Below are 115,343 nucleotides of genomic sequence, written 5' to 3' on the forward strand. Positions count from 1 at the left end.
GCGAACTCCAGGTCGCCCGAGGCACCGCGGCGAACCAGGTCGCCGGTGGCGTAGAGGCGGGCCCCCGGCTCACCGTGGGGGTCGGCGACGAACCTGCTGGCGGTCAGCCCGGGGCGGCGCGCATAGCCGCGGGCGAGCCCGGCGGCCGACAGGTACAGCTCGCCGACCACGCCCTGGGGCACCTCGTGCAACCGGGCGTCGAGGACCCGCGCGGTGAAGCCCTCGATGGCGCGGCCGATGGTGACCGGCTTGTCGGGCAGCATGCGTGCCCGGGTGGCCCACACCGTCGTCTCCGACGGGCCGTAGAAGTTGAACAGCCGCCGCCCCCGCGCGGCCCACCGCTCGACGAGCGGCGGCGGGCAGGCCTCGCCGGCGGTGGCCAGGTTGCGCACGGTCTCCGCACTCGCCGGGTCCAGCGAGGACAGCACGGAAGGGGTGATCACCATGTCGGTGACCTGGCCGTCCGCGATCACCTGGTCGAGGGCCGGGCCGGCGTAGTCGTCGGCCGGCGCGATCACCAGGGTGTGCCCGGCGGCGACGGCCCAGATCATCTCGAAGAAGGAGGCGTCGAAGCTGGGCGAGGCGACGTGCAGCACGCGGGTGTCCGGGTCGTCGGCCCGGCTGCCGGTGATCGAGCGGTGCGCGGCGACGAGGTCGGCGATACCGGCGTTGCCGACCGCGACGGCCTTGGGCTGCCCGGTCGAGCCGGAGGTGTAGATGAGGTAGGCCAGGGTCGCCAGGGTGACCGACCCGCGGCGCTGAGAGTCGAGCACCGGCGAGTCGTCACCGGAGGCGAGTAGGTCCTGCACGGTCACCCAGTCACAGCCGCCGCCCAAGCCGGTGCCCGCATCGATCCCCAGCGCCGCGGCGCTGTCGTCGAGCATGAAGGCGATGCGCTCGGCCGGGTAGGCCGGATCGACGGGCAGGTAGGCGGCCCCCGACTTCACGACGCCCCAGACGGCGACGACGAAGTCGATCGATCGGGGCAGGCCGATCGCCACCACGTCCTCGGGTCCGAGGCCGCGTTCGATCAGGGCGTGTGCGACGCAGTTGGTGCGCGCCTCGAAGGTGGCGTAGTCGAGCTGCTCGTCGCCGCAGATCAGCGCCGGGTGGGTGGGGTCGAGATCACGGCTCGCGAGGACGTCGACGAGGGTGCCCGCCGCGCTGGTGCCCCCAACCGCCCGACGGCTCCCCGGCTCCGGCAGGCGCGTCGCGACCGCCGGAGGCGACGACGCTTCCCCGACGATGTCGATGTCGCCGACAGCGACAGTCGGGTCGGCGACGGCCGCGGCGACGATGCGCTGCCACACCTCGGCGAACCGGCGGATCGTCCCCTCGTCGAAGAGTGCTGTGGCATAGGAGAATTCGAGGAAGGACTCGGTCTCGCCGTGCAGCACGCTGAGCGTCAGGTCGACCTTCTCCTCGTCGATGTCGACCGGCAGCGGTTCGACGGTGATGCCGGCGCGGCGCAGTTCCGCGCTTTGCAACCCGTCGTCGTCGGTCACCGTCAGCGCGATCTGGAACAACGGGGCGTGTGCGGTCGACCGTTCCGGCGCCAGCTCCTCCACCAACTGCTCGAAGGGCACGTCGGCGTTGTCGAAGGCTTCCAGGTCGGTGCGGCGCACCTGCGCCAACAGCTCCGCGACCGACGCCCCGGCGTCGATCCGGGTGCGCAGCACGAGGGTGTTGACGAACATGCCGATGAGGTCGTGCAGCGCCGCGTCCGCGCGCCCGTCGATGGGGGTGCCGAGGACGACGTCGTCGGTGGCGGCCAACCGGGCGACGGTCGCGGCGAACAGGGCGTGGTGCGCCATGAAGCCGGTGACGCCGTGTGCGGCGGCGAAGCCCTCGATCCCGGCGCGCAGGTCGGCCGGGATCGGGAGGCGCACCCGGGCGCCGGCGCGGTCGGCGACGGCCGGGCGCGGGCGGTCCATCGGGAGGTCGGTGACGGCGGGCAGGCCGGCCAACCGGTCGCGCCAATAGGCGAATTGCCCGCCCATCGCCGAGTCCGGGTCGTCCGGATGGCCGAGTTCGTCGAGCTGCCACAGCGCGTAGTCGCCGTATTGGACGGGCAGGTCGGGCAGCGGAACCGGCGCCGCACCGACGCGCGTCTCGTAGGCGGCGACGAGGTCGCGCAGGAAGATCGGGCCGGATTGGCCGTCGAAGGCGATGTGATGCACGACGATCAGCAGGTCGGTCGTGCCGTCGGCGGTGTCGTCATACCAGCGACCGCGGATCGGCAGTTCGGTGGCGACGTCGAATCCCCGCCCCGCGTCGGCGACCAGTTCCGGCGCCGACTCGACCCGGCGCCAATCGAGCCGTCGCCGGGCGTCGGCGGGGGTGAGGATCTCCTGCCGGGGACCGGCGGCGGGATCGGCGGGGAACACCGTGCGCAGCACCTCGTGGCGATCGAGGACGTCGCCGAGCGCGGCGTGCAGCGCGTCGAGGTCGACGGCGCCGCGCAGCCGCACCGGGATCGGGATGTTGTACGCGGGTGAGGCGGTGTCGAATTGGTTGAGGAACCACATGCGCCGCTGGGTGGCCGAGAGCGGGAGCGGATCGGGCCGCTCGCGCAGCACCGGCCGCGACGGCAGGTCGCCGCGGAGTTCCTCGGCGCGGCGGGCCAGATCGCGGACGGTGGCCAATTCGAAGGCGTCGCGCACCGTCAGCGACGACCCCAGCGCCGCGTTGATCCGCGCCACGAGCCGGGCGCCGGAGAGGGAGCTGCCGCCGAGGTCGAAGAAGGAATCGTCGGCGCCCACCTCGGCCACGTCGAGCAGCTCGCCCATGATCGCGGCCACCGCGCGCTCCGCCTCGGTGGACGGCACCGCACCGCGGCCCGCCGCGGCGACGAACTGCGGCGCGGGCAGTCGGTCGCGGTCGACCTTGCCGATCGCGGTGAGCGGGAGTGCGTCGAGCGGCACGTAGACCGACGGCACCATGTAGGCGGGCAGCGACGCGCGCAGCGCCTCGGACACCGCGTCGGCGTCGAAATCGACTCCGGGTGCGGCGACGACGTAGCCGACCAGCCGGGCGTGACCCGCCGGATCGGTGGCCCCGACGGTGTACGACTGGTCGATTGCATCCAGCGCCTGCAGGGCGTGGTCGATCTCGGCCAATTCGATCCGCAGGCCGTTGATCTTCACCTGGAAATCGGTGCGCCCGGCGTATTCGAGCTGCGGGCCGTCCAGCCCGTCGGGGATCACCCAACGGACCAGGTCGCCGGTGGCATACATCCGGTCCCCTGCCTTCGCGGGGCTCCCCGGGCCGGTGGTCGACGCGGCGTACGGGTTCGCGACGAAACGGGACGCGGTGAGCCCGAACCGGTTCCAGTAGCCGTTGGCGACGCCGTCGCCCATCAGATACAGCTCGCCGACGACGCCGACGGGGACGGGTCGCAGCCGCGGGTCGAGGACGACCGCGGCCATCCCCTCGACGGGCTCGCCGACGAGCACCGGGTGCTCGGGACGCAGGTCGAAAAGGGTCGAGACGACGGTGGTCTCGGTCGGGCCGTAGTTGTTCTGCAGGGTGATCCCCGCGCCGGTGACCCGCTCCACCAGCTCCGGCGGGCAGGCCTCGCCGCCGGTCTCCAGCCGCTTCAGGGTGGGCACGCGTTCGACCTCGGTGATCGCGAGCACCGCCGGGGTGAAGACCGCATCGGTCACCCGACCCGCGTTCATGACGTCGACGAGTTCGTCGCCGCCCACCACGTCGGCGGGGACGACGACCACGGTGTTGCCCGCCGCCACCGGGGTGAGGTAGTCGAGCAGTGCGGCGTCGAAGCTGGGCGAGAGCAGGTGCAGGACCCGCGCATCCTCGTCGTCGGGCCAATCCTGGGCGAAGGCGAGGATGTTCGCGATTCCGCGGTGGCTGACGGCGACGGCCTTGGGCAGACCGGTGGAGCCGGAGGTGAAGATCAGATAGGCCGTGTCGTCGACGCGGGAGGGACGGATGCGCTCGGCCGCGGCGACGGACTCGGCGGACAGCTCGGCCAGCGCCACGTCGGTCTGCGGGGCGTCGATCACGATCGGCTCGACGGCCGGAGCAGCGGCGACCACCGCCTCGCGGTCGCGCAGTCGTGTCAGCACGGCGTGCGCATCCGCGTCGGCGAGCATGAAGGCGATCCGGTCGGGCGGCAGCTTGGGATCGACCGGGAGGTAGGCGGCGCCGGTCTTCATGACGGCGGTGATGCCGATGACCGAGTCGGCCGAGCGCGCCATGACCACCGCGACGGTGTGGCCCGGGCCGAGGCCGCGGCCGATCAGCAGCCGCGCGAGACGGTTGGTCAACGCCTCGAACTCGTCGAAGGTCCACTGCCGCTCACCCTCGATCACGGCGATCCGGTCGCCGGTCAACCTCCGCGCGTCGAGGATCTCGGTGATGGTGCGGCGCGGGCGGCTGGGCAGGCGCGAGCGCCGCGGCAGCAGTTCGACGTGCTCGGTGGCGGTGAGGAGGTCGATGTCGCCGACGGGCTGGCCGTCGCGGCGGGTCAGCGCCTCGAGGACCGTACGCCAGATGGTGCCGAAGCGGCGCACCGTGGACTCGTCGAACAGCGCGGTCGCGTAGGCCATACCGGCCCGCAGGCGCCCGCCAGCGGAGGTGACGACCTCGTCCACCTCGAGGACCAGGTCGACCTGCGCGGGCATCGCCCCGGTGTCGAGGGGGGTGACGTCGATACCGGCCCGCAACAGCGGGTCCTTCTCGGTCGCGGCAGTGGAATTGAAGGTGAAACCGATTTGGTAGAGCGGGGAGTGCGCGGTGGACCGCGGCGGGGCCAGGATCTCCACCAGCTGCTCGAAGGGCACGTCGGCGTTCGCCATATCCGCGACGTCGCCCGCCCGGACCCGGGCCAGCAGGGCGTCGGCGTCCTCCTGGGGTACCACCTGGGTGCGCAGCACGACGGTGTTGACGAACATGCCGACCAGTTCGTCCAGTTCGCGCTGCCCGCGGTTGCCCGCTGCGGCGCCGATGGCGATGTCGGCGCTGCCGGTCAGCCGTGCGACGGTGACCGCGAGGGCGGCGTGCAGGACCATGAAGGTCGTCGTCCCGGTGCGAGCGGCGAGTTCGGCCACGGCGCGGGCCAGCTCATCCGGCAACTCGATCGCGACGCGGCCGCCGGTGTGGTCGAACACCGCGGGGCGCGGTCGGTCGAAGGGCAGGTCGAGCGACTCGGGCAGATCGGCCAGGCGCTCGCGCCAATACCCGACCTGGCGCCCCACCACCGAATCGGGATCGTCGGCCGCCCCCAGCGCCGACTGCTGCCAGAGCGCGACGTCGGCGAAGCGCACCGCTAGCGGCGGCAACGGATTCGGGCCGCCCCGGGAGCGGCTGACGTAGGCCGCGACCAGGTCGCGGGCGAGCACCGGCATGGACTGGCCGTCGGCGGCGATGTGGTGGACGGCGAGCACGACCACCGCGCTGCCCGGCGACTCGACGACGACGCGGGCCCGCACCGGGATCTGGCTCGCCACGTCGAAGCCTCGGGCGGCGGCGGACATGGCCTGCTCGACGGTGCCGACGACCTCCCAGTCCAGTTCGGCCGCCGCCTCGTCGAGGGGGCGGATCACCTGCCTCGGCACGCCGTCGGCGGCGGGGAACACGGTGCGCAGCAGTTCGTGGCGTCCGACGACGTCGAGCAGGGCCGCGCGCACCGCGTCGACGTCCACCGCGCCGCGCAACCGCAACGCGATGGGGATGTTGTAGGCGCCCGACTCCGGGTCGAATCGGTTGATGAACCACATCCGCTGCTGGGCGGAGGAGAGGGGCACGACCTCGGGCAGCGGTTCCACCCGGCTGATCGGCGGGAGCGCCGAATTCGCCGCCCCGGCGGTCAGCCCGGCCAGGCCGCGCACGGTCGGCTCGTCGAAGACGTCGCGCACCGACACGGCGTGGCCCAACGCGTCGGCCAGCCGGGCCGCCAGCCGAGCCGCGCTCAGCGAGTTGCCCCCGAGGGAGAAGAAGGAGTCGGTCGCACCGACCCGGTCGAGGCCGAGGAGTTCGGCGACGGTGGCGGCCACCGCGCGCTCGGCGTCGGTGGCGGGTTCGATGAATTCACCGGATCGCGCGACCTCCGGTGCGGGCAGGGCGCCGCGGTCCAGTTTGCCCACCGGGGTCAGCGGCAGGTCGTCGATCACCGTCACCGTCGCCGGCACCAGGTGGCTGGGCAGGGCGGCGCCCAACCGCTCGCGGACGGTCTCCCCGGTGACCGCCGCTCCCGGTTCGCCGACGACGTAGGCGGCCAACGATGCGACGACGTTCTCGCCGGACTCGGCGATGCCGCCGTCCTCGCGGACCCCGACGACGACGGCGCTGCCCACCCCGTCGAGTGCCCCGATCGCCGCCTCGATCTCGCCCAGTTCGATGCGCAGCCCGCGCAGCTTGATCTGGTCGTCGTTGCGGCCGCGGTAGCGCAGGACCAACCGGCCGGCGCCGTCGCGGTGCCAGGCGACGACGTCGCCGGTGCGGTACATGCGGTCGCCGTCGGCGCCGAGCGGGTTGGCGACGAAGCGGTCGGCGGTCAGCCCGGGTCGGTCGAGGTAGCCGCGCGAAAGCGCGTTGCCGTAGACGTAGAGCTCGCCCGGGAAGCCGAGGGGCACCGGGCGCAGCCGCTCGTCGAGCACGGCCAATCCGACACCGTCCAGCGGCGCGCCCAGCACCACCGGCTCGCCGGGTACGAGCGGGGCGCTGATCGTGATGCCGATGGTGGTCTCGGTGGGACCGTAGAGGTTCTGCAGGCGGTGCTGCGACCACCCGGCAACGAGCGACCGCGGCACCGCCTCGCCGCCGACGAAGAGGGCCCGCAGGGTCGGCCACGCGTGCGGGTCGAGCGAGGCGACCACCGACGGCGTGAGGAATCCGTGGGTCACGCCGCCGTCGGCGATGACCCGTTGCAGCGCGTCGCCCCCCACCGCGTCGGAGGGCCGGTAGACCAGGGCGGCGCCGGAGACGGTCGCCAGGAGGTATTCGAGGACCGAGGCGTCGAAGCTCGGCGAAGCGAAGGCCAGGACGCGCGCATCCGCGGTGATGTCGCTGCGCCGGGCCTCCTGCGCGGCGAAGTTGGCCAGTCCCCGATGGGTGACCGCGACCCCCTTGGGCCTCCCCGTCGAGCCGGAGGTGAAGATCACGTAGGCGGTGTTGTCGACATGAGTGCGCGGCAGCTCCGGGATCGGCTCGGCGCTCGCGGCCCGGTAGCGGGCGACGAACTCCGCCCCGTCCACGCGGTGCCACCCGCCGGGTTCGCCCGGCAGGGCGGGCAGCTCGCCGACGGCGGTCACGGTGAGGCCGTGGCCCGCACCGCAGTCCGCCAACATGGCCGCGACCCGCGCCGACGGGTAGTCGGGGTCGATCGGCACGTATCCGCCGCCGGTCTTGGCGACCGCCCAGATGGCGATCAGCAGTTCCACCGATCGCGGGATGGCCAGGGCGACGAGTGTCTCGGGGCCGACCCCGTCGGCGAGCAATACCCGCGCCAACCGGTTGGACGCCTCGTCGAGCTTGCGATAGGACATCGACGAACGGCCGCTGACGACCGCCGTCTCGTCGGCGTGGCCGCGGGCCGCGGCGGCGAACAGCTCGCGCAGCAGCACCGGCGCCGTCCCGCCGACCATGTCGGGGCCGGGCGACGCGTCGGGTGCGGTCAGCGCCAGATCGCCCACCGATTCGGCGGTACCGGTGGCGATCCCGCCCAGCACGGTGCGCACGGAGTCGACGACGGCGGCCGCCTCCTCGGCGGTGAACAGGTCGGGCAGGTATTTCAGCGTGAGCGCGAGGTCGCCGCCGGATGCGGGCGCGGCGGCCAGGGTCAACGGGTAGTGCGTGGCGTCGTCGGCACGCACGCCGACGATCTGCACGCCGAGGGAGCCCCCCGCGGCGGCGATTCCCTCCGCGTCGACCGGATAGGACTCGAAGACGGTCAGGGTGTCGAAGAGTTCGGGTTGCCCGGCCGCCGAGGCGATGTCGGTGAGCGAGAGGTGCTGGTGGTCGAGCACCGCGGCCTTGCGCGCGGTCAGCTCGGCCAGCGCCGCTGGAATCGGCTGGCGCTCGTCGACGGTGACGGCCACCGGAACGGTGTTGATGAGCAGGCCGATCATCGTCTCGGCACCGGGCAGTTCGGGCGGGCGGCCGGAGACGGTCTCGCCGAAGGCGACCGTGTCCACGCCGGTCAGCCGGTGCAACACCACCGCCCACGCGAATTGCAGCAGCGTCGCGGTGGTGGTCTCGTGATCGCGGGCGAAGGCCGCCAGCGTTGCGCTGAGCCCCGGGCCGAGGTCGATGCGGTGATCCACACTCGCCCCGACCGCGGACACCGCTCCGGGGGCCACCAGCGTCGGGCCGGTGACGTCGGCGAGGAAATCACGCCACACCTCCCGGCCGGCCTCGACGTCGCGCTCGGCGAGCCACCCGAGGAAATCCCGGTAGTCCGAGGCGGCGCCACGGCTCGGTTCGCCGGCGTAGGCCGCGAAGAGTTCGGCCAGCACGAGCGGGCTCGACCACCCGTCGGCCAACAGGTGGTGATTGGTGACGACCAGTTCGGATATCCCGTCCGGCAGCAGCACGTGGACGAAGCGGATGAGCGGCGGCTCGGCCAGGTCGAATCCGGTTTGCTTCTCCGTGCGCGCCAGGTCGTCGGCCGTGGCCCGCGCCTGCTCCCGGTCATCGGCGCGCAGGTCGACGGTGCGCCACGCCGGCTCGACGTCGGGGGCGACGAGGGCGACCGCCTGTCCGTCGGTCGTGCGCGTGAAGGCGCTGCGCAACACGGCATGCCGCTCGAGCAGTCGGCGGGCGGCCCCGACGAGCCTCTCCTCGTCGAGGTCGCCGCTCAGCCGCACGACGGCCTGCATCACGTACGGATCGGCGGCGCCGGGTTCGTCGGCGGTCAACTCGGACTGGAACAGCAGACCCTGTTGCAGCGGTGAGAGCGGCCAGATCTCGGCACCGGGATGCGCGCCTTCGATCGCGTCGATCTCCTCCTGCGCGAGGTCGATCCCGACGAGATCCGTCGGACTGCGCCCCGGGTCGCGCTCGGCGACGGTCGCGGCCAGCTCGGCCAGCACCTGCCCCAGCGCCTCGGCGATGGCGGTCGACTCTGCGGCGCCCAGCCCCGGCCCGGCCGCAGCGACATCGACGAGGAAGCGACGTCCGTCCGAACCCGTCTCGGTGTTGATGTTGACGGTCAGCGGCGCGACCGACATCTGTCCGTCCACCGAGCCGGGCAGCGCGGGCGCATCGGCCACGGGCGCGAAAGCGACGGACCCGGGACCGTCGGACTCCGCCGTCGCGGTCGCGGCACCCGAGCCGAGGTAGTTGAAGACGATCGGCGGGAGCGGCGCGGCGGCGATCTGCTCGTCGCGACCGGGTCCCCAGCGCAGCGGACCGAATCCGATGCCGTCGTCGGGGCGGACGGCGACCGCCGTCTTGACGGCTTTGACGGCGTGGACGAGGTCGCCGGTGAGGACCGATGTCGCGACGGCGACCGGTGAGACGCTGGTGAACCATCCGACCGTGCTCGACAGGTCGGCTCCGAGTGCGATGGATTCGACGCGGCCGTGCCCCTCGATCAGTGCCGCGGCCCAGTCGGCACCGGAGTCGTCGCGCCGTGCGACGGCGATCAGCAGCGCGGCGAGCAGGATGTCGTCGACGCCGGTGCGGAACGTCTCGGCGACGCGGCGCAACACCGCCTCGGTGACCGCGGGCGGTACCTCCGCGCGGATGCCGACGGCCTCCGCGACCAGGGGGCGGCGGTCGGTGGACAACAGCGCGGCGGCGGGCAGGTGCGCGCGCCACAGCGCGACCTCCTCCCGGCGGTCCGCGCCGGTCTCGGTGAGGACCCGCGCCCACCGGCGCATGGAGGTCCCCGCCGCAGGCGGGAGGTCGATCGGGCCACCGGCGGCCAATGCGGCCCCGGCCGTCACCAGGTCGCCGACGACGGTCCGCCAGGACACCGCATCGACCGCGGCGTGATGGATGGCGAGCACCAGCCGACCGTCGCCCCCGGCCGGCCGGATCCCGGCCGCGGCGACCATCGCCCCGGTCGTCGGGTCCAGCAACGACAACGCGACGCGGTGCGCCCGCCGGATCTCCTCGTCGAATTCGGCCGTCCCGGGGCGCGCCACCGTCTCCTCGACGAGGACGCGATCGGCGACCGGCATCCCCGATCCGGCGGTCATCGTCCACTTCCCATCCTGCTCGGCCAGGCGTGCCGACAGCATCGGGTGGCGGGAGACCACCGCGTCGAGGGCCGCGGCGACGTCGGCGGCGGAAACGGCGGCGGGCAGGGCGAGCACCACCGACTGCGAGTAGTCGCGGAAGGCGCCGGGGGTCGGCGCATTCTCCAGCATCCAGCCGATCGTGGGGGTGAGGTCGACCTCGCCCACCGCGCCGCCGGGTAGTTCGTCGAGGCGCACGGCCTCGGCGCTGCCCGCCCGGGCGGCCAGGGCCCGCACGGTCCGTTGTTCGAAGATGTCGCGGGGGCCGACCTCGTAGCCCTCGCCCCGCAGCAGCGAGGCGAGCTGGATCGACATGATCGAGTCGCCGCCGAGGGCGAAGAAGGAATCGGTGACGCCGACCTCGTCGACGCCCAGGACGCCGGCGACGATCTCGGCGATGCGGGCCTCGGCGGGCGAGGCCGGGGCCACGCGATCGGCGCCGGCCGTCGCACTGAAGTCGGGGGCGGGCAGGGCGCGACGGTCGAGCTTGCCCGCGGTGTTGAGCCGCACGTCGTCGAGCACCTGCCAGACGGTGGGCACCATGTAGGCGGGTAGGGCCTGCTCGACGACGGACCCGGCGGTCTCGATGTCGATATCGTGTCCGGCGAGGTAGGCGACGAGGTGTTCGGCGCCGCTGGACGCGGTCGCGACGGTGGCCGCGGCGTGGACGACGCCGGGGACCTGGGCCAGTACCGATTCGACCTCGCCCAATTCGATGCGCTGCCCGCGCAGCTTCACCTGGAAATCGATCCGCCCCAGGTATTCGAGGGCGCCGTCGCCGTTACGGGCGACGAGGTCGCCGGTGCGGTACATCCGGGCGCCGGGGGCGCCGTGCGGGTCGGCGACGAACCGCTCGGCGGTCTGGTCCGGGCGCGCCGCATAGCCCCGGGCCAACTGCACGCCGGCCAGGTAGAGCTCGCCGGGGACCCCGGGTCCCACCTGGGCGAGCCGGGAGTCGAGGACATAGGTGGCCGTGTTCCACACCGGGTAGCCGATCGGCACGGTGCGGCCGACGGTGTGCAGGTCGGCGTGGCTGACCTCGACCGCGGCCTCGGTCGGCCCGAACAGGTCGTGCAGCCCGGCGTGCGGCCAGATCTCGCGGGTCCGCTTGGCCAGCGACGGCGGCAGGGCCTCGCCGGAGGCGAAGACGTATCGAATGCCGTCCAGTGCTCGCAGGCGCCCGGCGTCGACCACGTCGAGGAAGACCGCGAGCATCGACGGGACGAAGTGCACCGAGGTGATGCCGCGGCTCTCCAGCACGCCGATCAGGTAGTCGGGATCGGCGTGCCCGCCGTCGCGGGCGATGAACATCGCCGCCCCCGCCAACGGCGGCGCGAAGAGTTCGGGCACCGACACGTCGAAGGTGTAGGGGGTCTTGAGGATGACGGTGTCCGCGGCGGAGAAGGGGAAGGTCGCCATCCCCCATCGGAGCCGGTTGAGCACCGACCGCTGCGAGACCGTGACGCCCTTGGGCCGACCGGTCGAGCCGGAGGTGAAGATCGTGTACGCCGCGTTGTCCGGGCGGACCGGCGCGCGCCGCTCGTCGTCGCGGATCGGGGCGCCGGACTCGGCGGTGACCGCCGCGGTCCCCGGGTCCACGTCCACCCGCGCGATGTCGCGGCCGAGGATCGGTGTCGGGTCGTCGCCCGGCCCGACGAGCACGACGCGCACCCCGGCGTCGGCGAACATGTAGTCGGCGCGATCCGCCGGCAGCGCGGTGTCGACCGGGACGTATTGGCCGCCCGCTGCGAGGACCGCGTGGATCGCCACGACCATGCCGAGGCCGCGCGGCATGCACACGGCCACGGCGGTGTCTGGGCCGACGCCGTGCTCGGCCATCAGGATCCGGGCGTGATGGGCGACCAGGGCGGCGAACCGGGAATTGGTGACCTGCTCGTCGTCGGTGACGAATCCCACGGCCTCGGGGTGGGCGCGCAGGGCGTGGTCGAGCGCGTCGGGCAGGGTCTGTGGTTCCACGGCGACGTCGGGGCCGACCGACGCGGCCACGACGGCGGCCCGCTGGGCGTCGTCGAGCAGCGCGATGTCGCCCAGCGGCACCCCGTCGCCCCCGGCGGCCAGCGCGCGCAGGATCTGTTCCAGCGCCCGGGCGAACCAGCCCGCGGTCGACTCGTCGAAGAGGTCGGCTGCGTAGACGAGCGTTCCGCGCATCCCCTCGTCGTGCCGGTCGGCGATGCCGAAGGTCACGTCGTATTTGGCGGCCTCGACGCCGGGATCGACCGGGGTCAGGGTGAGGTCGTCGATCGTGATCGGCGGCTGTTCCCGCGCGACGAACACCAGCAGCACCTGGGCGAGGGGCTCGAACGAATCCGAGCGCACCGGGTCGAGGGCCTCGACGACCTTCTCGAAGGGCAGGTCGGCGTGGTCGAAGGCGGCGAGGTCGCGATCGCGGATCTGGGCGAGGAAATCCGCGGCGGTGGTCGCCGGGTCGAATTCCGCGCGCAGCACGAGGGTGTTGACGAACATGCCGACCAATCGGTCCAGTTCGCCGAGTCCCCGCCCGGCGACCGGGGTGGCGACGGTGATGTCCGCGGTGCCCGACAGCCGCGCCAGCAGGGTGGCGACGGCGGCGTGGACAACCATGAACATCGAGGCGCCGTGGCGACGGCCCAGGTCGTCGAGGGCGGCGCGGACCTCGCCGTCGACGGCGAACCCGACCGATCCACTCGCCCCGGACCCGGCGGCGGGTCGCGGCCGGTCCGCGGGCAGGTCGAGGACCTCCGGGGAGCCGGCGAGTTCCGCGGCCCAGAACCGGGTCTGGCGTGCCTGCACCGAATCGTCGTCCCCGGCGTCGCCGAGCACCGCCGCCTGCCACAGGGCGTAGTCGGCGTACTGCAGCGGCAGCGGCGCCCACCCGGGCGCGTCCCCGGCGACCCGCGCCCGATAGGCGACGACGAGATCGGCGGCCAGCACCGGTCCGGATTCCCCGTCGGCGGCGATGTGATGGGCGACGACGACCACGCGCGCCCGGTCGGCGGCCTCGCGGATCACGCGGAACCGGATCGGCAGTTCGCGCCCGACGTCGAATCCTTGGGCCAGGACCGCCGCGACGTCCGACGAGGCGTCGGGTGCCGCGACCACCTCGAAGTCCAGGCGGGGCAGCGCCTCCTGCGCGTCGAGGATCAGCTGGTAGGGATGACCCGTTGCGTCGGCCGGGTAGACGGTGCGCAACACCTCGTGGCGGACGAGGACGTCGGCCGCGGCCGCGCGCAGCGCCTCGTCGTCGAGCGGGCCGTCGACGGTGAAGACCACCGGGATGTTGTAGGCGGGCGAGGAGGTGTCGAACTGGTTGATGAACCACATCCGCTGCTGGGCGGGTGAGAGCGGAAGCACCTCCGGGCGCGGCATCGGGCCCAACGGCACCGCGGGTGCCTGCGCGTCCGACGACGCGACCGCGGCGTCCACCACGGCGGCGAGCTCGCGCACCGTCGGCGCGTCGAAGAGCGCCCGGACGCCCAGGTCGACGCCGAATGCCGCGCCGACGCGTGCGACGACGCGCGTCGCGGACAGCGAGTTCCCCCCGATGTCGAAGAACGAGTCGGCGGCACCGACGCGTTCGATGCCGACGACCTCGGCGAAGGTCGCGGCGATCGCCTCCTGCGTCGCGGTCTCCGGCGCGAGGTACTCCCCCGCGTCGAACGTCGGAGCGGGAAGGGCGTTGCGGTCCAGCTTGCCCGCCGAGTTGCGCGGCACGTCGTCGAGCAGCATCCACACCGTCGGCCGCATGAACTCGGGCAGCGGCCCGGCGATCGACGCCCGCACCGCGTCGAGATCGAGGTCGGCGGCGCCGCCGTCCCCGCCGGCGAGATAGGCGACGAGGTGCTCGCCGCCGTCGGGACCGGTGGCGACGGTGGCCGCCGCGTGGACGACGCCGGGGGCCTGGGTGAGCGCCGCCTCGATCTCTCCGAGTTCGACGCGCTGGCCGCGCAGCTTCACCTGGAAGTCGGTGCGCCCCAGGTATTCCAGGTCGCCGTCGCGGTTGCGGCGCACCAGGTCACCGGTGCGGTAGATGCGGCCGCCGTCTCCCCCGAAGGGGTCGGCGACGAACCTCTCTGCCGTCAGATCCGGCCGGGCGGCGTAGCCGCGGGCCAACTGCACGCCGCCGACGTAGAGCTCTCCGGGCACGCCGTCGGGGACGGGGTGTAGCCGGGCGTCGAGCACGTAGGCGGTGGAGTTCCACACCGGCACGCCGATCGGCACCGTCAGCCGGTGCGCCTCGTGGATGTCGGCGTAGGTGATCTCGATGGCGGCCTCGGTGGGGCCGTAGAGGTTGTAGAGCTCCGCCTGCGGCAGGGTCTGCCGGACCTGGGCGGCGACCGACGGCGGCAGCGCCTCGCCGGTGGTGGAGATGATGCGCAGTCTGTCGAGTCGGGCCAGGCGGCTCGGTCCGGCCAGCTCGAGGAAGACCGCCAGCATCGACGGCACGAAATGCGCCATCGTCACGCCGTGCTCGGCCATCAGATCGGCCATGTAGACGGGATCGAGATGACCGTCGGCGTCGGCGATCAGCAGCGGCGTGCCGTTCATCAGGGGTGCGAAGATCTCCGCCGCCGAGCAGTCGAAGGTATAGGGCGTCTTGAGGACCACCAGGTCGTTCGACGTTATGGGCAGCTGGTGCAGCCCCCAGCGCAGGCGGTTGTGCACGGCGGCGTGCGGCAGCGTCACGCCCTTGGGCCGACCGGTCGAGCCGGAGGTGAAGATCGTGTAGACCGCGTGCCCGGGGCGCAGCGGGGCGAGCCGGTCGGCGTCGGTGACCGGCGGCGCGTCGTCGGGCGCGGCAGCCTCGGCGTCGACGGCGATCACCGACAACCCGGCGGCGCTGCGCACCGCCTCGGGGCGCTCGGTATGCGCGGACACGAGGACCAGCTCGGCACCGGCGGTGGCGACCATGTACTCGAACCGCTCCGCGGGGGTGTCCGCGTCGATCGGCACGTACTGTCCGCCCGCGGCCACCACGGCGTGGATGGCGATCATCATCTCCACCGACCGCGGGATGCACACCGCGACGGCGACGTCCGGGCCGACGCCGTCGCCGATGAGTGCGCGTGCCAGCGTCGCGACCCGGCTGCCGAACTCCCGGTAGGTCATGGTGCGGTCGTCGTGGACCAGCGCCACCGCGTCGGGGGTGCGCGAAACCTGCCGCGCCACCGCGTCGGCCACCGTCTCGCGCGCGAGTTCGACCGCCTCACCCCGGCTCGTCGCGAGCACCTGCGCGCGCCCGGCGTCGGTCAACACCGGCACGTCGCCCACCGGCGCGGCCGGGTCGGCCAGCACCGATCGCGCGACCAGGGTGAAGAGGTCGACGAACCGGGCGATCGTCGCGCTGCCGAACAGGTCGGCGTTGTATTCGATCACCCCGGTCAGCGGGCGGAGGCCGCCGCGGTCACCGGCCACGAGGTCTTCGATGAAGGTGATCGCGAGGTCGTTGTCGGTGAGGTCCCGGTACATCTCGACCAGCTCGCCGCGCGTCTGCCCCAACTCGAAGGTCGCCCCCTGCGACTCCTGGAGCAGCAACAGGACCTGGAAGATCGGCGCATGCGACGTGCTGCGCGCCGGGGCCACCGCGTCGACGACCATCTCGAAGGGCACGTCGGCGTTGCCGAGGGCGGCGAGGTCGGCCTCCCGCACGACGTCGACCAGCTCGGCGAAGCCCTTGGCCGGATCGACGACGGTCCGCAGGGCGACCGTGTTCATGAACATCCCGACGAGGTCGTCGAGCGCGCGCTCCCCGCGACCGGCGTACGGCGTGCCGATGACGATGTCGCGGTCACCGGTCAGCCGGTGGAACACCACCGCCCAGATGGCGTGCAGGGTCATGAAGGTCGACGAGTCGTGCGCCCGGGCGCCGCGTTCGATCGCCGCCACCAGATCGGCCGGGACCTCGAAGCGGTGCGCCGCGGCCCGCTGCGTCTGCATCGGGGGGCGCGGATTGTCGGTGGGCAGGGCCAACAACTCGGGTGCACCGGCCAGGGCGTCCGTCCAGTACCGCAGTTGGCGGGCCGCGAGGGAGGCCGCGTCATCCGGGTCGCCCAGCAGTCGGTGCTGCCACAGGGCGTAGTCGGCGAACTGGACCGGCAGCGGGGACCAGTCGGGGGCCGCCCCGTCGGCGATCGCGGTGTAAGCCCGCACGAGGTCGCGGGCCAGCGGCGTGAGCGAGCCGCCGTCGGCGATCACGTGGTGGACCACGAGCACCAGGACGTAGGCGCCCTCGTCGTCGAGGAACATCCGCGCGCGCAGCGGCGGGGCCGCCGACAGGTCGAACCCCGTTCCGGCGACCTCGGCGACGGCGGCGGGCAGGCCGGCGGCACCCACCGGGCGCGGATCGGCGATGGCCAAGTCGGGTCGATGGGTGCCGGGAGCCAAGACTTCCTGGTAGGGACTGTCGTCGACGAGGACGAATCTCGTCCGCAGCACCTCGTGCCGCTCGATCACCGCCGCGAGCGCCTTCTCCAGCACGGTCGGGTCCAGCTTCTCGCCGAACCTCAGCACGAGGGGGATGTTGTAGATCGGGGTCATCGGATCGAGCTGGGTGATGAACCAGATGCGCCGTTGGGCGGCCGACAACGGCAGCCGGTCGGGGCGCGGCGCGGCCACGAGTTCCGGCCGGTGCTCGTGTTCGCGCCCGCCGATCAACGCGGACAGGCCGGAGACCGTCGGCGCGTCGAAGATGTCGCGGACGGCGACCGGGATGTCCAGATCGTCGCTGATCCGCGCCGCCACCTGCGCGGCGATGAGCGAGTTGCCGCCGACGTCGAACAGCGACTCGGTGGCGCTGATCCCCTCGACGCCGACGACGTCGCCGATGATCGCGGCCAATTCCGTCTCGAGCCCGGGTGCCGGTGCGACGTATTCGGCGACGGCCGACACCACCGGGTCCGGCAACGCCCGGCGATCGAGCTTGCCGTTGACGTTCAACGGGAGTTGCGCGAGGGGCATCACGACGTCGGGCACCATGTACTCGGGTACCCGGGCGGCCACGGCGGTGCGGATGTCGGCGGGATCGAGGTCGACGCCGTCGCGTCCCACCACGTATCCGACGAGCTGCTCGATCCCGTCGTCGCGCTGTTTGACCGCCGCGCCGGCGGCATTGACGCCGGGGGCGGCCAACAGCGCCGCCTCGACCTCGCCCAATTCGATGCGGAAGCCGCGCAACTTGATCTGGTCGTCGCTGCGCCCCAGGTATTCGATGCTGCCGTCGCGATACCGCGCCGAGTCCCCGGTGAAGTACATGCGGCCGCCGCCGTCGGGGTCGAAGGGGTCGGCGACGAACCGCGTCGCATTCAGCCCGAACCGGCCCGCGTAGCCGCGGGCGACCTGTTCACCGGCGATGTAGAGGTCGCCGGGCACGCCGTCGGGCACGGGCCGCAGCCGGCCGTCGAGGATGTAGGTGCGGGTTCCCTCGATCGGGAATCCGACGTCGGAGGCATGCGTGGCCGCGACGAAGTCGACGGTGAGTTCGCGCCGCGTCATGTAGACGGTCGCCTCGGTGGGCCCGTACATGTTGTTGAGCTGCGGGCCGTCGTTGCCGTCGACCGCCTGCCGATCGGCCTGCCAGCGGCGCACCTGTTCGAAGTCGAGGGCCTCGCCGACGAAGATCATGTAGCGGATGGACTGGGCGAGCCGACCGCCGTCGGGCGGTCGCACGGCCGCGGCGAGCTGGTAGTAGGCCGACGGGGTCAGGTTCACCGCGGTGACCTGTTCGCGCTGCAATACGTCGACGAAATCGGCGGGGGTGCGCGTGGTCAGGTAGTCCAGGACGACCAGCCGCCCGCCGTAGGCCAGCGCGACCCAGATCTCCCCGACCGAGACGTCGAAGGCATAGGACTGGAACATCGTCCAGACGTCCTGTTCGGACAGGTCGTACATGCCGTCCAACGCGCGCAGCAGCGCGACGACGTTGGCGTGCGTGACGACGACGCCTTTGGGCTTGCCCGTCGAACCCGAGGTGTACATCACGTACGCGGGGTGGTCCGGGTTCACGACCGCGGGCAGCCGGGAGCGATCCGTCGACTCCCCGCGCCCCAGGAGATCCGGCACGGTCAGCATCTGCGCCGGGAGGTCGGCCCATTTCACGACGATCTCGTCGTCGCCGACGATGGCCACCGGTCGCGCATCCTCGACGATCATCGTCAGGCGCGACAGCGGGTGGCTCCGGTCCAGCGGTAGGTAGGCCGCACCGGTCTTGGTGATCGCGACCAGCGCGACGATCAGTTCCACCGATCGGTCGAGGGCGACGCCGACCAGGGTTTCCGGGCCCGCGCCGCTGGCGAGGAGGCCGCAGGCCAGGGCATCGGAGCGCTCGTCGAGATCGCGGTAGGTCAGCGCCGCGCCGTCCATCCCGGTCAGCGCGATGCGGTCGCCGAAGCGACGCGCGGCGGCGCGCACCAGGCCGGGGAGCGAGGCGAAGTCGTCGGTGCCCAGCACGGCACGGGCACTCGCCCGTACCTCCCGCAGCGCCGCGGCGACGCGCCGGGCCGTCTCCGCCTGCTCCGTGCCGGGCGGTGCGACGAGTGGGGAGACCACGGCGGGCACGGCAGCAGCGGCGTCCACCCCGCTCGCCGCGAGCACGCGGGCGGTCGACGCGATGCGCTGCGCCAGCTCGCCCAGCGCCACCGGCCCCTGCGCACCCTGGAAGGCGGTCGTCGTCGGATCGGCCGCAGCGGCCGTTTCGACGAGCACGCCCAGGGGCAGGGACTCGCCCGAGCCACCCCACAGCGCCGCGATGCTCCCACGTGATTCGGGTATCACCGCTCAGAGGTTCCTTGGCTTGTCATCGATGAAGAGGTGGCAGCAGACGATCCGTCAACGGTACCGATTTCGTCGACGTTGTGCCGCAGCTGGGTCAAGACCTCGTCCAATGCCGCGGGACCGCCCGCGGCCAGGGCCGGCAGCGCCGAGAGCAAGGCCATCGTCAGCGCCGAACCGCCGTCGGCGTCGGGCAGCACATCGGCCAGCGCAAGGGCGCCAGCGGCGAGTTCGCCGATGCTCACCCGCTCCCCCGCCAGTTCCGCGGCGAGGTGTCCGGGATCGATCGCCGCCGCCTCCGAGACGGCCTGCGGCAGCGGGACCGCCGCCGTCTCCGGGACGTCGGCGACGGCGCGCACCGGAAGCTCCAGACTGATGTCGCCGACGACCGACTCCGGGTCCTCGACGACCGCCTCCAGCACGCCGAGATACCACTTCGCGAACCGCTGGACGGTCGCCTCGTCGAACAGCTCGCGGGCGAAGGACCAGGTGGCGCGCATCGCGCCGTCGGTCGACCCGGCCAGCGGGTCGTTGGGGAACAGGGTCAGACCCAGGTCGGTCTGGACGGTCGTGACGGGCACCGCCTGCGGCTCGACGCGCAACCCGGACAGCTCGACCGTGGGGAAGGTGAGGTTCTGGAAGGTGAACATGACCTGGAACAGCGGGTTGTAACCGGCGGTGCGGCCGCGGCCCAGCGCGGTGACGATCTCCTCGAATGCCACGTCGGCATGGGCCAGGTCGGCCAGGTCGGCGGTGCGCACGCGGCCGACGAAGTCGGCGAAGGACTCCCCCGGGTCGACGGCCGTGCGCAGCGGCACCGAGTTCACGAACATCCCGACCACGCCGTCGAGTGCCTCGCTGCCCCGTCCGGCATAGGGCGTGCCGACGACGACGTCGGCCTGGCCCGACACCTTGGCCAGCATCACCGCGAGCGCGGCGTGGGCCACCATGAACAGCGTCGCGTTGTCGGCCCGCGCGATGGCGGTCAATCCGTCGACGATGCGCGCCGGGATCTCGCACTCGACCTCGCCGCCGGCGAAGGTCGGCGCCTGCGGGCGCTGGCGATCGGCCGGCAGGCCGAGCAGTTCGGGCGAGCCCTGCAGGCGGGCGGACCAGTAGCCCAGCTGGCGGTCCCGTTCGGATTCGCCGTCGTGTGCGACCCCCAGCCGCTCGTCGGTCCAGATCGCGTAGTCGGCGAACTGCACCGGGAGGGGCGGCCACTGCGGTGCCTCGCCGGTCCGTCGGGCCTCGTAGGCGATCATCAGGTCGCGGGCGAGCGGCGACATCGAGGCGCCGTCGACGCTGATGTGGTGGACGACGAGCGTCAAGACGTGCTCGAGCGGCGCCAACCGCAGCACAGCGGCCCGGATCGGCACCTGTCCGGTGACGTCGAATCCGCGGTCGGTCACCTCGGCGAGGGCCGCGGCGGCCGGCGCGTCACCGCCCGACAGATCGACGAGTGGGGCGTCGATCTGCGCCGCGACCGCCTCGGTGCTCTCGATCACCTGGACCGGAACGCCGTTGATCATCGGGTACATCGTCCGCAACGACTCGTGCCGGTCGACGACGTCGACGAGCGCGCGGCGCAACGCGTCGAGGTCGAGTTCCCCGGTGAGGCGCAGCGTGAGCGGCAGGTTGTACGCGGAGGACTCCGGATTGGCCCGGTTGAGCAGCCACATGCCGCGCTGCACCGCCGATACCGGCACCAGGTTGGCGCGGGGGCGCGGCCCCAACGGCGGCGGCCCGGGTCGGCCGTCCCGATCCTGCGCGAGCCGCGCCGCCAACCCGGCGGGCGTCGGGGCCTCGAAAACGGTCTCGACGCCCACCGGCCGGTCGACGACGCTCGCCAGCCGGGCCGCCAATTTGACCGCGGACAGCGAGTTGCCGCCCATCTCGAAGAATCCGCTGGTCACACTGATCCGGTCGATGTCGAGGACCGCGGCGAAGACACCGGCGACGGTCGCCTCCAACTCGGAGCGCGGTGCGACGAACTCGGCGTCGCCGAACTCGATCGCCGGGAGCGCGGCGCGATCGATCTTGCCGATGGGCGTCCGGGGGAATTCGTCGATGACCTTCACCAGTTGCGGGACATAGTGTCCCGGCAGGTGTTCCCGCGCGAATCCCAGCAGTTCGTCGGGTGCGATCACCTCACCCGGTCGGGGTGCCACATACGCCGCCAGGACCTGTTCCCCCGACGGTGCGTCGACGCCGACGGTCGTCACGTTGGCGACCGTGGGGTGGGTGGCCAGCACCGCGTCGATCTCCCCCGGCTCGATGCGCAGGCCGCGGATCTTGAGCTGGAAGTCGCTGCGCCCGTGGAAGACGAGTTTGCCGTCGGCCCGCCGCACGACGCGGTCGCCGGTCCGGTAGATCCGGCCGCCGCAGCCGAAGGGATCGGCCACGAAGGCACCGGCGGTGAGACCGGCCCGGTCGTGATAGCCCCGGGCGTTCTGCGCGCCGCTGAGATAGAGGTCGCCGACGACGCCGACGGGGGTCGGGCGCAGGCCGCTGTCCAGGACGAGGGCCCGCACCCCGGGCAGCGCCCGGCCGATCGTGATGGGGTCGCCGGGCACCATCGGCCCGTCCGCGGTGGCCCAGATCGTGAACTCGCTCGGTCCATAGAGGTTGAAGAATCGCCGGTGCCGCGCCCAGGTGCGCGCCAACTCGTCGGGACAGGCCTCCCCGGCGGCCAGGACCGTCGAGAGGCCGGGCACGGCCGCGGGGCCCAGCGTCGCGAGCACCGTCGGGGTCATCACCGCATGGGTGACACCGCCGTCGGCGATGGTCTGCTCCAGCTCCGGTCCGGCGATGGTCTCCGCGTCGGCGACGACCAGGCGGGCCTGCGCCCCCACCGCCATCATCAACTCGAACACCATGGCGTCGAAGGCGGGTGAGGCCATGTGCAGGACCACGGCGCCGGGGTCCAGGCCCAGCACGTCGCGCTGGTTCGCCACGAGGTTCGCCAGGCCGGCGTGGGTCACCTCGACCGCCTTCGGGCGCCCGGTCGAGCCGGAGGTGTAGATCAGGTAGGCCGTGCCGTCGACGGGCACCGGGGCGGTCAGTTCCGCATCGGCCACGGCCATCGTCGGATGGCCGGCCAGGTGCAACTCGGTCACCTCGTCCTCCAGGACGAGCCAGTGCACCGCCGCATCGGGAGCCGCCGTGTCCGGTGCCGCACCGGCCGCGGTCGTGATCCCGAGCGCAACGCCGCTGTCGGCGAGCAGGGCCGCCTGCCGGGCCGGGGGGAGCTTCGGGTCGATGAAGACGAAGGCGGCACCGGCCACGGCGACCGCCAGCATCGCGACCACCGAGTCCACCGAGCGCGGGATCCGCACGCCGACCGTCGTACCCGGCCCGATCCCGCGGGCGATCAGTTCCCGGGCGAGCTGGTTGATCCGCGAGGAGGCCGCGGTCGCGGTCAGAGCAGCATCGCCCACCAACAGCGCCTGGTCGTCGCGACGGCACCCGGCGGCAAGCCATTCGCCGACGAATGCGCGCAGGGTGCGCGGTTGCGCCGACGCCGCGGCGGGCGCGGTGAGACGTCGGACCTGCTCGGCGTCGACCAGGTCGATGCGCCCGATGGGGGTGTCGGGTGCGACCGTCATCGCGTGGAGCACCCGCTCGACGTGGACGGCCAACGATTCCACCGTCGCGGGGTCGAACAGGTCGGCGGCGTAGTTGTACTCGAGTTCCAGTCCCCCGGCACCCTTCTCGACGGCGGTGATCGACAGGTCGTACTTCGCCGCCGGGACCCGCGACGCCACGACCTCGAAATCGTGCTCGGTGTCGATCGCGCCGACAGCGTCGGCGACCAGGGTCAGGGCCACCTGGAAGATCGGGCTGTGCTCGAGGGTGCGGCTGGGGGCGACGGCGTCGACCACGTGCTCGAACGGGGTGGTCGAGTGGGAGAGCGCCTCGGCGCGGTTGCGCTGCACCGCCGTGAGCAGCTCGCGAACGGAGAGACCGGGGGTGATCGAGGTGCGCAGCGCGACCGTGTTCACGAACATGCCGACGAGGTCGGCCAGCTCGGGCTCGTCCCGACCGGCGACCGCGGTGCCGATGACCACGTCGTCGGTATCGGACAGGCGCGCCAGGACGACGGCGAGCGCCGCCTCCACGACCGTGAACAGCGTGACCCCCGTCGCGGCCGCCAACTCCCGCAGCTCGGCGACGGCCGCCGGCGTCAGCACCCGGTCGACGAAGCCGCCGCGCCCGGTGGGGCGGTGCGGCCGCGGCCGATCAGCGGGCGGGGTGGTGAGCTCGGGCGCACCGGCGAGGCGCCGCTTCCAGTAGTCGATCTCCCGGCTCGCCACTGAATCGGGAGCGTCGGCGTCGCCGAGGACCTCGGCGTACCAGAGGGTGTAGTCGGCGTACTGCACGGGCAGCGGCGGGAAGAACGGGGCGAACCCGTGTCGGCGCGCGTTGTAGGCGGTCAGCACGTCGCCGATCAGCGGGCGCAGGGAGGCACCGTCGCCGACGATGTGGTGCAGCGTCACGACGAGGACGCTCTCCGGCCCGCGCAGAAGTTCTGCGCGGAAGGCGCCCCGCGACAGGTCGAATCCGACCGCCGCCGCCGATACCACCGCGGCGTCGACGTCGGCGGTGTCGACGACCGTCACCGCGGACTCGGGGGTGACCGACTCGGCCGGGCCGACGACCTGCACCGGCTCCCCGTCGACCTCGACGAATCGCGTCCGCAGCGACTCGTGGCGGATCACGACGTCGGCGATGGCCTGGCGCAGCGCGGGCAGGTCGACCGCGGGTCCGAGCCGTACGGCGCCGGGCATGTTGTAGGCGGGGGAATCGGGGTCGAGCCGGTTGACGAACCAGAGCCGGGTCTGGGTGGCCGAGACGGGGATCGTCGGCGGACGGTCGGCGGCACGTAGCGGCGGACGGTCGGGGTCGGACATCTGCGCCGCCGCGGCGAGTGCCGCGACATCGGGGCCGGCGAAGATCGCGGTGAGCGGGATGGTCAGGTCGTCGCGGGTGCGCAGCGCGGTGGCCAGACGGGCGGCCGCGAGCGAGTCGGCGCCGAGGCTGAACAGGTTGTCGCGCAGGCCGACGCGCCGCACCCCGAGCAGCTGCTCGATCCGTTGCGCGATCCGCTTCTCGACCTCCGAGGCGGGGGCGACGTATTCGACGTCGCCGCCGCGCAGCACCGTCGGCTCCGGCAGCGCGCGACGGTCCAGCTTGCCCGACGAGGAGGTGGGAAACTCGTCGAGGACGACGACCGCGGCGGGCACCATGTGCGCGGGCAGCACGGCGGCGCATTCGCGCTCGAGTTCGTCGAGCAGCTCCGGCCGACCGGACGGGGCGCGGACGTAGCCGATCACGGCCGCCCCCGCGTCGAGTTCCCGCACCACCGCCACTGCCGAGTCCACGTCGGGGTGGCTGCCCAGCGCCGATTCGATCTCGCCCAGCTCCACGCGCTGCCCGCGGATCTTCACCTGGAAGTCCACGCGCCCGACGTATTGCAGCGTCGCGTCCTCGGTCCACCGGACGAGGTCGCCGGTGCGATACATCCGTTCGCCGCGGCCGTCCGGATTCGCCACGAACCGGTCCGCGGTCAATCCCGCCTGTGCGGCGTATCCGTCGGCGAGCTGATACCCGGCGAGGTACAGCTCGCCGATCGCGCCGACCGGCAACCGCCCGAGGTGGTCGTCGAGCACCAGCACCGTCGAGTTGGCGACGGGTGCGCCGATCCGCATCTCGGTCGGCCGCGCCGGTACCCGGTATTGGGTGATGTCGACGGCCGCCTCGGTGGGTCCGTACAGGTTGACCAGCTCCCCGTCGAACAGGTCGGATACGCGGGCGGCCAGGGTGGCGGGGAGGTCTTCGCCGGAGGTGAAGATGCGGCGCAGCGACGACGGGAGGCCGCCGTCAGCCGCCTCCAGGAACACGGCCAACATCGCCGGGACGAAATGCATGGTCGTCACCGACCGACGTGCGATCAGGTCGATCAGGTATTCCGGGTCACGGTGCCCGTCGGGTTTCGCGATCACCATCGCCGCACCGGTCCGCAGCGGCCAGAGCAGCTCCCACACCGAGACGTCGAAGGTGATCGGGGTCTTGTACATCACCGCGTCGGCGGGCCCGATCGGATAGTCCTCCTGCATCCAGGACAGCCGGTTGAGGACTGCCGCCGTGCCGACCTGCACGCCCTTGGGCACACCGGTCGACCCCGACGTGAAGATCACGTAGGCGGGCAGCCCGGCCCCGGCCAGCGGTTGCGACGGCGACGGGGACGCGAGTGCCCCGGCGACGGTGAAGCCGACCGTCTCCAGGAATTCCGTGTCGACGACGAGCGCCGGGGAGGCGGTTTCGACGATGAGTTCGCGACGGGCCGCCGGATCGGCCGGGCCGACCGGGACGTAGGCGGCGCCGACGGAGAGTGCCGCATACACGGCTGCGACCTGGGTGACACCGCGCTCCAGGACGATCCCGACCCGGTCGCCCGGCTCGGTCCCCCGCTCCCGCAGGATCTGGGCCAGCGCCGAGCGGATCGCGTCGAACTCGGCGTAGGTGTACCGGTCGTCGCCGTCGTAGACGGCGATGTCGTTCGGCGAGGCCCGCACCCGGCCCGCGAACGCGTCGAGCAGGTGTGCGGAGCCGGTCTCGAAGTCCCGGACCCGCCCGCGCTCGAAATCCCGCAGTGAATCCTCCTCGCCGGCCAGCAGCAGGGGCAGCTGCCACACCGGGGCGTCCGGATGCGCGACGAACGCCTCGACGAAGGCCAGGAATCGGCGGTGGTGCGCGGCGATCTCGGCCTCGGTGTAGCGGAACGGGTTGCCGTGCAGGTCGACGACCAGCGGCAGCCCCGGACCGGCTTGGTACAGGTTGACCAGCAGGTCTTCGAGGATGCCCGAGGCCAGGATGCGGTAGTCGACGCGGGCGCCGTCGATCTCGATCGGCGCGTCGAAGAAGACCATGTTGATGGTGGGGCCGAAGCCCACCGCGTCGGCGTCGAGGCCGGCGTCGCGCCGGATGTCGTCGGAGCGGTACCGCTGGTGGCGCAGGGCGCCGGTCATCTCCAGCTGCACCGATCTGACCAGGTCGCCGACCGAGGTCTGGGCCAGCCCCGTCATCCGGACCGGGAGGATGTTGGAGACCATGCCCCCGGCGCGCTTGATCTTCGCGGTGGCGCGACCGGTCACCGGCAGGCTGATCAGCACGTCGTCGTTGCCGGTCATGCGGTAGAGGTAGGCGCCGTAGGCGGCGGCCAGGATCATAGCCGACGAGCTGCCGAGTTCGCCGGCCAGCTCCTCGATCCGGGACTGGACGGCGGCGGGCAACGGGGAGCCGGCCACGATGTTGGCCGGCGAGAGACCGGTGGCGGCCGGGCGGCGGCTCAGGGTCACCCGCTCGGGGAGGTCGGCCATCAGCTCGGCCCAGTGCTGGTGATCGGAGTTGCGACGGGGGCTGTCCTGGTATTTCTGCTCGTCGGCCACGATCTCGGCCAGGGTGGCCGCCGGCTTCTCGACGGGTTCGGCACCGCGCCGCGCCGCGTTGTAGCGCTCGACGGTCAGCCGGACCAGGGTGAGCGCGGCGAAGCCGTCGATGACGATGTGATGTCCGCGGCCGTACCAGAACGTGCGGTCGTCGGCGATGCGCAGCAGCCGCGACACCACCAGCGGGTCGTGCGCGATGTCCAGCGGCGCCCGGTACTCGGCGCGCATCCAGTCGAGGGCAGCGGCCTCCGGGTCGGTCTCGTCGCGGAAGTCCAAGATGTCGACGGTGATCGGCAGGTCGAAGTCCACCACCTGGGCGGGGGTGCCGTCCTCCTGCTCGACGAGGCGCACATACGGCGACTGGAGGACGCGGCCCGCGGCGAGGTTGCACTCCCCGAAGAGTTCCAGGTCGAAACCGCCGGGTTCGTGCCGGATGTCGAGGTACTGTGCGACGTTGACCGAGTAGTCCGGGGACAGATTCTCGGCGAACCACATGCCGCGCTGGGCCGGGGTCAGGGAGAGCACTTCAGCGGTCGGCAAGGCAGCACTCGACCTGCGCTCTGCCATCAGCCTTGACCTCCTACCGCGTCATTAGTGCTTGTCGTCGGCGACAACTCATTCGTTACGAGTCGCGCGCCCTCGCCACCGGCCGGTCGGCCCGCCAATATAGTCGTCAAGAGGACCGCGGATTCCGACCAGCGCGGGAGCCCGCCGCCGCGAACCACATCCCGCCCCGCGTGACACCGCCGGAGCAGCGGACGGTTACCGGCACGCATGACGAGACGACGAGGGGAACCGCCAAATTGGGAGCCTATAACGAGCCCGACCACCGGGTGGTTCGCGCCGGTCACCGCTCCCACGGTACCGACGACGCGGCGGCGGTGCAGGCGCGGCCGGGCGCCCCCGAGCCCGATCCCGGCGAACCGGACACGCCGTCGGTGCGGGCGTCCGGGCCGGCCGTCGCGCCCGCGTCGCGCAACATCACGCCGACCGGCGACCCGCAGCCGTCGACGCCGAACATCACGCCGGTCGAGGCGGATTCCCCGCAGGTCTACGACGACTACTACGGCAGTGAGCCGTCGGCGGCCGGTACCGGGGATCTCGTTGGCCCCGCGCCGACGGACGCCGCCGTGCGGCCCGCGACCGCCGTCGCCCCGGTCCCGCAGGCCGACCCCGACCCGGTACCGGTGCGCACCGCGGCCTCCCGCATCGCCCGGCCGCGCGTCCCGTTGAGCGAGCCGACCATCAAGGTCGGCGGGCTGACCAAGTCCTTCGGCGAGAACACCGTGGTCGACGGCATCTCCTTCTCGGTGGCCCCCGGCACGGTGCTCGCGCTACTCGGCCCCAACGGCGCGGGCAAGACCACCACGGTCAACCTGCTGACCACCCTGCTCAAGCCCGATGCGGGCACCGCCGTCGTCGCCGGGCACGACGTCGTGACCGCGGCCCGGGAGGTCCGGCGCAAGATCGCGTTGACCGGTCAGTTCGCGGCACTCGACGAGTCGCTGTCCGGCCGCGAGAACCTCGTCCTGTTCGGGCGCCTGCAGGGGTTGCGCAAGCCCGCCGCCCAAGCCCGCGCCGACGAACTGCTCTCCCTGTTCGACCTGGCCGACGCCGGGGCCAGGAAGGTCTCCACCTATTCCGGCGGTATGCGCAGGCGCGTCGACCTCGCCTGCGGCCTGGTCACCGCACCCGAGGTCGTCTTCCTCGACGAGCCGACGACCGGGCTGGACCCCCGCAGCCGCCAGGAGGTGTGGTCGCTGGTCGAACGCCTGCGGGACCAGGGCGTCACCATCCTGCTGACCACCCAGTACCTCGAAGAGGCCGATCTGCTCGCCGACGAGATCGTCGTGATCGACCACGGCCGGGTCATCGCCGAGGGGACCGCGGCACAGCTCAAGGAGCAGACCGGCGGCACGTTCTGCGACGTGACCCCGGCGCATCTGGCCGAACTGCCCCACCTGGAGACGGTGTTGGCCGACCTCATCGGCGCCGGGGCCGGTCACCGCGGCGAGGTGTCGCTGTCCATCCCGGCCCCCACCGGCACCGATGTCCTCGTCGAGATCGTGCGCCGCACCACCGACGCCGGCATCGAGCTGGCCGACATCACCATGCGCCGCCCCTCCCTCGACGACGTCTTCCTCGCACTGACCGCACCGGGCCGGCTCCCGTGAGCGCCGGGGTCGCGACGGCGGTGCCCTCCCCGGCGGGCGCCGCGCATCCCAACGCCGTCGGTCAGTGGTGGGCGCTGTCGGCGCGGGCGATGCGCGGCGTGGTCGTCAACGGGGAGGTCGTGATGGCCTTCCTCTCGCCGGCCTTCCTCGCGGTCTGCTTCTACCTGCCCCTGCGCAACATCATGGACGTGCCCGGGATGGGCTACGCCCAGTTCCTGATGCCGATCATCGTGCTGCAGTCAACGGCGTTCACCGCCTCCTCGGCGGCCATGCGCTCCGCCCTCGACCGACAGAACGGGATCACCACGCGGTTCGCCACCCTGCCGATGCCGGCCGTCGTCGCACCGGCCGCCCGCTTCAGCGCGAACCTCCTGCTGCTGGGCATCTCCCTGGTCTGCGGCGCGATCGCGGTGCTGATCATCGGCTGGCGTCCGGGCGGCGGCGTCTCCGGGACCCTCGCCCTGATCGCCATCGCGGCCGCGATCGGCGCCTGCCTGATGGCGATCGGCGACGCACTGGGCGTCGTCGCGCCGTCGCCGGAGGCCACCAGCCAGGTCTTGACGTTGCCCATCCTGATCCTCGGGATGGTCTCCACCGGATTCGCCCCAGCGCAGCGCTTTCCGACGTGGATCCGCGGTTTCGCGGAGAACCAGCCGATCTCGGTGTGGGCGGAGACGATGCGCCACCTGGACGGGGCGACGGGCACGGCCAACCGACTCGGCGCCTCGGTGATGTGGATCGCGGTTCTCGCCGCCGTCGCCGTCGCACTGATGGTGCTCGCCGCACGGAAGACCATGCGGCGATGAGCGCGCCGACGGGGACGGCGACCGCGCAGGCGGGTCGTCGCGACGTCCTCACCCACGCATCGTCGCCCGCCGCCCTGGGCTGGCCCGCCCAGACCCTGATCCTCACCGGTCGACAGCTGCGGGTGTGGGGGCGCGATCCCATGTCGGTGATGACCGTGCTGGGCGTACCGATCCTGACGATGGTCATGTTCAAGGTGGTGCTCGGCGACGTGGTCGGCTCGGCCACCGGACAGAACAGCGCTTTCGGCACCGTCCCGCTGGTCATCATCGTCAGCGCGATGGCCGGTTCGATGGCCGCGGCGATGAAACTCAACGTCGAGCGCAGCTCCGGCCTTCTCGGTCGGCTGGCCACGCTCCCGATCAGCCGGGGCGCCGATCTGGGGTCGCGGCTGCTCACCGAACTCATCCGCATCCTCGTCACCACCGCCCTGCTGGTGGTCGCGGGATATGCGATCGGATTCCGGTTCACGCAGGGCATCGGCCCGGCCGTCGGACTGTTCGGCGTCGCCCTGGTCTTCGGCGGCGGATTCGCGGTCATGGTCCTGGCGCTGGCCGTCTCCTTTCCCACCGGCGCCCCGGTGGTCCCGCTGCTGTCGCTGCTCACCAGCCTGTTGATGTTCTTCAATTCCGGTTTCGCACCGGCGCACGGCTATCCCGGTTGGCTGCAACCCCTGGTCCGCAACCAACCGATGACCCCGGCGATCGACGTCATGCGCCATCTGGCCGCGGGCGGTCCGGTCGCCCACGACCTCCTGGTCGTGCTGGCCTGGTCGCTCGCCTCCGTCGCGATCTTCACCGTTCCCGCCTTGCGCGGCTACGCCCGCGCGGCGACGTCGCGGCATTGACGCTCGAGACCCCAGGAGGTAAAGCAGGATCATGGAACCAACATTCGACGAGGTGGCCCGCTCCAAATACGTGAGCCTGACGACGTTTACCAAGAACGGGACGCCCAAGCCGACGCCGGTCTGGATATGTCCGTCCCCCTCCGGGCAGGGCCGCTACTGGATCATCTCCGAGTCCGACGCCTGGAAGGTCAAGCGGATCCGCAACACCCCCCGAGTCACGCTGGCCCGGTGCGACTTCCGCGGCAACGTCAAGGGTGAGGCGGTGGAGGCGACGGCGACCTTGCTCCCGTCGTCGGATACCGCGATCGTCTACGACGCGATCAATCGTCGCTACGGCCTGATCGGCCGGGCGTTCGGCTTCTTCTCCAAGCTGCGCGGCGGAATGGAGAACAACGTCGGGATCGAGGTCCGGGCGGCCGACTGATTCGTCCGTTATGCGTGGGTTAGGCTGATTCGCGCTATGACAGACATCAAATCGTCGCCCGCCCCGCAGGTATCCCCGCGCCATCCGGCGCAGGAGAGCTTCGTCCGATTCGTCGGCTCGTCGATCTTCATCAGCCGCTGGCTGCAGGCGCCCCTCTACATCGGACTCATCGTCGCCCAGGCGGTGTACGTGGTCGTGTTCTGGAAGGAACTCATCCACCTCGTCACCGATTTCAGCCACCTCTCCGAGGAGAAGGTGATGCTGATCGTCCTCGGCCTCGTCGACGTGGTGATGATCGCGAACCTCCTCATCATGGTCATCATCGGCGGCTACGAGACCTTCGTCTCGCGCATCGGCATGGAGTCGCATCCGGATAAACCGGAATGGCTCTCGCACGTGAATCCCAACGTGCTGAAGGTGAAGCTGGCGATGTCGATCATCGGCATCTCCTCGATCCACCTGCTCAAGTCGTTCATCGAGGCGGGTTCCACGGTCAACGAGCCGCACGGCGGCGACAAGCTGATGTGGCAGACGATCATCCACATGGCCTTCATCGCCTCGGCCATCGGCCTGGCCTTCGTCGACTGGATCTCCGCGAAAGCCGCCGCGATCAACCACGACGCCACCGGCACCGCCGACCAGGTCTAGCCCGGCGATTCGGCTTCGCCACTGGGTCTCGATACACCGACTCGGCTAGCGCCTCGCCGGCACTCGACCACCGTAAGTAGATGGTCGGTCTCGATGCGATCCTTCGGCGGGTCTCGATACACCGACTCGGCTAGCGCCTCGCCGGCACTCGACCACCGTGGATGGGTGGTCGGTCTCGATACACCGACTCGGCTAGCGCCTCGTCGGCACTCGACCACCGTAAAGGTGGTCGAGTCGGCGGATCCGACGGTGGTCGAGTGGATCCGAGCCGCTAGGCGAGGAACCGTATCGAGACCCCGCTAGGCGAGGAACCGTATCGAGACCTCGTTAGACGAAGGCCCTATCGAGACCATCACGGGGGATAATCGTCGACGTGACTTCGACGACGACAGCGCGCCCATGACCGGCGCCCTCGACGGCATCCGCGTACTCGAGATCGGCACGCTGATCTCGGGCCCCTTCGCCGGGCGGCTGCTCGGCGATATGGGCGCCGAGGTCATCAAGATCGAACCGCCCGATCATCCGGACCCGATCCGCACCTGGGGCCAGGTCGACGTCGACGGGCACCGGCTGCTCTGGACCGTCCACGCGCGCAACAAGAAGGCGGTGACCCTGGACCTGCGGGCGCCCGCGGGTCGTCGGGTATTCCTAGACCTGGTCACCTGCAGCGACATCGTCGTCGAGAACTTCCGCCCCGGCACCCTGGAGAAATGGGATCTGGGATATGACGTGCTGTCCGCGACCAATCCGGGGATCATCCTGGTCCGCGTGTCCGGGTACGGCCAGACCGGCCCGGATGCGGCGAAGGCCGGCTACGCGTCGGTCGCCGAGGCGGCCAGCGGGTTGCGCCACATGAACGGATTCCCGGGCGGCCCACCGCCCCGGCTGGCCATCTCCCTCGGCGACAGCCTGGCCGGGATGTTCGCCGCCCAGGGCGCACTGGCCGCCCTCTACCGCCGCACGGTCACCGGGCGCGGGCAGGTGGTCGACACCGCGCTGCTCGAGGCCTGCCTGGCGGTGCAGGAGTCGACCATTCCCGATTACGACGTCGGCGGAGTGATCCGCGGACCGTCGGGCACCCGGCTCGAGGGATTGGCACCGTCGAATATCTATCAGGCCGCCGACGGCACCTGGCTGGTCATCGCCGCCAACCAGGACACCGTCTTCCGCCGCCTGTGCGGTGCGATGGGGCAGCCCGGACTCGCCGACGATCCCGACTACGCCGACCACAACGCCCGCGGCGCCCACCAGGACGAACTCGACGCGATCATCGGTTCCTGGGCGGCGAAGCACTCCCCCGACGAGATCACCGAAGCCCTGACCGCGGCCGGCGTGGTGTGCGGTCCGATCAACACCGTCGCGCAGGTCGTCACCGACCCGCAGCTGCTCGCCCGCGACATGATCGTCGACCATTACGACGAGCGGATCGGCCGCACTGTGAAGGGTCCGGGGATCGTGCCGAAGCTCTCCGAGTCGCCCGGCGAGATCCGCTCGGCCGGACCGGCGCGGTCCGGTCAGCACAACGACGAGGTGTTGCGCGACCTGCTCGGCTACTCCGCCGACGAGGTCGCCGCCCTGCGCGAGGAAGGGATCGTATGACGCATGTGACCATCCGCGACGTCGCACTGCGCGACGGCTTGCAGATCGAGAAGCCGGTCACGCTCGAGCAGAAGCTGGCACTGCTCGACGCGGTGGTGGCCACCGGCGTCACCGAGATCGAGGCCACCGCCTTCGTCTCGCCGAGCAAGGTCCCCGCGATGGCGGATGCAGCCGAACTCGCCACCGAGTTGAGCCGCTACCCCGACGTCGCGTTCTCCGCCCTCGTGGCCAGCCAGAACGGCGTGAAGCGCGCCCTCGCCGCCGGATTCGACTCCGTCGAGTACGTGGTCGCGGCCACCGACGGTTTCAGCCGCGCCAACGTCGGGCGGAGCACCGACGAGGCCGTCGCGGCCATTCCCGAGATCGTCGAGATGGGCCACGACGGCGGTGCGGCGGTGGAGATCGCGATCGCCACCGTGTGGGATTGCCCGTTCGACGGCCCGACGCCGATCGAGCGGGTCCAGCGGGTCGTCGACGCGGCCGTGGCGGGCGGCGCCGACCGGATCATGATCGCCGACACCATCGGCACCGCCGTCCCCAGCCGGGTGACCGCGGTCGTCGAAGCAATCGCGCCGTTGATCGGCGACCTGCCGTTGAGCTGCCATTTCCACAACACGCGCGGCGCCGGGCTGGCCAGCGCCTATGCGGCCGTCTCCGCCGGCGTCACCCGCCTCGACGCGTCGACCGGCGGTTTGGGAGGCTGCCCGTTCGCTCCCGGGGCGACCGGCAACATCGCCACCGAAGACCTCGTCTACCTGCTGCGCGACAGCGGGATCACCGTCGACGTCGATCTGGAGCGCGCCATCGCGGCGGCCGCCGTCGCACAGCGGGTGGTCGGGCACGACCTGCCCAGCGCGCTGCTGGCCGCCGGCGACCGCGGGCACTGAGGACGCGGCGTCGGGTCCTATCGCGATTCCACCCGCACGGTCGACGCCTCGGTCAGCGCGCGCAGCACCTCGTCGACGGGCGCGGTCTGATGGATCCGCGCCGCCCGGTGGCTGTACACGACCCGTTGCCCGCCGCGGGTGGCGACGAAGGCGCCGCCCAGCTGGGCGTTGTCCCCGGTGCGGCCGTACGGGTAGACCCGCTCGGTGGCCATCACGCGCAACAGCGGGACGAGGTTCGTCGGGCGCAGCGGCTCTCGCGCATCGCGCCACAGCCCCATCGTCCGATGGAGCGCCCGATCGTGGGTCGTCAGCACCGGATATCGGGTGGCGGTGCGCTCCCGGAACACGTAGCCCTCCATCGAGTTGCCCAGCCCGACGAAGACGAGGTCGGCACCCAGATCGCGGATCTCGTCGTAGTGCCGGTTGAACGCCCGCGCCTGACTCACCGCGAAGGCGCTGCCGAATTGGCGCAGGAAGATCAGGGCGAGGGGCCCCTTCGCCCAATAGTCCTGTATCTCGTGCAGTTGTTGCCGGTCGTCGATCAGCCGCTCGTTGGCGATGACATCGATGCGGGTCATCGGCGCGCCTCCAGCGCGGGCTCGTCGACGGTCACCGGCGCCGCGGGCAAGGTACCGCCCTTGCCCCGCTGCAAGTGCAGCCCCGGGTCGCCGGCGAACGGCACCCGGCCCGTGCCGGGGGTGTGTCGCATCGCGTTCTGCTGGTACCCCCACGTCTCGGGGGCGAACGGGACGAGGACCGCGGCCTGCAGCAACGGGGACTGCACGATTCGCGAGACCTGCCGGATCACCTGCACCGACAACCTGGTCCGCCAGGGGCGGATCCCCAATCCGCTGATCTCGCGGACGTAGGGCGTCAGCAACGGGACCGTCGACCACATGCCGACCGCCAGCCCCGGCTTGAGCACGGCCATCGGCCACAGCGGCGTCCACCGCGGATGGAACAGGAAGTCGACCAGGTCTTGGGCGGGCCGGGTGTTGGCGACGATCTCGCGTTCGGCCCGCTCGACCCAGGCTTGCACCTCTTCGGGGGTCAACGGCAGTTCGCCGACGGGGATGCCCAGCAATTCGCCGACCATATGCTGCTCGGCGTAGAACTGCCGTTCCTCCTCGGCGGTGGCATTCGGATCGCCGTACAGCTTGTAGGCCCGCCACAGATGCGGCCAGCCCATGACGTAGGTGAACTTCAACGCCTCGACGTGATTGGCCCGGAACTCCTCCCCCGTCGACGGGATGGTGCCGTTGATGTGGGAGTGGGTGCGGAACAGGTCGACGCCGACCTTGCGCGCCGTCGCGGTGTCGCCGAGAACCGCGCCGGCGAAGAATCGGAGGCTCCGGCGGACCCGGGTCAGGGTGTCGGACTGGTAGTAGCTGTGCTGGCCGACGCCGTAGCCGCCGATCGGGTCGAACACCGCGATGACCAGCCCCGACAGGGCGCCCATGCCCGCGACGAGGATGTTGTCGTACACCTTCCAGCTGATCGACTCGGGGCCGAAGAAGCCGTCGTCGGCCCGCGGCGCCTCGGCGATCTCCAGCGCCCGACGGCCGCGTTTGCCGTGCAGCCGGACGATCCAGTCATATTTGCGTGCAGCTTGCGCCCGGACGGCCAGCGGCGGCCGGTAGCGCGCTTCGTCGACTCGACTCAACATCCCCAAATAATAAGACTGACACGTCAGAACCGCATAAGAATGCGGGAAAACGACGACGGCCCGCCCCCGAAAGGGAGCGGGCCGTCGCCGGATATTCGATTCGCAGAAGCGCGAGGGGCCTACTTGGCCTTCTCGAGCACCTCCACCAGGCGCCAGCGCTTGGTGGCGCTGGTCGGGCGGGTCTCCATCAGACGCACGCGGTCGCCGATGCCGGCATCCCCGTTCTCGTCGTGGGCCTTCACCTTGCTGGTGGTGCGGATGATCTTGCCGTACAGCGGGTGGGACTTGCGGTCCTCCAGCTCGACGACGATCGTCTTCTGCATCTTGTCGCTGACCACGTAGCCAATCCGCTCTTTGCGGCGGTTACGGGTGTCTTCAGTGGTGCTCACGTTCTTTTCCTCACTCATGCCTGCGCCTCCGGACCACCGGCGAGGCCGAGCTCGCGCTCGCGCATCACGGTGTAGATCCGGGCGATCTCACGACGCACGACGCGCAACCGGCGGTTGTTGTCCAACGACCCGGTGGCCGTCTGGAAGCGCAGGTTGAACAGCTCTTCCTTGGACTCCTTGAGTCGGTCGAGCAGTCCGGCGTCGTCGAGCTCGCGCAGGTCGGCAGCGGCGGTTCCCAGTGCCATCAGAAGCGCTCCTCTCGCGTCACGATACGGGTCTTGATCGGGAGCTTGTGCTGCGCGCGGCGCAGGGCCTCGCGGGCAATCTCCTCGTTGGGGTAGGTCATCTCGAAGAGCACGCGGCCCGGCTTGACCGGGGCCACCCACCACTCCGGCGAACCCTTACCGGAACCCATGCGGGTCTCGGCGGGCTTCTTGGTCAGCGGGCGGTCGGGGAAGATGTTGATCCACACCTTGCCGCCACGCTTGATGTGCCGGTTGATGGCGATACGAGCGGACTCGATCTGCCGGTTCGTGATGTACGCACCCTCGAGCGCCTGGATGCCGTAGTCGCCGAAGGTCACCTTGGTGCCGCCGGAGGCCCGGCCCTTGAGGCTGGGGTGGTGCTGCTTGCGGTGTTTAACCCGACGTGGGATCAACATGGCTAGCTCTCCTGGTTCTGATCCTGCGCGGGCGCAGCATCGGTCGCGGGCGTCTCGACCACGACGTCGACAACGTCGACCTCGGTGCCGGCCGCCTCGGCCGCGCGGCCCGCCTCGGTGCTGGTCCCGGTGGTACCGGAAGCACCGCTGCGACGCGGGCGGCTCGGACGGCGCGAGCGCCGATCGTCGGCCGGCGCGGCGGCAGCGACTGCCTCGCGGCGGCCACCGACGACGTCGCCCTTGTAGATCCAGACCTTCACGCCGATCCGGCCGAAGGTCGTCTTGGCTTCGTAGAGGCCGTAGTCGATGTCGGCGCGCAGCGTGTGCAGGGGCACGCGGCCCTCGCGGTAGAACTCGCTGCGGCTCATCTCCGCCCCGCCGAGGCGGCCCGAGCACTGGACTCGGATGCCCTTGACGTTGGGCTGGCGCATCGCCGACTGGATCGCCTTGCGCATCGCGCGGCGGAACGCCACGCGGTTGCTCAGCTGCTCCGCGATGCCCTGGGCCACCAACTGGGCCTGCGACTCGGCGTTCTTGACCTCGAGGATGTTCAGCTGCACCTGCTTGCCGGTGAGCTTCTCCAGCTCGCCGCGGATGCGATCGGCCTCGGCGCCGCGGCGACCGATGACGATGCCCGGGCGGGCGGTGTGGATGTCGACGCGGACGCGGTCACGCGTGCGCTCGATCTCCACCTTGGCGATGCCGGCGCGCTCCAGCCCCTGCGAGAGGAGCTTGCGGATGGCGACATCCTCTTTCACATAGTCCGCGTACTGCTTGTCGGCGTACCACCGGGAACTCCAGTCGGTGGTGATGCCCAGACGGAAGCCGTGCGGGTTGATTTTCTGACCCACTACTGGGCTCCCTTCTTGGGCTGGCGCGACCGGGTGCGGCCACCGGCGGCGGGCGCGTCGGAAACGCTCTCGACGATCACGGTGATGTGGCTGGTGCGCTTGCGGATCCGGAAGGCGCGGCCCTGGGCACGCGGCTGGAACCGCTTCATGGTCGGGCCCTCGTCGGCGAACGCCTCGGCGACGACCAGGGTCCGGCGATCCAGATCCAGGTTGTTCTCGGCGTTGGCGATGGCCGAGGCGAGCACCTTGTACACCGGCTCGCTCGCGGCCTGGGGCGCGAAGCGCAGGATGTCCAGCGCCTCGTCGACCTTCTTGCCGCGAACCAGCGCGAGCACACGGCGCGCCTTCATCGGCGTCGTGCGCACGAACCGGGCGGTGGCCCGGGCCTGCGGGTTGTCAGTCTTCGTAGTCATGATTACCGGCGCTTCGCTTTCCGGTCATCCTTGATGTGACCTTTGAACGTACGGGTCGGGGCGAACTCGCCCAGCTTGTGGCCGACCATGTTGTCCGAGATGAACACCGGCACGTGCTTGCGACCGTCGTGGACGGCGAAGGTGTGACCGATGAAGTCGGGGATGATGGTCGAGCGGCGCGACCAGGTCTTGATGACCTGCTTCGTGCCCTTCTCGTTCTGCGCGTCCACCTTCGCGAGGAGGTGGTCGTCGACGAACGGGCCCTTCTTGAGGCTGCGTGGCATTCTCTTACTCCCTCCTGGCTATCGCTTGTTCTTGCCGGTACGGCGGCGACGGACGATGAGCTTGTCGCTCGGCTTGTTGTTCTTGCGGGTGCGGCCCTCGGGCTTGCCCCACGGGCTGACCGGGTGGCGACCACCGGAGGTCTTACCCTCACCACCGCCGTGCGGGTGATCGACCGGGTTCATCACGACACCGCGGACGGTCGGGCGCTTGCCCTTCCAGCGCATACGGCCGGCCTTGCCCCAGTTGATGTTGCTCTGCTCGGCGTTGCCGACCTCGCCGACGGTGGCGCGGCAGCGCACGTCGACGCGGCGGATCTCACCCGACGGCATGCGCAGGGTCGCGTACGGACCCTCCTTGCCGAGGAGCTGGATCGAGGCGCCGGCACTGCGGGCCATCTTGGCCCCGCCGCCCGGGCGCAGCTCCACCGCGTGGATGACCGTACCGGTCGGGATATTGCGCATCGGCAGGTTGTTGCCGGGCTTGATATCCGCGTTCGGGCCGCTCTCGACGATGTCGCCCTGCTTGAGCCCCTTCGGCGCGATGATGTAGCGCTTCTCGCCGTCGAGGTAGTGCAGCAGCGCGATGCGCGCGGTGCGGTTGGGGTCGTACTCGATGTGCGCGACCTTGGCGTTGACGCCGTCCTTGTCGTTGCGACGGAAGTCGATCAGCCGGTAGGCGCGCTTGTGCCCGCCACCCTTGTGACGGGTGGTGATGCGGCCGTGGGCGTTGCGTCCGCCGCGACCGTGCAGCGGGCGAACCAGCGACTTCTCCGGGTGGTCGCGGGTGACTTCCGCGAAGTCCGAGCCGCTCGCACCGCGACGACCCGGGGTCGTCGGCTTGTACTTACGAATTGCCATGAGTCAAAGTCCTCTACTCGTCTCCAGGTAACCGGTGCGCCTAGGCGCCCGGGCTCCCGAAGATCTCGATCGGCTTGCTGCCTTCGGCCAGGGTCACGATCGCGCGCTTGGTGGCCTTGCGCTGACCGAAACCACCGCGGCTGCGCTTGCGCTTGCCCTGGCGGTTGGCGGTGTTGACGCTCGTCACCTTCACGTCGAAAATCTTCTCGACGGCGATCTTGATCTCGGTCTTGTTCGACGACGGCGCCACCAGGAAGGTGTACACGTTGTCCTCGATCAGCCCGTAGGCCTTCTCCGAGATCACCGGCGCCAGGATGATGTCACGCGGGTCTGCGTGCGTAGCCATGCCTAGGCCTCCTCTTTCTTGCTCTGGGCGCCCTCGATGAAGGCGTTCAGCGTCTCGACGGTGAACACGACCTCGTCGGAGTCCAGCACGTCGTAGGTGTTCAGCTGATCCGGCGCGATCGGGGCGACGTTGCCCAGGTTCGCGACGCTGCGCCACGCGGCGTCATCCTCGCGGCTGAGCACGACGAGGAACTTGCGACGGTCGCTCAGCGCCTCGAGGAACTTGCGCGCCGACTTCGTCGACGGGGTCTGGCCGGCGACCAGCTCCGTGATGACGTGGATGCGCTCGTTGCGCGCCCGGTCCGAGAGGGCACCGCGCAGGGCGGCGGCCTTCATCTTCTTGGGCGTGCGTTGGCTGTAGTCGCGCGGCTGCGGGCCGTGCACGGTGCCACCGCCGTTGAACTGCGGCGCGCGGGTCGAGCCCTGACGGGCGCGGCCGGTGCCCTTCTGGCGGTACGGCTTGGCGCCACCGCCGCGGACTTCGCCACGGGTCTTGGTCGAGTGCGTGCCCTGGCGAGCGGCGGCCAGCTGGGCCACCACGACCTGGTGCATCAGTGCGACGTTGGCCGGTGCGTCGAAGAGCTCGGCGGGCAGCTCGACGGTTCCGTCGGTCTTCCCGTCGGCCGTCTTCACGTCCAGCTTCAGGTTGGTCTTGGTCTCGGTGCTCATGATTACTTGGCACCACCCTTCACGGCGTCACGCACGACCACGATGCCGCCCTTGCGGCCGGGGATCGCGCCCTTGATCAACAGCAGACCCGCCTCGGTATCCACCTTGTGGATGGTGAGGTTCTGCGTGGTCACCTTGTCGTTGCCCATCCGGCCGGCCATGCGCATGCCCTTGAACACTCGGCCCGGGGTGGCACAGCCACCGATCGAGCCGGGTGCGCGGTGGACGCGGTGCGCACCGTGGCTGGCACCCAGGCCGGCGAAGCCGTGGCGCTTCATGACGCCGGCAAAGCCCTTGCCCTTGGAGGTGCCGGTCACGTCGACCAGCGTGCCCTCGGCGAACAGCTCGGCGGTCAGCTCCTGGCCGACCTCGAACTCGCTCGCGTCGTTGACGCGGATCTCCGCGAGGTGGCGGCGCGGCGTGACGCCCGCCTTGGCGAACTGGCCGGAGACCGGCTTGTTCACCTTGCGCGGGTCGATCGCGCCGTACGCGACCTGGACGGCGGTGTAGCCGTCGCGCTCGGGGGTGCGGATCTGGGTGATCACGTTCGGTCCGGCCTGGACCACGGTCACCGGGACAACTCGGTTGTTCTCGTCGAACACCTGGGTCATGCCGAGCTTGGTGCCCAACAGACCCTTCGTGCTGCTCTGATTCGTCATAGCTCGAATCCCTCGCCTACTGGATGTTCACATCGACGCTCGCCGGCAGGTCGATGCGCATCAGCGCGTCGACCGTCTTCGGCGTCGGGTCGAGGATGTCGATGAGTCGCTTGTGGGTGCGCATCTCGAAGTGCTCGCGGCTGTCCTTGTACTTGTGCGGCGAGCGGATGACGCAGTACACGTTCTTCTCGGTGGGCAACGGCACCGGGCCGACAATCCGCGCACCCGTACGGGTCACGGTTTCCACGATCTTGCGCGCCGAAGCGTCGATCGCCTCGTGGTCGTAGGCCTTGAGCCTGATGCGGATCTTCTGTCCCGCCACGCTTGTCCTCTTCCGTCAGTTGTTCTCGACAGACGAACGCACGCGTGGGCGCCAAGCAACATGGCGATCACAGTCTCCGGACACAGCCGGGGATCGACGCTGTTCATCTGTCGTTGTACGTGCCGCCGGTGAGATCGGCGACGGGTCCTGCATCCGGTCCACGCGGTCGGGCGTGTCGGGTCCGTGAGGCTGCTGCTTCACGCGTTACACGATCGATTCCCGCGAGGAACTCGAAGTATCGGCTCCCATGATCGAGACCGCAGTAAACCGCGCTGCCCGATCAAGGCAACCTGACAAGTATGCACTACCGCCTCGGTGCAATCCAAATCCGCCGACGAGCGGTCCCCGGCCCCCGTTCCGGCGAATCTGGCAGTTGGTTGTGAGGTCGGTTGGGGCTCGTTGTGGAACCACAGGAAACCCTTGGTCCCGACACATCGCCCCCATAGGCTTCACCTCGAATGCCGCGGGAGACCCCGCGGTAGTTCTCCGACAGAAAGAACCGACTGATGTTCCAGAAGCGAATCGCGCTCATCGCCGCGCCCCTGATCGCCGGCGCGGTCCTCACCGCGCCCGCCGTCGCGATGGCGGCCCCCGGTCAGGGCCCCGGTACCCAGCAGCAGGACCAGCAGAACGGTCCGCGCCACGACGGCCCGCGCCAGGACGGTCCGAAGCAGGACGGTCCGAAGCAGGACGGTCCGCGCCAGGACGGCCCGAAGCAGCAGGGGCCGAAGCAGGACGGCCCGAAGCAGCAGGGCCCGCAGAACCAGGGACCCAAGCCGCAGGGTCCCGGCCAGCAGGGTCCGCAGCACCAAGGCCCCGGGCAGCGCGGTCACGACCGTGATCGTGGCCATGACCGCGACCGTGGTTACGACCGCGACCGGGACCGCGGTTACGACCGCCACCGCGGCCACCGGGGTCCGGACTACCGCCACGGCCCCAAGCACGGTCCGCAGTACGGCTCCAAGTGGATCCGCACCCACCAGCGCTGCGGCTTCATGTGGCGTGGCACCAAGTACGTCAACCGCTACTCGGGTTACACCATCTGCGTCCGCCCGGGCCAGTACCCGCCGCGCTGATCCACCCCCAAAGCAACCGGCCGCGACCATTCATTGGTCGCGGCCGGTTCTTCTTTCCCCGTATCGCCTAGGAACCCCACCAGGGCGGCGGGGGCTTGCGCTTGCCCCGCGGCGGGGTCCGATGCTTGCCGCGCGGCGCCGGCTTGGCGTTGGGTCCCGGGCGTTGGTAGCTGTTCAACCCGGGCTCCGGCGGGCCCTGGTTGTCCGGATTGGCACCCGGGCCCTGCATCCGGTTCTGCCCCGGCTCGGGCGGACCCTGGTTGTCCGGGTTCCCGCCGGGACCCTGCATCCTGCTCTGACCCGGTTCCGGCGGATCGGACGGATCGGCGACCGCATGCGGTACGCCGAGGAGCAACGCCCCGGACAGCGCGGCACCGATGACGGCTCCACCGACCCCTCGACGGGTGAGTTTGTTCTGCATCCTGCGCTCCTCGCTTGCCACACACCGCCCAATAGAGCAGTGCTATAGCGCAATGTAGCGACACTTAAGCCGATGGTGACGGCTTTCGTCGATCCCGCGGCGGGTATTTGGTCCCGCACCGACACTCGGGCGACGTGGGGTCCGCGATGGCACACCGCGACAGCAGAACTTACCGTGGAGTAAGATCGAGTCATGTCTTCTGCGAATCCGCGCCCGAGCGCGACCTACGCCCTGCGCCGCCGACTGCCCAAGAACATGATCGGCAATGCCCTCTTCTCCGCCGGCATGGTGGCGAAGGTGCCCTACTTCGGCACCATCCTGCCCCTGGTCACCGAGATGGAACCCGGCTACTGCAAGGTGACGGCACCCAATTGGTTCGGCGTCCACAACCACATCGGCACCTTCCACGCGATCGCCGCGTGCAACCTCGCCGAAACCGCGATGGGCATGCTGATGGAGGCGACCACCCCCACCTCGCACCGGTGGATTCCCAAGGAGATGCACACCCAATACCTGGCCAAGGCCACGACGCGACTGACCGCCGAGGCGCGCCTGGCCGAGCCGATCGACTGGGACTCGCTCACCGAGGGGCGCGACGTCGTGGTGAACATCGCCGTGCGCGACACCAAGGGCGACGAGGTGGTCCACTGCGACATCACCACCTGGGTCACGCCGGCCTGAGTTCCGCAGTCAGCGCAGCGCGTCGGCGATGACGAGCGCGGCCATCATGATCGTCGCGTGCGGGCCGCTGCCGACCTTCGGCAGGATCGAGCCGTCGACGACGCGCAGGCCGGACACACCGTCGAACCCACCCAGCCAGTCGGTCCGCTCGCCCATTGCGAGGCTCCCCCAGCCGTGCTGCGAAGTACCGACGACCGGCTCGACCCGAACCGATCCGTCGACGACGAAGTCGGCCATCGCCGGTGACGACAAGGCGCCGACCACCTGCTCCACCGCGTCGCCCACCGGGCCGATCGGCGCGAGGCGCACGCGGAGCCGATCACCGTCGAGCCGCAGCTCCCCGGCCTCCGCCGGGTACATCTGGGCCACCCCGACGGCCGGCGTCGACGACGGCACTCCGGCGATGAAGCGCGCGAAGTCGTCCGCGTAGAGGCGGATCTCGGCGTCGGCGGTGTGGACCACACTCGGGAGCAGGACCGGACACGACGCCGACGGCTGCTGCGGTCGGTACCGCACGAGGACCTCGCGGTGTTCGTAGACGGCCAGCGAACCCCCGACGATCCCCGAGCGCAGCAGCAGTTCCGCACTGCCGAGCGTGCCCGCGCACAGGATCACCTCTCCGGCCCGCAGCTCCTCCCCCGAATCCGACACCGCCCCGACGACCCGCCCGCGTTCGACGATCAGCCGGCGGATCGGCGTATCGGCGCGCACGGTCGGCTCCGCACCGGGTCGCGACAGGTAGGCGTCCGCGGCCGTCCACCGTCGGCCGCCGCGGCGATTGACCGGCACCCGTTGCACTCCTGGTCTCGGCCACGGACCTGCGGGGGCGCGCTCCCACCGTGCCTCCAGCGCGCGCACGACCGGCGGCACGTCCTCGTCGGATGGCCGCGACACCGACATCGTGCCGCCGCCGGGACCCGCGCCGCCGTCGAGTTCGTCGTAGGCGGCTTCGATCGCCGCGCCGGTGAACGGACCGCCCCAACCGGCGAAGTCGTCGTGCGAGGTGCGCAGGAAGTAGCCGCCGTTCACCACCGACGACCCGCCGATGGCCCGGCCGCGCATCACCGGCGGATCGTCGGCGAACCAGCGCGTGAACCTTCCGGGATCGTGCCGCGATCCGAGCGCCAACCGGTCCACTCGGCGGGTGTCGGCGTCGGGTGCCGGCCCGGCCTCCACCAGCAGCACCGCGCGATCCCGCGACAGCCGCGACGCCACCGCACATCCGGCGCTGCCGGCTCCGACGACGAGCACATCGGCGCGCGGACTCACCGTGCCAGCACCGGCAACAGCGCCGTCGGATCGCGGTGGGCGACGGCACCCTGCCACAGACCCGCACCGTAGGCCAGGTCGTCGAGGCGGCGCATCGCCGCGAACGACAGCGGTCCCAGGCCCCGACCGCCGTCGTGGCGGTAGCGGATCCAGGCGACGGCCGCGTCGACGAGGGCCACCTGCACGAACAATCCGCGCAGCCGCCGCGACACGAGCGCTCCGAGCAGCGCCAGCGGCCAATAGTGCCGGCACACGGCTCCCGCGACCTGCGTCAACCCGCTCCCGACCGCACGCCCGGTCAACCCGGCGACAATCCGCTCCCGCCCCGGCATCGGCCCGATCCGGGCCCGGATGCGCGCGGCCGCGAACCCGACGGCCACCACCGCGACGACTGCGCCGAGGCGGGTGCGCGTCAACAGCGCCGCCATCGCCACCGACACGGCGGCCCCCATCACCATCGGCGCGGCGCGGCGCCCGTGACGCCGGGCGAGATGCGCGGCACCGGTGCCGTAGAAGCGGCGGCGCGCCAGCATGTCCGGCAGCGAGGTCCGGTGTTCGTGGGCCACCTCGACGACCGGGTCGTAGCGCATCCGCCACCCCGCCCCCGCCATCCGCCAGCACATGTCGACGTCCTCGGCGACGCGCAGTTCGGCGTCGAAGTGGAGGAAGGCGCTGCGCCGCACCACCATCGCCGCACTCGGGACGTACGGCAGCGGTCCACCGGGGACGACGGGTGACTCGCGCGGCCCCATGTCCAGCGCCGAGAACCGTGCCTCATACCGCTCGACGATCCCGGGAGGCCGATCCGATCCCGCCGACGGCAGCGCGACGATCCGCGGCGCCACCAGGCCGACCGCCGGGTCGGAGAAGTGTGCCAGCAGCGCGGTCAGCCAATCCCCGGCGCACCCGGCGGGGGCCGCGCCGTCGGCCAGCGGCACGACGTCGGAATCGAGGAATACCAGGAACTCGGCGCTGCTGACGGCCGCGCCGTGGTTGCGGGCCGCGGCCGGTCCGCGGTTGGTGTCCAGGCGCACCAGGTGCACCCACCCCGGCACGACGATCGGCACCGTGGACCCGTCGTCGACGACCACCACGTCGCCGCCGTGCAGCGTCGCCAGCAGCCGGTCGACGCCGGCCTGGTTATCGCGCACCGGGATGATGACGGTGACCTGGTCGTCGTGCGGGCCGAACATCGGCCGGGGGTGCGCCACACCGGCGTCGATCAGGGTGCGCGCCAACTGCCTGCTCCCCTCGTCGACGACCGTGATGCGCCCGTCCACGTCGATCATGTCGGTGGCTCGGCGCGACATCCTCAACAGTCGCGTCGGCGACCCGCCCACCAAATGGGTCCAGCTCCCGCGCGCGGCGCAGCGGGGATCCACCTGCGCTTGGAATCCGTCCGGGAGTCGCGCGTCCGGCCCGGTGGCCGTGGCGGTCACGAGAGTCGGCCCTGCTGGGTCGGCTCCCAGGTGTCGACGGCGCATACCAGTCCGTCGACGATCGTCGCGAGCAGCGCCTCGCCGTGGTCGGCGGCGGCGGCCGTCGGGTCGCCCAGGATGCCGTTGGGGCTGACCGCCGCGACGCCGCCACGACGCAGCTCCGGCAGCAGCTGTGCCAGCGGGGCGGAGTTTCCCGGGACGGCGCGCGTCAGGTCGACGGCCTCCGGGGCGAAGGCGAGCAGCATCGAGGTCTCGGCGTGCCCGGCGTGGGCGTCGAATCCCGGCGCGGCGCACGCGAACCACCCGGCGTCGCGGCCCTCGTATCGCAGGGTCGCGACGACCTCGGCGAGCGTGGCGAGGTTGCCGCCGTGACCGTTGACGAAGACGAGCCGGCGCGCCCAGCGGCAGGCGCTGCGCCCGTACTCCAGGAGCACCGCGTGCAGGGCGTCGTGGCCGATGGACACGGTTCCCGCGAAGGCTTCGTGCTCACCGCTGGCCCCGTAGGACAGCGGCGGGGCGAGGACGACGAGTCCGCCGTCGTCGGCGCGCCCGAGCCGTGCCGCGCCGCGATGGGCGATCTCCTCCGCGATGCGGGTGTCCGTGTCGAGCGGTAGGTGCGGACCGTGCTGCTCGGTGGCGCCGAGCGGGACGAGGAGCAGCACGTCGTGACCGGCAAGATCGGTCGACGCGAGCGCCCCCAACTGCGCAACGGTCATTCGCCCGAGTCTAGTGCCGCCGCGACGGCAGCGATACGGGGAAATCGGACCGCACGGCCGGCGGTCGGCCCCCGGCCCGATATGGAATGCTGTAGATAACAAGTCAACTGAAATCGAGCGTTGTCAGACGCCCGACCCGCTGTGGAGGCATTCGCATATGACCAACGATTCCGGCCGTCCCGGCCCGCTCAGCTCGATCCGCGTCATCGAATTCGCCGGCATCGGACCCGGCCCGCACGCGGCGATGCTGCTGGCCGACCTCGGCGCCGACGTCGTCCGGGTGCAGCGCCCCGGTGACCTCCCGCAAGAGGGGCGCAACGCCGACATGTTGCTGCGCGGCCGCCGCGTCGTCGAGGCGAACCTGAAGAACCCCGCCGACCGCGAGACCATCCTCGCCCTCGTCGCCAAGGCCGACGCGATCATCGAGGGCTTCCGCCCCGGTGTCATGGAACGGCTCGGCTTCGGCCCCGACGACCTCGCCGCGGTCAACCCGCGCCTGGTCTACGGCCGGATGACCGGCTGGGGTCAGGACGGACCGCGCGCCAACCTCGCCGGGCACGATATGAACTACATCTCGCTGACCGGCATGCTGCACGCGATCGGCCGCGCCGACGAGAAGCCCACTCCCCCGCTCAACCTCGTCGGCGACTTCGGCGGCGGCTCGATGTTCCTCGTCATCGGCATCCTCTCCGCCCTCGTCGAACGCGAGGTCTCCGGCAAGGGGCAGGTCATCGACGCGGCGATGGTCGACGGCGCATCGGTGCTCGGCCAGATGATGTGGTCTTTCCGCGGCACGGGTCTCTGGCAGGACAAGCGCGGCGCCAACCTCCTGGACACCGGCGCGCCCTTCTACGAGGTCTACGAGACCTCCGACGGCAAGTGGATGGCCGTCGGCGCGATCGAGCCGCAGTTCTACGCCGAACTCCTGAAGGGGCTCGACCTCGCCGAGGCCGATCTGCCGCATCAGCTGGACATGGGCCGCTGGGATGAGCTGAAGGCGAAGTTCGTCGAGGTCTTCAAGACCAAGACCCGCGACGAGTGGGCCGCGATCTTCGACGGCACCGATGCCTGCGTCTCGCCGATCCTCGACTTCACCGAGGCGCCGGCCGATCCGCACCTGGCCGCGCGCGGCACGCTGGTCGAGATCGACGGCGTCATGCAGGCCCAGGTCGCCCCGCGCTTCTCGCGCACGCAGCCCGATACGCCGACCGGTCCGCAGCGCACCGCCAGCGATCCGGTGTCGATCTGGAAGGACTAGCGCCCGTCGTCGCGCGCCAATCGCCGCAGCCAGTCGGCGAGCAGCGCCGTCTCGGCGGAGCCGAGGATCTCCGGATGACCCACCGCGTAGTCGAGCGCGGTGAGGAGGGCCGCCCGAGCGGCGCCCTCGTCGCCGACCGACACGCCGGTGACGGCCGCGAGCACGCCGTCGCGCACCGCCGCCGACAATTCGGGGTCCGGGCGCGCCTGCACGATCTGCCGTAGCGTCACCCCGACGTTGGTGGCCAGGATGTGCTCGACCGCCTGCTCCACGGGCACCGCGAGGCGTCCTTGATCGGCGGCCTTGCTGACCAGGCCGCGCAAGGCGGCGGTCGGGCGTGCCTGCGCGGGCGGCGACTGACCCGGCTGGACCGAGCCGTACATCAACGCATAGACACCCGGATTCGCCAGGCCGAATGCGACGTGCTGATCCCAGCCGTCGCGGATGTCGCGGATCGGGTCGCCGCTCGACTCGCGGCTCGACTTCGCCGCGACGTATTGCTCGAAGCCGCGCTCGACGACGGCGTCGACCAGACCCTTCTTGTTGCCGAAGAAGTGGTACAGGGTCGGCATCGCTACGCCGACGCGCTCGCAGACGTTGCGCAGCGAGAACTCCTCGCCGGGCGCGGAGGCGATCTCCTCGGTCGCGGCGTCGAGCAACCGCGTCCGGGTATCGCCTGCCGCCTTGTCCATAAGCCGTTATAGTATTCCTGTATCACTGATATATAGCGACGTATCGCCCTTATGGACCGTCAATCGAGAGGATCCACCCGATGAGCACGACCATGCCCGCCGCGGTCACCGCCTTCGTCGAGGCCGTCAACCGTCACGACGAATCCACCTTCCTCGACGCCTTCACCGCCGACGGCTTCGTCGACGACTGGGGCCGGATCTTCACCGGCCGCGACGACATCAAGGCCTGGAGCGACAAGGAGTTCATCGGGGCCGAGGGCACGATGACGGTGAACGAGGTGAGCACCACGGGCAACGCGACCACGGTGGTCGCCGACTGGCGGAGCAACTGGGCCAACGGCCTGAGCAAATTCATCTTCGCCGTCGACGGCGACCACATCGCCTCGATGACCATCCGAGAGGGATAGCCCCCGTTTCCGGCTTCCGCCGGGCCTCAGACCTTCGACGACCCCATGTCGATCGCGAACTCCGCCCCGGTCACCGCCTTCGCGGTCGCCAGGTAGAGCACCGCATCGGAGAGGTCGTCGAGGGTCGCCACCGGGTAGTGGTTCATCATCGACGGGAAGTGCTCGCCGAAGGTGTCGAAGGCCTTGAACGCCTCAGTGTCCTCCAACGCCATCGGCGTGTGTACCGCGTACGGGTGGACGGTGTTGACGCGAATCCGCTTGGGGCCGAGTTCCTTGGCGGCCGATTGGGCCAGACCGCGCAACCCGAATTTCGACGCGGAGTACGACGACTGCATCGGCATCGCTTTCAGGCCCGCCGTCGACGAGATGATCGTGATGGACCCGCCGCTGCGCGCCTCGATCATCGGGGGGATGACCGCTTTCAGCGTCTTCCAGGTGCCGACGAGGTTGACGTCGACGACATCGGCGAACTGCTCCTCGGTCAGCTCCCAGGTGAGCCCCCAGGTGAGGATGCCGGCGTTCGCCACGACGTGGTCGAGACGGCCGAAGGTCTCGATCCCCTCGGCCACCAACTCCTGCTGGAAGGCCAGGTCGCGGATGTCGCCCCGGCGGGCCAGGAGCTTGCCCCCGGCCTCCTCGACGAGGCGGACGGTCTCGGCCAGATCGGCCTCGGTGGCCGTCGGGTAGGTCTGATGGTCGGCGACCGGCGAGGCGATGTCGAGACCGATGATCGACGCCCCCTCCCGCGCGAAACGGATCGCGTGATTGCGACCCTGACCTCGGGCGATGCCGGTGATGTAGACGACTTGGCCGTCGAACTGTCCCATGAGAGAAACTGTAACACGTTCTAGTTTCAGCGTGACGGCTTGAGCCGACGGGCGACGCCGGGCCGATGCCCGGGCCGTCTCGACCGATCCGACGGCGCCGGTGACACACCGAGCCACTCGGAGGTACACTTCGCCCATGCCGACGGCTCTTCCACGCATTCAGGTGACCCAGACGCCGCAGGTCGCGGAGGCCCTGGAGGTTGCCGCGCGAACATGGCCGGACGTGCCGCGATCCGAACTCGTCACCCGGCTGATGACTGCCGGCGCCGAGACACTCGAGACCGAACGGGCCGACCGACGCGCGCGGCGACGGCGCCAACTCGACCGTCTGCGCGGCACCGTCGACTACCCGCCGGCCTACCTCGACGACCTGCGCGCCGGATGGCCCGAGTGATCGTCTTGGACGCGGCCGTGGTGATCGCGCATCTGAGCACCTCCGATCCCCACTCCGACGCGGCAGGCGACATCCTCGACACCGAGGAGGAACTCGCCATCCACCCGTTGTCGCTCGCCGAGGTCTTGGTCCATCCGGCACACACCGGCCAGGACGTGGCTATTTTCGAACGCCTGACGACCCGACTGGGCATCGAAACCGTGACGCCGACGCCCACGGAACCGATCGAACTCGCCCGCCTGCGCGCCCAGACCAAGCTCAAGATGCCCGGCTGTTGTGCGCTGGTGGCCGCCGAACGACTGGGCGCCCACTTGGCAACCTTCGACCGGCGCCTCGCCGAGGTGGCGCGCGGTCGCGGGGTTCGCGTCATCGCGAACTGAGCCGGCGTCCTCCGTTCCTCCCGCACTTTCCCTTCCTCCCGACGGAACTTCATCGGGAGGAAGGTCAGGAATCGCCCTCGCAGCGTCGTCGAACCTCTTCCAGATTCGCCGTCATCGCCTCGCGCAGCGCGGCCATGCGGCCGGCGATGATCCGGCCCTCCTTCTCCGGTGCGGCGTCGATCGCCCCCTTGAGCGGCGACCACCCCAGGCCCATCCGGACGAATTGGCGCACGACCGAACCATCGCGCGACGGGTCGACCTCGAATCCCCACTGCGCCCACGGATCCGCCTCCGGCGCCGCGACACTCCAGACCCAGCGCCGCCCGGGCTCGACGTCGACCACGGTGCACAGCGTCTCCCACTCGCCGACGAAATCACTGCGGTTGCGGCCGACGAACTGCGCGCCGACCGCCGGTTCGGAAGCACCGTCGATCCACTGGGCGCCGTACAGTTCCCCGGGCTGGTCGACCGGCAGGCTGATGTCGGCGACGCTTCGCCACACCCGCTCGGGCGCGGCGCCGATCTTCGCCTCCACCTCGACGGTGGGTTGGTCGCGGTACCGCATCTCAGTCTCCGTACTCCCGCTCGAATCCGGCCGGGATGATCAGGTCGCCGCGGTCGAGGTCGGCGACGTCGGCCTTGCCCAGGCCCATCAGCGACGAGTCGATGCCCATGCGCAGCAGGTCGAGCACGTTCTCGACCCCCGCCTGCCCGTTGGCGGCCAGGCCCCACAGGTAGGCCCGCCCGATCATGACGGCCTTCGCGCCGAGCGCCAACGCCTTCACCACGTCGCTGCCGCGGCGGATCCCCCCGTCGAGCAGCACCTCCACGTCCTTGCCCACCTCGTCGGCGATCGGGCCGAGCACCCGGATCGTCGCCGGCGTGCCGTCGAGATTGTTGCCGCCGTGGTTGGAGACGGAGATGGCGCTGGCCCCGATGTCGACGGCGCGCTTGGCGTCGTCGATCCGGGAGATGCCCTTGACCATGAACGGGCCGTCCCACTGCTCGCGCAACCACTTGATGTCTTCCCAGGTGGGCGGCGGCGTATTCATCCAGGTGCCGTAGACGTCGAAGAAGGTCGGGCCGGGTTCGCCCTTGTGCGCGATATTCGGCGCGGAGAGATCGGGGATGATCAGCTTTCCGTCGCGGAACCAGCTGAGCGCATACCGTGGCTTGGTGACCATCTCGGGGGCGAGCTTGGCGACGGCCTTCGCGTCGACCCGCTCCGGGATCTCCGGGCTGCCCCAGTCGCGCCCGACGTTGAACACCCAGTCGGTGGTGACGATCAGCCCCTTGCAGCCGGCCTCCTTGGCGCGCTGCGCGCGGGCCAGGATGTCGTCGCGGCTGCCGAGCCAGTAGATCTGGAAGAAGATCTTGTCGTTGACCGCGGTGACCTCTTCGACGGGCTTGCTGGCGAAGCTCGACAGCCCCATCGCGGTACCGCGGTTGGCGGCGGCGCGGGCGACGGCGACCTCACCGTCGGGATCGACCGCCTGCACGCCGGTCGGCGAGATGAGCACCGGGAAGGAGATCTCCTGGCCCATGACCGTCGTCGCGAGGTTGCGCTCCGGCGCGACGCCGATGACGTGCGGGGCGAAGCCGAGTTCGTTGTAGGCCTCGACGTTGTCGGTCAGCGTGATACCCGCCTGGGTGCCCGCGACCAGCGACGAGTAGACCGTCTTCGGCAACCGCTTCTGCGCGCGGCGCTGCGCCTCCCCCACGGTCTCGAACCACGGGTTGCGGCGCCACGGGTTGCGCTCCATCAACTCGGCGAACTTGGACACGGGTCTCTCCTTGATAGTGAGGCGGCGACGGCAGCGGTCGTCGTCGTCAGCAGGTGCCGCAGGCCGACGAGGAGCAGCCGTTGGCGGTGGTCGGCATGAAGCCGGCGAGCGGATTCTCGTCGCAGTCCCGCGACGGCGGCCGGGTCATGAGCTGCAGCGGGACACCGCGGGAATGGTCCTTGTTGGCGGTCGGCTTGCTGCGCTCACCGGCCAACAGCGCTTCGCCGTAGCCCTGGACGCATTCCGGGTCGGGGCCGTCGAGCGGCAGGCCGGTGAAGAACTTGGCCGCCATGCAGCCGCCGCGACAGGCGTCGAAGTGGTTGCACGACGCGCAGGCCCCGGCGCTTTGCGGCTCCCGTAGCGAGGTGAACAGGTCGGAGCGCTGCCAGATCTCCTGGAATCCGCCGTCGGTGGTGATGTTGCCGGCGAGGAAGTTCTCGTGGATCGCGAACGGGCAGGCGTAGACGTCGCCGATCGGGTCGATCAGGCACACGACGCGTCCGGCGCCGCACAGGTTGAGCCCGGGGAGCCCGCCCCCGGCGCCCGAATCCCCCGCGAAGGCGGAGAGGTGGAAGAAGGAGTCGCCGGTCAGCACGCCGTCGCCGTGGGCGACGAGCCAGTCGTAGAGCTCGCGCTGCTGGTGCGGCAGGGGGTGCAGGTCGTCCCACACGTCGGCGCCGCGACCCGACGGGCGCATGCGGGTGATGCGCAGCGTCGCGTTGTACCGGTCGGCGAGCGCTTTGAACTCGTCGAGTTGCGCGACGTTGTGTCGCGTCATGACGACGCTGATCTTGGCGTCGGCAAACCCCGCGTCGCGCAGGTTCTCCAGCGCGCGCACGGCCATGTCGAAGGAGCCGGGACCGCGGACGGCGTCGTTGACCTCAGCGGTCGCGCCGTCGAGGGAGATCTGCACGTCGACGTAATCCGACGCCGCCAGGCGTGCCGCGACATCCGGGGTGATGCGCAGCCCATTGGTGGAAAACTTCACGCCCACCTGGTGGTCGGTGGCGTAGTCGACGAGTTCCCAGAAATCCGGGCGCACCGTCGGCTCCCCGCCGCCGACGTTGACGTAGAAGACCTGCATCCGCTGCAGCTCGTCGATGATCGCCTTGCACTGCTGCGTGGACAGCTCGCGCGGGTCGCGCTTGCCCGACGACGAGAGGCAGTGCACACACGCCAGGTTGCAGGCGTAGGTCAGCTCCCAGGTCAGGCAGATCGGCGCATCGAGGCCGCGCTCGAACTGGTCGACGAGACGGCCGACGGCGACCGGCGGCTTCGCCTCGGCGGGAAGCGCTGCGGGGCGTTCGAGGGTGGTCATTGATCCGGATCCTCTCGGCGGATGATCATGCCGGACTCGGCGAGGGCGCTCAGCGCCTGCACGTACAGCGGGCGCGACGAATCGTCGATGCCCGCGTCGGCGAGAGCGGCCTCCGCGTCGGGATGCGTCCTGAGGGACTGCACGATCCCGACGACGGTCCGGTTCTTGAGGAAGGAGAGTTTGCGGGTGCCGAAGTGGTAGAGCAGGGCGCCGAACGGCTCGGGCCGCACGGCGACCTTGGGGTTCAGCGTCCAGGCGGCACGGGTGTCGAAACCCGGGCGCGCGACGCGACCGGGAGTGTCATCGGCGACGCCCGTCCCGGCGACCGACGGACGGTCACCGGGACGAGTCACCGGAGTGGCGGTGGTCATCAGTAGACCCCGCACATCCCGTCGATCGAGACTTCCTCGACAAGCGACTCGCTGACGAGTTCGGTGTCGACGACGGTTTCTTGATCGGCCATGATCCAACCTCCTGTGGGCTAGTGATGTGGATCACGCTCGAATATAATGGCACCGAGTGCAGAAACACAACCATCAGTTTTCGCGACGGAAAGGGGGCGGCCGGGGTGAGCCGACAGCCGATCACGACCACGACGCGGATCAGCGAAGTGGCCATCGACCTGTTCGACCGCCACGGCTTCGAGGAGACGAGCGTCGACGACATCGCTGCGGGCGCGGGTATCGCCCGGCGCACCCTGTTCCGCTACTTCGCGTCGAAGAACGCCGTCGCGTGGGGTGATTTCGACGTCCACCTCGAGCAGATGCGACGACTGCTCGACAGCCTGCCGAACAGCCTCCCCCTCGCCGAGGCGCTGGCCACCGCCCTCGTCGAGTTCAACGACCTGCCGGAGAGCGAGGCGCCCCTGCACCGCCGTCGGATGACACTCCTGCTCACCGTCCCGGCGCTGCAGGCCCATTCGATGCTCATGTACGGCGACTGGCGTCAGGCGATCGCCGGGTATGCCGCGCGACGCCTGCGTGGGCACCCCGACGAGCACCTGCCGCAGCTGATCGGCTGGCTCGCACTCGGGACCGCGCTCGCGGCCTACGAACAGTGGCTGGCCGACGACACGGACCCGAGTGCGCGACGCCTGCGCGAACTCCTCGTCGAGGGCAGTAGCCTTCTCGCGGTCGGCATCGACGCCGCACTATCGCGCAGTACGCCCGCGATAGGATAAATTAGAACGTGTTCTACTTCTGGATCCGAGAGGACGGCTGATGGCCGACTTGACCCCGCACGGCTCGCGCAGCGTCATCCTGACCGTGGCCGAGGTCGTCGACGAGACCGCCGACGCCCGCAGCATCGTGTTCGAGGTTCCCGAGGTTATGGGCGAGAAGTTCACCGACTACGACCCCGGTCAGTTCCTCACCCTGCGCATACCGAGCGACCAGACCGGCTCGGTCGCGCGGTGCTACTCGCTCGCCTCGTCGCCGCGGACCGACGCGCTGCCGAAGGTCACCGTCAAGCGCACCCCCGACGGCTACGGGTCCAACTGGGTCTGCGACAACCTGGCCGCCGGGTCGCAGATCGAGGCGCTTCCCCCGTCGGGTGTCTTCACCCCCGCCAACATCCACGTGCCGCTGCTGCTGATCGCCGCCGGCTCCGGGGTCACCCCGGTGATGTCGATCCTCAAGTTCGCACTCAAGACGGGCACCGGGCCCATCACCTTCTTCTACGCCAACCGCAGCGAGAACGACGTGATCTTCGCCGCCGAGCTGCGCGGGCTGCAGCAGGCCAACCCCGGGCGGCTCACCGTCGTGCATTGGCTGGAATCGCTGCAGGGGCTGCCCGACGTGCGGGCGCTCGCGACGTTCTTCAAGCCGATGGCCGGCACCCACTCCGCCTACATCTGCGGACCCGGGCCGTTCATGGACGCCGTTCACGAAGGGTTGTCGAAGGCGAAGTTCGACCACCACGACGTGCACACCGAGGTCTACAACTCGCTCTCCGGCGACCCGTTCGTCGACGTCGAGCACGAAGAGGTGTCCGAGGAGGAGGCCGCGTCGGCCGCGCACGTGGAGGTCGAGCTCGACGGCGAGACACACGAACTCGTCTGGCCGCGGTCGCGGACCCTGATCGACGTGATGCTGGCGGCCGGCCTCGACGCGCCCTACTCGTGCCAGGAGGGTGAGTGCGGGTCCTGCGCGTGCACGCTCAGCGAGGGCACCGTCGAGATGGAGAACTCCGGGGCGCTGGACCCCGACGACATCGCCGACGGTTACATCCTCGGCTGCCAGGCGCGCCCGACGTCGGACAGTCTCAAGATCGAGTTCTGACAGTAGGGTGGGTGCCATGCTGAGCACCGACCGTCTGGCCAAGATCCTGTCCGCGATCCTCCTCGTCCCGGGCGTGCTGCACTTCCTGGCGCCCAAGCCCTTCGACTCGATCGTGCCCGAGGAACTCCCCGGCGACGCCCGCGCCTACACCTACGCCTCCGGTGTCGCGGAGGTCGGGATCGGCGCGGCACTACTGGTACCGAGGTGGCGCCGGCGCGCGGCAGGTCTGGCCGCGCTGCTGTTCACGGCGGTGTTCCCGGCCAACGTCAACATGGTGCGCCTCTGGCAGGACAAGGGCCCGTTGATGAAGGCGATCGCCGTGGGCCGCCTGCCCTTGCAGATCCCGATGATCGTGCTGGCCCTGCTCGTCTGGCGCCGTGCCGGCAAGGACGAAGCGCCGGCCTGACCGCGCCAAGCGCCGAGTGGGCACCCCAACCCCGCCGAGTGGGCACCCGCCATGGTGGTCGAGTGCCGACGAAGCACGGTGGTCGAGTGCCGACGAAGCACGGTGGTCGAGTGCCGACGAGGCGCTAGCCGAGTCGGTGTATCGAGACCCCGGACACCGGGTTATGCGTTGCGCTGATCCCGCCACCGGCAGATCGCTTCGGCCTGCGCGAGGTCGTAGTCCGGTCCACCAGCGTCGACGGTGAGCAGGCCGATCCCGAGGTCGGCCATCGCGTCGGCTTCGCGCAACAGCTCGTCGACCGACTTGCGCCGACCGCCGATGGCAACCGAGCGCGTGATCTCCGACGGGTCACGCCCGACGTCGGCACAATGACGCGCGAGGACCTCGGCCTTGTGGCGGTACGCATCCGCGTCGGCGAACGAATGCCAGACGTCGCCATACTCGGCGACGATTCGTAGCGTCTTGCGCTCGCCGCTGCCGCCGATGAGCACGGGGATCCTCCGAGTCGGCGGCGGGTTCAGCTTGCCCCACCGCTCGACGATCCTCGGCATCGCCGCCGCGAGTTCGTCGAGCCGGGACCCCTTGGTACCGAAGTCATAGCCGTATTCGTCGTAGTCCCGCTCGAACCAGCCCGAGCCGATTCCGAGGATGAGCCGCCCGCCACTGATGTGATCGACGGTGCGGGCCATGTCGGCCAACAACTCCGGATTGCGATACGAATTGCACGTGACGAGTGCGCCGAGTTCGACGCGCGACGTCTGCTCGGCCCAGGCGCCCAGCATCGTCCAGCATTCGAAATGCGCGCCATCGGGATCGCCGTACAGCGGGAAGAAGTGGTCCCAGTTGAAAACGATGTCGACGCCGATCTCCTCGGCCCGCATCACCGCGTCGCGGATCAGTCCGTAGTCGGGGGCTTGTTGGGGTTGGATCTGGACGCCGATGCGCATTGCGGTCATGCGCCGATCGTACGCACAGGGCGCCGGGAACGCTCGACGGAATTGCAGCGCTCGCGGTGGTCGAGTGATGACGAGGCGCAATCCGAATCGGTGCCGGATCGGAGTGCCCACTCGACCGGGTTGAGGTGCCCACTCGACGGGGCTGAGGTGCTCACGGTGGTCGAGTGCCGACGAGCCGCCAGCCGAGTCGGTGTATCGAGACCCGACCGGGTTGGGGTGCCCACTCGACCGGGTTGGGGTGCCCACTCGGCGGGGTTGGGGTGCCCACGGTGGTCGAGTGCCGACGAGGCGCCAGCCGAGTCGGTGTATCGAGACCCGGCGGGTCGGGGGTCGGGGTCAGCGCAGCGAGCGATAGTGCGCGCGGAGATCGGGATCGAGATGCTCGACGGCGTAGCTCAGTGCCGTGCGACCCAACTCGGGCGCGTGGGCGTCGAGGTACCCGATCAACGTCTCGCGCGAGACCCGCTTACCCATCTCGCGCAGCATCCAGCCGAATGCCTTCTGGATCAGATCGCGCCGATCGTCGACGACGACGGGCGCGACCGCCAGGGTCGCGGCGGCATCGCCGACGAACAGGTGCGCGTGCGTCCCGACGATCCCGACGCGCCGCTCCCACAGCGCCTCTCGTCGGGCATAGGCGACCAGCTCGTCGAAATCGCCCGACGCCACGCACCACGCGCCGAGGATCTGGCGCGCCGACGAGTCCACCAGGTCCCAGTTGTTGACGCGACCGGCCGCCACGGCGTCCCGATAGCCCTGCACCCACTCGGCGCGGGCGGAGTCCGACGCGCGCTCGTACCCGTCGACCATCAGGAACAGCGCCAGCATCCGGACCTCGTGCAACTCGTCGTCGAGCAGGGCCGCGACCGTCGGCAGCGATGTGCCTCTAAATCCGCGCGCCAGTTTGCGCAGTTCCGGCACCGAAACGCCGGCGAAGACGTCCCCTTCGCCGTATTCGCCCGGCCCGGTCTTGAAGAACCCGGCCGCGGACGCGGCGCGCGCCGGGTCGCCGACGGCCATGACCGCGGCGCGCACCTCCGTCGGTGTCGGGGAACCCTTCGTCAAGCCAACACGTCCGCGATCGGCGTCGGGGTCACGAGCTTGGGCCGCGTCTTCATCACGGCGCCGATCTTCCCGGCTCCGGCCACGGCGGTCAGCATCCCGTCGCGACTGAAGTAGGCGAGCCACTTGTGCCCGTCGTCGTCGACGATGTGTACGTCGTCGTCAGGTTTGGGCCAGCCGAGCACCTGGATCTTGAGGTCGTACTGGTCGCTCCAGAAGTAGGGCACGGCCGGCACGACGGCATGATCGGTGCCCAGCAGCGCCGCCGCGACGATCGCCGCCTGCTCGACGGTGTGGTTCCAATGCTCGGCCCGGCGCTGGGTGCCGCCGTGGTCGCGCCAATTGGCCATGTCGCCGAGTGCGTACACCCCGTCGACGCCGGCGCGCCCGACCTCGTTGCAGGCGACTCCACCGCCGACCTCGCGGCTGGCCAACTCGATTCCGGAGCCGTCGAGATAGTCGACGACCGGCGTCGAACCTATGCCGACGACGACGAGGTCGGCGTCGACCAGCGTCCCGTCGGACAGTCTTACCCCGATCACCTTGCCGGCCTCTGCGACGATCTCGTCGACACCGATCCCGGCCCGCACGTCCACGCCCTTCTCGACGTGCTGGCGGGTGACGAGTGCGCCGATCTGGGTGCCGACCGCCTGGGCGAGCGGCGTCGGCGCCGGTTCGACGAGGGTGACCGCCAAACCCAGCGTGTGCAGCGACGCAGCGACCTCGCATCCGATGAACCCGGCGCCGATGACGACGGCCTGTCCGCCTGCCGACGCGGCCTCGGCGATGCGCTGGGCGTCCTCGACGGTCCGCAGCGTGAACACCCCGTCGACCCCCGCCACGCCCGGAAAGGGCCGCGGCAGCAGTCCGGTGGCGAGGACCAGCGCGTCGTAGTCCTGCGTATAGGACGTGCCGTCGGCTTTCGTCACGGTCACCGACTTCGCCCCCGGGTCCACCGATGCGACGCGCTCGCCCATCCGCAGGTCGATCGAGGAGTCGGCATAGAACTCGTCTGCCTTCAGATCGACGCGCCCGATCGCCTCGGTGAGGACCTTCTTCGACAGCGGCGGACGGTCGTAGGGTGGATGCGCCTCGGCACCGATCATCACCACGGGCCCGGTGTGGCCGCCGGCCCGCAGGTTCTCGGCCACCCGCACACCGCCCAACCCGGCCCCGACGATCACCACCGTCGCCTCGGGCGCCAGCTTGTCTGTCATCGACGTCCTCTCCTGGAAATCATCGGCCGACCGGGATTCAGCCGAGCGCGCCGGTCACCGGCGAGAGTCCCGCCAGTAGCCAATCCCCGTCGACTTTACGCATCGACGCCCAGCGGGATAAGGCAACCCTTGGTACCTGCTGACCCGCGCCCTCCGGCGCCGCCCACAGGTCGACGAAGAGGAGCACCCGGGCGCGCCTGCCCATCAGTTCGGCGGTGCCCGTCCCGACGACCCGCGCCGTCATCGTCATGCGCCGCTCCACCGCGCCGGGCAGCACGACGTCGGCGCCGAGACTGGCGTACTCGTCGGCCAATCTCCCGGTCAACTGCTTCGCGACCTCGGGCCGCACGGGAGGCTCGGCCGGGTTCCGGGTCATCAGCGCGGTCGTCGCCCGTGCCGCGGCCGCCATCACCGCCGAGCGCTGCGGGGCGTCGCCCGGCCGCTCGTGCACGGCGTACCACCAGCCCCCCGCGGCGATCAGCGCGAGCGCGACGGCCAACGCCAACGGGATCATGGTCCGCCGATTCAGCTCGGCCCACCTCACCCGCTTCACGCCTGGGCCGCCTTCGTCACGAGCCAGCGGCCGTCGACCTGGGTCATCGTGACGACCACCGGTACCCGCTTGGCCGTCGTCGACGCGCCGATCAGCGCGGGGTTACCCGCTTCGACGACGGCGAGGACGACGACCGTCCCGTCGGCGCGCGGCTCCGCCACGAGCCCGGTGTCCAGCACGTGCCCGGTCGACGGCCCCGACTGTGCGGCGATCTCCGCTGCCAACTCGGCCCGCCCGGACGAGACGCGCCGGTTCTGCTCCCCGGTCGTGACGGCGAGGACGGATCGGACGTAGCCCTCTGGGTCGCGCGGATCGGCGGTGAGCATCGTGACCAACGCGGTGCGGGCGGCGGCGACGGCCTGCTCGCCGCGGGCCTGCGCCGACGCGTCGCGGTGCGCGAGGATCCAGCAGCCGATGGCGGCGGCAACCGCCGCGACGAGCACGACCGGCAGCACCCGCAGGGCGATCGTCAACCGCTGCCGACGCCGATCTGCCCGTCGGCGCAGCGCGGGCCCCGCCGCGATGCGCGCCTCCCGGTACCGTCGCGTCGCGCGCGCATACGACCCGCCGGCACGACCGGCGCCGTCTCCCGTCGTCATCGGACCAGCTCCGCATCGTCGAGCAGCCACTTACCGTCGCGCAGGACGAGCCGGACCGAGAGGACTCGGTCGTCGACGACGGTCGGATCGTCGGGATCGGTGATCGTCGCGACGGCCATCAACTGCGCCCAGTCGACGCCGGAGTCCTCGATCCCGACGGTGCGCGTGCGCCACCGCACCGCACCCGCGCGCTGTGTGCGCAGGGCTGCCGCATTGGCGTCGGCGAATCGTGCGGTCACCCGCGACCGGGCGCGCGCGTTGTCGGCCGCGAGCGTGGTCGGACTGTAGGAGAAGACGTCGGCGAGGATCGACGGCGCCGCCGCCCGCACCGCGTCGCGCTGAGCGCGCGCATGTTCGTCGGCGCGCCACTGTGACAGTTCTCGCGCACCGACGATCAGGGCGAGGAGGACGACGAGCCCTCCGACGCACAACCAGGCGAGTCGGCGGCGGTCCCGGGCGGCAGCAGCCCGATCGGCGGCCGCGGATCGGCGCACGGGCACGGATCGCCGTGCGGATGATTCGGTCACGGCAGGTACTGCACTTTCGCCAGTTTGAACTCGCCGTCCTCGTCGGCGACGACGACACGCAGGCGGAAATCGGTGCTGGCGGCGGGCGCCTGCGCCGAGGCTGGCAGGTCGACGGTGGCGAGCACCAGCACCTCTGCCTGATTCCCGTCGCGCGCGGTGAGCCCGGTCCCCTGCACCCGCCCGTCGGCGACGGTGCCGCGGGAACGGACGAATCGCGTATAGGCGTCGGCGGACTGCGCGAACTCGTCGTGGAATTCGCCGGTGGCCCCGGCGAGGATGCGCCGAGCCCGATCGGGCTGGTCGGGACTGTTGGTCAGCAGCGTGTTGACCCGGGTGGCGGCGGCGCGCTCGAAGTCCTCGTCGGAGGGCCCGCGCCCGGAGACGAGTGCCGCCACGATCCCCGACAGCGCCGCCAGCGCCGCGAGGACCAGCGCGATCCGCGCCCGGCGGGGTCCCGGTCCGTCCCGCAGCTCGAGCAATTGCGCCCGTGCGTGGCGTTGCGCCGCGATCAGCTCGCGGTCAGCCACGGCTACTGCCCGATGCGTTTGTTGTAGTCGGCACGCGACTTATCGTCGTAGCTCAAGAAGATATGGTCCAGTCCGGTCATCTTGCGGGTCCGCCGTTTGAGCGCCTGCGGCATGATCGCGTTCGCGTGGACCCAGCCCATCGACCGCGGCGCCGCGACCCGGGCCTGCGGCTCGATGATCGTCGAAACCACCTGCGCGGCAACGACTTCCGGCTCCACGACGCGGATGTAGCGATTGGTCTCGAGCCCGCTGATCAGTCCGGTGTTGGTGAACGACGGGAGGATCGCCGAGACCGAGACCCCGGCATCGGCGAGTTCGGCGTTCAACGCGTCGGAGAACTCGATCACCCCGGCCTTGACGGCGTTGTAGACCGTCAGCCCGGGCATGGGCAGACGACCCGCCACCGACGCGACGTTCACGATGTGGCCGCTGCCCCGCTCGACCATCCGCCGCGCCGCGGCCTGCGACCCCCAGATGACGCCCATCAGGTCGATGTCGACGGTGCGGCGGATCAGCGCCGCGTCGTAGTTCAGGAAGGGGCCCACCGGCATGATGCCCGCGTTGTTGATCAGCACGTCGATCGGGCCGAAGCGCTCCTCGGTCTCGTCGAGGAAGCCCTCGATCGAGTCGGGCGAGGTCACGTCGAGTTCGAGGCCGTCGATACCGAGGTCGGCTGCGGCCTTGCCCACCGCGTCGCCGTCGATGTCGCCGATCACGACGCGCGCCTTCGCGTCGAACAGCTGGGTCGCGGTCTCGAAGCCGATGCCGCGCGCACCGCCGGTCACGGCGACGACCTTGTCGCGCAACTCGTCGCCGGTCAGCGCCGGCTTGGATCGGAATCTCACGTCGGGGCTCCTAGTAGATCATCGGGGCGAGGAAGGTGGCGGCCATGTCTCGGACGTATTCGGGGCTGTGCCGCTCGGGTTCCGACGCGGGGTTCTCCAGATAGGACATGACCAGTCGCACGTGCAGTTCGACGGCCTGGTGCAGCCGGTCCTCCGGCATGGTCGCACCGGCCGTCCGCAGGGTGTCGGCGACCCGATCGGTCACCATCTCGATGAACAGGGTGTTCACCGACGAGGTGACGTTGCGGACCTCGTAGTCCTCCAGCACCATGCGGCTGAGCAGCGGATCGGTGCTGACCATCTCGGCGCCGGTGGCGAAGGCCTCGACGACGGCCTCGCGCGGGCCCAGGCCGACGACGGACTCCTCGAGCCGGACCATCCCCTTCTCGTAGGCGTCGGCGGCGACGGCCAGCAACAGGCTGTCCTTGTTGGGGAAGCGCCGGTACAGCGTCGACCGGCTGACACCCGCGGCGGCGGCCACCTCGTCCATGTTGGCCCGACGCGCCCCGACCGCGGCGAACTCCGTCGCGGCGGCAGCGAGAATCGCCGATTCTTGATCTTCGACGGTGGCGGTGCTGCGGGCTTTGCGCTCGCTCACGAGAGTCGACGGAGGTCGACGGGGAGCTTGTCCTTGGGCACCGGCAGCGCGCTGTAGTCCATCGGCATAACGTAGTCCGACGGCACCGACCACTCGTAGTCGCGCAGCAGGTTGTGCATGATCGTCTTGATCTCCATCTGACCGAAGTACAGGCCGATGCACTTGTGGACACCGCCGCCGAACGGGGTCCACGCGAAGCGGTGGCCCTTGTCCTCGGCGCGGTCGGCGTCGTAGCGGGAGGGGTCGAAGACCTCGGGATTGGTGAAGTAGTCCGCGTCGCGGTGATTGGTCAGCTGCGGGACGGTGACCATCGTGCCCTCGGGGATGAAGTAGCCCTGCACCTCGGTGTCCTTGACGGCCATGCGCGGCTGCGCCGGGACCGGCGGGCACAGTCGCAGCGACTCCCGCATCACCTTGTCGAGGACGTCGAGCTTTCCCAGGTCGTCGTATTCGAGGGTGGCGCCGAAGTCGAAGGCCTGGGCCCGGGCCTTCTCCTGCCACGGGATGTTCTTGGCCAGGTGGTAGGCCATCTGCGTCATCGTGATGGTCGAGGTGTCATGTGCCGCCATGAGGACGAAGATCATGTGGTTGACCACGTCCTCGTCGGTGAAGGTGTGCCCCTCGTCGCTCTCCGCGTGGCAGAGGACCGAGAAGAGGTCGGGCGTCTCCTTGGCGCGTTTCGCGTCGATGTTGGCGTAGAAGAATTCCTCGAGCACCTTGCGCGACCGCACACCCTTCCACCAGCGGCCGGGCGGGATGGGCTTGCGCACGAAGGCCACGCCCGCGCGGACCGTCTCGATGAACGCCTTGTTGAGCTTGTCGGCCTCGTCCTTGGGGAGTTCGACGCCGAGGAAGACCTCGAGTGCCACGTCGAGGGTCAGCTCCTTGAACTGGCTCAGCATCTTGACCTTGCCGGTCGGGAAATTCGCGACGCGATCGGCGATGACCGGCTGCATCTCCCCGAAGTAGCCCTTGAGGACCTTCGGCGTGAACGCCTGCTGCAGGATGACGCGGTGATGGCGGTGCTCGTCGAAGTCCAAGAGCATGACGCCGCGGTTGAAGAAGGGGCCGATGAAATAGCTCCACGCCGGGCCGTTGGCGAAGGCCTTGTCCTTGTTCATCAGGATCTGCTCGGCGGCGGGGGCACCCGAGCACGTCACGAACTGCGTCCCGAACGCGTTCATCGCCGAGACCTTGCCGAACTCGGCCTGTCGGGCCGCGCTGAACGCGAACGGATCGCGGCGCATGCGAAGGATCTCCAGGACGCCGTTGCGGCTGTTCTTCGGGACGCTGCGCAGGTCGCTCTCGGCAGGTGCCTGGGTGAAGACGGTGGTCATCGGCGGTCTCCTCGATCGCACGTTCTCCGGGCGCGGTGTGGCCCAGCTCTCACGATACGCCGTTTGAAACAAAAGTCTAGCTTTGTTTCAACGTCCGCCGTTCTCAGCCGCTTCGCCCTCCCATACGCCCCCTACTGACCGAGGTCGGCGGTACGCCACCGCGTCGGCCGGAGGGAGAACAAGGCCTCCGCCGGCATCGTCTCGACGAACCCCTCCACCGCTTCGGGCGGCAGGTATCGGCTGGCCATCAAGCGGTTGTTGTCCTTGCTCGGCGGCAATTCGTCGACGAGTTCACATTCGACGGAAACGAAGATGATCCGCGGCTCGACGGTGTCGACGACCAGCGAACAACGCCCGGCCGCACGGAGCAGTCTGGCCTTGAAGGACTCGGCCGGCGTGACGATGCGGACATCCCCGCCGGGCGCGTAGTCGTACCAGATCGGCAACGCCAGCGGCGGCCCCGACTTGCGCTCGATAGCGATGGTCCCGATCTGCGTTCGGGCGAGAAAGGACTGTGCCGCGGCTTCGTCGAGTTCCATGGATCGAACCTAGCCCCGGTTCACGACTCGAGAACGTAGTTTCCGCTGGTATCGATGCCATCGTCGCCGACGAAGCGCGCCGTGTCACCGGGACGGGCCGCCCCGAGGAATCCCTCAGTCCACGGGAACCGCGCGACGAAGTTCGCGACGTCCCAGACCTCGAAGTTGTCCGGGTCGGCCACGTACGCCTCGTCCTCGAGCCCGGTCACCGAGGTGAGCATGCCGTCATCCTCGAGTGTCACCCACGCCGGCGGGTTCTGCTCGTGCAGCTTCGACACGACGATGGGCTTGCTGAACAGGACGTCGGACTGGTGCGCGGTCGCCCCGGCTCTGGCGCGCGTGACGTCGAGGAGTCCGGCCGGACCGCCAGCAGCCCGCTCCACCGCCGCGTACCCCTGCTCGTCGGCCAACTGCGCCTCGCCGGAGGTCAGCAGTCGGATCGTCCACACGTCGCCGACGATGTTTCCGCGGTCGTCGCGAACCTCGTCGATGGCCTGGCCCCACGACGAACGGCCGACCACCATCGCCGAGATGTCGGTGCCGTCAAGGAACGGTCCGGGGCTGTGCATCACCACGCCGGGCGGCGGGGGCAGACGGTTCACCGCGATCATGTCACACAACCGGTGCAGCGCGACGACACCCGCGCCCTGCTGGCCGTCGACCACCTCGACCGCGAGCTCGCACGGACGCCCAGCCTCCAGCGGCAGTCGCGAGACGCCCGCCGTCATCAAGGTGATGGGCCCGCTCGGCGGGTGCTTCTCGACGATCATCACCGAGCCGCCGAGACGATCCCGATGCACCAAAGGTTCGACGCCGAGCGCGGTGAAGGTGTGGTTGGCGAACGCATCGTCGCCGGCGGCCAGGGGAACGTCGTTGCTCATGGCGCTCAGCGTAGGCAGGCAGCGCTCGGGGTGACCGCTATTCAGCCGACGCCAGCAGCGCGTGACAGCGGGTCAGCCGATCGGTCCACCACCGCCGACGGTCGGGCGGGGCGAGCGGCGGATTCTCCACGGCAACGGCCGCCGGGCGCAGCACGCCGTGCGCCGGGCGCGGTGGATCGGGCGTCACGTCGTCGACGAAGAGCGCGCCGGTCCCCAGCCCGCATGCATGGTCAAGTCGCGGCAGAGCGGCCGCCGTCGCGACGCCCGCGCTGATTCCGACGGCGGTGTCGAGCGCGCTGGAAACGACGATCGGCAGCGGGATCTGCTCGGCGAGTTCGAGGACCCGGCGCATCCCGCCGAGCGGGGCGACCTTCACGACGGCGATGTCGGCGGCGTCGGCGGCCACGACGCGCAGCGGGTCGTCGGCCTTGCGGATCGACTCGTCGGCCGCGATCGGCGTCTCGACCCGGCGCCGGACCCGGGCGAGTTCTTCCACGGTGGCGCACGGCTGCTCGACGTATTCGAGTTCGCCGAGCCGCCCGATCGCGGTCACCGCCTCGTCCACGCTCCATCCCCCATTCGCATCGACGCGGACGGTGCCGACCAGCTCGCGCACGGCGGCGACGCGCTCCACGTCGTCACGCAGGGATTGTCCCTTCTCGGCGACCTTCACCTTGGCCGTCCGCGCACCGGGGAATCGGGCCAGGACCTCGGCGACCTCCGACGCGGGAACCGCGGGCACGGTGGCGTTCACCTCGACCGCGCTCCGCACCGCCGGCGGTGGTCCGAGCCACGCCGCCTCGATGCCCGCTGCGAGCCAATGGGCGGCCTCGTCGTCGCCGTATTCGACGAACGGCGAGAACTCCCCCCACCCGGCCGGGCCGCGGAACAGCAACGCCTCGCGCACCGTGATCCCGCGGAAGCGGACGCGCATCGGCAGCGAGACCACCACGGCGGTCGCGAGGAGATCATCCGCGGACGGAAGCACGATTCAGCCCAACGGCCCGGGAGCGAAGTGCCGAGGATCGGTGTCGCCATATGACCGCAAACCTCGGCGGTTCGAGGTCAGCGACTGGTCGAGCCAATAGCCGAGCCAGGCGAATCCGACGACCACGCCCAGGGTCAGAGCTGTCTCCACGACATTTGAAACGGTCGCGCGCAGCACGATGCCCCCGCCCATCTCCGCGATGGCGAACAGGGAATGAACAGCCCAATCGGCAACCAGATCGACGACGACCACCACCACGCCGGCAACGGGCGCGAGTACCAACGGGACCAGCGAGCGCCGGTGCCCCAGGAACCACGCGGCCAGGAACAGCGTCACCTGGAGGCCGAATTGCGCCGTGTGCAACCACTGGGGCACGGCCGTCCAGTCGAGGAACCCGATCACGTCCAAGAGCAGGGCCGCCACCAACACCGCGACCACTACGGGCCGACGACGTTCCGCGCTGATCGCGATGATCGCGGCGATCGCCAGGTCGAAGATGGTGCCGATCAGCGCGTAGACCCAGTCGGCTGCGCTCAGCTGGCTACCGAACTGGAGGGTCACCAGATTGACCGGCACCAGGGTCGCGTAGACCGTCGCGGCCGCGCAGCCGAAGGCCAGGCTCCGGCGAATGGTTGCCGGTTCTTCCACCGGATAGAAGCCGGCTTGCGGCGGCACGGGAACGGGCCACGCCGGATTCGGGTCGGCACCCGTCACGGCCGCTGCCCCGTCTGCGAGAGCAGCTTGTCGAGGCCAACGGCGAGCCAGGTGAACGCGACGAAGAAGACAATGGTGACGACGGTCGAGTAGATCCCCATCACCAGGTTGGCATGGCGAAACAAGTCACCGACCCTATCGAGGTGATCACTGAGATCCGAACCGCGCTCCACATGGCTTATCCGGTCCCGCAAGTCGTTCTGGATCGCGTGCGCGACAAGCCATTGCACGAGGCCGTATGCGAGCGCCGCGATCGGCACTATCACCAGTGTTGTGAGCGACGTGCGTCGTCCCAAGAACCAAGCGACCAGAATCGTCGCGAAGATGAGGCTGCTGACGACAAAGGTCGGCCAGGAGGGGGTGAAGTACCACTGCCGCGCGAAGTCCGCGAGCCACGAAAGCCCGTTCCACGTCACGGCTAGAATGATGACGTTCTCGACGAACCACAGCAGGCCGGCGACTGCCAAGACGCCACCGACCGCGACCCGACGCCTGTCGGCGCTGGCGAGCACGATCCCAAGCACAGCGACCATGCTGGCCAGATGGAGTCCGAAGACCACCCACCCCCCGTAGGAGTGATAGTCACGGCTCGCTTGGTAACTCACCAGGGCGCCCACGGTCAGCACCGTGTAGATCAGGGCCGCGGCCGTGCCGCCGAGCACCCCACGAAGAAGCGACGACGCCGGGGCGGAACGCTGCGGCTGCGGATACCTCGGCGCACCGGGGTAGGGCGCATTGAACTGCTGGTACTGCGGAGCCGGCGGCTGATGCGGCGCGATCGACGGGGCCGGACCGGGATACGACGGGTACGGGCTGCCACTTGTCATCGTCGAATGTTATCCCTCGGTGACGCCCACCCTTGGAACAAATATTGAGTTCTGTTCCAAACCGGGGGTAGTCTCAACGTCATGACGATCCACGACTTCGACGCCGGGGTGCGCGAGGCGGAGCCCAGCGTGCTGTCGGCACCCGGGTTCGACGACGAGATCGACGCCCTGGACCTGCGCCTGGGCGCCGATTCGCTGGTGTGGAAGTTCTACGGCGACATCCGCGGCCTGTTCGGCTTCCAGCGCCTCGCCGGGACCGAGAACTGCATCGAGCAACTCGCCAAGGGCGTCGAGGACCACTCGGTCATCTTCAGCGACTTCCTCGGCCGTGCCCGCCGCACCGGACCGCCGATCATGCGCACCGTCTACTCCGACGACCCCTACGGCTGGGGGCACAGGGTCCGCGACTTCCATCGCGAGATCAAAGGCACCATCAGCGACGGCTCGCGCTACCACGCCCTGAACCCCGAACTGTTCTATTGGGCGCACGCGACCTTCGTCGACCAGGTCATCTACATCACCGACACCTTCATCCGCCGCCTCTCGCAGCAGGAGAAGGAACAGATCTTCGAAGAGTCGAAGGTCTGGTACCAGCTCTACGGCGTCAGTGCCCGCAGCCAGCCACAGACCTATGCCGAGTTCCTTGAGTACTGGAACGCGATGTGCGACCGCTTCGTCCCGACCAAGACGATCGTCTACGCCACCGGTTATCTGCGCCAGGGCGTCCCCGGGCCGAAGTGGCTACCCAAGCCGGTCTGGCGCGTCGCGTCCGCACCGCTGAACGCGGCACTGCGCACAGTCATCATCGGCACCCTGCCCCAGCAGATGCGCGACGTCTGCCGCCTCGAGTGGAATCCGCGCATGCAACGACGATTCGACCGCTTCACCGCGGTCATGCGCGCGCTCAACCCGCTGTTCAACCGGCTGCCCACCAAGTGGCTCTACGTCGAATGGGCCGACGAAGGCTGGCAGCGCACGGGCGTCGACCCGCGCAAGCTCCACAACGGACAGGCCTGCTGAGATTTTCCCCCTCGTGACACACCAAGGGAGATATGCCCTCGACGGTTCGTCAGGGGGAGAATCTCAGCATGCTCAGCGGTCGCGGAACCAGCCCTCGCGGTAGGCCCGCCACACCGAGTCCTGCCAATAGCCCCAGGAATGGGTGCCCTGTAGTTGATAGTCGGTGCTCAGCCGCAATCCGTTCGGCGCGGCCTGGGTCTCGAAGGCCATCGTCTGCGCATCCGAGGCGGTCTCCAGGGGTCCGCCCTTGGCGATCGTGTCGGCGTTCACGTCGTGACGCCCGGGCGCCCCGGTCGCCGCACCGATGCGCACCTTCATGCCGCGCATCTTCGACGCCAGGTTGAACGGGTCGTTCTGGACCCACCGCGGATCCCACGGCGGCCCCCACATGTCGTCGGCGTCGTACGGACCGCGTCCGGCGGCCACCCCCGCGTCGATGAGCGCCAACTTGATGTTCTCGCGCATCGTCGGCGCCGAGAGGTTGAGGAATCCGGACATCGAGAACGCGTGGGAGATGCGACGACGGTGGTTCGCGGCGTAGGTCAGCGCCGAGTTGCCGCCCATCGAGATGCCCATGATCGCGTACTTGCCCCATCGACCGGCGGCCAACCCGCGGGAGTCGAGTTCGTTGATGATCCGGTTGAGCCGACAGGTCCACTGGTAGCGGTAGCGCTGCTTGTTGCCCGGCTTGCGCTCCCAGTCGGTGTAAAAGCTTGCCAGCCCGCCAACCGGCTCGACGACGTTCACCCCGCGGGAAGCGAGGCTCCCGATGTTCGTCTCATGGCGCCAACCGCTCATGTCGCTGGTGGCTCGCAGCCCGTCGAGGGCGATCACGGTCTTGTAGTTCCCCGGGCGGGCATAGACGTCGACCGGTGAGGCGGGCATCCCGCACCCCGACGTGTAGAAGCGGTCCCGGACGGCGGCGTCGGCGGGGGCAGCGGGCAGCCCCGTCGCGACCACCGCGCCGACGATCAGCGCGACACCCACGACTCCGCGCCGGATCGGCAACGCCCGACTGACAAGTTTGTGCACCCGCGAAGCCTATTTTCGCCGACGAGGGGCCCACAAGCGCTGTGTCCCAATGCGAACGGCATCGAGACCTGGCGTTGATCAAGTCCGAAAACACGATCAGCATGGTGTTTCGTCCGGAAACCGGTTGAAACACCATGCTGATCCGATCGGGCGAAGCCTACTTGAGGCGCTCTTCTTCTTCGCGCTCGAGACGATCGCGCTCGTGCTGGCGCGCCTTCTCTTCTTCCTCGATCTTCTGCTCGTGCTCGTTCTTGTCGCTCATACCGCGGAGTCTATCGGTCACCACCACGGGCCGGGGTATTCGCCCTTGTCGTTGTCGCGGACCAGCACCGGCTTGTCCTGGCCGAGACCGTCGGTGTGCGCCACGACCGTCCAACCCGGGATCCGCGTGACGGGACGAACCTTCCACCCCTCCGACACGGTCTTGCCGGTCTCGAGGTCGATGACCGGGTTCTTCAGGTTGTCGTACACGTAGAGATATTTGCCGGCCATGATGTTTTCCGCGAGGTTCTTCTCGTCGCACTTGTCGAGCAGCACCTTGCCCGTGGCCATATTCGCCACGAAGCAGCCGCGGACCATCAGCAGATCGTCCCAGGCCACCGCCCGGGTCGACCCCTCGCTGTCGAAGGTCGTCGGGACCACCCGGTTGGAGACGGTGTCGCGCAGCATGATCTGCCGCTTGGTCTTCGGGAAGGTGTCGCCGTCGGCCTGGTAGATCATGAAGCGCCCGACGGCTCGCTCGATCCGCGCCGGGGCGGCCAACTCGACCGGCTCTCCGCCGGGCAACCGGACGATCGAGGGAACGTTCTGAAGGTTCTTCCCGAATCCGTGGAACCCCCACATCACCGTGTCCGGCTTGTCCAGGGTGACCTTCTCGAAGGCGGGGAACTCGTAGGAGAGGTGCGGCGGGAAGACCGAGTTCGTCGAGTTGGACTCGTCCACGGGGATGATCGTCTTCACCGTCGGCTTGAGGTCGTGGTCGAGGGAGTAGAGCTTCAATCCACGGCCGTAGTTCTTGATGTCGGATTCGAGGACCGCGAACCCGCCCGGGTAGCCGTGGAGACTGCTCGCCTCGGCCCCGGCGGTCAGCGTGCCGGTCAGGTCGACCGCGTCGTCGGCCGACCCTCCCCTGATCTTGATCGCGTACATGCGGGCGCGGGTGCTCTCGCCGCTGACGCCGCTGGCACGCGTCTTGACGGTCTCGGCGTAGACGACGACGGGATCCTTCTCGTCACCGGTGATCACACAGTGGACCGGACCGACCTCCTCGTCCTCCTTCAGCGGCTTGGACCCGGGAATGGGCAGCCATCCACCCTTGACGGTGTCCAGCACCACCGGATTCCGCGACGAGGCCCCCTTCACGCAGCCGGTCGCGATCAATCCGCCGGTGATCGCCCAATCCTCGTCGGGGAGTTGCAGTGTGTCGCGGGCGGCCGCGGCCGTCGACGACGCGGAAGCGCTCGACTGTGCCGGCGCCGGCGCGTACGCGGAGGTCGCCTGGTCGGTCCCGCCGGTGTCCTTCCCGTCGGTCGCACATCCCGCGACGAGGAGCGCTGCCGCCCCGACTACCACCACTGCACTACGCGACAACCGCATCCTCATGACCTCCGATAGGGGAACCGTCGACCGAAAGGCACAAACGGCGCAAACCCAGAGATTAGCCCAGAACACACGAAACGGCGCCCATCCCCGAAGGGATGGGCGCCGTTTGCGCGCTTACTACCTAGATCGAGTGATCAGTGATCACTTGATGATCTTGGTGACGCGGCCGGCACCAACGGTGCGGCCACCCTCGCGGATCGCGAAGCGCAGGCCCTCGTCCATGGCGACCGGCTGGATGAGCTTGACGCTCATCTCGGTGTTGTCGCCCGGCATGACCATCTCGGTGCCCTCGGGGAGGGTCACGACGCCGGTCACGTCCGTGGTGCGGAAGTAGAACTGCGGACGGTAGTTGTTGAAGAACGGCGTGTGACGGCCGCCCTCGTCCTTGCTCAGGATGTAAGCCTGGCCCTCGAACTCCGTGTGCGGAGTCGTGGTGCCCGGCTTGACGATGACCTGACCGCGCTCGACGTCCTCACGCTTGAGGCCACGGAGCAGCAGACCGGCGTTGTCGCCAGCCTGAGCCTCGTCGAGCAGCTTGTGGAACATCTCGATGCCGGTGACCGTGGTCTTCTGCGAGTCCTCGCGGATACCAACGATCTCGACCTCTTCGTTGACCTTGATCTCGCCGCGCTCCACACGACCGGTGACGACGGTGCCACGACCGGTGATCGTGAAGACGTCCTCGACGGGCATCAGGAACGGCTTGTCGGTCTCGCGGACGGGGTCCGGGATCGAGTCGTCGACGGCCTGCATGAGGTCCTCGATCGACTTGACCCACTTCTCGTCGCCCTCGAGCGCCTTCAGCGCCGAGATCGGGATGACCGGGGCGTCCTCATCGAACTCCTGGGCACCCAGCAGCTCGCGGACCTCCATCTCGACGAGCTCCATGATCTCGTCGTCGTCCACCATGTCGGCCTTGTTCAGCGCGACGAGGATGTAAGGCACACCCACCTGGCGGGCGAGCAGCACGTGCTCGCGGGTCTGCGGCATCGGGCCGTCGGTGGCGGCCACGACCAGGATCGCGCCGTCCATCTGGGCGGCACCGGTGATCATGTTCTTGATGTAGTCGGCGTGACCCGGAGCGTCGACGTGCGCGTAGTGGCGCTTGTCGGTCTGGTACTCGACGTGGGAGATGTTGATCGTGATACCACGAGCCTTCTCCTCAGGCGCCTTGTCGATCTGGTCGAAAGCGAAGCTCTCGTTCAGATCCGGGTACTTGTCGGCCAGCACCTTGGTGATGGCGGCCGTGGTGGTGGTCTTGCCGTGGTCGACGTGACCGATGGTGCCGATGTTCACGTGCGGCTTGGTCCGCTCGAACTTCGCCTTGCCCACTTGTGTCCTCCTGGACTGTTATCGCTGCCGAGTGGTTCCCGACAGTGGTTGGTGTATTTCTGTTGTTTCGCGCCGAAACGCGGCCCGCAGGCTGGGGACTATTCGCCCGTCGCCTTTGCGATGATCTCCTTCGAAACGTTCGCCGGAACTTCGGCGTACGAATCGAAGACCATGGAGTAGTTTGCCCGGCCCTGGGTCTTCGACCGAAGGTCTCCGATGTAGCCGAACATCTCCGACAGCGGAACCTGTGCCTTGACGACACGGGCGCCACTGCGCTCCTCCATGGCCTGGATCTGGCCACGGCGGGAGTTCAAGTCGCCGATCACGTCACCCATGTACTCCTCGGGAGTCGTGACCTCAACGGCCATGATCGGCTCCAGGATGACCGGGTTCGCCATGCGAGCAGACTCCTTCAGAGCCTGCGCACCGGCGATCTTGAAGGCCATTTCCGACGAGTCGACGTCGTGGTACTGACCGTCGAGCAGGGTGACCTTCAAGTTGACCAGCGGGTAGCCGGCGAGAACGCCGTACTGCATCGCGTCCTGCGCACCGGCATCCACCGACGGGATGTACTCGCGCGGGACACGACCACCGGTGACAGCGTTGACGAATTCGTAGGTCGCACCGTCTTCGGCGTCCGTGAGGGGCTCGAGCTTGACGATGACCTTGGCGAACTGGCCGGAGCCACCGGTCTGCTTCTTGTGCGTGTATTCGTGCTTCTCGACGGTCTTGCGGATCGTCTCGCGGTAGGCGACCTGGGGCTTGCCCACGTTCGCCTCGACCTTGAACTCACGCTTCATCCGGTCGACGAGGATGTCGAGGTGGAGCTCGCCCATGCCGCCGATGACGGTCTGGCCGGTCTCCTCGTCGAGCTGAACCGAGAAGGTCGGGTCCTCTTCGGCCAGCTTCTGGATCGCGGTGCCCAGCTTCTCCTGGTCGGCCTTGGTCTTCGGCTCGATCGAGACGTTGATGACCGGGTCCGGGAAAGTCATGGACTCCAGGACGATCGGCGAGTCGATCGCGCACAGGGTGTCACCGGTGGTGGTGTCCTTCAGGCCGATCATCGCGTAGATGTGGCCGGCCACCGCGTCGTCGACCGGGTTCTCCTTGTTGGCGTGCATCTGGAAGAGCTTGCCGATGCGCTCCTTCTTGCCCTTGGTGGCGTTGAGCACCTGGGTGCCCGGCTCCACCTGGCCGGAGTAGACGCGCACGAAGGTCAGCTTGCCGAAGAAGGGGTGAGCCGCGATCTTGAAGGCCAGTGCCGAGAACGGCTCGTCCTTGCTGGGCTTGCGGATCAGTTCCTCGTCCTCGTCGCCCACCTTGTGGCCGTGCACCTCGCCGATGTCCAGCGGGGTCGGCAGGTAGTCGATGACGGCGTCGAGCATCGGCTGCACACCGCGGTTCTTGAACGCGGAACCACACAGCACCGGGTACAGCTCGGAGTTGACGGTCATCTTGCGAATCGCGCCCTTGATCTCCTCGACCGTGAGCTCCTCGCCGGAGAAGTACTTCTCCATGAGGGCTTCGTCGGACTCGGCGACGGTCTCGAGCAGCTTCTCGCGGTACTCGGCGGCCTTGTCGGCGAGATCCGCGGGGATCTCCTGCACCTCGTAGGAGGCACCCATCGTCACGTCGCCCTTGGCGTCGCCCGGCCAGACCAGCGCGCGCATCTCGACGAGGTCGACGACACCGACGAAGTCATCCTCGGCACCGATCGGGAGCTGGACCACCAGCGGCTTGGCGCCGAGGCGGTCGATGATGGTCTGCACGGTGAAGTAGAAGTCCGCGCCCATCTTGTCCATCTTGTTGACGAAGCAGATGCGGGGGACGTCGTACTTGGCGGCCTGGCGCCAGACCTGCTCCGACTGGGGCTCGACGCCCTCCTTGCCGTCGAACACGGCGACCGCACCGTCGAGGACGCGGAGGCTGCGCTCCACCTCGACGGTGAAGTCGACGTGACCCGGCGTGTCGATGATGTTGATCTGGTTGCCGTTCCAGAAACAGGTGACGGCGGCGGAGGTGATGGTGATCCCCCGCTCCTTCTCCTGCTCCATCCAGTCGGTCGTCGACGCACCGTCGTGGGTCTCGCCGATCTTGTAGTTGACGCCGGTGTAGAAGAGGATCCGCTCGGTCGTCGTCGTCTTGCCGGCATCGATGTGGGCCATGATGCCGATATTGCGAACCTTGGTGAGGTCGCTGAGCACTTCCTGTGCCATTACATTCCCTTCGGGAATCGATTAGTGGACTGTTGGGGCGGCTGCGACTACCAGCGGTAGTGCGCGAACGCCCGGTTGGCCTCGGCCATCTTGTGGGTGTCCTCGCGACGCTTCACCGAGGCACCGAGGCCGTTGGAGGCGTCGAGCAGCTCGTTGGCCAGGCGTTCCACCATGGTCTTCTCGCGACGCTGACGGCTGAAGGTCACCAGCCAGCGCAGGGCCAGGGTGTTGGCGCGACCGGGCTTGACCTCGATCGGCACCTGGTAGGTGGCACCACCGACGCGGCGGCTCTTCACCTCGAGGGTCGGCTTGACGTTGTCCAGAGCACGCTTGAGCGTGATGACCGGATCGGTGCCGGTCTTCTCGCGGGCCTGCTCGAGGGCGCCGTAGACGATCCGCTCGGCGGTCGACTTCTTGCCGTCGAGGAGGATCTTGTTCACGAGCTGGGTGACCAGCGGCGAACCGTAGACGGGGTCGTTGATGAGGGGGCGCTTGGGCGCGGGTCCTTTACGTGGCATGACTAGCCGCCCTTCTTCGCGCCGTAACGGCTGCGAGCCTGCTTGCGGTCCTTGACACCCTGGGTGTCGAGCGAGCCGCGGATGATGCGGTAACGAACACCGGGGAGGTCCTTCACACGACCACCGCGCACGAGCACCATCGAGTGCTCCTGCAGGTTGTGGCCCTCGCCGGGGATGTATGCGGTGACTTCGACGCCGGAGGTCAGGCGCACACGCGCGACCTTCCGAAGCGCCGAGTTCGGCTTCTTGGGGGTGGTGGTGTACACACGCGTGCACACGCCGCGCCGCTGCGGGCTGCCCTTCAAGGCCGCGGTCTTCTTGATCGAAGCCTTGTCCTTGCGGCCCTTGCGGACCAGCTGGTTAATAGTTGGCACTGAATTCCTTCATTCGATGTGTTCGCACGTCGGAGTCGGCTCCCGCCGGTCCGCAGTGCTTGTTGCGGTTGGTGCTCCGGGCAAATGATCACTGTCGCCACCGGCGACCGTGATTCACCTCCACAACTCGCCCCACCAGAGCGTCTGCCCTGGTCAGTACATTGATCGCTACCCCGCGCTCGGGCGTGTCTAACACCCGAAAACGGTCTCGCCTAGTCAGCCTGCCCCGCACCCCGGTGAACGTCGGGTTTCACCCCGCGCGACCTCATCCGTTGACACGCATGCAGACTGGCCCAGCTGTCGCCAGGCACCGCCCAAGTACTCTACCGACCTGCGTTGGCCGGGTCAAAACGGAATCCGGCGCGACAGCCCGTGGTCACGCGACGAGTTGCGCGCCCTCGACCAGCCCGATGTTCTCCTCGACGACCCGGCGCGCCACCTCGGCGAAACCGATCGCGAGCGAACCCGCGTCCGCGGGGTACATGACGTCGCACTCGTTGGGCGGGAAATCGTTCAGCGGCAGCGCTCGCAGGAGCGGATTGTCGATCGCGAGGCGCCAGCCGCTCGCCGCGACGGACAGCGCGCTGCCCGAGTCGGCCAGCGACGACTGCAGCTCCGAGATGTTCACCGCGTTGCTGCCGACGCGCTCGTCGGGTCGGCGCTGGGCGTCGAGCCCCCAATACGACGACCATTCCGGCGGCGCGTTGGTCAGGTCCAGGACCGGCAAGTCGAGCGCCGCGTCGACGGCGTCGCTCCCGTCGCCCTCCGGCACGGGCGCATCGGCGCCGAAGGCGAGCATCCGGGGCTCGGCGAACAGCGGCGTGTAGTTCATCCCGCCGACCACGTCGGGCGACCGGACTATCGCCACGTCGACGCGCCCGTCCATCACCGCGTCGAATTGGTCGGCGAAGCTGAGGTCGACCATCGAGACCTCGACGTCCGGGTTGGCCCGCCGATAGCCGCCGATGATGAGCGGCGTGAGCTCACCGGCACCGAGGTGACCCGACAGCACGCCGATGGCGAGCCGGCGGCGCCGACCGGTGTTGCGGACGTCGTCGAGTGCATCGCTCACCGAGTGCAGGATCTGCCGCACATGGGCGAGGAAGGTGACCCCGGCCGACGAGAGTTCGACGCCGCGCGGGCTGCGGACCAGCAGCACCGCGCCCACCGATCGCTCCAACCTGCGCATCGCCTGCGACACGGCCGGCTGCGACAGGTACAGCCGGCGCGCGGCGGCGTGCAGACTGCCCTCCTCGGCGACGACGGCGAAGATCTCCATCTGACGCAGGTCCATCTCCGACCACCTTCTCGAGCCTTGTGATGCAGGTCACCGTAGCCCCGCACGGTGATCGGAGTCCAGCGGACGGGGGTGGGGATAAGGAGATGTTTCCACTGGATAAGCGAGTGGCCTCTACCGACGGCGACGGCGCTGGGGTGGCATCGATCACACCAACCCCGCTATCCGAGGAGACACGCAATGCCCTCCGTTGAAGTCAACCGCGAACTGGCCGACCGGGCCCGAGAACAGCTGGGCGACGCCGTCAAGGCGTTCCTCTCCGAGCGGACCGCGGTGGACTCACCGTTGTTCGACGTCTCCACGAAGATGGCGTACGGCAACTACGCATCGGTGCGGTCGATCCCGCTGTTGATGGACCTCGTCAACGCCCGGCTGACCCCCGAGGAGGTCGGCCGGAAGCTGAAGACCCCCGGTGTTCCGCTCGGCCTGGTGATGAACGGCCTCGGCTGGGTCCTCACGATGGGACGCATCCAGGTCTACAAGGACGCCGGCTGGCCGGAGAAGACCGACGTGGCCGTCCCGGAGGACGAGCGCATGGCCGAGGTGTTCACCTGGTGGGCCCGCATCATGGCGGCCTATCGCAACGACGGCGGCCTGGTCCCCGGGCAGGGCGGGACGCCGGAGACCTTCGAGATCCTCTCCGACGAGACCCTCGCCCCCATCGTCGAGACCGCGCTGACCGACGGCGCGTTCGACGGCGACGGGAAGCTCGCCGCCGGCGGCGACATCGCGATGCTCCAGCGCTCGATCGCCGAACTCGACATGTTCGAGTTCGTCACCCACGCCGAGGCCCGCGACGGCATCCACCAGCACGGTCCGTACCGGCTCGACGACGGCCGGGTGGTCCTGTTCAAGGAGTTCACCGACCTGCAGGGCAGGTATATGCCGGGCAAGTCCGACGAGAACCGGCTGTCGGTGTCGCGGGTGGTCGTCGCCCTGGTGATGCGAGACGTGCGGATCACCTTCGACCTCTTCGCGATCTTCACCGATCCGGAAAACTTCTTCGACCACGTCGAGGGTGTCGCCATCTTGGCCGGCGACGACCTGAAGACCATCTCGCTCCCCGAACTCTCGGCGATCGCCGAGGCGTCGGTGAAGGCGCAGCGCAACTACTTCCTGCAGATGGCCGGCTGGGACGACCGGACCAAGGTCACCCACGGCGGCAGCCAATACGCGAACGACTTCCACGCACTGCTGCCCATCGCGGGCTACACCGAGGAGGAGGTGGCCTCGCTCTGGATCGAGCCCTTCGAGAAGGCCGCGACGGAGTACTACGAGCGCGCGACCGGCGACACCCGCCTGGGCGCCTTCGAGCACCTGCTCGGCGGCGGCGAGCCCGTCACTCCCCCGTTCGCCTGACCCGGTCCCGTCAACCCAGCCGCCGGCCCCCGTCGGCGCGCATCAACCCGAAAGCAGAGAGAACCATGACCGAAACCTGGACCCCCGCCGGTACCGGCGCCTTCGTCTCCGGCACCGAGCCGGTGGAGGGCACCGTCGTCGAGATCAAGACCACCGAGGACGTGCTCCCCCTGTTCGACGACTGCCCGTCGGACCTCATCGTGCTGTTGCACACCTCCGGCGGCACGATCCTGTCCCCGCTGTTCTCCGACATCAAGGGTGTGATCTCGACCGTCGGCGGCAAGGGCTCGCATGTCGCGATCCTCTCGCGCGAGTTCGGCATCCCCTGCGTGATGGGCGCCGAGTTGAGCGACGAGGCGCTGAACGGGCGTCACGTGCGCATCGAGACCGACGGTTCCGTCCGAGTCGCGGGCTAGCCATGACCGACGAGTTCGACATCCTGCACGCGCTGCGCATCAAGGGGCGCGTGCCGGCCGACCAGGTCGGTGCCGACCCCGCCGCGCTCGCGGCCGCGGCCGACGCCGGCCTGGTGAAGGTGACCGAGCGCGGCGCGCTGCTCACCGGGCCGGGGCTGCTCCGGCACGGTCGGCTCCTCGCCGCGCAGGTCGCCGCGGCCGACGGGGACGGACTCGCCCGCGCCTACGACCGCTTCCTCCAGGTCAACCCGGGGGTGAAGGAGGCCTGCTCGCGGTGGCAGGCTGCCGGAGCCGAGGCGACCGACGACGACCTGTTCGCCGCCGTCGATTCACTCGAGCGCGCGTTCTCCCGCATCGACCGGCCGCTCGCCGGGATCGCCGGGGACTTCCCCCGCTTCGGCGGCTATCGCGCCCGCCTCCAGGCGGCACTGGAACGCGCCGGCGAGGGCCGACGCGAGGCCGTCGCCGACCCGGGGCCGGAATCGTTTCACACCGCCTGGTTCGAGTGCCACGAGGACTTCCTGGTGTCGCTCGGGCGCGACCGCGAGGAGGACGAGTGATCACCGATACCGCGCGCCTCGTCGTCGGGTTCCGCGAGGCGGCGCAACCGGACCGCGCGCTGCTCGGCGGCAAGGGCGCCGGCCTCGTCGAGATGACCGCCCTGGGCATTCCGGTGCCGCCCGGCTTCATCCTCACCACCGCGTGCGGCTCCGCATTCGCCGCCACGGACGGACTGCCCGAGTCCGCACGGGCCGCCGTCGCCGCCCACCTCGCCGAGGTGGAGATTGTGCTCGGCCGACGTTTCGGTGCGCTCGACGACCCGCTGCTCGTCTCCGTGCGCTCGGGGGCACCGGTCTCGATGCCGGGGATGATGGACACGATCCTCAACGTCGGCCTGACCCCGGCATCGGCCGCCCGGCTCGCCGTAGCCTCCGGGGACGCGCGGTTCGCCTACTCCAGCTTCGAACACCTCCTCGACGGCTTCGCGACGTCGGTGCGCAACCTGCCGCCGGACGTCGTCGACGACGCCGTCGAAGGACTCGATCGCGACACCGCCGAGGGCGCCCGGCAGCGCTGCGCCGCGCTGCTGACGGCTATCGAGGAGGAGTCCGGCGCGCCCTTCCCCGATCCGGCCGGCCAGCTCGAGGAGGCGATCGCCGCGGTCTTCTCGTCGTGGGACGGCCGCCGCGCCCGGGCCTACCGCAAACACAAGGGCATCGACGACTCGATCGGCACCGCGGTCGTCATCCAGGCGATGGTCTACGGGAACCGCGGCGACACCTCCGGCAGCGGTGTCGTGTTCACGCGCGACCCGGCCTCCGGCGCCCCCGGCGCCTGCGGGGAGTATCTGGCGCGCGCCCAGGGCGAGGACGTCGTCTCCGGCGAGTTCGAGTCCGCCGGACTCGATTCACTCGCCGCCGCGCTGCCGAACACCTATGCCGAGCTGACCGCCATCCTCGACCGGCTCGAGCGGCACGCGCGCGACATGTGCGACGTCGAGTTCACCGTCGAGGACGAGAGGGTCTGGATCCTGCAGACCCGCGTCGGACAGCGCAGCAGCCGCGCGGCGGTGCGCATCGCCGTCGACCTCGCCCGCGACGGCGTCATCGAGCCCGCCGAGGCCGTCCGCCGGATCGACGCGCGCGACCTCGCCCGCCTGCCGCGCACCGCCGACCCCGAGCCGCCGGAAGGGGCGCTCGTCGCGCGCGGTACGCCGTCGTCATGCGGCGCGGCGACCGGTGCCGCCGTCTTCGACGCCGATACCGCCGCCGACTACGCCGAGCAGGGGTGCGCGGTGGTGCTGATCCGCCCGACCACCTCGCCGGCCGACATGGCCGGACTCATCGCGGCGGCGGCCGTCGTCACCGGGCGCGGCGGCCCGATGTCGCATGCCGCGGTCGTCGCGCGCGGCATGGACCGGCCCGCGGTCTGCGGCGTCGGGCCGGTCGTGATCGCCGCCGACGGGCGCTCCGCGACGGTCGACGGCCGCCCGGTCGTCCTCGGCGACCCGGTGACCGTCGACGGCGACAACGGGTGGATCGCCCGCGGCGAGCTGCCCCTCGCCGATGCCGCCGACGACCCCGACTACCACCAGTACCTGCGGTGGCGCGAAACGCTCCACGGCACGAGTGAGGAGAAGGCGTGACCACCACGGCCGAACGCAACCGCACCGAGGTCGCCGCCCTTGTGGCGCAGGCCCAACGGGTCGCGAAGGCGCCCCGAATCGCCGGGACCGCGCGCCCCGCGCGCACGGCGCCGACTCCGGCGGCCACCCGCCGACCGGCCGCACCACCGTCCCCACCTGGACCGACCGCCGCCACGGCCGTCGACGCCGCGGTGCGGCGGGCGCGCGCGGCCCGCCTGGCATTGCGCTCGACGACGCTGGACCAGCGCGCGGCCGCCATCGCGGCGGTGCGCGAGGCGGGTGTCGCCACCGCCGCTGACATCGCGCGGCTGGGCCACGACGAGACCGGGCTGGGACGGTATGACGACAAGGTCGTGATGGCGCGCACCGCGGCGCTCAAGACCCCGGGCACCGAACTGCTCGTGCCCGCCTATTCCGGCTCCGGCCTGTCGGTGTCCCGGCAGCGCCCGGCGGCCTACGGGGTGATCGCCTCGGTGCTGCCGATGACCGTCCCCAACGAGGCGGTCGTCTCCCATACCATCGCGATGGTCAGCGGCGGCAACGCCGTCGTCTTCATGGCGCATCCGTCGGCGGCCAGGACCACCGGTGCCACCGTCGAGATGTGCTCACGCGCCCTGGCCGGTGCCGGACTGCCGGCCGACGCGGTGACGCTGGTCGAGGCGTCCGGATCGGAGGCCGCGGTCGAACTCATGCGCCACCCCGACATCGACCTGCTCGTCGTCACCGGCGGCGGCGGTGTGGTGGCCGAGGCGATGAAGGTTCCGGTGAAGGCCATCTGCGCCGGTCCGGGCAACACCCCGGTGATCATCGACGAGACCGCCGACCCGAGCGCGGCGGCCGCATGCGTCTACCTCGGCTCCTCCTTCGACAACACGATCGGCTGCGTCCAGGAGAAGGAGGTCTTCGTCCCGCACGCCGCGGCCAAGGACTTCGTCACGGCGATGGGCTCCGCCGGCGCGCACATCGCCACGCCGACCGAGATCGACGCCCTGACCGACCTGCTGCTGACCGATCCCCGGCCCCGCACCGGGTCACCGGTGAATCGCGACTTCATCGGCCGCGACGCCTCGGTGATCCTCGACGCCATCGGTTCCCCCGGCGCCGCGGGAGATCCGCGCTCGGTGGTCGCCGTCGTCGAGCCGAACCACCCGTTCATCTGGAGCGAGATGCTGCTCCCCGTCCTCGCCGTCTGCCCCACCGCGTCGGCCGACGACGCCCTGGAGAAGGCGTTGGAGGCCGAACACGGCAACCGGCACTCGTCGGTGATCCACTCCCGCGATCCGCGGTTCCTCGCCGCCTGCGAGCAGGCACTCGACGTCAACGTCCTGGTGCGCAACTCGCCGTCCTTCGCGTCGGTGGGCGTCGGATCGGCGCAACCGTTCACCGTCACGCTCGCGTCCCGCACCGGCGAGGGGCCCACGACGGCTCGTGACTTCGTCCGCCACCACCACGTCATCGATTCGATTTCCAACGGATGGGCAGGGGATCCCGCATGAGCTACTCCGACTACGTCTTCGACGTCCTAGGCGACGCGGGCTCCGGCCGCGGCCGGTTCACCGCCGGCGCGCACACCACCGCCCCACCCGCCCGCCGGCCCTTCGGCCGGGCACTGCGCTCCCCGACCGCGAACCCCGGTCGCGGCCGGTTCGGCGTCTTGGCACCGGCCGAGGGCGGCACGACGGCCCGCTTCACCGGTGGCCGGGTCGCCCGCGCACACCTCCCGGCCGACTCCGCGGCACACCCGGCCACCGAGACGGTCGCGATGCTCGGTTCCGCCTTCGCCGCCGATCAGGCCGAGCGAGACGCGCGCGCCACCGGCTGGCACACCGCGCGGGTACCGCTGTTCCCCTTCGAGGGGGCCGACAGCCTCGTCGAGGGGCGCCCGGCGGCGTTGGCGGAGGCGAGCATCGTCGTCGTCGCGACTCCGGCGGCCACCCACCCGACGCTGACGGTGCTGCTGCGGGATTGCCTGCGCCCCGGCGCGCTGCTCGTCCTCGCACCCGGCGCCCCTGGCGCCGCGGATGAATTCGCGGCCGCCCTCGACGGCATCGTCGTCGCCGAGACCGGTTGGGCGCCTTGGCAATCGGTCCGGGACGCGACGGTCCCGACCGGACCGGTCCCGCTTGCCGCGGCCCAACCCGGAGCCGCCACCGACATATCGCGACGACTCGCTCCGCTCTTCGCCTCGGTGCCGGTCGCGTCCACCGCGTGGACGGCGCTGTACTCGCCGGACACGCTGCTGCGCACCGCGCCGATGCTGTTGCTGCCCGACGCCGCGCCCACGACCCTCGGCCAGGCGGTGGCAGATCCCGCGGTCGCGCCGGTGCTCGCCGCCCTCGACGAGGAGCGCGCCGCCGTCGCCGCGGCCCTCGGGCTGTCGGTACCGCGCCTTGCGCCCGCGCTCGCCGAACTGCTGGGCACCCGGGCCGACTCGATCGCCTCGGCGCTCGGCCGGCTCGCCGACGGCCCGGTGTGCGGCGACCCCGACCTCGTGCCCTACGGCCTGGTCCCGACGGTCGCGCTCGCCAGTCGCGCCGGGGTCGCGGCCCCGGTCGCGCAGAGCCTCGTCGACATCGCGGACAAGCTACTCGGAAACGACTTCACCCTTGCCGGGAGATCGCAGATCCACGTCGACCTCGGGGTGCGGTCATGATGCTCGGCACCGTCTCCGGGACGGTCGCCGCCACCATCCGCTCCGGCTCCCTCTCCGGTCAGGCGCTCGTGACGGTCAGCATCGCGACCGGCTCCGGCGAGCGGACCGTCGTCGCCTGCAACCCGCTCTCCGCCGGGTTGGGCGAGCGGGTGCTCCTGGCCCGCGGCGCGGCGGCCCGTCACGCCCTCGGCCTGCCCGACTCTGCCGTCGATGCCGCGGTCGTCGCCATCGTCGACGAGAAGGCGTCAGCACCGAAATCGTGACCCCGCCCGGGTCAATGCAGTTGAACCACAACAACACCCACCAAGAAAGAAGGAACACCATGTCTGAAGCACTCGGAATGATCGAGGTCCGCGGCATCGCCAGTGCCGTCGACGCCGCCGACGCCGCCGTGAAGTCGGCCAACGTCGACGTTGTCGGCTGGAAGAACGTCGGGAGCGGTATCCACGCCGTCTTCCTGCGCGGCGACGTCGGGGCGGTCAAGGCGGCCACCGACGCCGCGGCCAACTCGGTCGGCATGCTCGGCAGCGACCTGCTCGTCGGCGTACACGTCATCGCCCGCCCGCACGAGGACACGCAGCGCCTGCTCGACGGCTATCTGGGGACGGCGCCGGCCGGCCGCGGAAAGTCGGCCTGACCCGATGCTGACCGTCTACGACGAGCTCCCGCACCCGGCGCGCGACGATCCGCACTGGCGAGAGAGTTGGTACCTCAACTTCTTCGACCACTCGCAGGAGGTTTACGGGATCGCGTGGATGGGCGTCCGTCCGCCGAAGGGCCACGGGGAACTGCTGTTCGCGATCGGCGAGGGCAATGCCTTCCTCCACAAGTTCGAGAATTTCGCCATCCCGATCCCGGCCGACATCGGGCGCGAGCGCACCGGTTTCGGCCCGGCGGAGTTCACCGTCGTCGAGCCGTACAAACGCTGGAACGTCGATTTCCGCGACGGCGACGTCGAGGCCCATCTGGAATGGGAGGCACTGACCCCGGTCTACAACTGGGAGTGGTGGGCCTCCACGAAGAGCTGGCACTTCCAGCACCCCGGTCGGATCACCGGCACCATCCGGATCGGCGACCGGAGGATCGACTTCACCGGGATGGGTGAGCGGGACCGGGCCTGGGGCCAGCGCGACAACGCCGGGTTCCGCGCGGTGCACTGGATGACCTCCCAGTTCCCGAGTGGGACCTGTCTGGAGGCCATGCACATCCAGGGGCCCACCGAGGGGGAGCTCTACGGCTTCGCCCATCGGGACGGCCGGTCCGAGTTGATCGTCGACTACGAACTCGACATCGCGTACGCCTACCCCGGCGGCCCGCCGGCCTCGGCGCTCATCACGATGACCGACGAGGCCGGCCGCGACTACCGCCTGGAGCAGGAAATCATGAACGTCTTCAGCATGGGCCAGGCCGACGCGGGCGAGGAGGCGCGGCAGTTCTTCACCTTCAACCGCTACCGCCTCGACGGTGAGCCCGGCTACGGGATGATGGACCACTGGTGGGGTGACGCCACCGCGCTCGCCGACCGCTACACCGCGCGCGGCCGGAATCTCGGCGAGCTGCTGAGCATCTGATTCACGACACCACGAAGACCGGGATCTTGCCCGCGTGGGCGGCCAGCTCGGCGACGTCGGCGTCCACGTCGACACCCTCGGGCAGCAGGCGCGCGACCTCCCACCCCCACTTCTTCAGGTAGGCGGCGAGGATCGGGGCCCGGTCGGCGACGGGGAGTTCTCGGAGCGTGACCGATGCGCTGTGCCGTCCGCGGCTCAGTGTCGCGGTCCCCGATGCGCGGACGTTGCGCACCCAGTCGGTCTCGCCCCGGACCGAGACGAGGTAGTCGCGGCCGTCGAGCCGCAGCGGGTTCACCGGGAGTCGGTGCGGCTTGCCGCTCGTGCGCCCGGTGACGGTCAGCACGCGCGTGCCGGCGAGGCTGACCCCCTTGTCGGTGATCCACCGGACCGTGTTGTTCATCGCCCGGTCGAATCGGCTGGGGGTCGCGTAGCGGGTCGTCTCGTTCATGGTTGCTTCCTCTCGGTTATACGAGAGCACCGCTCTCGTTTCTTCGAGTGTGCGCGCCATTGGACCAAAAATCAAGAGCACTGCTCTCGTTTTATGGCAGGATCGCTCGCATGGCAGCAACCAAACGGGCCGAGAACCGGGCGACGATGACCGCGCAGATCCTGCGCCTGGGCCGTGAGCACCTCTCGACGCACGGCGCGGCGGGCCTCTCGTTGCGGGCGATCGCGCGGGACATGGGCGTCGCGTCCTCGGCGGTGTACCGCTACGTCCCCAGCCGCGACGAGTTGCTGACGCTGCTCCTCGTCGAGGCCTACGACGACGTCGCCGACCGCGTCGACGAGGCGATGGCCGACGGCGGGTCGGTCCGCGAACGCATCGTGACCGGCGCGCGGGCGATGCGGCGGTGGGCCGTCGCCGACCCCGCCCGCTGGGCGTTGCTCTACGGCAGCCCGGTGCCCGGATACGCTGCCCCGAGCGAGCGGACCGTCGAACCCGGGACACGCGTCGTCGGGGCGCTGCTGCGCGTGATCGCCGACGCCGAGCGCACCGGTGACCTGCGCGACAACCTGCCACCACCGGATCCGGGTGTGACCCTGGACGCCGTCGGCGCCGAGTTCGCCGTCGAACTCTCACCGGCGGCCGTCCAGGCGGCGACGCTGCTGTGGGCGGCGATCATCGGGGCGATCAGCCTGGAGGTCTTCGGCCAATACGGCCCCGACTCCTTCGGCTCCCCCGAGGCGCTGTTCACCGGCCAGATCGAACTCGCGCTCTCCACGCTGCTCCGCTGAGCGGCGCGACGTCGAGGCGCGCGACGAGGAGAGATCAGCCCGGCATGTTCCACCACGTCCAGAAGGCGCGGATGGTCTCGCCGTGATACCGGTCGCCCCAGCGCCCGCGACCACAGTTGTCGTAGCCGATGTAGGCGCCGATGGCCGCACCGATGGCGATCGGGATGATCAGGAAGAACAGCAGTGCGCCGATCAGCGCGCCGATGGCGGTCGGGCCCGAGGCACATCCCCAGTTCTGGTTCGCCAGGTAGTTCAACTGACCCCAGGCCTGCCCCTTGTTCTTGGGCCGCGGCAACGGGCGCCGGAACGGGTCGGCCGCCTCCCGACGGCCGATCGGCGTGAGGACCGCGGACTTCGCGTCGGCCGCGACGCGGGCCTGCACCGGGTAGGTCTGACCCGTACGCGTCTGAATCCTCAACGGCACACGGTCCTTGACCACCCCGGCCGGGTTCACGAGTCGCAGTTCCGAGCCGACCCGGGCGATCGAACCGGAGACCACATTCACCCGGACGGCGTCGCCGATGACCGATACGCGCACCGGACCGGTGTCGACCGACGGCAGCGGTTGCGCCCCCGCGGTGCCGACGGGAATCACCAACAGGGCGGCAACCGCGGCGGCGAGCATCCCCAGAATCAACGTGAAACGCTTCATTTCTTCCCCTCTCGAGACAACCGCTGTCGAGTGGCAGCTATTGCGATCAGATCACGGTCCGCGACCGGGTTCATCGGGAAACCCGCAATTGACCCGGATTCTTTCGAACTCTCGCGGGCTAGGGCGTGTTCCACCACTTCACGGCGGCGCGCCACGTCGCACCGTGGTTGCAGGTGGTGTACCCGACGTAAGCACCGATGGCGGCACCGATCGGGACGGTGATCCACCCGAAGATGAGCAACCCGACGAGCAGGCCGATCAGCGCGCCGCCGCCGATGTAGCCGGCCGCACACGGCCAGTCCCGGTTGGCCTGCGCCGCCATGTTGTTCCACGCCCGATCCTTGGCCGCCGATGCCTGATGACGGACACCGGCGAGCGGGGCCAGACGGGCGGACTTGCGGTCGCCCGCCACCACCGCGCGGACCGATCCCGTCTTGCCCCGCGTCGCCACGGTCAACGGGATCTGCTCGGTGACCGCACCGCTCGCGTCCACGACCTGGAGCTCGTCCCCGACCTGCCGGAACACCCCGTTGCGGAGGTTCACGGTCAACGACTGCGAGTCACCCGCCGCCGTGACGGAGAGGTTCGGAGTGTGGATCGGGACCGACGGAGCCGCCCCCGCGGTGCCCGGCGGCACCACCATCAGCGCCACCACGAACGCCGCGATCGCGGCCACTATCGAACTGCATGTCTTCACCGAGAACCAACCCCTCCATCGACCGTCAAACCGTCCGGCGTCGAGACCCGAAAAAGGACTCAAAACGCCCGCACCAAGTCCATCACATCGACGATCCGACCGGAAGGGCCAACCGCTCACCGGCGGGCCTGCGGCGGCTTGCCGGCACCGCTGCGCTTCGCCGGGTTCGACGGCGGCGGCACGACCGGCCCGATGTCGCCGTCGGGCGCGTCGTCGAGGTCGACGATGACGGGTGCGTGGTCGCTGGGCTTGCTGCCCTTGCGGGCCTGCCGGTCCACGAAGGCGGCCGCGACCCGCGGTGCGACGTCGGCACCGGCCAGGATGAGGTCGATCCGCATCCCGAGGTCTTTGTGGAACATCCCGGCCCGGTAATCCCAGTAGCTGAAGACCCGCTCGTCGGGCCAGCGCCGGCGGATGACGTCGACGAGCCCGGCGTCGGCGACCACGGCCCCCAGCGCGGCACGCTCGGCATCGGTGACGTGGGTGTGCCCGACATAGGCGGCCGGGTCGTAGACGTCGTCGTCGGCCGGCGCGATGTTGATATCCCCGCAGACCAGCGCCGATGCCGGTCCCGCCCCGACGACGGCGTCGCGCAACGCGGCCAGCCAGGCCAACTTGTATTCGTAGTGATCCGTGCCGACCTCACGCCCGTTCGGCACGTACAGCGAGTAGACCCGCACCCCGCCGCAGACCGCCGAGACGGCGCGCGCCTCCGGGGTCCCCGCCGGATCGGGATACCCCGGCGTCTGCGGGAACGCCAGCTGCACGTCGTCGAGTCCGACTCGGGAGAGCAGCGCCACCCCGTTCCACTGGCCTTGCCCGTGATGCGCCCACCGGTAGCCGAGTTCGTCGAGTTGCGCGCCGATTGCGGCGTCGAACCCGGCGTCATCGAGCTTCGTCTCCTGCAGGCAGACCACGTCGGGCCGCCGCTCGGTCAGCCACGGCACCACCCGCGGCACCCGTGCGGCCAATGAGTTCACATTCCAGGTGGCGACGCGCATGCCACCCAAGGTACCCAGCGGCCTAGCGGGCCTCGTCGCGGATGCAGTCGAGCACGGCCTGCGCGGCCCGCGCGGCACCGTCGGCGTCGCCGGCGACGACGGCGTCGACGAGCGCGGTGTGCTCCTGCTCGAAGGAATCCTCCTCCCCGACCCGGTGCTCGGCGATGGTGCGGCGCAGGATCGGCAGCAGCAGGTCGTAGAAATCGAGGTAGAGCTCGTTGTGGCTCGCGACGACGATCGCGCGGTGGAGTTGGGTGTCGGCCTCGACCGCCGCATCCCCTCCTTCGGCGCCGGGGCCGTCGGGGCGCGCCCAGAGTTCGTTCCGGTGCGCCAGGGTCTGTCGCAGCATCGCGATGTCCTCGTCGTCGCGACGTGCGGCGGCCAACGACGCGGCCGTGACGTCGAGGGCTTCGCGCAGCTCGATGAGGTCGCGGCGCGCCGCCGCCGCGAAGTGGTCGCCCAGTGCGACCTCGTGCTCGGCGACGGCGAGGACGTAGGTGCCCGAGCCCTGACGGCGCTCCAGCACGCGGACGTGGACGAGCGCGCCCACCGCCTCGCGCAGCGTGTTGCGGGAGGCACCGAGCAGTTCGGCGAGTTCCGGCTCGGTGGGGATGCGCTCCCCGACCGCCCACTCGCCGTCGGCGATACGGCGCCGCAGGTCCTCGGTGACCTGGGCGATACGGGTGGCCCGCTGACCCGCCCGGTCCGCGGGCGCCGAAATTCGATTGGGCGATGTCATGGATTCATCCTATGATTTTCGAAGTACGGTAAATCATCCCATGAATTGGTGGCCACATGTTGGTGAACGACCCGCAACACGCACCCGCCCGCACCGGCGGCCCCACCCCGCGCGCCCTGCTCGCCGGGCGGGTGATCGTGCTCGTCGCAATCCTCGTGTTCGCGCTGTCGCTGCGCACCGCCGTCACGTCGATCGCACCGCTGCTGACCCGCATCTCCGGCGACATCGGCTTCGGCGCGACGACGATCGGCGTCCTGGGCATGATGCCGACCGCGATGTTCGGCTTGGCCGGCTTCGCCGCACCGGTGCTGAGCCGGCGGTACGGGCTGGAGCGGGTGACCCTCGCCGCCGTCGTCGCGACCGCCGTCGGCATCGCCGCCCGCGCGGGATCGGGCTCCACCGCGACCCTGCTCACCTGGTCGGCCATCGCCCTGATGGGCATGGGGATCGGCAACATCGTGATCCCGCCACTGGTCAAGCGCTATTTCGGTGACCGCGTCGCACTGTTGTCGACCGCCTACATCACCTGCGTCCAACTGGGCACCGCCGTGCCGGCCGCGCTGGCCGTCCCGGTCGCCGACGCCCACGGCTGGCGGCTGTCGCTCGGGATGTGGGCGCTGATCCCCCTCCTCGCGATCGGCCCGTGGATCAGCGTCATCCGCGCCCGGCGCCACCACGACGTCGCCGACCGCACCGGCGAACCCGACGCCCGGGTCACCGGGCTGTGGCGCTCACCGCTGGCTTGGGGCATGACCTTCATGTTCGGGATGACCTCGCTGGTGACCTACTCGCTGTTCACCTGGCTCCCGACCATGCTCACCGACGCGGGCGGCAGCGAGGGTCTGGGCGGGTCGATGCTGGCGCTGTTCTCCGCCCTGGGTTTCGTCGCGACACTGCTCGCCCCGACGATCTGTGCGCGCTTCGCCAACCCGTTCGCCTTCGTGCTCGTCTTCATGGCCTGCCTGCTGGCCGGCCTCGCCGGCATCCTGTGGATGCCGATGCACGCCACGGTGCTGTGGGTGGTGCTGCTGGGCCTCGGTCCGACAACCTTCCCGATGGCGCTGACCCTGATCAACCTGCGCACGCGCACCGACGCCGAGTCCGCGGCGCTGTCCGGATTCGCACAGGGCATCGGCTACCTGCTCGCCTGCGCCGGTCCGCTCCTGTTCGGCGTCCTCCACGAGGTGTCGCACGGCTGGACCGCACCGGTCGCCTTCCTCGTCGGGGCGATGGTCGCACTGACCCTCGGGGCGGCCATCGCCTGTCGGCCGAAGTTCCTCTGATCCGCTTCGAGACCCGGCCCCACTGACCCGCGGGTGGGACCAACTGCGTCAATTTCGCTAAATCTGTACTGAGTCAAGAAAAAGGGTGCACACTGGAGTCGTGCCGTCCACCGAGGAACTCACCGCAGCGCTCAGGTCCGCCGACCTGCGCGTCACGCGGCCCCGCGTGGCGGTGCTCGACGCGGTCCATCGGAATCCGCACGCCGACACCGACGGCGTGCTGACCCAGGTCCGCGCCGATTTGCCCGCCGTCTCCCGCCAAGCCGTCTACGACATCCTGGCCGCGTTCACCTCGGCCGGCCTGATCCGCCGCATCCAGCCGGCGGGCACCTTCGCCCGCTACGAGGCACGCGTCGGCGACAACCACCACCACGCCGTGTGCCGGGTCTGCGGCGCCATCACCGACATCGACTGCGCGACCGGCGAGGCCCCCTGCCTCGACGGCCCACTCCCGGACGCATTCGTCGTCGACGAGGCCGAGGTCATCTACTGGGGCACCTGCGCCCGGTGCCGCGCCGACGCCGATTCCCCACCACAGACTTCGCCAAGAAGACCCCGTTAGCTCCAGCCCAACGAAAGGACCAGAAATGCCTGATGCAGCAGAACTCGACGACGTCAACCAGTCCGACGCCACCTGTCCGGTGATGCACAACCTGAGCAAGCCGACGGAGGGATCGGCCAACCAGGAATGGTGGCCCACCCGCCTCAACCTGCGCCTGCTCGCCGCACACCAGCCGGTCTCCAACCCGATGGCGGGCGATGACTTCGACTACGCGAAGGAGTTCGAGAGCCTCGACCTCGACGAGGTCAAGGAAGACCTGAAGAAGGTCATGACCGACTCCAAGGAGTGGTGGCCGGCCGACTACGGCAACTACGTCGGCAACATGGTCCGCATGGCCTGGCACGCGGCCGGCACCTACCGCGTCCAGGACGGACGAGGCGGAGCGGGCAACGGCCAGCAGCGGTTCGCGCCGCTCAACAGCTGGCCCGACAACGTCGGCCTGGACAAGCCGCGCCGCCTGCTGTGGCCGGTGAAGAAGAAGTACGGCCGCAAACTGAGCTGGGCCGACCTGATCGTGCTCGCCGGCAACGTCGCCATGGAGAACTGTGGCTTCGAAACGCTCGGTTTCGCCGGTGGCCGCGCCGACCAGTACGAGGGCGACGACGAGACCTACTGGGGTCCGGAGACGACCTGGCTCGACGACAAGCGCTACACCGGTGAGCGCAATCTCGAGAACCCGCTCGCCGCGGTCCAGATGGGTCTGATCTACGTCAACCCGGAGGGCCCCAACGGCAAGCCCGATCCGCTGGCCGCGGCACAGGACATCCGTGAGACGTTCAAGCGGATGGCGATGAACGACGTGGAGACGGTCGCCCTCATCGCCGGCGGCCACACCTTCGGCAAGACCCACGGCGCCGGCGACGCCGAGAAGCACGTCGGCCCGGAGCCGGAGTCGGCACCCATCGAGCAGATGGGCTTGGGCTGGAAGAGCACCTTCAAGTCCGGCAAGGGTGCCGACACCATCCAGTCCGGCCTGGAGGGTGCGTGGAACAGCACCCCGACGACGTGGGACAACAACTTCTTCTGGACGTTGTTCGGCTACGAGTGGGAGCTGACGAAGAGCCCCGCCGGCGCCTACCAGTGGAAGCCGAAGGACGGCGCGGGTGCGACGAGCGTCCCCGACGCCGCCGACCCGAACAAGCGCCACGCGCCGATGATGCTCACGACCGACCTGGCGCTGCGCACCGATCCGGCCTACGAGAAGATCTCGCGGCACTTCCTGGACAACCCGCAGGAATTCGCCAAGGAGTACGCGAAGGCCTGGTTCAAGCTGACCCACCGCGACATGGGGCCGCGTACCCGCTACAAGGGCCCGGAGGTGCCCGAGGAGGTCTTCATCTGGCAGGACCCGATCCCCGACATCGACTACGCCCTCGTCGGCCCGAAGGAGGTCGCGGATCTGCGCCAGCGGATCGCGAAGTCCGGACTGTCGGTGGACCAGCTGGTGTCCACGGCGTGGGCCGGCGCCTCGAGCTACCGCAACAGCGACAAGCGCGGCGGCGCCAACGGTGCCCGCATCCGGCTGGAGCCGCAGCGCGGCTGGGCGGTGAACAACCCGGAGAAGCTCTCCAAGGTGCTCAAGAAGCTGGAGAAGATCCAGTCGGAGTTCAACGACGCGCAGACCGGCACCGTCCGCATCTCGCTGGCCGACCTGATCGTGCTGGCCGGCGGCGTCGGAGTCGAGCAGGCCGCCAACGCGGCCGGCCACCCGGTGAGCGTGCCGTTCCACCCGGGCCGCAACGATGCGACGCAGGAGCAGACCGACGTCGAGTCCTTCGAGTACCTCGAGCCCAAGGCGGACGGTTTCCGCAACTACCTGGGCAAGGGTTCGACGCAGCGCGGCGAGTACCTGCTCGTCGACAAGGCCAACCTGCTCGGCCTCTCGGCCCCGCAGATGGCGGTCCTCGTCGGCGGCCTGCGCGTACTCGGCGCCAACTACGACGGCTCCGACAAGGGTGTCTTCACCAAGACCCCCGGCGTGCTGACGAACGACTTCTTCACGACGATCACCGACATGGACGTCACGTGGGCCCCCAAGGCCGACGAGGAGGAGACCTACATCGGCACCGTCGGCGGCAAGAAGAAGTGGGTCGGCAGCCGCGTCGACCTGGCCTTCGGTTCCAACGCGGAACTGCGCGCGCTGTCCGAGGTGTACGGCGCCGACGACGCGCAGGAGAAGTTCGTCAACGACTTCGTCGACGCGTGGGTGAAGGTCATGGACAACGATCGGTTCGACCTGCACCGCTAGGTCCGACCACGACGGGCCGGGTTACCGTGGCTGGTGTGAGCATGCACCAGCACGGCAACCCGGCCCGTTCCGTTGATCCGCGGGAGCACTGGGAGGAGTTCTACGGCGACGGCAAACGGCCGTGGTCGGGAAAGCCCAACGCGATCCTCGTCGACGAGGTCGGGGAGCTGGACTCCGCCGACCGGTCGGCCCTCGACCTCGGCTGCGGTTCGGGTGCCGACGCGATCTGGCTGGCCCGGCAGGGGTGGGCGGTGACGGCGGTCGACATCGCCGACGCCGCGCTGGAGGTCGGCCGCGAACACGCCCGTGACGCCGGGCTTCCCGAGAACGCGATCGACTGGCGGCGCGTCGACCTGGGTACCGACTTCCCGGTCGGGTCGTGGGATCTCGTCAGCGCCTTCTACCTGCACTCGCAGGTCGCCTTGGAGCGCTCGGCCATCCTGCGCCGAGCCGCGGCGGCGGTGCGCCCGGGCGGCGCGCTGCTCGTCGTCGGGCATTGGGCGATGCCCGCATGGCGGTTCGACGGCGACCCGCCGCAGTTCCCGAGCACCGACGACGTCCTCGCCGACGTCGGCGCCGCGACATCCGACGAGTGGTCGGTGCTGCGCTCCGGTTTGCGCGAGGTCTCGATGACCGATCCCGACGGGAATCCGACGACGCGCACCGACAACGTCGTACACCTGCGCCGTAGATCGTGACCGGATACCGGTAACGATCTACGGCGCGGGGACGGTACTACCGGGTTGCCGCCGGGCTGCCGAACGACGGCGCCGACGGGGCGCTGAACGACGGTGCCGACGGACCGGAGACCGACGGTGCCGGTGCCGACTGGGCCGGGCCGGTCGCCCACGGTGCGCTGGCCGGTGCCGGTGCGGCCGGAGCCGACGGTGCGCTGGGGGCCGACGGCACCGACGGAGCCGCGGGAGCGACCGGAGCCGGAGCCGATTCCGCGGGAGCCGGAGCAGCGGGCACGACCGGTGCCGGGGCGACGGAGTCCGCGGGGGCCGGCGACTCGACCGGCGCGGGCACAACCGGCGCCACCGGGGCGACTGGGGCAACCGGCGCGGCGGGGGCCTGCTCGGCCGGGACCGGAGCACCGAACCGGAACGTCGGGTTACCGCCGCTGGTCGCCGTCTCGGTCGGCGCCTGCGGGACCGCGGCCATCCGCGACTGCGGTGCCGGAGCCTGCGCCACCTGCGGTGCCGGGGCGGGCGACGCGTCGGCGACGGCCGCGTTCGTCTTGACCGGGATCCGGCCGCCGAGTGCGTACTGGATATCTCCGCGCAGGGTGATCAGATGCTGCAGGGCACCCTGCATCACCATGCCGTTGTCCACCGAGCCCAGGTCGCCGAGCAAGCCTCCGGAGAAGACCTGGAAACCCTCGGGGAGCAGGCCGTCGAGCCCGACCAGCGGCGCCAGGTTCATTCCGACGCCGCCGTTGAGCGCTCCGCCCACGACATGCGCCGGTGCGGCGAGCAATGCGTTGACGGCACCGACCGCATCCCCCGCGCCGATCGCGTCGATCACCTGCTGGACTCCCGCACCCAGTCCGCCGATGGCGCCGACGACCGGGCTGATGGCATCCATCGGCAGGTTGATCGCGAGGGCCGGAGCCATGTCGAGCACCGCCAGGAGATTGCGCACCGGCCCCTCCACGGCCTGCTGGATCGCCGTCACCAGGACCGAACTCGGCCCGAGTTCGGGATGTTCGATGTCGGTGGGTGCGAGGCCCTGCACGATCGGCAGCACCGCGGCGGTCAGTAGGTTGTTCAACGCCTGCTCGATGTTGCCGTCGCGGAGGTTGCCGCTGGCGGCGCTGAGCAGCGGCGGTACGTGGGTGCGGAAGGCGTCGAGGAGGTTCTTCCCGGTGACCACCGTGGCATCGCCGATCGCGGCCAGGTTCGTCTGCTGGTTGAGCGCGATGCGCTGCAGGACCGGGAACGAGTCCTGCATATCCGCCGCGGCCTTGATTCCGGCCAGGTTGGCCATCGTCTGCGCGATCGCCGTCTTGTACGCCTCCGGGAAAGTCACCTGGCCGGAGGCGGCGGTGATGCTCGATGAGAGCGCCGCGGGCACGGCAGGGGTGCCCGCAGTGGCAGATCCGAGCGGTGCGAAAGCGACGGTCGCGGTGCCGATAAGGGCCATCGCGGGCAAAGTGATTCTCATATGAGAATGCATGAAACAACTCCTAGAAACAGTCTCAGAAAAGTGTCCACACCATGTGGACTGCGTCACAATATCCCCGCGCGACAGGTTCGCGGACCGCTTTCCAAAGACTTGTTACCCACGAGTAGAACACCGTTTACCTGGACAAATGACCTGGTCGATGGTCCATCGACGAGAAGGTTCACCACAACCAACCTTCCATCGGAATGCTGATTCGAATACATCAGTATTCAGATATACCTTCAACTTTCTTAAGCCTGCTTCTCCCTTTCGAATTCGGACGATCGCCCCACTAATGGTTCGCCCCACGCCCCCGCTGGCCGCAAACATTCGCGGCGCGAGATTTGCGGGCACGAGGTTTGCGACGCGGGCCAGACGGGTACCCAAGTCCCGTTCGCTCCGCGATAGCCGCGATCAGTGGGATAATCGAGGTTCAGCGTCGAAAGGGGTCCACCATGGTTGCCAAGACGCTCATTTCCGCAACGGCCGCACTGGGACTGGCGGCGGGCATCGTGACCGCCGCGCCCGCCCACGCGCAGGAGGTCCGGCACGTCGCCCGGGCGACCTGCAAGAGCATCAGCCCCAACGTCGTCGACCGCCCCTACGGTGCGCGCATCACGACCACCCAGTGGATGCCGCTGGAGAGCGGGCGCGTCACCGTGTACATCGCGCAGTCCCCCTCGGTGTTCGGCTACCGCACCCGCCCCCACCTGCGGTGGCGCAACCTCGACACCGGACGAACGGGCCAGGCCACCACCGTCGCCTACAGCAACCAGGAGGGGGCCGGCGCCACCTTCGTCACCGTGCCGACCGGCCGCGGCCGGGTCGCGATGACGGCCTACACCGATAGCAGCAACCCCGCGTGGTCGGTGCGCTCGTCGGCCTGCTCCACGATCGTGAACGTGCGCTGACCCGGGCGTCGGCCGACCGGGGTCGAGTCCGCTACGAGCTGCGTCGCAGCGCGAGGACCGGGATCACCCGGATGCCGCGCGCCTTCTCCTCGTATTCGGCGAAACCCGGGTACCGGCTCGCCTGCTCGGCGTAGACCCGGTCGCGGTCCGCGCCGGTCAACTCGGTGACCGTGACGGGATACCTGTCCGTCCCGACTTCCACCTCGGCGGTGCCGGCGGCGACGAGGTTGTGGTACCAGTCCGGGTTGGTGGGTGCCCCCGCCTTGGACGCGAATACGTAGATCGTCGACGGATCGGCGTCGTCGGCGAGGTACATCATCGGGGCGACGTGCTCGGCGCCCGACTTGCGGCCGCGATGGTGGACCAACACCATCGGGGCACCGGCGAAGTTGCCGCCGACCTTCCCCTCGTTGGCTCGGAACTCCTCGATGACCTGCGTGTTGAAGTCGTTCATCCCACTCATGGACCAGCCTTCCCGCCGATGCGAATACCGCCCGGCCGACCCTACTCCGCGAGTGCGGCGACCAGCTGCTCTTTCCAGGTCGCGACGACCTGGCGCCGGCGCCGCGAATCGTCGGTGAGCGTGTTGGCCAGCCCCAGCCCGCGCGCGAGGTCGAGGGTCACCTGCGCCAACCGGTAGGCCTGCGGGTTCTCCCCCGTCGGGTCGAGCGCGGCGACGGTGAACCGGTGCGCGGCCCGGGCCAGTTTGGCCTCCAACGGAAGGATCGCCTCGCGCAGCGCGGCATCCGACGCCGCGGCCGCCCACACCTGCAGCGCCGCCTTGAAATCGGTGCCGGTGTAGATCGACACCGCTTTGTCGACGACGGCGTCGACCCGGGCCGCCACGTCGTCGGGCACCGATGTCATGGTCGCGGAGGCCTCCCCGATCATCGCGTCGAACATCCGCTCCAGCACCGCGATGATCAGCGCGTCGCGCGTCGGGAAGTGGTGCTGCGCGGCGCCGCGCGACACCCCGGCCGACTCGGCGACGGCCGCCACGGTCGTCGCCGCCCATCCCTGGGTCGCGAGCACGTCGACCGACTTGTCCAACAGCCGCTCCCGCGTGGCGCGGGAACGGTCCTGCTGCGGCTCTCGGACGGTCGTCATCTACTCGCTGCTGTCCCAGCTCGGCTTGGACTTCGAGAGGAAGGCGGTCATCCCTTCGCGCGCCTCGTCGGAGGCGAACAACGCCGCCGACTCGGCGGCGCGGGCATTCGCGTTCGCGTCGAAATCGGCGAGGATCGCCGCCGTGGTGAGCTTCTTCGATGCGGCGAGGCCCTGCGGGGAGGCCTTGCGGATCCCGTCGAGCACCTCGTCGCGCGCGGCGGCCAGTTCCTCGGCGCTGCCCAGGGCCTGGGTGACCAGGCCGATGTCCTGCGCCGTCGACGGCGAGAACTTCTCACCGGTCAGGAAGTATCGCCCGGCCGCACGCGCGGTCATCTTCGGCAGCAGCACGACGGAGATGATCGAGGGCGCCAGACCCAGCCGCGCCTCGGTCAGCGCGAAGGTGGCGGCCGGGCCGACCAGGGCGATGTCGGCCGCCCCGACGAGTCCGAACCCGCCCGCCCGCACATGCCCGTCGGCGACGACGATGACCGGCTTGGGCATCCCCAGCATCGTCCCCATCAGCGAGACCATCGCCGAGGCGCCCTCGGCCGTCGCCTCCTGGGGACTCAGCCCGCGGCGCAGCGCCTCCCCCAGATCGGCTCCGGCGCAAAAGGTTCCACCGGCATGCGTCAGCACCACCGCACGAATCGTGTCGTCGGCGGCGGCCTGCGCGAGCGCCGCCGAGAGCTGCCCGACGAGCGTCGACGAGAGTGCGTTGCGGTTCGACGGCGAGTCCAGCGTGATCGTCGCGACCGCCCGCGTCTGCTCGACGTGGACGACCGTCTCCTGTGATTCCGGCGCCATCGTGTCAGTACGACTTCGGGAGGCCGAGGGTGTTCTGGGCGACGAAGTTGAGGACCATCTCGCGGCTCACCGGCGCAACCTTGGCGATCCGCACCAGCGCCAACATCGGTGCCAGCCCGTACTCGGAGGTGAGGCCGTTGCCGCCGAGGGTGTGGACGGCCTGGTCGACGAGTTTGGTCGACGCCTCGGCCGCGGCGTATTTCGCCATGTTGGCCGGTTCTGCTGCACCCCAGTCGTCGCCGGCGTCGTAGAGCGTCGCGGCCTTCTGCATCATCAGCTTGGCCATCTCCAACTCGACCTTGCCCGCGGCCAGCGGGTGGGCGATGCCCTGGTGCGCGCCGATCGGCGTCTTCCACACGGTCCGGTCCTTCGCGTAGGCGACGGCCTTGTCCAGCGCGTACCGGCCCATGCCGATCGCCGATGCCGCACCCATGATGCGCTCCGGGTTGAGCCCCGCGAACAGCTGGCTCAACGCGGCCTCGGGGTCGCCGACGAGGGCGTCGGCGGGCAGCCGGACGTCGTCGAGGAAGAGCTGGAACTGCTTCTCGGGGTTCTGCAGTTCCATCGGGATCTGGGTGAAGGTGAAGCCCTCCGCATCGGTGGGCACGATGAACAGCGCCGGGGCGAGTTTGCCGGTCTTCGCCTCCTCGGTGCGCCCGACGATGAGCACCGCGTCGGCCTGGTCGACACCGGAGATGAAGACCTTCTGGCCGGAGAGGATCCACTCGTCGCCGTCGCGGCGGCCCGTGGTGGTGATCTGGTGCGAATTCGACCCCGCGTCGGGTTCGGTGATGCCGAAGGCCATGGTGATCTCACCGCTGGCGAGCCCGGGCAACCACTTCTTCTTCTGCTCCTCGGTGCCGAATCGGGCGATGACGTTGCCGCAGATCGCCGGCGAGACGACCAGCATCAGCAGGCCGGTGCCCGATGCCGCGAGTTCTTCCATCACGATCGACAGCTCGTACATCCCGGCCCCGCCGCCGCCGTACTCCTCGGGCAGGTTGACGCCGATGAACCCCAGGTCACCGGCCTCCTTCCACAGCTCGGTGGTCTTGAGGTCTTGCTTCGCGCATTTCTGGAAGTACTCGGCGCCGTATTTCTTCCCCAGCGCCGCAACGGCCGCGCGCAGTTCTTTGCGCTCGTCGGTCTCGATGAAACTCATTGATTCCCTGTTCTCTTCGGTTGGTGTTCCGGTGGCCGCTTCGGCCACGAGGCCGCGGCTTCCTCTTCTGATTCGATGACGGCCAGGACGTCGCCGACGGCGAGCTGGCGTCCGACCTCGACGGCCAGTGTCGTCACGACGCCGTCGGCCGGGGCGGTGATGGTGTGCTCCATCTTCATCGCCTCCAGCCACAGCATCGGCTGCCCGGCGGTGACGCGATCGCCCTGCTCGACGGCGACCCGGATCACCGATCCCGGCATCGGGGCGAGCAGCGAACCGGGCCGCTGCACCGTCGACGGGTCGACGAAGCGCGGGACGACGCCCAGCGCCACCGACTTGCCCGGCCAGTCCACGTACACGGTCTCGCCGTGGCGGCTCACCGCGAACTCGCGGCGCACCCCGTCGACGACGAGCACGACATTTCGGTGGTCGAGTGCGGACGAGGCCCGAGACCCCACCCCCTCGTCGTCCGGGAGTTCGACGTGTCCGTCGCGCGCGACGCGATAGCGGACGGCGATCTCCTCCTCGCCGTGACGGTAGGTCTTCACCTGGTAGCCCGACGGGATGTTGCGGAACCCGGACGGGATCGACGCCAGGACCCGCGCGTTCGCCCGGTTGGCCGACGCCTCGGCGAGTGCGGCGGCCACCGCGGCCAGCCGCACGTCGGCTTCGCTCGCCAGCGGCGCGGAGAGCACGTCGAGTCCGACCTCGTCGATGAACCCGGTGTCGGTGTCGCCGGAGAGGAACTGCGACGACCGCAGCGTGTTGACCAGCATGTCCCGGTTGGTGACCGGTCCGTGCAGCGTGGCGTCGGCCAGCGCCGACGCGAGGACCGCGGCGGCCCGACGACGGGTCGGCGCCCAGCTGATCACCTTGGCGATCATCGGGTCGTAGTACGTGGAGATCTCGCTCCCGTCGGCGATCCCGGTGTCGACGCGAATGCGCGAGGCGGCCGCGGAATGCGCGTCGATCGCGAATTCGTACACCGTCCCCGACTGCGGGGCCCAGTCCGCGGCCGGGTTCTCCGCGTAGAGGCGCGCCTCGATGGAATGCCCGACGGCGACCGGCTCGTCGCCGACGAGCGGCTCGCCCATCGCGACGCGCAGCTGCCATTCGACGAGGTCGAGTCCGGTGGTCTCCTCGGTGACCGGGTGCTCCACCTGCAGACGGGTGTTGGTCTCCAGGAAGTAGAAGCGGCCCCGACCGTCGGCCAACAGCTCGACGGTGCCCGCGCCGGTGTACCCGATGGCGGTGACGGCCTTGCGGGCCGCGTCGTAGAGCCGCTCGCGCAGGTCGCCGCCGATGGACTCGACGAGGGGTGCGGGCGCCTCCTCGACGACCTTCTGGTGTCGGCGCTGGATGGAGCACTCGCGCTCGCCGACGGCCCAGACGCCGCCGTGCTCGTCGGCCATCACCTGGACCTCGATGTGGTGTCCGCGTTCGACGTAGGGCTCGCAGAACACCGTCTCGTCACCGAAGGCGGAGAGCGCCTCGCGCTTCGCCGCGGCGACGTTCTCGTCGAGGTCGGCGAGGTCTCGCACGATGCGCATACCGCGCCCGCCGCCACCGGCCGAGGCCTTGATGAGCAGCGGGAGGTCGTCGGCGGTGGCCTTCTTCGGGTCGAGGTCGCCGAGGACCGGCACGCCGGCCTTCGCCATCAACTCCTTGGCGTTCACCTTCGATCCCATCGCGGTGATCGCGGCGGGCGGCGGACCGATCCAGATCAGACCGGCATCGATGACCGCCTGCGCGAATTCGGCGTTCTCGGAGAGGAAGCCGTACCCGGGGTGGATGGCATCGGCACCCGTGGCCCGAGCCGCGTCGATGATCTTCTCGCCGCGCAGATAGGTTTCCGCCGACGTGGCGCCGGGCAGTCGCACCGCCGCATCCGCCTGGCGCACATGGGGTGCGTCGGCGTCGGGGTCGGAGTAGACCGCGACGGTGGCGATGCCCAGGTCGCGACAGGTGCGGAACACCCGGCAGGCGATCTCGCCGCGGTTGGCGACGAGGACGGAACGGATTTCTCGGTTGGCCGACTTCGCGGCCGTCTTCTTCGTCATCGTTGCCTCACATCCGGAAGACGCCGTAGCCGTCGGCGCCTTCCACCTCGCCGTTGTGGATCGCCGAAAGGCACATGCCGAGCACCGGTCTGGTGTCGCGGGGGTCGATGACCCCGTCGTCGTAGAGCATCCCGGAGAGGAACGCCGGCAGCGACTCCTTCTCGATCTGCGCCTCGATCATGGCGCGCATCCCGGCGTCGGCCTCCTCGTCGACGGTCCCGCCGCGCGCCTCGGTGGCCGCGCGCGACACGATGGAGACCACACCGGCGAGCTGCGCTCCGCCCATGACCGCGGACTTCGCGCTCGGCCAGGCGAACAGGAAGCGCGGGTCGTAGGCCCGGCCGCACATGCCGTAGTGGCCGGCGCCGTAGCTGGCACCGACCAGCAGCGAGATGTGCGGGACCTTCGAGTTGGAGACCGCGTTGATCATCATCGAGCCGTGCTTGATCATGCCGCCGCGCTCGTATTCAGCGCCCACCATGTAGCCGGTGGTGTTGTGCAGGAACAGCAGCGGGGTGTCGGTCTGGTTGGCCAGCTGGATGAACTGGGTGGCCTTCTGCGATTCGGCGGAGAACAGCACGCCCTGCGCGTTGGCGAGGATGCCGACGGGATAGCCGTGGATCCGCGCCCACCCGGTGCACAGCGAATTGCCGTACTCGGGCTTGAACTCGTCGAAGTCGCTGTCGTCGACGACGCGGGCGATGATGTCACGCGGATTGAACGGGATCTTCAGATCCGACGGCACGATGCCGAGCAGTTCCTCCGCGTCGTAGCGCGGCTCGATCGACGCGGCGACCGGCCCCGGCCCCTTCTTGCGCCAGTTGAGTCGCGCGACGATGCGGCGCCCGATGCGGATGGCGTCCTGCTCGTCGACGGCGAGGTAGTCCGCCGACCCCGATTCGCGGGCGTGCATGGTCGCGCCGCCCAGGGTCTCGTCGTCGCTCTCCTCGCCGGTGGCCATCTTGACCAACGGCGGGCCGCCGAGGAAGACCTTGGAACGGCCGTCGATCATCACCGTGTGGTCGCTCATCCCGGGGATGTAGGCGCCGCCGGCGGTCGAGTTGCCGAAGACCAGGGCGATCGTCGGGATGCCGGCCCCGGACAGCCGGGTGATGTCGCGGAACATCTGGCCGCCGGGGACGAAAACCTCTTTCTGCGTCGGCAGGTCGGCACCGCCGGATTCCACCAGCGCAATGCAGGGCAGCCGGTTCTCCATGGCGATCGCGTTGGCGCGCAGACTCTTTCGCAGCGTCCAGGGGTTGGAGGTGCCCCCCTTGACCGTCGGGTCGTTGGCGACGATCAGGCACTCGACGCCCTCGACGACGCCGATTCCGACGACGACCGACGCACCCACTTGGAACGGCGATCCCCAGGCCGCGAGCGGGCACAGCTCCAGGAACGGGCTGTCCGGGTCGACGAGCATCTCGATGCGCTCGCGCGCGGTCATCTTGCCGCGCTTGCGGTGCCGCTCCACGTACTTCTCGCCGCCACCGGCGAGTGCCTTGTCGAACTCGGTTTGCAGCTCGGCGAGCTTCTCGGTCATCGCCGTCGCGGCGTCCTGATAGGCCTCGCCGCTCGGGTCGAGCTTGGACTGCAGAACGGTCATGCCTGGTACCCCAATCGTTTCGCCGCGAGCCCGGTCAGGATCTCGGTGGTACCGCCGCCGATGCCGATGATCCGCATGTCGCGGTATTGGCGCTCGACTTCGGATTCGCGCATGTAGCCCATGCCGCCGAAGAGTTGGACGGCCTTGTTCACCACCCATTCGCCGGTCTCGACGGCGGTGTTCTTCGCGAAGCACACCTCCGCGATCAGGTCCGGTCCGGCGCCGGTCGCGTCGGCGGCCACCTTGGCCTCGACGACCTGCCGCGAGTAGGTTCGCGCCACGTCGATCCGGCGGGCCATCTCGGTCACCGAGTCCTGCACCGATTGGCGGGAGATGAGCGGGCGGCCGAAGGTTTCCCGGTTGCGCACCCAGTCCAGCGTCAGGTCCAGGCAGCGCTGCGCCGCCGAATAGGCCTGCGTGGCCAGCACCGACCGTTCGGTCACGAATGCCTGGGCGATCTGCGCGAACCCGGAGTTCTCCGCGCCGACGAGGTTGCCGACGGGCACGCGCACGTCCTCGTAGGAGAGTTCCGCGGTATCCGAGGCGAGCCAGCCCATCTTGTCGAGCTTGCGCGCGACCGTGAACCCGGGGGTTCCCTTCTCGACGACCAGGAGCGAGACCCCGGCCGCCCCGTCGCCGCCGGTGCGGACCGCGGTGACGACGAAGGCGGCGCGCACCGCCGAGGTGATGAAGGTCTTCGACCCGTTGACGACGTACTCGTCGCCGTCGCGCACCGCCTTGGTGCGCAGGTGGCCGACGTCGCTGCCGCCGCCGGGCTCGGTGATGGCCAGCGAGCCGATCTTCTCCCCGGCCAGTGTCGGCCGCACCCAGCGGTCGATCTGCGCCGGGTCACCGGCCGCGACCAGGTGCGGCAGGGAGATGCCGTTGGTGAACAGCGACGCCATCACGCCGCCGGAGGTGCCCAGGTAGAGCATCTCCTCGGCCATGATCGTCGCATCGATCAGATCACCGCCGGAGCCGCCGACTTCCTCCGGCACCCCCAGGCCGAACAGGCCCAACTTGGCGGCCTCAAGATGGAGTTCGCGCGGGAGCAGGCCCGTCTTCTCCCACTCGTCTTGGAAGGGCAGGACGTGGCGCTGCGTGAAATCGCGGACGGCGGCGCGCAGTTGTTGGCGCTCGGGCGAATCCCAGAGCGGTGAGCTGAAGGGCACTGCTACTCCTCTACGAAGTGGTGGACGGAAGGAACCGGTTCGGAATGGGCACCGGCCGCGAGCGCAGCCATTCGCCCAAGCCCTTGGCCTGCGGGTCGAAGCGGACCTGGTCGGCTACACCGCGGCCCAGGACGCCTTCGATCACGAAGTTCACCGCGCGCAGATTCGGCAGCGCGTAGCGGTGGATGGTCAGGTCGGCGACCTCCGGCAGCAGCGTGCGCAGGAGGTCGGTGGTCAGCGTCTGGTCGAGCCAGGCGAACTCCTCGTCGGAGCGACCCCAGACGCCGACGTTGGCGCTGCCGCCCTTGTCTCCCGACCGGGCCCCGGCGACGGTGCCCAGTGGGGCGGTGGTCGTCGGACCGAAGTCGGTCGCGGCGGGCGCTGCCGGCACCGGCGAGTCCTCGTCGACCGGGACCTCGCCGCGCAGCGGCGACGGCTCGATCGTGACGGTCACCCCGTCGGGCTGCACGACGCGGTGCGGCACCAGCGCCGCGTCGACGTAGCCGGGTTCGAAGACACCGTAGGGCGCGCCGTTTCCGGGCGGGGCCATCAGGGTGAAGCCGGGATAGCTCGCCAGGGCCAATTCGACGACGGCCGCGGAAAACGGTCGCCCCACCTTGGCGGGATCGGTGTCGCGGGCGACGACGCGCAGCGTGGCACTCGCCTGTTCCTCGGTGGTGCCGTCTTGGCGGTCGGTGCGGGCGAGTTCGAAGGACAGGTCGGCCGGCGGCGCGGGCAGCGCGGCACGGAACTGTTCTTCGAACAGCTTCGCCTTCGCCTCGATGTCGAGACCGGTGAGCACCACGTCGACCTCGTTGCGGATCCCGGCGAGGAAGTTGAGCGAAACCTTCAGATCCTTCGGCGGGTTCTCGCCCCGGACCCCGCGCACCGCGACGCGGTCCGGCGCGAGCTGTTCCAGCTCGATGGAGTCCAGTCGCGCGGTGACGTCGGGGTTGAGGTAGCGCGGGCCGCCGACCTCGTAGAGCAGCTGCGCCGTGACGGTGCCGACGGTGACCGCTCCCCCGGTGCCGTCATGCTTGGTGATGACCGACGAGCCGTCGGCGGCCACCTCGGCGATCGGGAAGCCGAGATGTCCCATCGGGATCTCGGTGAAGAAGGAGTAATTGCCGCCGGTCGCCTGCGCGCCGCACTCGATGATGTGCCCGGCGACCAGTGCTCCAGCCAGGGGGTCGAGGTCCTGGTGGGTCCAGTCGAAGGCCGCCGCCGCCGGTCCCATCGTCAGCGATGCGTCGGTCACCCGGCCCGTCACGACGATGTCGGCACCGCGCGTCAGGGCGGTCTTGATGCCGAACGCGCCCAGGTAGGCATTCGCGGTCAACGGATCGCCCAGGCCCAGCTTCTGCGCATCGGCCATCAGGTCGTCGCCGGAGACGAACGCGACCTGGGCGCCCAGGCCCAGCTTGTCGGCCAGTTCCCGGATCGCCACGGCCAGCCCGTGTGGGTTGAGACCGCCAGCGTTCGCGACGATCTGCACCCCCTTGTCCAATGCCAGCCCGAGGTTCTCCTCGAGTTGCCGCAGGAAGGTCTTGGCGTAGCCGCGCGACGGATCCTTGAGGCGGTCGCGGCCGAGGATGAGCATGGTCAGCTCGGCCAGGTAGTCGCCGGTCAGGTAATCCAGCTCCCCGCCGTCGAGCATCTCGTGCATCGCCGAGAAGCGATCGCCGTAGAAGCCCGACATGTTGCCGATGCGGACGGCCTCAGCCATTGTTCTTCCCCTCGTTTGCGGTGGACGGTTCGCGCCCGCCGCCGGGCGGGCCGGCGAAGCACTGGGCGATGGTGACCCACTCCGCGGCGTCGTCGCCGACGGTGGTGATGTCGAGGTCGTCGGGGTGGCGCCGCTGGGTCACGAGTTCACAGAAGTCGAGGGCGGAACCGCGCACGACATTCGTGGCGTCTTCCGGACCCCAGGTCCACTCGTCGGCGCCGGACGGCGACTTGAGTTCGTAGCGGAACGGCTCGGCGGGGGCCGGTTTGCCGTTGACGGCGTAGGCGAAGTCGCGGGTGCGGACGCCGATATGCGCGACGTGGCGCAGTCGGTCGCTCGGCGCGACGGTGATGCCGAGGGCGTCGGCGACGTCGAGTCCGTGGGCCCAGGTCTCCATCATTCGCGCCGTGGCCATCGACGCTGCCGACATCGGCGGGCCGAACCACGGCAGCTTCGTCCCGTCCGGGACCGCGCACAGCGCACCGCCCAGTTTGCCCCGCGTGGCGCGCCAATCCGCGAGGAGTTCGGCCGGCGGGCGGGCGGCCTCGACATCGGCGGCCTTGTCGACGAACCCGAGCGGGTCGTGCGCGGCGATGCCGAAGATTTCCTTGAATCCCTCGGCGTCGGTGACGGCGGTCAGCGAGACCCGGTCGGTCCACAGCAGGTGCCCGATCTGATGCGCGATCGTCCACCCCTGCGCCGGTGTGGGCGTGGCCCACTGCTCGGGCGTCAGCATTGCGACGAGGTCGTCGAGGGACTCGCTCTCCGCCGCCAGATCGGCGACGATTCCATCCACGGATGACATGGTGACAACCCTCACACGGGTTGGCGAAAAAAGCAAGCGCGAATGATTGTTTTTTCCGGGCGTCGGGTCGAGTGCCCGCGACGAAGGAGCGGTCGTATCGAGACCTGGGCACCCCGCCCCCGCCGAGTGGGCACCCTAACCACGCCGAGTGGGCACCTCAACTACGCCGAGTGGGCACCTCAAGCACGCCGAGTGGGCACCTCAAGCACGCCGAGTGGGCACCTCAAGCACGCCGAGTGGGCACCAAAATCCGCCGACCGTGCCCAGTTCTTCGTCGATCGTGCCCATCTCGCCGGTCGAGTGAATTCGAGCAAAGCGAGAATTTGTATCTAGACCCACCCGCCGCCGACGGCACCAACGCGCTACCGGAGAAGCCGCTCGACCACCGCTTCAGGCTGAGTAAGCGCAGCCAAGTGCCCGCCCGGAGCCGTTTCGACATCGACGCCGAGACGTTCGCCGACGACTCGACGCTGGAACTCAAGCGGAAACAGCCGATCGTCGACTGCGCCGATGAAGCGCGTCGGCACGTCCGGCCACCCCTCGAGCGGCCACGGATCGTCGAACGGTCGGCCCGATTGTCGTGGCGGTGGCGCGGCCTGCGCCTCGGCAAGAAGCTCGGGATCCGCGTCGTGAAAGAAGACCTCCGACGGATCAAACGGGGCATCCGGGTCACGACCGTCAGCGATCGCCTTGCTCCTCGCCGCCTCCTCCTGACCGGTATTGGTCCACCAATCACCGCCGGCCTCCCCCGGCCGCGGGGACATCGCATTGAGCATGACGATCCCGGCGACGTCGAGACGGTCGCAGGTCAGTGGCGCGCTAAGCCCGCCCATCGACTGCGCGACGAGGATCACCGGCCCCGACGGCGATGCGTCGACGATGGCCGCGGCGTATTCGGCCAAGCCAGCGGTGTCGTCGTCGGCCGGCAAGTCGACGGCGACGGCCCGGTGTCCGCGCTCGACGAGCCGTGAAACGAGCCGGTGGAAGTACCACGCCTGCCCACCGGCTCCTGGGACGAGGACGAATGAACTCACGGCCCCAGCCTATGACCGCCGACCCCGCCCTTGCGTTTTCCGACGACTGTCGCAATACTTAGCTATATGGCTAAGTATCAGTCGTCGTTGGACGCGACATTCCGCGCCTTGTCCGACGCGACTCGGCGGGCCCTGGTCGAGCGGCTGGTCCAGTCGCCGGCTTCGGTCACCGAACTCGCCGAACCGTTTGATGCGGCGTTGCCGACGATCGTCGAGCACCTCCGGGTGCTCGAGCGCGCCGGAGTGGTCTCGTCCGAGAAGGTCGGGCGAGTCCGCACATATCAACTGGTGCCCGATGCACTCGTGCCTGCCAACCACTGGATCGTCGCGCAGCGGCGCCCCCGGGAGAAGCAGCTCGACCGCCTCGGGGACTACCTGACCAACCAAGAAGGAGATCGATGATGTCCACCCTCACCCAGACCCACGCCACCTTTTCGCTAGAGCGCGAATACCCGGCCTCCGTATCGGCGGTGTGGCAGGCGTTCGCCGACCCGACGATCAAGGCCCAATGGTTCGGTAGCGACGACTTCGTCGAGGTCGAGCGGTCCGACGACTTCCGCGTCGGCGGCGTGTCCATCGACGACGGACGTCGCGGCGCCGACGGGCCGCTCTCCCGGTTCCGCGCCACCTACACCGACATCGTGCCGAATCAGCGGCTCGTCTACACCTACGACATGTGGCTGGACGACGCCCACGCGTCGACCTCGGTCACCACCGTCGTCTTCGAAGAGATTGCCGGCGGCACGCGTCTCACCTTCACCGAACAGGGCGTCCACCTCGACGGTGTGCACGGGCCAGGACCCGACGCGGCGGCCGGCCGCGAAGAAGGAACTCGGGGACTGCTCGAGAACATCGCACGCGTCCTGGCTTAGCTTGCCCGCCAGTTTTGGTGCCCACTCGGCGAGATCCGGTGCCCACTCGCCGAGATCTGGTGCCCACTCGGCGGTTCGGGGGGCGCTGATTAGAGGTCGCACCTCGCGTCGGCGGTGGCCCGGGCCAAGAGCGTCCCGTCGTCGGCATGGAGTTCCACGTCGACGGTCGAGAGTCGTCGGCCGATCTTCACCGGCTTCACCGTCGCGACGACCGGCTGCCCGTCGAGCGCGGGTGAGCGGAGGAAGGCGATCGTGAACTCGACGATCCGGTAGCCGACCCCCGGCCGCATGTTCGCGGCGATTCCGAAGGACGCGGCCTGCGCGGTGATGGTCGCGATGATGCCGCCGTGCATCGTGCCGAAGAAGTTGCCCATCCAGGCCACGGTTGGGACCGCCAGCCGCAGCGCCGACGGATCGGGATCGGCGATCGCCGCGCCGAGCAGCTCGGCCAGCGGACCGGCGGACAGCGAACCGTCCGCGATACCCGCGACGATCTGCGCACCGGACAGCGACGGGTCGAGTGGGGCCGGCAACTCCGCGTCGTCGGGCGCGGGCAGCGTCTCCCCCGCGACGACCTCCGATTCACCGATCACGGCGCGTCCGACGCGCACGCTGCGCGCTGACCCGCTCGCAACGGGCTCGCCGTCGCGAGACAGGCGCACCCGCGTCGAGCCGAACGATTCGTCGGACATCAGCAACCGGCCGTCGCCGCGCACGACGTCGCCGAGCGCCAGCCCGGCCCCGACCGAGACCGAGAGCCGCGCCTGCAACGACGACGACAAGCGGTCGGCCAAGGCGAACGGCAACCCGCCGAGGTCGTCGAACAGCACCATCAACGCGGGTAGCTCGACGCGACCGCGGTGGTCGACGATCCGCGTTCCCATCGGCTGGGTCATCGAAATCGGGTCGGATCCGGGGACGATTCGGATCGCGAAGGCGTCGAACGCGTTCTTCGGGCGGTAGGTCACGACTTTCCGTCGAGAATCGCGGCGACCTCGGGCGAGGTGAAGAACGGCTCCAACTGTTCCCGCACGATGCGCTCCAGCTCGCCGGACTCCTTGACCGCGTCGAACAGCCGCGGCGCGCCGGCCACCGCGTATTCGACGAGGATGTCGCGCGTGATGTCGAGTTCGTCGAGCAGTTGCGCGGCCGGGTAGTCGCCGTAGACGGTGAAGAATCCGTCGATCAGGGCGTCGACGAGTTTGAGGATCGGCTCCGAGGCGGCACCCGCGATCGCGACGTCCTGCCCCAGCCCGCCGATTCGCTTGGCGTCGTCGAGGGTCAACACCTTGTCGAGCCGGCCGATCTTCTTCTCGGCGTACATGTCGAACACCTCGAGCACGGCCGAGCGCGTCGACGGGTCTTTCAGCGTCGCGACGATGATCTTGTTCAGCCGGCCCATCGCGAACTCGGCGCCCTTGGCCGCGGTATCGCCGAAGAGTTCGCCGAACTGCTCGCCGGTCTTGCCGATCGCCTTGCCCGCGGCTTTGGTTCCGAAGGAGACGAGCGATCCGACGCCGGGGATCTTCTCCGCCACCGCACGGTTGCCCGCGATGACGTCGTTAACGATCCGGCCGACGAACCGCGACGCGAGGGCAGCCATCATCGGGCTGTGCGTCAGGTCGTCGAGGGCCTTCTCCAGCAGAGGAGTCAGCGCGAGTACCTCGTCGGTGATACGTGCGACGTTGTCGCGGTCGATCACCTCGCGCAGCGTGTATGTCCCGGCCGGGTTCGACATCACCACCTCGGCACTTTGCTCGACGAGGGTCGTCGCGGCCGAGCTGGGCGGCACCGTCGTCGCGAGCATGCGTGCGATCGACTTGATCATCGCCGGGTCGACGAGGGCGGTCATGGTCGCCCCCTCGGCGACGGCGAGCACGTCGTCGACGGCCTTCTCGGCCAACTCGGGGAGTTCGTCGCCGGTGAGGCGGTTGATGGCCCAGGCGACCTGCGCGTCGAGCAGGGCCTGTGCAACATTCTCGGTTGTCATGGTTTGAGGATATGGGGTAGCCGGGCAAATCGGCGTTCGGTGCTCACTCGGCGGGGTTTGGGTGCCCACTCGGCGTGGTTTGGGTGCCCAGGTCTCGATACGACCCGGCGCCCGGCGGGGTTTTGCTTTCCACGGTGGTCGAGTGCCGTAGATGGTGGTCGAGTGCCGACGAGGCGCTAGCCGAGTCGGTGTATCGAGACCGCGCTAGCCGAGAAGGTGTATCGAGACCCGGCGGGAGCGAGGTGCCCAGCGCGGCGACTAGCCGATCGGCGTGATCGGGATGGGGACCAGCGGCACGGCGCGGCCCCGGTCGGCGAAGGAGAAGGTCGAACCGGAGGAGAAGCGCACGATCGCGACCTCCCCCGCTTCCTTGCGGGGTTCGCCGCGCGCCATGTCGACGACCAGCTCGCCGTCGCTCAACCGCGCCCCGGCCACCGCCCACCGCGAGTCGACCCCGCAGACCATCGCGTCGAGCGGAGCGGTGAACTCGGGCGTGAGCAAGTCCATCCAGCCGCCGTCGCGCTGCGCCGGCGAATCCTGCGGCACGCGGATCCGCACACCGTCCCCGGAACCGCTCTCTTCGACGACGACCCCCGTGTACTGCCGCGGTCCGAGGATCGGATGCGCGCGCAGGACGGTCACGAGGTCGGCGGCGCTGTCGCCCAGGCGCAGCGCATCGCGCAACCGCTCCGACGTCATGCCCGCGATCCCGATCAGCTGCTTGCCGGTGATCTCGCGCGCGACGTCGGCGCCCGCGCGCCGCGTCACCGACAGCCGGAACCCGATCGCCAGCAGATGGTGTTGCAGCGCGACCTCTTCGGCGATGCGCACCAGCGCGGTGTGGGCGAAGTCGCCGAACACCAAGTCCTCGACGAGCGGCCCCCGATAGTCGACCAGCCCGTCGGATGCGGCCCCGTCGATCGGGCTCAGCACGACATCGGCCGCCGCCGTCTCGAGGACCGGCAGCGTCACCTCGGGCAGCGGCAGCTCGTCGCGGTCGGGCTCGATGGTCACCGTCCACTCGCAGTGCGGATGACGGTCCGACGGCATGCGCGGCGGCCGGTGTACCGGCCGGATGCGAGCACGACGATTGGTCGCGATCGCCGTCGCATCGAAGGTCGGATCCTCGATGTCGTGGCACATGGCGGTCACGTAGTCGTCGCCCATCGGTTCGACGTCCATGAGGGCGCCGCAGTGGTCGAGCACGAATCCGCCGTGGTATTCGTCGTGCACGACGTAGCGGAAGTCCATGAATTGCGGCGGCGCCCCGATGTCGAGTTGCAAACACTTGAACATGTCGACGACGCCGTCGCCGTCGATCCCCAGCGCGGCCCGCATCCGCCCGGTGTACACCGGGCTCGCCGCCATCCATTCCTCGATCGCGACCTGCGTCATCCCCTCGCGACCGAAGGCGCCGATCAGGTGTGCCATCCCGCTGCGGTCGATCAACTGGCCGGAGAGCAGCAGCTCCGGGAGGAGGGTGGCCAACTGTTGTTTCGCGAAGGACGCGTACGACGAGGAGTCTGCTTGCGATGTCCGACGGGCTGTATCGGTCATCGCGTCACCAGAACTTCACGGGCGCCTTGCCGAAGTCGTACCACCCCGGCAGGTTGCCCGGTGCCGACTTCTCGACGCGGGCCAGCATCTCGTCGCTCATCGCCTTGTCCGTCATCAACTCGATGAACAACGACGAGACGTTTCCGTAGTCGAAGAAGTCGCGCTGCCATGCGAATTGGAAACCACCGCCGTATTTGAACCAGCTGCCCTGGATGCCCTCGAGCGCGTAATGCGTGCCGTCGGCGCGGGTGCGCTCGTAGACCTGCTTCCACAGCCCGATCATGTCGCCGGTGCGGTCGTCGATGACCCAGGTCTGATACGGGTAGGTCCACCCGTTCAGCCCTTCCATCTCCTGGCCGAGCGCCAGCTCGCGGATCTCATCGCGACCGACGGCCATGAAGTCCTTCTGCGGCCCGTAGTTCCAGCCGTAGGTGGCGTCCTCGGTGTAGAAGTCGGCGAGCGGCTTCCAATCGCCGGCCTTCTCCGCCTCGATATTCGCGGCGAGCCACCGCGTCTTCATCTCCTCCAGCTCGTCGCGGTCGAACGGCCCCAAACTGGTGGCGGCGCTGATCTCGGTCATGGTGTCAGTCCCTCTTTCGTTGATCACGTTTTGTTGTCATCTCGCTTGGCATGTCGTCAGGTCTCGATACGGTTCCTCGCCTAGCGGCTCGGATCCACTCGACCAGCGCGGATCCACTCGACCACCCCCGGATCCACCGCCGGATCGAGTGATCGCGACGAAGGAGCGGTCGTATCGAGATCTCGACCACCCCGGATCCACCGCCGACCACCGGACCCACCGCCGCCGATCGGTGGTCGAGTGAACTCGAGGCGCTAGCCGAGAATTCGTATCGAGACCCAGACAGCCGCATATCGAGACCCCGGTCAGTCTTCGACGATCCGTAGGGCTTGGGTCGGGCAGTAGCGCACGGCGGCCTCGACGGCGGGGCGCAGCGATTCGTCGGGTTCCTTGTCGAGGAGTTCGACGTGGTCGCGCTGCGCCTCGAAGACCTCGGGCGCCTCCATCTCGCACATGCCGTGCCCCTGGCACAGATCCAGGTCGACTTCGACTCGCATGCTCACCACCGTCCTCACGATTGCCGACGCCGGTACCGCACCCGGCACGGCTGGGCCAGTTGGACGACCATCTTCGAGTGGTCGTTGTGGTAGCTCTCCGGGTCTTGGGCCAGCTCGAACTCGTAGTTCTGCAGCAGCACCGAGAAGATGGCCTTGAGCTGCATCATCGCGAACTGGGCACCGACGCAGCGATGACGCCCGGCGCCGAACGGGATCCACGTCCAGCGGTTGATGATGTCGTCCTGGCGCGGGTCGATGTAGCGGTGCGGGTCGAAGGAATCGGCCTCCGGGAAGTCCTCCGGCAGCCGGTTGTTGACCGCTGGCGACACGGCGATCAGCTGCCCTTCGCGCACCAGCGTGTCCTCGACCTCGAAATCCTCGCGGACCACGCGCATCAGGATGATCAGCGGCGGGTGCAGCCGCAGCGCCTCCTTGATCCCGGCTTCCAGCAACGGGATCTGGCGCATCGCCGCGAACGAATACTCGGCGCGCCCCTCCCCCTTGTCGGCGTAGATGTCGTCGAGCTCGGCGACGACGTCGGCCATGTAATCGGGGTGCCGCAGCAATTCCAGCAGCGTCCAGGCGGCGGTGCCCTGCGTCGTGTGGTGCCCGGCGAACATCATCGAGATGAACATGCCGGTGACGGTGTCGGCGGAGAACATCGGCGTCCCGTCCTCGTTCTTCAACGAGACGAGCACGTCGAGCAGGTCGCGGTTGTCCTTGTCCTGCTCCGGGTTCGCCTCCCGCTCGGCGAGGACCTCCGCCATGAAGGTCACCAGCTCGGCGCGGGCGGCGTCTCGGCGTCGAAAGCTCTCGATGTCGGCGTGGTAGTCGACGTACGCATAGGGGTCGGTGCCGCGTTCGAGGTCGTGGTAGATCGCCGAAATCCGCTTGGACAGGCGTTCGC

Annotated in this window: 104 protein-coding genes (2 of these 104 cut by a window edge); 34 read left to right on the top strand and 70 right to left on the bottom strand. The window is 69.8% G+C overall.

The window, feature by feature from the left end; translation table 11 throughout:
- Together HUN08_RS14050 and HUN08_RS14055 are read right to left on the bottom strand one after the other, a co-directional pair.
- Positions 1–18,971: the 5' portion of a non-ribosomal peptide synthetase gene (locus HUN08_RS14050; protein WP_124246720.1), read on the bottom strand. 1,255 nt of this gene lie to the left of the window's left edge; 18,971 of the gene's 20,226 nt are visible here — the first part of the coding sequence; the start codon lies at positions 18,969–18,971; its stop codon lies beyond the left edge, outside the window.
- Positions 18,968–26,983, bottom strand: coding sequence for a non-ribosomal peptide synthetase (locus HUN08_RS14055; RefSeq protein ID WP_165353395.1), 8,016 nt, complete (start codon positions 26,981–26,983; stop codon positions 18,968–18,970). The genes HUN08_RS14050 and HUN08_RS14055 overlap by 4 nt, the downstream gene beginning before the upstream one ends.
- A 236-nt stretch (positions 26,984–27,219) precedes the next feature.
- Between HUN08_RS14055 and HUN08_RS14060 the strand changes: the two genes are divergently transcribed.
- From HUN08_RS14060 to HUN08_RS14090, 7 genes are all read left to right on the top strand, one after another.
- The gene (locus HUN08_RS14060) at positions 27,220–28,590 is read left to right on the top strand and encodes an ATP-binding cassette domain-containing protein (RefSeq protein WP_301546743.1); all 1,371 of its coding nucleotides are present in this window, start codon (positions 27,220–27,222) and stop codon (positions 28,588–28,590) included.
- Positions 28,587–29,396 carry an ABC transporter permease gene (locus HUN08_RS14065; protein ID WP_301546744.1) on the top strand — a complete coding sequence of 270 codons (810 nt, stop codon included), beginning with the start codon at positions 28,587–28,589 and terminating at the stop codon, positions 29,394–29,396. Before HUN08_RS14060 ends, HUN08_RS14065 begins: the two co-directional genes overlap by 4 nt.
- Positions 29,393–30,241: an ABC transporter permease gene (locus HUN08_RS14070; RefSeq protein WP_124246718.1), complete on the top strand. Its 849-nt coding sequence runs from the start codon at positions 29,393–29,395 to the stop codon at positions 30,239–30,241. Before HUN08_RS14065 ends, HUN08_RS14070 begins: the two co-directional genes overlap by 4 nt.
- A 31-nt stretch (positions 30,242–30,272) precedes the next feature.
- A complete protein-coding gene (locus HUN08_RS14075; protein WP_124246717.1) occupies positions 30,273–30,665 on the top strand; it encodes a PPOX class F420-dependent oxidoreductase in 393 nt (130 codons plus the stop codon).
- Between the two features lie 36 nt (positions 30,666–30,701).
- Entirely contained in the window at positions 30,702–31,313 is a 612-nt protein-coding gene (locus tag HUN08_RS14080; RefSeq protein ID WP_165353396.1) for a TIGR00645 family protein, read from the top strand.
- Between the two features lie 399 nt (positions 31,314–31,712).
- On the top strand, positions 31,713–32,912 hold the full coding sequence (locus HUN08_RS14085; RefSeq protein ID WP_124246716.1) for a CaiB/BaiF CoA-transferase family protein: 1,200 nt from the start codon (positions 31,713–31,715) through the stop codon (positions 32,910–32,912).
- Entirely contained in the window at positions 32,909–33,799 is an 891-nt protein-coding gene (locus HUN08_RS14090; protein WP_124246715.1) for a hydroxymethylglutaryl-CoA lyase, read from the top strand. Before HUN08_RS14085 ends, HUN08_RS14090 begins: the two co-directional genes overlap by 4 nt.
- A 17-nt stretch (positions 33,800–33,816) precedes the next feature.
- On the opposite strand, the gene HUN08_RS14095 is transcribed toward HUN08_RS14090, so the two are convergent.
- The 13 genes from HUN08_RS14095 to rpsJ all read right to left on the bottom strand — a co-directional run bounded on the left by HUN08_RS14095 (position 33,817) and on the right by rpsJ (position 40,916).
- The gene (locus HUN08_RS14095; protein ID WP_124246714.1) at positions 33,817–34,377 is read right to left on the bottom strand and encodes a peroxiredoxin-like family protein; all 561 of its coding nucleotides are present in this window, start codon (positions 34,375–34,377) and stop codon (positions 33,817–33,819) included.
- Entirely contained in the window at positions 34,374–35,465 is a 1,092-nt protein-coding gene (locus HUN08_RS14100; protein WP_124246713.1) for an oxygenase MpaB family protein, read from the bottom strand. The genes HUN08_RS14095 and HUN08_RS14100 overlap by 4 nt, the downstream gene beginning before the upstream one ends.
- Before the next feature lie 119 nt (positions 35,466–35,584).
- The gene (gene rpsQ / locus HUN08_RS14105) at positions 35,585–35,872 is read right to left on the bottom strand and encodes a 30S ribosomal protein S17 (RefSeq protein ID WP_124246712.1); all 288 of its coding nucleotides are present in this window, start codon (positions 35,870–35,872) and stop codon (positions 35,585–35,587) included.
- A complete protein-coding gene (gene rpmC / locus HUN08_RS14110) occupies positions 35,869–36,099 on the bottom strand; it encodes a 50S ribosomal protein L29 (RefSeq protein ID WP_124246711.1) in 231 nt (76 codons plus the stop codon). The genes rpsQ and rpmC overlap by 4 nt, the downstream gene beginning before the upstream one ends.
- Positions 36,099–36,515, bottom strand: coding sequence for a 50S ribosomal protein L16 (rplP, locus tag HUN08_RS14115; RefSeq protein ID WP_007320503.1), 417 nt, complete (start codon positions 36,513–36,515; stop codon positions 36,099–36,101). Before rplP ends, rpmC begins: the two co-directional genes overlap by 1 nt.
- Positions 36,516–36,517: 2 nt before the next feature.
- Positions 36,518–37,366, bottom strand: a complete 849-nt coding sequence (gene rpsC, locus HUN08_RS14120) for a 30S ribosomal protein S3 (RefSeq protein WP_124246710.1) — start codon at positions 37,364–37,366, stop codon at positions 36,518–36,520.
- Positions 37,366–37,779 (bottom strand): 50S ribosomal protein L22, encoded by a 414-nt coding sequence (rplV, locus tag HUN08_RS14125; RefSeq protein ID WP_124246709.1) that lies wholly within the window; start codon positions 37,777–37,779, stop codon positions 37,366–37,368. Before rplV ends, rpsC begins: the two co-directional genes overlap by 1 nt.
- 2 nt (positions 37,780–37,781) lie before the next feature.
- Positions 37,782–38,063: a 30S ribosomal protein S19 gene (gene rpsS, locus HUN08_RS14130; protein ID WP_005193585.1), complete on the bottom strand. Its 282-nt coding sequence runs from the start codon at positions 38,061–38,063 to the stop codon at positions 37,782–37,784.
- Positions 38,064–38,081: 18 nt separating this feature from the next.
- Positions 38,082–38,921: a 50S ribosomal protein L2 gene (gene rplB / locus HUN08_RS14135; RefSeq protein ID WP_124246708.1), complete on the bottom strand. Its 840-nt coding sequence runs from the start codon at positions 38,919–38,921 to the stop codon at positions 38,082–38,084.
- 40 nt (positions 38,922–38,961) lie between these two features.
- Entirely contained in the window at positions 38,962–39,267 is a 306-nt protein-coding gene (gene rplW / locus HUN08_RS14140; protein ID WP_124246707.1) for a 50S ribosomal protein L23, read from the bottom strand.
- A gap of 2 nt (positions 39,268–39,269) precedes the next feature.
- Complete coding sequence (gene rplD / locus HUN08_RS14145; RefSeq protein ID WP_124246706.1) at positions 39,270–39,935, bottom strand: 50S ribosomal protein L4; 666 nt, start codon at positions 39,933–39,935, stop codon at positions 39,270–39,272.
- A 2-nt stretch (positions 39,936–39,937) separates the two neighbouring features.
- Positions 39,938–40,594 carry a 50S ribosomal protein L3 gene (rplC, locus tag HUN08_RS14150; RefSeq protein WP_124246705.1) on the bottom strand — a complete coding sequence of 219 codons (657 nt, stop codon included), beginning with the start codon at positions 40,592–40,594 and terminating at the stop codon, positions 39,938–39,940.
- Positions 40,595–40,610: 16 nt separating this feature from the next.
- Entirely contained in the window at positions 40,611–40,916 is a 306-nt protein-coding gene (rpsJ, locus tag HUN08_RS14155) for a 30S ribosomal protein S10 (RefSeq protein WP_007318892.1), read from the bottom strand.
- A gap of 506 nt (positions 40,917–41,422) precedes the next feature.
- On the opposite strand from rpsJ, the gene HUN08_RS14160 reads away from it, so the two are divergent.
- Positions 41,423–41,992 carry a hypothetical protein gene (locus HUN08_RS14160; protein WP_174900847.1) on the top strand — a complete coding sequence of 190 codons (570 nt, stop codon included), beginning with the start codon at positions 41,423–41,425 and terminating at the stop codon, positions 41,990–41,992.
- A 67-nt stretch (positions 41,993–42,059) separates the two neighbouring features.
- Here HUN08_RS14160 and HUN08_RS14165 read toward each other — a convergent pair whose 3' ends face one another.
- Positions 42,060–42,413, bottom strand: a complete 354-nt coding sequence (locus HUN08_RS14165; RefSeq protein WP_124246704.1) for a hypothetical protein — start codon at positions 42,411–42,413, stop codon at positions 42,060–42,062.
- Between the two features lie 192 nt (positions 42,414–42,605).
- Between HUN08_RS14165 and HUN08_RS14170 the strand changes: the two genes are divergently transcribed.
- Complete coding sequence (locus tag HUN08_RS14170; protein WP_124246703.1) at positions 42,606–43,094, top strand: hotdog fold domain-containing protein; 489 nt, start codon at positions 42,606–42,608, stop codon at positions 43,092–43,094.
- Between the two features lie 9 nt (positions 43,095–43,103).
- On the opposite strand, the gene mftG is transcribed toward HUN08_RS14170, so the two are convergent.
- Genes mftG through mftE form a run of 3 tightly spaced genes read right to left on the bottom strand, consistent with a single transcriptional unit; the run spans position 43,104 to position 46,518 of the window.
- Positions 43,104–44,363 (bottom strand): mycofactocin system GMC family oxidoreductase MftG, encoded by a 1,260-nt coding sequence (mftG, locus tag HUN08_RS14175; RefSeq protein ID WP_124246702.1) that lies wholly within the window; start codon positions 44,361–44,363, stop codon positions 43,104–43,106.
- On the bottom strand, positions 44,360–45,847 hold the full coding sequence (gene mftF, locus HUN08_RS14180) for a mycofactocin biosynthesis glycosyltransferase MftF (protein WP_124246701.1): 1,488 nt from the start codon (positions 45,845–45,847) through the stop codon (positions 44,360–44,362). Before mftF ends, mftG begins: the two co-directional genes overlap by 4 nt.
- Positions 45,799–46,518, bottom strand: a complete 720-nt coding sequence (gene mftE / locus HUN08_RS14185) for a mycofactocin biosynthesis peptidyl-dipeptidase MftE (protein WP_124246700.1) — start codon at positions 46,516–46,518, stop codon at positions 45,799–45,801. Before mftE ends, mftF begins: the two co-directional genes overlap by 49 nt.
- A gap of 157 nt (positions 46,519–46,675) precedes the next feature.
- On the opposite strand from mftE, the gene HUN08_RS14190 reads away from it, so the two are divergent.
- Positions 46,676–47,776 (top strand): CaiB/BaiF CoA-transferase family protein, encoded by a 1,101-nt coding sequence (locus tag HUN08_RS14190; RefSeq protein WP_124246699.1) that lies wholly within the window; start codon positions 46,676–46,678, stop codon positions 47,774–47,776.
- Here the strand turns inward: HUN08_RS14190 and HUN08_RS14195 are convergent.
- Complete coding sequence (locus HUN08_RS14195; RefSeq protein ID WP_124246698.1) at positions 47,773–48,468, bottom strand: TetR/AcrR family transcriptional regulator; 696 nt, start codon at positions 48,466–48,468, stop codon at positions 47,773–47,775. The genes HUN08_RS14190 and HUN08_RS14195 overlap by 4 nt on opposite strands.
- Positions 48,469–48,548: 80 nt before the next feature.
- On the opposite strand from HUN08_RS14195, the gene HUN08_RS14200 reads away from it, so the two are divergent.
- Positions 48,549–48,875 carry a nuclear transport factor 2 family protein gene (locus HUN08_RS14200; RefSeq protein ID WP_124246697.1) on the top strand — a complete coding sequence of 109 codons (327 nt, stop codon included), beginning with the start codon at positions 48,549–48,551 and terminating at the stop codon, positions 48,873–48,875.
- A 26-nt stretch (positions 48,876–48,901) separates the two neighbouring features.
- On the opposite strand, the gene HUN08_RS14205 is transcribed toward HUN08_RS14200, so the two are convergent.
- On the bottom strand, positions 48,902–49,702 hold the full coding sequence (locus HUN08_RS14205) for a mycofactocin-coupled SDR family oxidoreductase (RefSeq protein ID WP_124246696.1): 801 nt from the start codon (positions 49,700–49,702) through the stop codon (positions 48,902–48,904).
- 136 nt (positions 49,703–49,838) lie between these two features.
- Here HUN08_RS14205 and HUN08_RS14210 point away from each other — a divergent pair, with 136 nt between their 5' ends.
- Positions 49,839–50,096 (top strand): hypothetical protein, encoded by a 258-nt coding sequence (locus HUN08_RS14210; protein ID WP_165353397.1) that lies wholly within the window; start codon positions 49,839–49,841, stop codon positions 50,094–50,096.
- Positions 50,093–50,476 (top strand): type II toxin-antitoxin system VapC family toxin, encoded by a 384-nt coding sequence (locus HUN08_RS14215; protein WP_165353398.1) that lies wholly within the window; start codon positions 50,093–50,095, stop codon positions 50,474–50,476. The genes HUN08_RS14210 and HUN08_RS14215 overlap by 4 nt, the downstream gene beginning before the upstream one ends.
- Positions 50,477–50,540: 64 nt before the next feature.
- Here HUN08_RS14215 and HUN08_RS14220 read toward each other — a convergent pair whose 3' ends face one another.
- Genes HUN08_RS14220 through mftA form a run of 5 tightly spaced genes read right to left on the bottom strand, consistent with a single transcriptional unit; the run spans position 50,541 to position 54,041 of the window.
- Positions 50,541–51,041 carry an SRPBCC family protein gene (locus HUN08_RS14220; RefSeq protein ID WP_124246694.1) on the bottom strand — a complete coding sequence of 167 codons (501 nt, stop codon included), beginning with the start codon at positions 51,039–51,041 and terminating at the stop codon, positions 50,541–50,543.
- A gap of 1 nt (position 51,042) precedes the next feature.
- A complete protein-coding gene (gene mftD, locus HUN08_RS14225; protein ID WP_124246693.1) occupies positions 51,043–52,260 on the bottom strand; it encodes a pre-mycofactocin synthase MftD in 1,218 nt (405 codons plus the stop codon).
- Positions 52,261–52,306: 46 nt separating this feature from the next.
- Positions 52,307–53,578, bottom strand: coding sequence for a mycofactocin radical SAM maturase (mftC, locus tag HUN08_RS14230; RefSeq protein WP_124246692.1), 1,272 nt, complete (start codon positions 53,576–53,578; stop codon positions 52,307–52,309).
- Positions 53,575–53,949 carry a mycofactocin biosynthesis chaperone MftB gene (gene mftB / locus HUN08_RS14235; RefSeq protein ID WP_124246691.1) on the bottom strand — a complete coding sequence of 125 codons (375 nt, stop codon included), beginning with the start codon at positions 53,947–53,949 and terminating at the stop codon, positions 53,575–53,577. Before mftB ends, mftC begins: the two co-directional genes overlap by 4 nt.
- The gene (gene mftA, locus HUN08_RS14240) at positions 53,949–54,041 is read right to left on the bottom strand and encodes a mycofactocin precursor MftA (protein WP_124246690.1); all 93 of its coding nucleotides are present in this window, start codon (positions 54,039–54,041) and stop codon (positions 53,949–53,951) included. Before mftA ends, mftB begins: the two co-directional genes overlap by 1 nt.
- A gap of 105 nt (positions 54,042–54,146) precedes the next feature.
- Between mftA and mftR the strand changes: the two genes are divergently transcribed.
- The 3 genes from mftR to HUN08_RS14255 are packed head-to-tail and all read left to right on the top strand — an operon-like array spanning position 54,147 to position 56,263.
- Entirely contained in the window at positions 54,147–54,758 is a 612-nt protein-coding gene (mftR, locus tag HUN08_RS14245; protein ID WP_301546745.1) for a mycofactocin system transcriptional regulator, read from the top strand.
- Between the two features lie 40 nt (positions 54,759–54,798).
- Positions 54,799–55,857 (top strand): ferredoxin--NADP reductase, encoded by a 1,059-nt coding sequence (locus HUN08_RS14250; RefSeq protein ID WP_124246688.1) that lies wholly within the window; start codon positions 54,799–54,801, stop codon positions 55,855–55,857.
- Positions 55,858–55,876: 19 nt separating this feature from the next.
- Entirely contained in the window at positions 55,877–56,263 is a 387-nt protein-coding gene (locus HUN08_RS14255; protein WP_174900996.1) for a hypothetical protein, read from the top strand.
- 161 nt (positions 56,264–56,424) lie between these two features.
- Here HUN08_RS14255 and HUN08_RS14260 read toward each other — a convergent pair whose 3' ends face one another.
- From HUN08_RS14260 to HUN08_RS14330, 15 genes are all read right to left on the bottom strand, one after another.
- On the bottom strand, positions 56,425–57,219 hold the full coding sequence (locus HUN08_RS14260; protein WP_124246686.1) for an LLM class F420-dependent oxidoreductase: 795 nt from the start codon (positions 57,217–57,219) through the stop codon (positions 56,425–56,427).
- Between the two features lie 336 nt (positions 57,220–57,555).
- A complete protein-coding gene (locus tag HUN08_RS14265; protein ID WP_124246899.1) occupies positions 57,556–58,239 on the bottom strand; it encodes a DNA alkylation repair protein in 684 nt (227 codons plus the stop codon).
- A 41-nt stretch (positions 58,240–58,280) separates the two neighbouring features.
- Positions 58,281–59,498 (bottom strand): NAD(P)/FAD-dependent oxidoreductase, encoded by a 1,218-nt coding sequence (locus HUN08_RS14270; protein ID WP_124246685.1) that lies wholly within the window; start codon positions 59,496–59,498, stop codon positions 58,281–58,283.
- A gap of 37 nt (positions 59,499–59,535) precedes the next feature.
- Positions 59,536–60,051 (bottom strand): hypothetical protein, encoded by a 516-nt coding sequence (locus HUN08_RS14275; RefSeq protein ID WP_124246684.1) that lies wholly within the window; start codon positions 60,049–60,051, stop codon positions 59,536–59,538.
- Entirely contained in the window at positions 60,048–60,650 is a 603-nt protein-coding gene (locus tag HUN08_RS14280) for a hypothetical protein (RefSeq protein ID WP_124246683.1), read from the bottom strand. Before HUN08_RS14280 ends, HUN08_RS14275 begins: the two co-directional genes overlap by 4 nt.
- Entirely contained in the window at positions 60,647–61,177 is a 531-nt protein-coding gene (locus HUN08_RS14285) for a hypothetical protein (RefSeq protein WP_124246682.1), read from the bottom strand. The genes HUN08_RS14280 and HUN08_RS14285 overlap by 4 nt, the downstream gene beginning before the upstream one ends.
- On the bottom strand, positions 61,174–61,704 hold the full coding sequence (locus HUN08_RS14290; protein ID WP_124246681.1) for a hypothetical protein: 531 nt from the start codon (positions 61,702–61,704) through the stop codon (positions 61,174–61,176). Before HUN08_RS14290 ends, HUN08_RS14285 begins: the two co-directional genes overlap by 4 nt.
- Positions 61,705–61,706: 2 nt before the next feature.
- Positions 61,707–62,549, bottom strand: a complete 843-nt coding sequence (locus tag HUN08_RS14295; RefSeq protein ID WP_124246680.1) for an SDR family oxidoreductase — start codon at positions 62,547–62,549, stop codon at positions 61,707–61,709.
- Positions 62,550–62,559: 10 nt separating this feature from the next.
- Positions 62,560–63,147: a TetR/AcrR family transcriptional regulator gene (locus HUN08_RS14300; protein ID WP_124246679.1), complete on the bottom strand. Its 588-nt coding sequence runs from the start codon at positions 63,145–63,147 to the stop codon at positions 62,560–62,562.
- Entirely contained in the window at positions 63,144–64,484 is a 1,341-nt protein-coding gene (locus HUN08_RS14305) for a cytochrome P450 (RefSeq protein WP_124246678.1), read from the bottom strand. Before HUN08_RS14305 ends, HUN08_RS14300 begins: the two co-directional genes overlap by 4 nt.
- A gap of 131 nt (positions 64,485–64,615) precedes the next feature.
- On the bottom strand, positions 64,616–65,023 hold the full coding sequence (locus HUN08_RS14310) for a pyridoxamine 5'-phosphate oxidase family protein (RefSeq protein WP_124246677.1): 408 nt from the start codon (positions 65,021–65,023) through the stop codon (positions 64,616–64,618).
- Between the two features lie 20 nt (positions 65,024–65,043).
- Complete coding sequence (locus HUN08_RS14315) at positions 65,044–65,904, bottom strand: 3-octaprenyl-4-hydroxybenzoate carboxy-lyase (RefSeq protein WP_124246676.1); 861 nt, start codon at positions 65,902–65,904, stop codon at positions 65,044–65,046.
- Between the two features lie 37 nt (positions 65,905–65,941).
- Complete coding sequence (locus HUN08_RS14320) at positions 65,942–66,892, bottom strand: o-succinylbenzoate synthase (RefSeq protein WP_124246675.1); 951 nt, start codon at positions 66,890–66,892, stop codon at positions 65,942–65,944.
- 3 nt (positions 66,893–66,895) lie between these two features.
- On the bottom strand, positions 66,896–67,606 hold the full coding sequence (locus HUN08_RS14325; RefSeq protein ID WP_124246674.1) for a hypothetical protein: 711 nt from the start codon (positions 67,604–67,606) through the stop codon (positions 66,896–66,898).
- Positions 67,603–68,433: a hypothetical protein gene (locus tag HUN08_RS14330; protein WP_124246673.1), complete on the bottom strand. Its 831-nt coding sequence runs from the start codon at positions 68,431–68,433 to the stop codon at positions 67,603–67,605. The genes HUN08_RS14325 and HUN08_RS14330 overlap by 4 nt, the downstream gene beginning before the upstream one ends.
- Positions 68,434–68,514: 81 nt before the next feature.
- Between HUN08_RS14330 and HUN08_RS14335 the strand changes: the two genes are divergently transcribed.
- Positions 68,515–69,453, top strand: a complete 939-nt coding sequence (locus HUN08_RS14335; RefSeq protein WP_124246672.1) for an oxygenase MpaB family protein — start codon at positions 68,515–68,517, stop codon at positions 69,451–69,453.
- Positions 69,454–69,525: 72 nt separating this feature from the next.
- Here HUN08_RS14335 and HUN08_RS14340 read toward each other — a convergent pair whose 3' ends face one another.
- The 7 genes from HUN08_RS14340 to HUN08_RS14370 form a co-directional block, all read right to left on the bottom strand.
- The gene (locus HUN08_RS14340) at positions 69,526–70,485 is read right to left on the bottom strand and encodes an alpha/beta hydrolase family protein (protein ID WP_124246671.1); all 960 of its coding nucleotides are present in this window, start codon (positions 70,483–70,485) and stop codon (positions 69,526–69,528) included.
- 279 nt (positions 70,486–70,764) lie between these two features.
- On the bottom strand, positions 70,765–72,075 hold the full coding sequence (locus HUN08_RS14345) for a hypothetical protein (protein WP_124246670.1): 1,311 nt from the start codon (positions 72,073–72,075) through the stop codon (positions 70,765–70,767).
- 153 nt (positions 72,076–72,228) lie between these two features.
- A complete protein-coding gene (gene tuf, locus HUN08_RS14350; RefSeq protein WP_124246669.1) occupies positions 72,229–73,419 on the bottom strand; it encodes an elongation factor Tu in 1,191 nt (396 codons plus the stop codon).
- Positions 73,420–73,517: 98 nt separating this feature from the next.
- Positions 73,518–75,635: an elongation factor G gene (gene fusA, locus HUN08_RS14355; protein ID WP_124246668.1), complete on the bottom strand. Its 2,118-nt coding sequence runs from the start codon at positions 75,633–75,635 to the stop codon at positions 73,518–73,520.
- 47 nt (positions 75,636–75,682) lie between these two features.
- The gene (gene rpsG, locus HUN08_RS14360; protein WP_124246667.1) at positions 75,683–76,153 is read right to left on the bottom strand and encodes a 30S ribosomal protein S7; all 471 of its coding nucleotides are present in this window, start codon (positions 76,151–76,153) and stop codon (positions 75,683–75,685) included.
- Positions 76,154–76,155: 2 nt separating this feature from the next.
- Positions 76,156–76,527 carry a 30S ribosomal protein S12 gene (gene rpsL, locus HUN08_RS14365; RefSeq protein ID WP_007321021.1) on the bottom strand — a complete coding sequence of 124 codons (372 nt, stop codon included), beginning with the start codon at positions 76,525–76,527 and terminating at the stop codon, positions 76,156–76,158.
- Between the two features lie 376 nt (positions 76,528–76,903).
- Positions 76,904–77,821 carry a LysR family transcriptional regulator gene (locus tag HUN08_RS14370; RefSeq protein WP_124246666.1) on the bottom strand — a complete coding sequence of 306 codons (918 nt, stop codon included), beginning with the start codon at positions 77,819–77,821 and terminating at the stop codon, positions 76,904–76,906.
- Positions 77,822–78,004: 183 nt separating this feature from the next.
- On the opposite strand from HUN08_RS14370, the gene HUN08_RS14375 reads away from it, so the two are divergent.
- From HUN08_RS14375 to HUN08_RS14415, 9 genes are all read left to right on the top strand, one after another.
- Positions 78,005–79,183: a hypothetical protein gene (locus tag HUN08_RS14375; RefSeq protein WP_124246665.1), complete on the top strand. Its 1,179-nt coding sequence runs from the start codon at positions 78,005–78,007 to the stop codon at positions 79,181–79,183.
- A 65-nt stretch (positions 79,184–79,248) separates the two neighbouring features.
- Positions 79,249–79,599, top strand: a complete 351-nt coding sequence (locus HUN08_RS14380; protein WP_124246664.1) for a PEP-utilizing enzyme — start codon at positions 79,249–79,251, stop codon at positions 79,597–79,599.
- A gap of 2 nt (positions 79,600–79,601) precedes the next feature.
- The gene (locus HUN08_RS14385) at positions 79,602–80,159 is read left to right on the top strand and encodes a hypothetical protein (RefSeq protein ID WP_165353399.1); all 558 of its coding nucleotides are present in this window, start codon (positions 79,602–79,604) and stop codon (positions 80,157–80,159) included.
- Positions 80,156–81,745, top strand: coding sequence for a pyruvate, phosphate dikinase (locus HUN08_RS14390; RefSeq protein ID WP_165353400.1), 1,590 nt, complete (start codon positions 80,156–80,158; stop codon positions 81,743–81,745). The genes HUN08_RS14385 and HUN08_RS14390 overlap by 4 nt, the downstream gene beginning before the upstream one ends.
- Positions 81,742–83,241: an aldehyde dehydrogenase family protein gene (locus tag HUN08_RS14395; RefSeq protein ID WP_129624300.1), complete on the top strand. Its 1,500-nt coding sequence runs from the start codon at positions 81,742–81,744 to the stop codon at positions 83,239–83,241. Before HUN08_RS14390 ends, HUN08_RS14395 begins: the two co-directional genes overlap by 4 nt.
- The gene (locus tag HUN08_RS14400) at positions 83,238–84,398 is read left to right on the top strand and encodes an NAD/NADP octopine/nopaline dehydrogenase family protein (RefSeq protein WP_165353401.1); all 1,161 of its coding nucleotides are present in this window, start codon (positions 83,238–83,240) and stop codon (positions 84,396–84,398) included. The genes HUN08_RS14395 and HUN08_RS14400 overlap by 4 nt, the downstream gene beginning before the upstream one ends.
- Positions 84,395–84,661 carry a EutN/CcmL family microcompartment protein gene (locus tag HUN08_RS14405; RefSeq protein ID WP_124248563.1) on the top strand — a complete coding sequence of 89 codons (267 nt, stop codon included), beginning with the start codon at positions 84,395–84,397 and terminating at the stop codon, positions 84,659–84,661. Before HUN08_RS14400 ends, HUN08_RS14405 begins: the two co-directional genes overlap by 4 nt.
- Positions 84,662–84,720: 59 nt before the next feature.
- Positions 84,721–85,035 (top strand): BMC domain-containing protein, encoded by a 315-nt coding sequence (locus tag HUN08_RS14410; protein WP_124248562.1) that lies wholly within the window; start codon positions 84,721–84,723, stop codon positions 85,033–85,035.
- A 4-nt stretch (positions 85,036–85,039) separates the two neighbouring features.
- Positions 85,040–85,969 carry a hypothetical protein gene (locus HUN08_RS14415; RefSeq protein ID WP_124248561.1) on the top strand — a complete coding sequence of 310 codons (930 nt, stop codon included), beginning with the start codon at positions 85,040–85,042 and terminating at the stop codon, positions 85,967–85,969.
- Between the two features lies 1 nt (position 85,970).
- Here HUN08_RS14415 and HUN08_RS14420 read toward each other — a convergent pair whose 3' ends face one another.
- Positions 85,971–86,417, bottom strand: coding sequence for a nitroreductase family deazaflavin-dependent oxidoreductase (locus HUN08_RS14420; protein ID WP_124248560.1), 447 nt, complete (start codon positions 86,415–86,417; stop codon positions 85,971–85,973).
- Between the two features lie 110 nt (positions 86,418–86,527).
- Between HUN08_RS14420 and HUN08_RS14425 the strand changes: the two genes are divergently transcribed.
- A complete protein-coding gene (locus tag HUN08_RS14425) occupies positions 86,528–87,205 on the top strand; it encodes a TetR/AcrR family transcriptional regulator (RefSeq protein WP_124248559.1) in 678 nt (225 codons plus the stop codon).
- A gap of 34 nt (positions 87,206–87,239) precedes the next feature.
- Here HUN08_RS14425 and HUN08_RS14430 read toward each other — a convergent pair whose 3' ends face one another.
- The 4 genes from HUN08_RS14430 to HUN08_RS14445 form a co-directional block, all read right to left on the bottom strand.
- Positions 87,240–87,857 (bottom strand): hypothetical protein, encoded by a 618-nt coding sequence (locus HUN08_RS14430; protein ID WP_124248558.1) that lies wholly within the window; start codon positions 87,855–87,857, stop codon positions 87,240–87,242.
- 118 nt (positions 87,858–87,975) lie between these two features.
- Positions 87,976–88,533, bottom strand: a complete 558-nt coding sequence (locus HUN08_RS14435; protein WP_124248557.1) for a hypothetical protein — start codon at positions 88,531–88,533, stop codon at positions 87,976–87,978.
- Positions 88,534–88,670: 137 nt separating this feature from the next.
- Positions 88,671–89,555 carry an exodeoxyribonuclease III gene (locus tag HUN08_RS14440; protein ID WP_124248556.1) on the bottom strand — a complete coding sequence of 295 codons (885 nt, stop codon included), beginning with the start codon at positions 89,553–89,555 and terminating at the stop codon, positions 88,671–88,673.
- Between the two features lie 22 nt (positions 89,556–89,577).
- On the bottom strand, positions 89,578–90,294 hold the full coding sequence (locus HUN08_RS14445; RefSeq protein ID WP_124248555.1) for a FadR/GntR family transcriptional regulator: 717 nt from the start codon (positions 90,292–90,294) through the stop codon (positions 89,578–89,580).
- Between the two features lie 56 nt (positions 90,295–90,350).
- On the opposite strand from HUN08_RS14445, the gene HUN08_RS14450 reads away from it, so the two are divergent.
- The 4 genes from HUN08_RS14450 (at position 90,351) to HUN08_RS14465 (ending at position 95,085) form a co-directional block, all read left to right on the top strand.
- Positions 90,351–91,577, top strand: coding sequence for an MFS transporter (locus tag HUN08_RS14450; RefSeq protein WP_124248554.1), 1,227 nt, complete (start codon positions 90,351–90,353; stop codon positions 91,575–91,577).
- A gap of 100 nt (positions 91,578–91,677) precedes the next feature.
- Positions 91,678–92,139 (top strand): Fur family transcriptional regulator, encoded by a 462-nt coding sequence (locus HUN08_RS14455; RefSeq protein WP_124248553.1) that lies wholly within the window; start codon positions 91,678–91,680, stop codon positions 92,137–92,139.
- Between the two features lie 25 nt (positions 92,140–92,164).
- A complete protein-coding gene (gene katG, locus HUN08_RS14460) occupies positions 92,165–94,387 on the top strand; it encodes a catalase/peroxidase HPI (protein WP_124248552.1) in 2,223 nt (740 codons plus the stop codon).
- A gap of 41 nt (positions 94,388–94,428) precedes the next feature.
- Positions 94,429–95,085 (top strand): bifunctional 2-polyprenyl-6-hydroxyphenol methylase/3-demethylubiquinol 3-O-methyltransferase UbiG, encoded by a 657-nt coding sequence (locus tag HUN08_RS14465; protein WP_124248574.1) that lies wholly within the window; start codon positions 94,429–94,431, stop codon positions 95,083–95,085.
- 37 nt (positions 95,086–95,122) lie between these two features.
- Here the strand turns inward: HUN08_RS14465 and HUN08_RS14470 are convergent, their stop codons facing one another.
- Positions 95,123–96,553, bottom strand: coding sequence for a hypothetical protein (locus HUN08_RS14470; protein WP_124248551.1), 1,431 nt, complete (start codon positions 96,551–96,553; stop codon positions 95,123–95,125).
- Positions 96,554–97,008: 455 nt separating this feature from the next.
- On the opposite strand from HUN08_RS14470, the gene HUN08_RS14475 reads away from it, so the two are divergent.
- Complete coding sequence (locus HUN08_RS14475; RefSeq protein ID WP_124248550.1) at positions 97,009–97,464, top strand: hypothetical protein; 456 nt, start codon at positions 97,009–97,011, stop codon at positions 97,462–97,464.
- Between the two features lie 31 nt (positions 97,465–97,495).
- Here HUN08_RS14475 and HUN08_RS14480 read toward each other — a convergent pair whose 3' ends face one another.
- From HUN08_RS14480 to HUN08_RS14525, 10 genes are all read right to left on the bottom strand, one after another.
- The gene (locus HUN08_RS14480; protein WP_124248549.1) at positions 97,496–97,927 is read right to left on the bottom strand and encodes a nitroreductase family deazaflavin-dependent oxidoreductase; all 432 of its coding nucleotides are present in this window, start codon (positions 97,925–97,927) and stop codon (positions 97,496–97,498) included.
- A gap of 41 nt (positions 97,928–97,968) precedes the next feature.
- Positions 97,969–98,571 (bottom strand): TetR/AcrR family transcriptional regulator, encoded by a 603-nt coding sequence (locus tag HUN08_RS14485; protein WP_124248548.1) that lies wholly within the window; start codon positions 98,569–98,571, stop codon positions 97,969–97,971.
- The gene (locus tag HUN08_RS14490) at positions 98,572–99,375 is read right to left on the bottom strand and encodes an enoyl-CoA hydratase family protein (RefSeq protein ID WP_124248547.1); all 804 of its coding nucleotides are present in this window, start codon (positions 99,373–99,375) and stop codon (positions 98,572–98,574) included. It lies immediately after the preceding gene.
- Between the two features lie 4 nt (positions 99,376–99,379).
- Positions 99,380–100,537, bottom strand: coding sequence for an acyl-CoA dehydrogenase family protein (locus tag HUN08_RS14495; protein ID WP_124248546.1), 1,158 nt, complete (start codon positions 100,535–100,537; stop codon positions 99,380–99,382).
- Positions 100,534–102,597: a biotin carboxylase N-terminal domain-containing protein gene (locus tag HUN08_RS14500; protein WP_124248545.1), complete on the bottom strand. Its 2,064-nt coding sequence runs from the start codon at positions 102,595–102,597 to the stop codon at positions 100,534–100,536. The genes HUN08_RS14495 and HUN08_RS14500 overlap by 4 nt, the downstream gene beginning before the upstream one ends.
- Before the next feature lie 7 nt (positions 102,598–102,604).
- Positions 102,605–104,203 (bottom strand): acyl-CoA carboxylase subunit beta, encoded by a 1,599-nt coding sequence (locus tag HUN08_RS14505; RefSeq protein ID WP_124248544.1) that lies wholly within the window; start codon positions 104,201–104,203, stop codon positions 102,605–102,607.
- A complete protein-coding gene (locus tag HUN08_RS14510; RefSeq protein ID WP_124248543.1) occupies positions 104,200–105,375 on the bottom strand; it encodes an acyl-CoA dehydrogenase family protein in 1,176 nt (391 codons plus the stop codon). The genes HUN08_RS14505 and HUN08_RS14510 overlap by 4 nt, the downstream gene beginning before the upstream one ends.
- A gap of 10 nt (positions 105,376–105,385) precedes the next feature.
- The gene (locus tag HUN08_RS14515; RefSeq protein ID WP_124248542.1) at positions 105,386–107,101 is read right to left on the bottom strand and encodes an acyclic terpene utilization AtuA family protein; all 1,716 of its coding nucleotides are present in this window, start codon (positions 107,099–107,101) and stop codon (positions 105,386–105,388) included.
- Entirely contained in the window at positions 107,094–107,906 is an 813-nt protein-coding gene (locus tag HUN08_RS14520) for a TIGR03084 family metal-binding protein (RefSeq protein ID WP_124248541.1), read from the bottom strand. The genes HUN08_RS14515 and HUN08_RS14520 overlap by 8 nt, the downstream gene beginning before the upstream one ends.
- A 362-nt stretch (positions 107,907–108,268) precedes the next feature.
- On the bottom strand, positions 108,269–108,940 hold the full coding sequence (locus HUN08_RS14525; RefSeq protein WP_124248540.1) for an alpha/beta fold hydrolase: 672 nt from the start codon (positions 108,938–108,940) through the stop codon (positions 108,269–108,271).
- A 66-nt stretch (positions 108,941–109,006) separates the two neighbouring features.
- On the opposite strand from HUN08_RS14525, the gene HUN08_RS14530 reads away from it, so the two are divergent.
- Together HUN08_RS14530 and HUN08_RS14535 are read left to right on the top strand one after the other, a co-directional pair.
- On the top strand, positions 109,007–109,342 hold the full coding sequence (locus tag HUN08_RS14530; protein ID WP_124248539.1) for a helix-turn-helix transcriptional regulator: 336 nt from the start codon (positions 109,007–109,009) through the stop codon (positions 109,340–109,342).
- Positions 109,342–109,812: an SRPBCC domain-containing protein gene (locus HUN08_RS14535; RefSeq protein ID WP_124248538.1), complete on the top strand. Its 471-nt coding sequence runs from the start codon at positions 109,342–109,344 to the stop codon at positions 109,810–109,812. Before HUN08_RS14530 ends, HUN08_RS14535 begins: the two co-directional genes overlap by 1 nt.
- Before the next feature lie 89 nt (positions 109,813–109,901).
- Here the strand turns inward: HUN08_RS14535 and HUN08_RS14540 are convergent, their stop codons facing one another.
- The 6 genes from HUN08_RS14540 to HUN08_RS14565 form a co-directional block, all read right to left on the bottom strand.
- Positions 109,902–110,780 (bottom strand): PaaI family thioesterase, encoded by an 879-nt coding sequence (locus HUN08_RS14540; protein ID WP_124248537.1) that lies wholly within the window; start codon positions 110,778–110,780, stop codon positions 109,902–109,904.
- On the bottom strand, positions 110,777–111,802 hold the full coding sequence (locus HUN08_RS14545) for a hypothetical protein (RefSeq protein ID WP_124248536.1): 1,026 nt from the start codon (positions 111,800–111,802) through the stop codon (positions 110,777–110,779). The genes HUN08_RS14540 and HUN08_RS14545 overlap by 4 nt, the downstream gene beginning before the upstream one ends.
- Before the next feature lie 258 nt (positions 111,803–112,060).
- Entirely contained in the window at positions 112,061–113,359 is a 1,299-nt protein-coding gene (locus tag HUN08_RS14550; RefSeq protein ID WP_124248535.1) for a hypothetical protein, read from the bottom strand.
- A gap of 4 nt (positions 113,360–113,363) precedes the next feature.
- Positions 113,364–113,939 (bottom strand): nuclear transport factor 2 family protein, encoded by a 576-nt coding sequence (locus HUN08_RS14555; RefSeq protein WP_124248534.1) that lies wholly within the window; start codon positions 113,937–113,939, stop codon positions 113,364–113,366.
- Positions 113,940–114,244: 305 nt separating this feature from the next.
- Positions 114,245–114,436 carry a ferredoxin gene (locus HUN08_RS14560; RefSeq protein WP_124248533.1) on the bottom strand — a complete coding sequence of 64 codons (192 nt, stop codon included), beginning with the start codon at positions 114,434–114,436 and terminating at the stop codon, positions 114,245–114,247.
- A gap of 14 nt (positions 114,437–114,450) precedes the next feature.
- Positions 114,451–115,343: the 3' portion of a cytochrome P450 gene (locus tag HUN08_RS14565; protein WP_124248532.1), read on the bottom strand. It continues 475 nt past the right edge of the window; the window shows 893 of its 1,368 coding nt (coding positions 476–1,368); its start codon lies off the right edge, out of view — the gene reads right to left on this strand; its stop codon occupies positions 114,451–114,453.

The organism is Gordonia sp. X0973 (assembly GCF_013348785.1).
Classification (GTDB): Bacteria; Actinomycetota; Actinomycetes; order Mycobacteriales; family Mycobacteriaceae; genus Gordonia.

Coding starts and splice junctions, on each gene's coding strand:
- HUN08_RS14055 (WP_165353395.1), bottom strand. CDS start 26,983: ATGGCAGAGCGCAGGTCGAGTGCTGCCTTGCCGACCGCTGAAGTGCTC.
- HUN08_RS14070 (WP_124246718.1), top strand. CDS start 29,393: ATGAGCGCGCCGACGGGGACGGCGACCGCGCAGGCGGGTCGTCGCGAC.
- HUN08_RS14075 (WP_124246717.1), top strand. CDS start 30,273: ATGGAACCAACATTCGACGAGGTGGCCCGCTCCAAATACGTGAGCCTG.
- HUN08_RS14080 (WP_165353396.1), top strand. CDS start 30,702: ATGACAGACATCAAATCGTCGCCCGCCCCGCAGGTATCCCCGCGCCAT.
- HUN08_RS14085 (WP_124246716.1), top strand. CDS start 31,713: ATGACCGGCGCCCTCGACGGCATCCGCGTACTCGAGATCGGCACGCTG.
- HUN08_RS14090 (WP_124246715.1), top strand. CDS start 32,909: ATGACGCATGTGACCATCCGCGACGTCGCACTGCGCGACGGCTTGCAG.
- HUN08_RS14095 (WP_124246714.1), bottom strand. CDS start 34,377: ATGACCCGCATCGATGTCATCGCCAACGAGCGGCTGATCGACGACCGG.
- HUN08_RS14100 (WP_124246713.1), bottom strand. CDS start 35,465: ATGTTGAGTCGAGTCGACGAAGCGCGCTACCGGCCGCCGCTGGCCGTC.
- rpsQ (WP_124246712.1), bottom strand. CDS start 35,872: ATGAGTGAGGAAAAGAACGTGAGCACCACTGAAGACACCCGTAACCGC.
- rpmC (WP_124246711.1), bottom strand. CDS start 36,099: ATGGCACTGGGAACCGCCGCTGCCGACCTGCGCGAGCTCGACGACGCC.
- rplP (WP_007320503.1), bottom strand. CDS start 36,515: ATGTTGATCCCACGTCGGGTTAAACACCGCAAGCAGCACCACCCCAGC.
- rplV (WP_124246709.1), bottom strand. CDS start 37,779: ATGACTACGAAGACTGACAACCCGCAGGCCCGGGCCACCGCCCGGTTC.
- rpsS (WP_005193585.1), bottom strand. CDS start 38,063: ATGCCACGCAGCCTCAAGAAGGGCCCGTTCGTCGACGACCACCTCCTC.
- rplB (WP_124246708.1), bottom strand. CDS start 38,921: ATGGCAATTCGTAAGTACAAGCCGACGACCCCGGGTCGTCGCGGTGCG.
- rplW (WP_124246707.1), bottom strand. CDS start 39,267: ATGGCTACGCACGCAGACCCGCGTGACATCATCCTGGCGCCGGTGATC.
- rplD (WP_124246706.1), bottom strand. CDS start 39,935: ATGAGCACCGAGACCAAGACCAACCTGAAGCTGGACGTGAAGACGGCC.
- rplC (WP_124246705.1), bottom strand. CDS start 40,594: ATGACGAATCAGAGCAGCACGAAGGGTCTGTTGGGCACCAAGCTCGGC.
- HUN08_RS14160 (WP_174900847.1), top strand. CDS start 41,423: ATGTTCCAGAAGCGAATCGCGCTCATCGCCGCGCCCCTGATCGCCGGC.
- HUN08_RS14165 (WP_124246704.1), bottom strand. CDS start 42,413: ATGCAGAACAAACTCACCCGTCGAGGGGTCGGTGGAGCCGTCATCGGT.
- HUN08_RS14170 (WP_124246703.1), top strand. CDS start 42,606: ATGTCTTCTGCGAATCCGCGCCCGAGCGCGACCTACGCCCTGCGCCGC.
- mftF (WP_124246701.1), bottom strand. CDS start 45,847: ATGCGCCGTCGACACCTGGGAGCCGACCCAGCAGGGCCGACTCTCGTG.
- mftE (WP_124246700.1), bottom strand. CDS start 46,518: ATGACCGTTGCGCAGTTGGGGGCGCTCGCGTCGACCGATCTTGCCGGT.
- HUN08_RS14190 (WP_124246699.1), top strand. CDS start 46,676: ATGACCAACGATTCCGGCCGTCCCGGCCCGCTCAGCTCGATCCGCGTC.
- HUN08_RS14195 (WP_124246698.1), bottom strand. CDS start 48,468: ATGGACAAGGCGGCAGGCGATACCCGGACGCGGTTGCTCGACGCCGCG.
- HUN08_RS14200 (WP_124246697.1), top strand. CDS start 48,549: ATGAGCACGACCATGCCCGCCGCGGTCACCGCCTTCGTCGAGGCCGTC.
- HUN08_RS14205 (WP_124246696.1), bottom strand. CDS start 49,702: ATGGGACAGTTCGACGGCCAAGTCGTCTACATCACCGGCATCGCCCGA.
- HUN08_RS14210 (WP_165353397.1), top strand. CDS start 49,839: ATGCCGACGGCTCTTCCACGCATTCAGGTGACCCAGACGCCGCAGGTC.
- HUN08_RS14220 (WP_124246694.1), bottom strand. CDS start 51,041: ATGCGGTACCGCGACCAACCCACCGTCGAGGTGGAGGCGAAGATCGGC.
- mftC (WP_124246692.1), bottom strand. CDS start 53,578: ATGACCACCCTCGAACGCCCCGCAGCGCTTCCCGCCGAGGCGAAGCCG.
- mftB (WP_124246691.1), bottom strand. CDS start 53,949: ATGACCACCGCCACTCCGGTGACTCGTCCCGGTGACCGTCCGTCGGTC.
- mftA (WP_124246690.1), bottom strand. CDS start 54,041: ATGGCCGATCAAGAAACCGTCGTCGACACCGAACTCGTCAGCGAGTCG.
- HUN08_RS14250 (WP_124246688.1), top strand. CDS start 54,799: ATGGCCGACTTGACCCCGCACGGCTCGCGCAGCGTCATCCTGACCGTG.
- HUN08_RS14260 (WP_124246686.1), bottom strand. CDS start 57,219: ATGACCGCAATGCGCATCGGCGTCCAGATCCAACCCCAACAAGCCCCC.
- HUN08_RS14265 (WP_124246899.1), bottom strand. CDS start 58,239: ATGGCCGTCGGCGACCCGGCGCGCGCCGCGTCCGCGGCCGGGTTCTTC.
- HUN08_RS14270 (WP_124246685.1), bottom strand. CDS start 59,498: ATGACAGACAAGCTGGCGCCCGAGGCGACGGTGGTGATCGTCGGGGCC.
- HUN08_RS14280 (WP_124246683.1), bottom strand. CDS start 60,650: ATGACGACGGGAGACGGCGCCGGTCGTGCCGGCGGGTCGTATGCGCGC.
- HUN08_RS14305 (WP_124246678.1), bottom strand. CDS start 64,484: ATGACCACCGTCTTCACCCAGGCACCTGCCGAGAGCGACCTGCGCAGC.
- HUN08_RS14310 (WP_124246677.1), bottom strand. CDS start 65,023: ATGGAACTCGACGAAGCCGCGGCACAGTCCTTTCTCGCCCGAACGCAG.
- HUN08_RS14315 (WP_124246676.1), bottom strand. CDS start 65,904: ATGAGCAACGACGTTCCCCTGGCCGCCGGCGACGATGCGTTCGCCAAC.
- HUN08_RS14330 (WP_124246673.1), bottom strand. CDS start 68,433: ATGACAAGTGGCAGCCCGTACCCGTCGTATCCCGGTCCGGCCCCGTCG.
- HUN08_RS14335 (WP_124246672.1), top strand. CDS start 68,515: ATGACGATCCACGACTTCGACGCCGGGGTGCGCGAGGCGGAGCCCAGC.
- fusA (WP_124246668.1), bottom strand. CDS start 75,635: ATGGCACAGGAAGTGCTCAGCGACCTCACCAAGGTTCGCAATATCGGC.
- rpsG (WP_124246667.1), bottom strand. CDS start 76,153: ATGCCACGTAAAGGACCCGCGCCCAAGCGCCCCCTCATCAACGACCCC.
- HUN08_RS14370 (WP_124246666.1), bottom strand. CDS start 77,821: ATGGACCTGCGTCAGATGGAGATCTTCGCCGTCGTCGCCGAGGAGGGC.
- HUN08_RS14375 (WP_124246665.1), top strand. CDS start 78,005: ATGCCCTCCGTTGAAGTCAACCGCGAACTGGCCGACCGGGCCCGAGAA.
- HUN08_RS14380 (WP_124246664.1), top strand. CDS start 79,249: ATGACCGAAACCTGGACCCCCGCCGGTACCGGCGCCTTCGTCTCCGGC.
- HUN08_RS14385 (WP_165353399.1), top strand. CDS start 79,602: ATGACCGACGAGTTCGACATCCTGCACGCGCTGCGCATCAAGGGGCGC.
- HUN08_RS14400 (WP_165353401.1), top strand. CDS start 83,238: ATGAGCTACTCCGACTACGTCTTCGACGTCCTAGGCGACGCGGGCTCC.
- HUN08_RS14405 (WP_124248563.1), top strand. CDS start 84,395: ATGATGCTCGGCACCGTCTCCGGGACGGTCGCCGCCACCATCCGCTCC.
- HUN08_RS14410 (WP_124248562.1), top strand. CDS start 84,721: ATGTCTGAAGCACTCGGAATGATCGAGGTCCGCGGCATCGCCAGTGCC.
- HUN08_RS14415 (WP_124248561.1), top strand. CDS start 85,040: ATGCTGACCGTCTACGACGAGCTCCCGCACCCGGCGCGCGACGATCCG.
- HUN08_RS14420 (WP_124248560.1), bottom strand. CDS start 86,417: ATGAACGAGACGACCCGCTACGCGACCCCCAGCCGATTCGACCGGGCG.
- HUN08_RS14425 (WP_124248559.1), top strand. CDS start 86,528: ATGGCAGCAACCAAACGGGCCGAGAACCGGGCGACGATGACCGCGCAG.
- HUN08_RS14430 (WP_124248558.1), bottom strand. CDS start 87,857: ATGAAGCGTTTCACGTTGATTCTGGGGATGCTCGCCGCCGCGGTTGCC.
- HUN08_RS14440 (WP_124248556.1), bottom strand. CDS start 89,555: ATGCGCGTCGCCACCTGGAATGTGAACTCATTGGCCGCACGGGTGCCG.
- HUN08_RS14445 (WP_124248555.1), bottom strand. CDS start 90,294: ATGACATCGCCCAATCGAATTTCGGCGCCCGCGGACCGGGCGGGTCAG.
- HUN08_RS14450 (WP_124248554.1), top strand. CDS start 90,351: ATGTTGGTGAACGACCCGCAACACGCACCCGCCCGCACCGGCGGCCCC.
- katG (WP_124248552.1), top strand. CDS start 92,165: ATGCCTGATGCAGCAGAACTCGACGACGTCAACCAGTCCGACGCCACC.
- HUN08_RS14465 (WP_124248574.1), top strand. CDS start 94,429: ATGCACCAGCACGGCAACCCGGCCCGTTCCGTTGATCCGCGGGAGCAC.
- HUN08_RS14470 (WP_124248551.1), bottom strand. CDS start 96,553: ATGAGAATCACTTTGCCCGCGATGGCCCTTATCGGCACCGCGACCGTC.
- HUN08_RS14475 (WP_124248550.1), top strand. CDS start 97,009: ATGGTTGCCAAGACGCTCATTTCCGCAACGGCCGCACTGGGACTGGCG.
- HUN08_RS14480 (WP_124248549.1), bottom strand. CDS start 97,927: ATGAGTGGGATGAACGACTTCAACACGCAGGTCATCGAGGAGTTCCGA.
- HUN08_RS14485 (WP_124248548.1), bottom strand. CDS start 98,571: ATGACGACCGTCCGAGAGCCGCAGCAGGACCGTTCCCGCGCCACGCGG.
- HUN08_RS14490 (WP_124248547.1), bottom strand. CDS start 99,375: ATGGCGCCGGAATCACAGGAGACGGTCGTCCACGTCGAGCAGACGCGG.
- HUN08_RS14495 (WP_124248546.1), bottom strand. CDS start 100,537: ATGAGTTTCATCGAGACCGACGAGCGCAAAGAACTGCGCGCGGCCGTT.
- HUN08_RS14500 (WP_124248545.1), bottom strand. CDS start 102,597: ATGACGAAGAAGACGGCCGCGAAGTCGGCCAACCGAGAAATCCGTTCC.
- HUN08_RS14505 (WP_124248544.1), bottom strand. CDS start 104,203: ATGACCGTTCTGCAGTCCAAGCTCGACCCGAGCGGCGAGGCCTATCAG.
- HUN08_RS14515 (WP_124248542.1), bottom strand. CDS start 107,101: ATGGCTGAGGCCGTCCGCATCGGCAACATGTCGGGCTTCTACGGCGAT.
- HUN08_RS14520 (WP_124248541.1), bottom strand. CDS start 107,906: ATGTCATCCGTGGATGGAATCGTCGCCGATCTGGCGGCGGAGAGCGAG.
- HUN08_RS14530 (WP_124248539.1), top strand. CDS start 109,007: ATGGCTAAGTATCAGTCGTCGTTGGACGCGACATTCCGCGCCTTGTCC.
- HUN08_RS14535 (WP_124248538.1), top strand. CDS start 109,342: ATGTCCACCCTCACCCAGACCCACGCCACCTTTTCGCTAGAGCGCGAA.
- HUN08_RS14545 (WP_124248536.1), bottom strand. CDS start 111,802: ATGACAACCGAGAATGTTGCACAGGCCCTGCTCGACGCGCAGGTCGCC.
- HUN08_RS14550 (WP_124248535.1), bottom strand. CDS start 113,359: ATGACCGATACAGCCCGTCGGACATCGCAAGCAGACTCCTCGTCGTAC.
- HUN08_RS14555 (WP_124248534.1), bottom strand. CDS start 113,939: ATGACCGAGATCAGCGCCGCCACCAGTTTGGGGCCGTTCGACCGCGAC.
- HUN08_RS14560 (WP_124248533.1), bottom strand. CDS start 114,436: ATGCGAGTCGAAGTCGACCTGGATCTGTGCCAGGGGCACGGCATGTGC.